Source organism: Amycolatopsis vastitatis, assembly GCF_002234595.1.
In the GTDB taxonomy this organism is placed as follows: domain Bacteria; phylum Actinomycetota; class Actinomycetes; order Mycobacteriales; family Pseudonocardiaceae; genus Amycolatopsis; species Amycolatopsis vastitatis.
In genome coordinates this window covers 1-111,977 of the sequence record NZ_NMUL01000058.1, presented here as the reverse complement: position 1 = coordinate 111,977, position 111,977 = coordinate 1, and the positions used below count along the sequence as shown (strand labels likewise).

Annotated in this window: 114 protein-coding genes (1 of these 114 running past the window's edge); 63 read left to right on the top strand and 51 right to left on the bottom strand. The window is 72.5% G+C overall.

The features are described 5' to 3' along the window. From CF165_RS42115 to CF165_RS42105, 3 genes are all read right to left on the bottom strand, one after another. A protein-coding gene (locus CF165_RS42115) for an LLM class F420-dependent oxidoreductase (protein WP_093953180.1) crosses the window boundary here: on the bottom strand, positions 1-675 show its 5' portion. It extends 201 nt beyond the left edge of the window; the window shows 675 of its 876 coding nt (coding positions 1-675); it begins with the start codon at positions 673-675; its stop codon lies off the left edge, out of view. 69 nt (positions 676-744) lie between these two features. Beyond that, the gene (locus CF165_RS42110) at positions 745-2,061 is read right to left on the bottom strand and encodes an alpha/beta hydrolase (protein WP_093953179.1); all 1,317 of its coding nucleotides are present in this window, start codon (positions 2,059-2,061) and stop codon (positions 745-747) included. 45 nt (positions 2,062-2,106) lie between these two features. Then, positions 2,107-2,901 carry a hypothetical protein gene (locus CF165_RS42105; RefSeq protein ID WP_093953196.1) on the bottom strand — a complete coding sequence of 265 codons (795 nt, stop codon included), beginning with the start codon at positions 2,899-2,901 and terminating at the stop codon, positions 2,107-2,109. A gap of 210 nt (positions 2,902-3,111) precedes the next feature. On the opposite strand from CF165_RS42105, the gene CF165_RS42100 reads away from it, so the two are divergent. From CF165_RS42100 to CF165_RS42090, 4 genes are all read left to right on the top strand, one after another. After that, on the top strand, positions 3,112-4,137 hold the full coding sequence (locus tag CF165_RS42100) for a hypothetical protein (protein WP_093953178.1): 1,026 nt from the start codon (positions 3,112-3,114) through the stop codon (positions 4,135-4,137). A gap of 115 nt (positions 4,138-4,252) precedes the next feature. Then, on the top strand, positions 4,253-4,429 hold the full coding sequence (locus CF165_RS51450) for a hypothetical protein (RefSeq protein WP_158226911.1): 177 nt from the start codon (positions 4,253-4,255) through the stop codon (positions 4,427-4,429). A 203-nt stretch (positions 4,430-4,632) separates the two neighbouring features. Beyond that, the gene (locus CF165_RS42095) at positions 4,633-7,773 is read left to right on the top strand and encodes a family 43 glycosylhydrolase (RefSeq protein WP_093953177.1); all 3,141 of its coding nucleotides are present in this window, start codon (positions 4,633-4,635) and stop codon (positions 7,771-7,773) included. A gap of 116 nt (positions 7,774-7,889) precedes the next feature. Further along, entirely contained in the window at positions 7,890-8,234 is a 345-nt protein-coding gene (locus CF165_RS42090; protein ID WP_093953176.1) for a hypothetical protein, read from the top strand. 112 nt (positions 8,235-8,346) lie between these two features. Here the strand turns inward: CF165_RS42090 and CF165_RS42085 are convergent, their stop codons facing one another. Then, positions 8,347-8,961 carry a GTP cyclohydrolase II gene (locus tag CF165_RS42085; protein ID WP_093953175.1) on the bottom strand — a complete coding sequence of 205 codons (615 nt, stop codon included), beginning with the start codon at positions 8,959-8,961 and terminating at the stop codon, positions 8,347-8,349. A gap of 83 nt (positions 8,962-9,044) precedes the next feature. Here CF165_RS42085 and CF165_RS42080 point away from each other — a divergent pair, with 83 nt between their 5' ends. Together CF165_RS42080 and CF165_RS42075 are read left to right on the top strand one after the other, a co-directional pair. Then, positions 9,045-9,557, top strand: a complete 513-nt coding sequence (locus CF165_RS42080) for a MarR family winged helix-turn-helix transcriptional regulator (RefSeq protein ID WP_093953174.1) — start codon at positions 9,045-9,047, stop codon at positions 9,555-9,557. A gap of 46 nt (positions 9,558-9,603) precedes the next feature. After that, on the top strand, positions 9,604-9,783 hold the full coding sequence (locus CF165_RS42075) for a hypothetical protein (protein WP_093953173.1): 180 nt from the start codon (positions 9,604-9,606) through the stop codon (positions 9,781-9,783). Between the two features lie 43 nt (positions 9,784-9,826). Here the strand turns inward: CF165_RS42075 and CF165_RS42070 are convergent, their stop codons facing one another. Further along, the gene (locus CF165_RS42070) at positions 9,827-10,231 is read right to left on the bottom strand and encodes a MerR family transcriptional regulator (protein ID WP_093953172.1); all 405 of its coding nucleotides are present in this window, start codon (positions 10,229-10,231) and stop codon (positions 9,827-9,829) included. Positions 10,232-10,288: 57 nt separating this feature from the next. On the opposite strand from CF165_RS42070, the gene CF165_RS42065 reads away from it, so the two are divergent. Then, positions 10,289-11,239 (top strand): SDR family NAD(P)-dependent oxidoreductase, encoded by a 951-nt coding sequence (locus CF165_RS42065; RefSeq protein WP_093953171.1) that lies wholly within the window; start codon positions 10,289-10,291, stop codon positions 11,237-11,239. A gap of 50 nt (positions 11,240-11,289) precedes the next feature. Then, on the top strand, positions 11,290-12,147 hold the full coding sequence (locus CF165_RS42060; RefSeq protein WP_240522050.1) for a S1 family peptidase: 858 nt from the start codon (positions 11,290-11,292) through the stop codon (positions 12,145-12,147). Between the two features lie 3 nt (positions 12,148-12,150). Here CF165_RS42060 and CF165_RS42055 read toward each other — a convergent pair whose 3' ends face one another. Then, the gene (locus tag CF165_RS42055; protein WP_093953170.1) at positions 12,151-12,786 is read right to left on the bottom strand and encodes a TetR/AcrR family transcriptional regulator; all 636 of its coding nucleotides are present in this window, start codon (positions 12,784-12,786) and stop codon (positions 12,151-12,153) included. 92 nt (positions 12,787-12,878) lie between these two features. On the opposite strand from CF165_RS42055, the gene CF165_RS42050 reads away from it, so the two are divergent. Both CF165_RS42050 and CF165_RS42045 read left to right on the top strand, forming a co-directional pair. Continuing rightward, positions 12,879-13,490, top strand: a complete 612-nt coding sequence (locus CF165_RS42050; protein WP_093953169.1) for an SRPBCC family protein — start codon at positions 12,879-12,881, stop codon at positions 13,488-13,490. Between the two features lie 11 nt (positions 13,491-13,501). After that, the gene (locus CF165_RS42045; protein WP_093953168.1) at positions 13,502-13,828 is read left to right on the top strand and encodes a hypothetical protein; all 327 of its coding nucleotides are present in this window, start codon (positions 13,502-13,504) and stop codon (positions 13,826-13,828) included. Here CF165_RS42045 and CF165_RS42040 read toward each other — a convergent pair. Beyond that, positions 13,806-14,561 (bottom strand): ZIP family metal transporter, encoded by a 756-nt coding sequence (locus tag CF165_RS42040; RefSeq protein WP_093953167.1) that lies wholly within the window; start codon positions 14,559-14,561, stop codon positions 13,806-13,808. The two genes, CF165_RS42045 and CF165_RS42040, sit on opposite strands and share 23 nt — an antisense overlap. Positions 14,562-14,771: 210 nt before the next feature. Between CF165_RS42040 and CF165_RS42035 the strand changes: the two genes are divergently transcribed. Continuing rightward, positions 14,772-15,212: a hypothetical protein gene (locus CF165_RS42035; RefSeq protein ID WP_093953166.1), complete on the top strand. Its 441-nt coding sequence runs from the start codon at positions 14,772-14,774 to the stop codon at positions 15,210-15,212. A 47-nt stretch (positions 15,213-15,259) separates the two neighbouring features. Here CF165_RS42035 and CF165_RS42030 read toward each other — a convergent pair whose 3' ends face one another. Then, the gene (locus tag CF165_RS42030) at positions 15,260-16,090 is read right to left on the bottom strand and encodes an NBR1-Ig-like domain-containing protein (protein WP_093953165.1); all 831 of its coding nucleotides are present in this window, start codon (positions 16,088-16,090) and stop codon (positions 15,260-15,262) included. Positions 16,091-16,262: 172 nt separating this feature from the next. Between CF165_RS42030 and CF165_RS42025 the strand changes: the two genes are divergently transcribed. Together CF165_RS42025 and CF165_RS53560 are read left to right on the top strand one after the other, a co-directional pair. Then, positions 16,263-17,405, top strand: a complete 1,143-nt coding sequence (locus CF165_RS42025) for a glycosyltransferase (protein ID WP_093953164.1) — start codon at positions 16,263-16,265, stop codon at positions 17,403-17,405. A gap of 83 nt (positions 17,406-17,488) precedes the next feature. Further along, positions 17,489-17,614: a hypothetical protein gene (locus CF165_RS53560; protein ID WP_276209766.1), complete on the top strand. Its 126-nt coding sequence runs from the start codon at positions 17,489-17,491 to the stop codon at positions 17,612-17,614. 69 nt (positions 17,615-17,683) lie between these two features. Here CF165_RS53560 and CF165_RS51915 read toward each other — a convergent pair whose 3' ends face one another. The 7 genes from CF165_RS51915 to CF165_RS41995 all read right to left on the bottom strand — a co-directional run bounded on the left by CF165_RS51915 (position 17,684) and on the right by CF165_RS41995 (position 24,599). After that, positions 17,684-17,824: a hypothetical protein gene (locus tag CF165_RS51915; RefSeq protein ID WP_167441732.1), complete on the bottom strand. Its 141-nt coding sequence runs from the start codon at positions 17,822-17,824 to the stop codon at positions 17,684-17,686. 68 nt (positions 17,825-17,892) lie between these two features. Further along, a complete protein-coding gene (locus CF165_RS42020; RefSeq protein WP_240522049.1) occupies positions 17,893-19,173 on the bottom strand; it encodes a GGDEF domain-containing protein in 1,281 nt (426 codons plus the stop codon). A 258-nt stretch (positions 19,174-19,431) separates the two neighbouring features. After that, entirely contained in the window at positions 19,432-20,679 is a 1,248-nt protein-coding gene (locus CF165_RS42015) for an MFS transporter (protein WP_093953163.1), read from the bottom strand. Positions 20,680-20,789: 110 nt separating this feature from the next. Then, a complete protein-coding gene (locus CF165_RS42010) occupies positions 20,790-21,746 on the bottom strand; it encodes a catechol 2,3-dioxygenase (RefSeq protein ID WP_093953162.1) in 957 nt (318 codons plus the stop codon). Positions 21,747-21,757: 11 nt separating this feature from the next. Then, positions 21,758-22,822, bottom strand: coding sequence for a 4-oxalomesaconate tautomerase (locus tag CF165_RS42005; protein ID WP_093953161.1), 1,065 nt, complete (start codon positions 22,820-22,822; stop codon positions 21,758-21,760). After that, entirely contained in the window at positions 22,819-23,523 is a 705-nt protein-coding gene (locus CF165_RS42000) for a 4-carboxy-4-hydroxy-2-oxoadipate aldolase/oxaloacetate decarboxylase (RefSeq protein ID WP_093953160.1), read from the bottom strand. Before CF165_RS42000 ends, CF165_RS42005 begins: the two co-directional genes overlap by 4 nt. Positions 23,524-23,765: 242 nt before the next feature. Then, the gene (locus tag CF165_RS41995; RefSeq protein WP_093953159.1) at positions 23,766-24,599 is read right to left on the bottom strand and encodes a PaaX family transcriptional regulator; all 834 of its coding nucleotides are present in this window, start codon (positions 24,597-24,599) and stop codon (positions 23,766-23,768) included. A 215-nt stretch (positions 24,600-24,814) separates the two neighbouring features. On the opposite strand from CF165_RS41995, the gene CF165_RS41990 reads away from it, so the two are divergent. Then, a complete protein-coding gene (locus CF165_RS41990; protein ID WP_240522048.1) occupies positions 24,815-25,753 on the top strand; it encodes an extracellular catalytic domain type 1 short-chain-length polyhydroxyalkanoate depolymerase in 939 nt (312 codons plus the stop codon). 82 nt (positions 25,754-25,835) lie between these two features. Here the strand turns inward: CF165_RS41990 and CF165_RS41985 are convergent, their stop codons facing one another. After that, positions 25,836-26,513, bottom strand: coding sequence for a GntR family transcriptional regulator (locus CF165_RS41985; RefSeq protein WP_093953158.1), 678 nt, complete (start codon positions 26,511-26,513; stop codon positions 25,836-25,838). 75 nt (positions 26,514-26,588) lie between these two features. Here CF165_RS41985 and CF165_RS41980 point away from each other — a divergent pair, with 75 nt between their 5' ends. After that, the gene (locus CF165_RS41980; protein ID WP_093953157.1) at positions 26,589-27,377 is read left to right on the top strand and encodes an NAD(P)-dependent oxidoreductase; all 789 of its coding nucleotides are present in this window, start codon (positions 26,589-26,591) and stop codon (positions 27,375-27,377) included. A gap of 26 nt (positions 27,378-27,403) precedes the next feature. On the opposite strand, the gene CF165_RS41975 is transcribed toward CF165_RS41980, so the two are convergent. After that, on the bottom strand, positions 27,404-28,576 hold the full coding sequence (locus tag CF165_RS41975) for an epoxide hydrolase family protein (RefSeq protein WP_093953156.1): 1,173 nt from the start codon (positions 28,574-28,576) through the stop codon (positions 27,404-27,406). Positions 28,577-28,658: 82 nt separating this feature from the next. On the opposite strand from CF165_RS41975, the gene CF165_RS41970 reads away from it, so the two are divergent. Continuing rightward, entirely contained in the window at positions 28,659-29,246 is a 588-nt protein-coding gene (locus tag CF165_RS41970; RefSeq protein WP_093953155.1) for a CGNR zinc finger domain-containing protein, read from the top strand. Positions 29,247-29,268: 22 nt separating this feature from the next. Here the strand turns inward: CF165_RS41970 and CF165_RS41965 are convergent, their stop codons facing one another. Then, positions 29,269-29,757, bottom strand: a complete 489-nt coding sequence (locus CF165_RS41965) for a MarR family winged helix-turn-helix transcriptional regulator (RefSeq protein ID WP_093953154.1) — start codon at positions 29,755-29,757, stop codon at positions 29,269-29,271. 77 nt (positions 29,758-29,834) lie between these two features. Here CF165_RS41965 and CF165_RS41960 point away from each other — a divergent pair, with 77 nt between their 5' ends. Next, the gene (locus CF165_RS41960; protein ID WP_093953153.1) at positions 29,835-30,227 is read left to right on the top strand and encodes a DUF6069 family protein; all 393 of its coding nucleotides are present in this window, start codon (positions 29,835-29,837) and stop codon (positions 30,225-30,227) included. On the opposite strand, the gene CF165_RS41955 is transcribed toward CF165_RS41960, so the two are convergent. Continuing rightward, positions 30,190-30,807: a hypothetical protein gene (locus tag CF165_RS41955; protein ID WP_093953152.1), complete on the bottom strand. Its 618-nt coding sequence runs from the start codon at positions 30,805-30,807 to the stop codon at positions 30,190-30,192. The two genes, CF165_RS41960 and CF165_RS41955, sit on opposite strands and share 38 nt — an antisense overlap. Positions 30,808-30,902: 95 nt before the next feature. Next, positions 30,903-31,964 (bottom strand): amidohydrolase family protein, encoded by a 1,062-nt coding sequence (locus tag CF165_RS41950; RefSeq protein ID WP_093953151.1) that lies wholly within the window; start codon positions 31,962-31,964, stop codon positions 30,903-30,905. Positions 31,965-32,093: 129 nt separating this feature from the next. On the opposite strand from CF165_RS41950, the gene CF165_RS41945 reads away from it, so the two are divergent. The 5 genes from CF165_RS41945 to CF165_RS41925 all read left to right on the top strand — a co-directional run bounded on the left by CF165_RS41945 (position 32,094) and on the right by CF165_RS41925 (position 39,308). Continuing rightward, positions 32,094-34,400, top strand: a complete 2,307-nt coding sequence (locus CF165_RS41945; RefSeq protein ID WP_093953150.1) for an ATP-binding protein — start codon at positions 32,094-32,096, stop codon at positions 34,398-34,400. 496 nt (positions 34,401-34,896) lie between these two features. Further along, on the top strand, positions 34,897-35,637 hold the full coding sequence (locus tag CF165_RS53555) for an arsenate reductase/protein-tyrosine-phosphatase family protein (protein WP_093953149.1): 741 nt from the start codon (positions 34,897-34,899) through the stop codon (positions 35,635-35,637). After that, the gene (locus CF165_RS41935) at positions 35,634-36,017 is read left to right on the top strand and encodes a VOC family protein (protein ID WP_093953148.1); all 384 of its coding nucleotides are present in this window, start codon (positions 35,634-35,636) and stop codon (positions 36,015-36,017) included. The genes CF165_RS53555 and CF165_RS41935 overlap by 4 nt, the downstream gene beginning before the upstream one ends. 146 nt (positions 36,018-36,163) lie before the next feature. Beyond that, on the top strand, positions 36,164-36,586 hold the full coding sequence (locus CF165_RS41930; protein WP_093953147.1) for an STAS domain-containing protein: 423 nt from the start codon (positions 36,164-36,166) through the stop codon (positions 36,584-36,586). Between the two features lie 316 nt (positions 36,587-36,902). Continuing rightward, the gene (locus CF165_RS41925) at positions 36,903-39,308 is read left to right on the top strand and encodes a DUF7617 domain-containing protein (protein WP_093953146.1); all 2,406 of its coding nucleotides are present in this window, start codon (positions 36,903-36,905) and stop codon (positions 39,306-39,308) included. Positions 39,309-39,369: 61 nt separating this feature from the next. Here the strand turns inward: CF165_RS41925 and CF165_RS41920 are convergent, their stop codons facing one another. The 4 genes from CF165_RS41920 to CF165_RS41905 are packed head-to-tail and all read right to left on the bottom strand — an operon-like array spanning position 39,370 to position 43,586. Then, on the bottom strand, positions 39,370-40,137 hold the full coding sequence (locus CF165_RS41920) for an MHYT domain-containing protein (protein ID WP_093953145.1): 768 nt from the start codon (positions 40,135-40,137) through the stop codon (positions 39,370-39,372). Positions 40,138-40,150: 13 nt separating this feature from the next. Further along, positions 40,151-40,540, bottom strand: coding sequence for a DUF742 domain-containing protein (locus CF165_RS41915; RefSeq protein ID WP_167441731.1), 390 nt, complete (start codon positions 40,538-40,540; stop codon positions 40,151-40,153). Further along, positions 40,537-41,046, bottom strand: coding sequence for a roadblock/LC7 domain-containing protein (locus tag CF165_RS41910; RefSeq protein WP_093953144.1), 510 nt, complete (start codon positions 41,044-41,046; stop codon positions 40,537-40,539). The genes CF165_RS41915 and CF165_RS41910 overlap by 4 nt, the downstream gene beginning before the upstream one ends. Next, entirely contained in the window at positions 41,043-43,586 is a 2,544-nt protein-coding gene (locus CF165_RS41905) for an ATP-binding protein (RefSeq protein WP_093953143.1), read from the bottom strand. The genes CF165_RS41910 and CF165_RS41905 overlap by 4 nt, the downstream gene beginning before the upstream one ends. A 473-nt stretch (positions 43,587-44,059) precedes the next feature. Here CF165_RS41905 and CF165_RS41900 point away from each other — a divergent pair, with 473 nt between their 5' ends. Then, positions 44,060-45,295, top strand: coding sequence for a low temperature requirement protein A (locus CF165_RS41900; protein ID WP_093953191.1), 1,236 nt, complete (start codon positions 44,060-44,062; stop codon positions 45,293-45,295). 14 nt (positions 45,296-45,309) lie between these two features. On the opposite strand, the gene CF165_RS41895 is transcribed toward CF165_RS41900, so the two are convergent. The 3 genes from CF165_RS41895 to CF165_RS41885 form a co-directional block, all read right to left on the bottom strand. Further along, on the bottom strand, positions 45,310-45,789 hold the full coding sequence (locus CF165_RS41895; RefSeq protein WP_093953142.1) for a hypothetical protein: 480 nt from the start codon (positions 45,787-45,789) through the stop codon (positions 45,310-45,312). Beyond that, positions 45,786-48,170, bottom strand: a complete 2,385-nt coding sequence (locus CF165_RS41890; protein WP_093953141.1) for a molybdopterin oxidoreductase family protein — start codon at positions 48,168-48,170, stop codon at positions 45,786-45,788. The genes CF165_RS41895 and CF165_RS41890 overlap by 4 nt, the downstream gene beginning before the upstream one ends. 62 nt (positions 48,171-48,232) lie before the next feature. Next, positions 48,233-48,724 carry a MarR family winged helix-turn-helix transcriptional regulator gene (locus CF165_RS41885; protein WP_093953140.1) on the bottom strand — a complete coding sequence of 164 codons (492 nt, stop codon included), beginning with the start codon at positions 48,722-48,724 and terminating at the stop codon, positions 48,233-48,235. An 81-nt stretch (positions 48,725-48,805) separates the two neighbouring features. Between CF165_RS41885 and CF165_RS41880 the strand changes: the two genes are divergently transcribed. The 8 genes from CF165_RS41880 (at position 48,806) to CF165_RS41845 (ending at position 59,230) form a co-directional block, all read left to right on the top strand. Next, positions 48,806-49,198, top strand: a complete 393-nt coding sequence (locus tag CF165_RS41880) for a DUF6292 family protein (protein WP_093953139.1) — start codon at positions 48,806-48,808, stop codon at positions 49,196-49,198. Positions 49,199-49,238: 40 nt separating this feature from the next. Then, complete coding sequence (locus CF165_RS41875; RefSeq protein ID WP_093953138.1) at positions 49,239-51,032, top strand: thiamine pyrophosphate-requiring protein; 1,794 nt, start codon at positions 49,239-49,241, stop codon at positions 51,030-51,032. Then, positions 51,029-52,105 (top strand): enolase C-terminal domain-like protein, encoded by a 1,077-nt coding sequence (locus CF165_RS41870; RefSeq protein WP_093953137.1) that lies wholly within the window; start codon positions 51,029-51,031, stop codon positions 52,103-52,105. The genes CF165_RS41875 and CF165_RS41870 overlap by 4 nt, the downstream gene beginning before the upstream one ends. A 13-nt stretch (positions 52,106-52,118) precedes the next feature. Beyond that, positions 52,119-55,178 carry an FAD-binding and (Fe-S)-binding domain-containing protein gene (locus CF165_RS41865; protein WP_093953136.1) on the top strand — a complete coding sequence of 1,020 codons (3,060 nt, stop codon included), beginning with the start codon at positions 52,119-52,121 and terminating at the stop codon, positions 55,176-55,178. Beyond that, on the top strand, positions 55,175-55,486 hold the full coding sequence (locus CF165_RS41860; RefSeq protein ID WP_093953135.1) for a hypothetical protein: 312 nt from the start codon (positions 55,175-55,177) through the stop codon (positions 55,484-55,486). The genes CF165_RS41865 and CF165_RS41860 overlap by 4 nt, the downstream gene beginning before the upstream one ends. Continuing rightward, the gene (locus tag CF165_RS41855) at positions 55,483-56,481 is read left to right on the top strand and encodes an SDR family oxidoreductase (protein WP_093953134.1); all 999 of its coding nucleotides are present in this window, start codon (positions 55,483-55,485) and stop codon (positions 56,479-56,481) included. Before CF165_RS41860 ends, CF165_RS41855 begins: the two co-directional genes overlap by 4 nt. Then, positions 56,478-58,214, top strand: a complete 1,737-nt coding sequence (locus CF165_RS41850; protein ID WP_093953190.1) for a glycoside hydrolase family 15 protein — start codon at positions 56,478-56,480, stop codon at positions 58,212-58,214. Before CF165_RS41855 ends, CF165_RS41850 begins: the two co-directional genes overlap by 4 nt. Positions 58,215-58,294: 80 nt before the next feature. Continuing rightward, positions 58,295-59,230, top strand: coding sequence for an anti-sigma factor RsbA family regulatory protein (locus tag CF165_RS41845; protein ID WP_093953133.1), 936 nt, complete (start codon positions 58,295-58,297; stop codon positions 59,228-59,230). Here the strand turns inward: CF165_RS41845 and CF165_RS41840 are convergent. Next, positions 59,202-59,738, bottom strand: coding sequence for a phosphatase PAP2 family protein (locus CF165_RS41840; protein ID WP_093953132.1), 537 nt, complete (start codon positions 59,736-59,738; stop codon positions 59,202-59,204). The genes CF165_RS41845 and CF165_RS41840 overlap by 29 nt on opposite strands. 128 nt (positions 59,739-59,866) lie before the next feature. Here CF165_RS41840 and CF165_RS41835 point away from each other — a divergent pair, with 128 nt between their 5' ends. Genes CF165_RS41835 through CF165_RS41820 form a run of 4 tightly spaced genes read left to right on the top strand, consistent with a single transcriptional unit; the run spans position 59,867 to position 62,196 of the window. Next, positions 59,867-60,268 carry a hypothetical protein gene (locus tag CF165_RS41835; RefSeq protein ID WP_093953131.1) on the top strand — a complete coding sequence of 134 codons (402 nt, stop codon included), beginning with the start codon at positions 59,867-59,869 and terminating at the stop codon, positions 60,266-60,268. Next, entirely contained in the window at positions 60,265-61,497 is a 1,233-nt protein-coding gene (locus CF165_RS41830; protein WP_093953130.1) for an NRAMP family divalent metal transporter, read from the top strand. Before CF165_RS41835 ends, CF165_RS41830 begins: the two co-directional genes overlap by 4 nt. Then, positions 61,494-61,883: a PRC-barrel domain-containing protein gene (locus CF165_RS41825; RefSeq protein WP_093953129.1), complete on the top strand. Its 390-nt coding sequence runs from the start codon at positions 61,494-61,496 to the stop codon at positions 61,881-61,883. The genes CF165_RS41830 and CF165_RS41825 overlap by 4 nt, the downstream gene beginning before the upstream one ends. After that, entirely contained in the window at positions 61,870-62,196 is a 327-nt protein-coding gene (locus CF165_RS41820; RefSeq protein WP_093953128.1) for a hypothetical protein, read from the top strand. The genes CF165_RS41825 and CF165_RS41820 overlap by 14 nt, the downstream gene beginning before the upstream one ends. A 6-nt stretch (positions 62,197-62,202) precedes the next feature. Here the strand turns inward: CF165_RS41820 and CF165_RS41815 are convergent, their stop codons facing one another. Beyond that, positions 62,203-62,874, bottom strand: a complete 672-nt coding sequence (locus tag CF165_RS41815; protein ID WP_093953127.1) for a TetR/AcrR family transcriptional regulator — start codon at positions 62,872-62,874, stop codon at positions 62,203-62,205. Between the two features lie 130 nt (positions 62,875-63,004). Here CF165_RS41815 and CF165_RS41810 point away from each other — a divergent pair, with 130 nt between their 5' ends. After that, on the top strand, positions 63,005-63,940 hold the full coding sequence (locus CF165_RS41810) for an NAD-dependent epimerase/dehydratase family protein (protein ID WP_093953126.1): 936 nt from the start codon (positions 63,005-63,007) through the stop codon (positions 63,938-63,940). 69 nt (positions 63,941-64,009) lie between these two features. Here the strand turns inward: CF165_RS41810 and CF165_RS41805 are convergent, their stop codons facing one another. Both CF165_RS41805 and CF165_RS41800 read right to left on the bottom strand, forming a co-directional pair. Continuing rightward, the gene (locus CF165_RS41805) at positions 64,010-64,387 is read right to left on the bottom strand and encodes an STAS domain-containing protein (RefSeq protein ID WP_240522047.1); all 378 of its coding nucleotides are present in this window, start codon (positions 64,385-64,387) and stop codon (positions 64,010-64,012) included. 399 nt (positions 64,388-64,786) lie between these two features. Then, positions 64,787-66,388, bottom strand: coding sequence for a sialidase family protein (locus CF165_RS41800; protein WP_093953125.1), 1,602 nt, complete (start codon positions 66,386-66,388; stop codon positions 64,787-64,789). Positions 66,389-66,678: 290 nt separating this feature from the next. On the opposite strand from CF165_RS41800, the gene CF165_RS41795 reads away from it, so the two are divergent. The 9 genes from CF165_RS41795 to CF165_RS41755 all read left to right on the top strand — a co-directional run bounded on the left by CF165_RS41795 (position 66,679) and on the right by CF165_RS41755 (position 76,533). Then, positions 66,679-68,151 carry an aldehyde dehydrogenase family protein gene (locus tag CF165_RS41795; RefSeq protein ID WP_093953124.1) on the top strand — a complete coding sequence of 491 codons (1,473 nt, stop codon included), beginning with the start codon at positions 66,679-66,681 and terminating at the stop codon, positions 68,149-68,151. Between the two features lie 17 nt (positions 68,152-68,168). Continuing rightward, positions 68,169-69,272, top strand: coding sequence for an NAD(P)-dependent alcohol dehydrogenase (locus CF165_RS41790; protein ID WP_093953123.1), 1,104 nt, complete (start codon positions 68,169-68,171; stop codon positions 69,270-69,272). A gap of 11 nt (positions 69,273-69,283) precedes the next feature. Next, on the top strand, positions 69,284-70,825 hold the full coding sequence (locus tag CF165_RS41785; protein ID WP_093953188.1) for an acyl-CoA synthetase: 1,542 nt from the start codon (positions 69,284-69,286) through the stop codon (positions 70,823-70,825). After that, positions 70,822-71,598 carry a crotonase/enoyl-CoA hydratase family protein gene (locus CF165_RS41780; RefSeq protein ID WP_093953122.1) on the top strand — a complete coding sequence of 259 codons (777 nt, stop codon included), beginning with the start codon at positions 70,822-70,824 and terminating at the stop codon, positions 71,596-71,598. Before CF165_RS41785 ends, CF165_RS41780 begins: the two co-directional genes overlap by 4 nt. Beyond that, entirely contained in the window at positions 71,595-73,541 is a 1,947-nt protein-coding gene (locus CF165_RS41775; protein ID WP_093953121.1) for an acetoacetate--CoA ligase, read from the top strand. The genes CF165_RS41780 and CF165_RS41775 overlap by 4 nt, the downstream gene beginning before the upstream one ends. Beyond that, entirely contained in the window at positions 73,538-74,524 is a 987-nt protein-coding gene (locus CF165_RS41770) for a 3-hydroxyacyl-CoA dehydrogenase NAD-binding domain-containing protein (protein WP_093953120.1), read from the top strand. Before CF165_RS41775 ends, CF165_RS41770 begins: the two co-directional genes overlap by 4 nt. Before the next feature lie 12 nt (positions 74,525-74,536). Continuing rightward, complete coding sequence (gene couO, locus CF165_RS41765; protein WP_093953119.1) at positions 74,537-75,403, top strand: 4-hydroxyphenyl-beta-ketoacyl-CoA hydrolase; 867 nt, start codon at positions 74,537-74,539, stop codon at positions 75,401-75,403. A gap of 63 nt (positions 75,404-75,466) precedes the next feature. Continuing rightward, positions 75,467-75,685 carry a DUF2188 domain-containing protein gene (locus CF165_RS41760; RefSeq protein ID WP_093953118.1) on the top strand — a complete coding sequence of 73 codons (219 nt, stop codon included), beginning with the start codon at positions 75,467-75,469 and terminating at the stop codon, positions 75,683-75,685. Between the two features lie 110 nt (positions 75,686-75,795). After that, entirely contained in the window at positions 75,796-76,533 is a 738-nt protein-coding gene (locus CF165_RS41755; RefSeq protein WP_093953117.1) for a hypothetical protein, read from the top strand. A 45-nt stretch (positions 76,534-76,578) separates the two neighbouring features. Here the strand turns inward: CF165_RS41755 and CF165_RS41750 are convergent, their stop codons facing one another. Together CF165_RS41750 and CF165_RS51910 are read right to left on the bottom strand one after the other, a co-directional pair. Continuing rightward, positions 76,579-77,325 (bottom strand): ATP-binding protein, encoded by a 747-nt coding sequence (locus CF165_RS41750; RefSeq protein ID WP_093953116.1) that lies wholly within the window; start codon positions 77,323-77,325, stop codon positions 76,579-76,581. 88 nt (positions 77,326-77,413) lie between these two features. After that, complete coding sequence (locus tag CF165_RS51910; protein WP_167441730.1) at positions 77,414-77,572, bottom strand: hypothetical protein; 159 nt, start codon at positions 77,570-77,572, stop codon at positions 77,414-77,416. Between the two features lie 141 nt (positions 77,573-77,713). On the opposite strand from CF165_RS51910, the gene CF165_RS41745 reads away from it, so the two are divergent. Then, the gene (locus CF165_RS41745; protein WP_093953115.1) at positions 77,714-78,169 is read left to right on the top strand and encodes a DUF4383 domain-containing protein; all 456 of its coding nucleotides are present in this window, start codon (positions 77,714-77,716) and stop codon (positions 78,167-78,169) included. A gap of 25 nt (positions 78,170-78,194) precedes the next feature. Here CF165_RS41745 and CF165_RS41740 read toward each other — a convergent pair whose 3' ends face one another. Next, positions 78,195-78,839, bottom strand: a complete 645-nt coding sequence (locus CF165_RS41740; RefSeq protein ID WP_093953114.1) for a hypothetical protein — start codon at positions 78,837-78,839, stop codon at positions 78,195-78,197. Between the two features lie 24 nt (positions 78,840-78,863). Here CF165_RS41740 and CF165_RS41735 point away from each other — a divergent pair, with 24 nt between their 5' ends. Next, the gene (locus CF165_RS41735) at positions 78,864-79,589 is read left to right on the top strand and encodes an HAD family hydrolase (RefSeq protein ID WP_338023650.1); all 726 of its coding nucleotides are present in this window, start codon (positions 78,864-78,866) and stop codon (positions 79,587-79,589) included. Here the strand turns inward: CF165_RS41735 and CF165_RS41730 are convergent. Then, positions 79,582-80,199, bottom strand: a complete 618-nt coding sequence (locus CF165_RS41730; protein ID WP_093953113.1) for a class I SAM-dependent methyltransferase — start codon at positions 80,197-80,199, stop codon at positions 79,582-79,584. The genes CF165_RS41735 and CF165_RS41730 overlap by 8 nt on opposite strands. A 29-nt stretch (positions 80,200-80,228) precedes the next feature. Continuing rightward, positions 80,229-80,702, bottom strand: a complete 474-nt coding sequence (locus tag CF165_RS41725; protein WP_093953112.1) for a carboxymuconolactone decarboxylase family protein — start codon at positions 80,700-80,702, stop codon at positions 80,229-80,231. A 158-nt stretch (positions 80,703-80,860) separates the two neighbouring features. Here CF165_RS41725 and CF165_RS41720 point away from each other — a divergent pair, with 158 nt between their 5' ends. After that, positions 80,861-81,739, top strand: coding sequence for an RNA polymerase sigma-70 factor (locus CF165_RS41720; protein WP_093953111.1), 879 nt, complete (start codon positions 80,861-80,863; stop codon positions 81,737-81,739). Position 81,740: 1 nt separating this feature from the next. Here CF165_RS41720 and CF165_RS41715 read toward each other — a convergent pair whose 3' ends face one another. Then, positions 81,741-82,445: an alpha/beta fold hydrolase gene (locus CF165_RS41715; protein ID WP_093953110.1), complete on the bottom strand. Its 705-nt coding sequence runs from the start codon at positions 82,443-82,445 to the stop codon at positions 81,741-81,743. Positions 82,446-82,569: 124 nt separating this feature from the next. On the opposite strand from CF165_RS41715, the gene CF165_RS41710 reads away from it, so the two are divergent. Continuing rightward, positions 82,570-83,127 (top strand): TetR/AcrR family transcriptional regulator, encoded by a 558-nt coding sequence (locus CF165_RS41710; RefSeq protein WP_093953109.1) that lies wholly within the window; start codon positions 82,570-82,572, stop codon positions 83,125-83,127. A gap of 41 nt (positions 83,128-83,168) precedes the next feature. Here the strand turns inward: CF165_RS41710 and CF165_RS41705 are convergent, their stop codons facing one another. Continuing rightward, a complete protein-coding gene (locus CF165_RS41705; protein WP_240522046.1) occupies positions 83,169-84,617 on the bottom strand; it encodes a DoxX family protein in 1,449 nt (482 codons plus the stop codon). Between the two features lie 67 nt (positions 84,618-84,684). Between CF165_RS41705 and ligD the strand changes: the two genes are divergently transcribed. Then, positions 84,685-86,670: a DNA ligase D gene (gene ligD / locus CF165_RS41700; RefSeq protein ID WP_093953108.1), complete on the top strand. Its 1,986-nt coding sequence runs from the start codon at positions 84,685-84,687 to the stop codon at positions 86,668-86,670. A 581-nt stretch (positions 86,671-87,251) separates the two neighbouring features. Beyond that, complete coding sequence (locus CF165_RS51445; protein ID WP_158226910.1) at positions 87,252-87,410, top strand: hypothetical protein; 159 nt, start codon at positions 87,252-87,254, stop codon at positions 87,408-87,410. A 188-nt stretch (positions 87,411-87,598) separates the two neighbouring features. Here the strand turns inward: CF165_RS51445 and CF165_RS41695 are convergent, their stop codons facing one another. Beyond that, on the bottom strand, positions 87,599-88,540 hold the full coding sequence (locus tag CF165_RS41695; RefSeq protein ID WP_093953107.1) for a glycoside hydrolase family 43 protein: 942 nt from the start codon (positions 88,538-88,540) through the stop codon (positions 87,599-87,601). A gap of 215 nt (positions 88,541-88,755) precedes the next feature. On the opposite strand from CF165_RS41695, the gene CF165_RS41690 reads away from it, so the two are divergent. Beyond that, the gene (locus CF165_RS41690) at positions 88,756-89,766 is read left to right on the top strand and encodes an AI-2E family transporter (protein ID WP_093953106.1); all 1,011 of its coding nucleotides are present in this window, start codon (positions 88,756-88,758) and stop codon (positions 89,764-89,766) included. A 46-nt stretch (positions 89,767-89,812) separates the two neighbouring features. Here CF165_RS41690 and CF165_RS41685 read toward each other — a convergent pair whose 3' ends face one another. From CF165_RS41685 to CF165_RS41675, 3 genes are all read right to left on the bottom strand, one after another. Continuing rightward, a complete protein-coding gene (locus CF165_RS41685) occupies positions 89,813-90,166 on the bottom strand; it encodes a hypothetical protein (protein ID WP_093953105.1) in 354 nt (117 codons plus the stop codon). Positions 90,167-90,488: 322 nt separating this feature from the next. Next, entirely contained in the window at positions 90,489-90,869 is a 381-nt protein-coding gene (locus CF165_RS41680) for a hypothetical protein (protein ID WP_093953104.1), read from the bottom strand. A 306-nt stretch (positions 90,870-91,175) separates the two neighbouring features. Next, a complete protein-coding gene (locus CF165_RS41675; protein WP_093953186.1) occupies positions 91,176-91,517 on the bottom strand; it encodes a hypothetical protein in 342 nt (113 codons plus the stop codon). 240 nt (positions 91,518-91,757) lie between these two features. On the opposite strand from CF165_RS41675, the gene CF165_RS41670 reads away from it, so the two are divergent. Then, the gene (locus tag CF165_RS41670; protein WP_093953103.1) at positions 91,758-92,087 is read left to right on the top strand and encodes a WGxxGxxG family protein; all 330 of its coding nucleotides are present in this window, start codon (positions 91,758-91,760) and stop codon (positions 92,085-92,087) included. 627 nt (positions 92,088-92,714) lie between these two features. Further along, a complete protein-coding gene (locus tag CF165_RS41665; protein WP_093953102.1) occupies positions 92,715-93,185 on the top strand; it encodes a hypothetical protein in 471 nt (156 codons plus the stop codon). Positions 93,186-93,327: 142 nt separating this feature from the next. Here CF165_RS41665 and CF165_RS41660 read toward each other — a convergent pair whose 3' ends face one another. Further along, positions 93,328-94,269, bottom strand: coding sequence for a hypothetical protein (locus CF165_RS41660; RefSeq protein ID WP_240522044.1), 942 nt, complete (start codon positions 94,267-94,269; stop codon positions 93,328-93,330). Positions 94,270-94,463: 194 nt separating this feature from the next. On the opposite strand from CF165_RS41660, the gene CF165_RS41655 reads away from it, so the two are divergent. From CF165_RS41655 to CF165_RS41635, 5 genes are all read left to right on the top strand, one after another. Beyond that, positions 94,464-95,468, top strand: a complete 1,005-nt coding sequence (locus CF165_RS41655; protein ID WP_093953185.1) for a polysaccharide deacetylase family protein — start codon at positions 94,464-94,466, stop codon at positions 95,466-95,468. A gap of 430 nt (positions 95,469-95,898) precedes the next feature. Beyond that, complete coding sequence (locus CF165_RS41650) at positions 95,899-96,678, top strand: DUF3152 domain-containing protein (protein ID WP_093953100.1); 780 nt, start codon at positions 95,899-95,901, stop codon at positions 96,676-96,678. Between the two features lie 70 nt (positions 96,679-96,748). Next, positions 96,749-98,080 carry an extracellular solute-binding protein gene (locus tag CF165_RS41645; RefSeq protein ID WP_093953099.1) on the top strand — a complete coding sequence of 444 codons (1,332 nt, stop codon included), beginning with the start codon at positions 96,749-96,751 and terminating at the stop codon, positions 98,078-98,080. After that, complete coding sequence (locus CF165_RS41640; RefSeq protein WP_093953098.1) at positions 98,077-98,982, top strand: carbohydrate ABC transporter permease; 906 nt, start codon at positions 98,077-98,079, stop codon at positions 98,980-98,982. The genes CF165_RS41645 and CF165_RS41640 overlap by 4 nt, the downstream gene beginning before the upstream one ends. Continuing rightward, the gene (locus CF165_RS41635; protein ID WP_093953097.1) at positions 98,979-99,809 is read left to right on the top strand and encodes a carbohydrate ABC transporter permease; all 831 of its coding nucleotides are present in this window, start codon (positions 98,979-98,981) and stop codon (positions 99,807-99,809) included. The genes CF165_RS41640 and CF165_RS41635 overlap by 4 nt, the downstream gene beginning before the upstream one ends. Here the strand turns inward: CF165_RS41635 and CF165_RS41630 are convergent. Then, the gene (locus tag CF165_RS41630; protein WP_093953096.1) at positions 99,778-100,659 is read right to left on the bottom strand and encodes a LysR family transcriptional regulator; all 882 of its coding nucleotides are present in this window, start codon (positions 100,657-100,659) and stop codon (positions 99,778-99,780) included. The two genes, CF165_RS41635 and CF165_RS41630, sit on opposite strands and share 32 nt — an antisense overlap. 76 nt (positions 100,660-100,735) lie before the next feature. Between CF165_RS41630 and CF165_RS41625 the strand changes: the two genes are divergently transcribed. From CF165_RS41625 to CF165_RS41615, 3 genes are all read left to right on the top strand, one after another. Further along, complete coding sequence (locus CF165_RS41625; protein WP_093953095.1) at positions 100,736-101,128, top strand: hypothetical protein; 393 nt, start codon at positions 100,736-100,738, stop codon at positions 101,126-101,128. Next, positions 101,121-102,662 carry a multicopper oxidase family protein gene (locus CF165_RS41620; protein WP_093953094.1) on the top strand — a complete coding sequence of 514 codons (1,542 nt, stop codon included), beginning with the start codon at positions 101,121-101,123 and terminating at the stop codon, positions 102,660-102,662. Before CF165_RS41625 ends, CF165_RS41620 begins: the two co-directional genes overlap by 8 nt. A gap of 144 nt (positions 102,663-102,806) precedes the next feature. Continuing rightward, positions 102,807-104,369, top strand: coding sequence for a glucuronyl esterase domain-containing protein (locus tag CF165_RS41615; protein ID WP_240522043.1), 1,563 nt, complete (start codon positions 102,807-102,809; stop codon positions 104,367-104,369). 154 nt (positions 104,370-104,523) lie between these two features. Here CF165_RS41615 and CF165_RS41610 read toward each other — a convergent pair whose 3' ends face one another. From CF165_RS41610 to CF165_RS41580, 7 genes are read right to left on the bottom strand one after another with little or no spacing between them, the layout of a single operon-like run. Further along, positions 104,524-105,312, bottom strand: coding sequence for an MOSC domain-containing protein (locus CF165_RS41610; RefSeq protein ID WP_093953093.1), 789 nt, complete (start codon positions 105,310-105,312; stop codon positions 104,524-104,526). A 17-nt stretch (positions 105,313-105,329) separates the two neighbouring features. After that, complete coding sequence (locus tag CF165_RS41605) at positions 105,330-106,331, bottom strand: proline racemase family protein (protein WP_093953092.1); 1,002 nt, start codon at positions 106,329-106,331, stop codon at positions 105,330-105,332. After that, positions 106,332-107,243 (bottom strand): dihydrodipicolinate synthase family protein, encoded by a 912-nt coding sequence (locus tag CF165_RS41600; protein ID WP_093953091.1) that lies wholly within the window; start codon positions 107,241-107,243, stop codon positions 106,332-106,334. Beyond that, positions 107,240-108,535 carry an FAD/NAD(P)-dependent oxidoreductase gene (locus CF165_RS41595; RefSeq protein ID WP_093953090.1) on the bottom strand — a complete coding sequence of 432 codons (1,296 nt, stop codon included), beginning with the start codon at positions 108,533-108,535 and terminating at the stop codon, positions 107,240-107,242. Before CF165_RS41595 ends, CF165_RS41600 begins: the two co-directional genes overlap by 4 nt. Next, entirely contained in the window at positions 108,532-108,789 is a 258-nt protein-coding gene (locus CF165_RS41590; protein WP_093953089.1) for a (2Fe-2S)-binding protein, read from the bottom strand. The genes CF165_RS41595 and CF165_RS41590 overlap by 4 nt, the downstream gene beginning before the upstream one ends. Continuing rightward, positions 108,786-109,952: an NAD(P)/FAD-dependent oxidoreductase gene (locus tag CF165_RS41585; protein ID WP_093953088.1), complete on the bottom strand. Its 1,167-nt coding sequence runs from the start codon at positions 109,950-109,952 to the stop codon at positions 108,786-108,788. The genes CF165_RS41590 and CF165_RS41585 overlap by 4 nt, the downstream gene beginning before the upstream one ends. A gap of 52 nt (positions 109,953-110,004) precedes the next feature. Then, positions 110,005-110,628: a helix-turn-helix domain-containing protein gene (locus tag CF165_RS41580; RefSeq protein WP_093953087.1), complete on the bottom strand. Its 624-nt coding sequence runs from the start codon at positions 110,626-110,628 to the stop codon at positions 110,005-110,007. 121 nt (positions 110,629-110,749) lie between these two features. Here CF165_RS41580 and CF165_RS41575 point away from each other — a divergent pair, with 121 nt between their 5' ends. Further along, a complete protein-coding gene (locus CF165_RS41575; RefSeq protein ID WP_093953086.1) occupies positions 110,750-111,766 on the top strand; it encodes a methyltransferase in 1,017 nt (338 codons plus the stop codon). Positions 111,767-111,977 lie beyond the last annotated feature (211 nt).

The following is a 111,977-nucleotide window of genomic DNA, read 5'->3' as shown; positions in this document are numbered from 1 at the left end:
GCGGCCGACGTCGTCGCAGTGGCGGCGCAGCACGTCCAGCTTGTGCGCGACGTCGTCGGGCGACGAGCCGAACAGGTTGCACGCGTCGCCGTACTGCGCGACGAGCCGCAGCGTCTTGCGTTCCCCGCCACCGCCGATGAGCACCTTCGGCCGGTGGATCGGCTGCGGCGAGCAGAGCGTTTCGGCCAGCTGGTAGTGCTTGCCCTCGAACGGGCCGTTGTTCTCCGGGTCCCACATCTGCCCGCAGACGCGCAGGGTCTCCTCCAGCCGCTCGAAGCGCTCGGCGACCGGCGGGAACGGCACGCCCATCCCCCGGTGCTCACGCTCGAACCAGGCGGCGCCGATGCCGAGGACGGCCCGGCCGCCGGAGAGGACATCGAGCGTGGTGACGATCTTCGCGAGCAGCCCCGGGTGCCGGTAGGTCACGCCCGTGACGAGGAGGCCGAGGTCGAGGCGGGACGTGTGCGCGGCGAGGTAGCCGAGGGTCGTGTAGCCCTCCAGCATGTGCGACTCGGCGGGGAGACCGGTCGGCTCGATCTGGAAGTAGTGGTCCATGAAGGACAACCAGGTCGCGCCGGCCTCCTCCGCCGCGGCACCGACGCGGGCGAGCTCGCCGGCGATGGCGGTGGGGCCCCCGTCGATGTCGAAGATGGGAAGGTGGAAGCCGAGTTCCATGAAGCATGCTCCTGACGTGGTGGGTGTGTCCGCCACGGTAGGACCTGGAGTGCACTCCAGGGCAAGTCCTCAGCGCACGGCCGCGGCCAGGAACTCCCCGACCGCGCGGTCGGTCGTCGTCCCTTCGGTCACCGGGACCCCGGCGGCGCGCAGGCGGTCCGCGAGCTCGGCCGACTTCCGGCCGCCGTCGCCGACGAGGAACGGGGGCGCGCCCGGGCCGGCGTAGGTCAGCGGGCTCGCCTCGCGGAGCGTCGACGGCGAGCCACCCAGCGCCACCAGCACCGACGCGCGGGTGAGCGGGTCCAGGCCCGTGAGGCCGAAGTCCGCGGGGGCCGACAGTGCCGCCACCGCCCGGACCGTGCTGTCCTGCCCCGGGTACTGGCCGGTGTCCGGACCGCGCGCGACGCCGAGCAGCGCCGCCAGGGTGCCGCCCGTGCCGGTGCCCGCCACCGCGATCCGGGCCGGGTCGACGGCCAGCGCGGCCGCGTTGGCCTTGAGGAACCGGACCGCGCACCGGGCGTCGGTGAGCGGGGCCGGCCACGGCGCGGCCGGCGCGAGGCGGAAGTCGATCGAGGCGACGGCGAACCCGCGGGCCACCAGTTCGTCCCGCAGCGGCCCGAACCGCGGACCGGCGAGCAGCGCCCCGGGGCCGGCGGGCTTGCGGTTGCCGAAGACCAGCCCGCCCCCGTGCAGGAAGAGCACCACCGGCGCCGCCGGCCCGCCCGCCGACCGGCGGTGGACGTCCATCGCCAGCGGCACGCCGTCGGGACGGCAGTACTCGAAGGTGCCGGTGACGCTGTCGAGCAGCGTCGAAGCGACGGGCCCGGTGCTGGAGTCGCCGGCCGCGACCGTGCCCGCCACGCCGGTGGCGAGCACCGTCACCTGCACCGGGAACAGCACGATCCACGCGGACGCACGCCGGAGCGCGGACGGCCGCGGGTGCGCCCGGCGCCGCGCCACGACCAGGAAGCCGAGCACGGCGACGACCTGCAGCCCGGCGGCGACGTAGTCGGTGAAGCCGGCGACCGTGTCCGCCGGCTGCCAGGGGTCGAACCGCGTCATCAGCCCGAGCGGACGGCTTACGGCCCACAGCGCGAGCGCCGCGGCCGCCGCGAGCGCGCCGAAGTGCGCCGTCCTGCGCGTCGGCCACCCGAGCACCACGACGACGGCGACCAGCTCGACGGCGGCGACCGCGCCGAACGCCATCGCGTACAGCTGCCAGATCCGCCAGAGCGCGGGCACCGCGGCCGCCGGGACCAATGCGCCGCCGAGCGCCGCCAAAACGGCCGTGACCAGCACCGGCCCGCGTCGCAGCGGTGGCGGCGACGCGGGCAGGTACTCCTCGGGCGGGCGGGAGGCACCGCGCTGCCCGGCGACGACCTTCATGAGGCCAGTGTCACCCCGGACGACCGGCCCCGGCCACTTCCGGCGCTACTTGCGGGCCGCCGTGTAGTTCCGGAACAGCAGATAGGTGTCGAGGATGTCGGACGACGCGCTCTCGACCGAGCGGTAGATCCCCCACTTCGGGCGGACGTAGTCACCCTGGTCGGGGATGTTCACGTTCGTCATGCTGCCCTGCGCGGCGACCGGTGCGCCGGAACCGGTGCCGTTGCGGATGACGCACGCGGCCTTGCCCTTCGAGCCCGGCGTGAACGTCCACTCGATGGTGATCCACTTGTTCCGCAGCGGCGAGAGGTCGGTGGCCGCGATGCTCGGCGAGCCCGAGTTGGCGTAGGCACGGGCGTTGAGCATTTCCTTGCTCCCGCTGCGGGTCAGGTCCAGGGTCACCCACGGGCCGCCGTTGGTCGACGGCGTCTTCGTCTGGAAGATGTGGGTGAACTTGCTGGTGCCGTGCAGCGAGGCCGGGATGTACATCTCGTAGGAGATCGTCCAGGTCTCGCCGTTGTGCATCTTCAGCGTGGTGCCGTTCTGCACCATGCCTTTCGTCTCGGTGCGCTGGCGGTCGCCGCCGCCGGTGGTGTCGCGGTCGTCCTTCCAGATGTTGAAGCGGTAGTGGTCGCCTTCGACGACGACGTACTTGCGGTCGGGGTGGTGGTTGCCGCGGTCGGCCTCGATGCCTTCGAAGGCCTTCAGGCCGTCGGAGGCGGGGTCGGGGTGCCAGAGCGGGGCGGCCTGGGCGGGCACGGCCACGCCCAGCACGACCGGGACGGCGAGTGCGGAGACGGCGAGGGAACGCAGGAGGGTCCTGCGGGGGAATTCCGGCATCGTCGGTGTGTCCTTCCTGACGACGAGTTCGGCAGGGGTGCACATCGGTCGGCGGACGGACCCGGCAATCCGGGCTGGACATCCGATGTCTTGCGTGTCGAAAGTAAAGCCGAAGGCGATCTGTGTCAATGGTCGCCGCGTCGCCACCCTGGTTCGTCAAGAATTCATCGGATGGCAGCGGCGAGCCCTCCTCGTAGGTACGGTGCAGGTGTGAACGACCGGATCGCCCGCCACGAGCGCGTCTCGGCGGCGCTGGCGGAGGCCGGCGACGACCTCCTCGCGCCGGCACGGCCCCTGGGCAGCGGGATCGGCGGGTCGACCTGGCTGCTGCGGGTGGCGGGCGAGCCCGTGTTCGTCAAGCGGGTCGCCCTCACCGACGTCGAGCTGCGGCACGAGCACTCGACCGCCGACCTCTACGGCCTGCCACCCTGGTCCCACTACGGCGTCGGCTCGGCGGGCGGGGGTGCCTGGCGTGAGCTGGCAGCCCACCGCACGGCGAGCCGATGGGTCCACACAGGACAGTGCGAGAACTTCCTGCTCCTGCACCACTGGCGCGTCCTGCCCGGGCGGCGCCGCGAACCACCGGGCCGGGCGGAGCTCGAGCGGGACGTCGCGTTCTGGCACGGCGACCCCGGCGTGCGGCGCCGCCTCGAAGCGCTCGCCGCGTCTTCGACCGACCTCGTGCTCTTCCTCGAACACCGTCACTGGAGCCTCGCCGAGTGGCTGAGCACCCCCGGCACGCTCGGGTGGGTCGACGAGGACCTCCGTGCCATCACGGGTTTCCTGGGCGAGCAGGGCGTCCAGCACTTCGACGCGCACTTCCGCAACGTCGTCACCGACGGCGAACGGCTCTACCTCACCGACTTCGGGCTCACTGTGTCGTCGCGGTTCGACCTCTCGGACGCCGAAGCGCAGTTCCTCGCCGACCACGCCGGCCACGACCGGAGCTACGTCGTGACCGAGCTGGTCAACTGGATCGTCACCCACCTGACCGACCGCGGCCGCGGCGGTTGGCCCCATCCCAGCGTCCGCAACGACTTCGTCCGCGAATGCGCGGCGGGACGCGAGGTGCCGGAGCTGCCTCCACGGGCGGCCGCGCTCCTCCGCCGCTACGCCCCGGTGGCCACCGTCGTCAACGGCTTCTACTTCGCGCTGCACGGCGAGAGCCGCCGGACGCCTTACCCGCGAGACGAAATCGCCCGGCGGCTGCTCGACGCCGGCCTCTCCGCGAGCTGACCTTGTCACCCTGGTGGAGCACACCGGACCCGGTTGACCGGCGGAAAGCGTGGGTACTTCTCTTCCGCGACGCCGGAATCCGGACTTCCCCTCCCCCGGGTCGCGTCCTCCGGCCGTGACGCGGGTTCCCGGCGGCCACGGCACCACCACATCCGGTCCCTCGGAGCACACCATGATGAACGACTCAGGAGCCTGGCACGACAAGCTGCAGCGAGCCCAGGAAGCGATCCAGCGCAAGCAAGCCGAACAGGCGAGCCGCACCACGGCGACCGCCTCGACCACGCCGCGTTGACCCGGCGGCGATCGTCCGTCCACAGGAGACACCGGCACGGCCGTCGGTGCGGGCCCGGGTGCCCTCGGTTCCCCCGGGCTCGCGGCCGCGCCCTCCTTCCGGGGCTTGACCACCGGACACGGGGACTTTAAGGTCAGCTACTGCGCAGCGTGTTAACGTTAACATGCGCTGGTCCCCGACGCGCTCCGAAGGAACCGACAACGATGAGGTTGTTCTCCCCGCGCCGTTTCGGCGTCGTGCTGGCCGTCGCGGCCGCACTCGTCCCCCTCGGCAGTACCGGCGCCGGTGCGGCGCCGGGCCCCGACGCCGGCGCGGGAGTCCGCGCCGCCGCGAACACGCTTTCCGTCCCCGACATCGACGACGTGCGCGGCAACCTCACGCTGCCGACGAGCGGCTCGGACGGCACGAGCGTCACCTGGACGTCGTCCGCTCCCGCCGTGATCACCCCGACCGGGGAGGTCATCCGGCCGGCGACCGGCGCCGCGCCCGCGAAGGTCGTCCTGACCGCGAAGGTCAGCCTCGGCCGCGAAAGCACCACCCGGCGGTTCACCGCCACCGTGGTCCCGAAGCCGGTCCAGGAACCGCTGGCCGGCTACAGCTTCTTCTACTTCACCGGCGAAGGCACGTCCAACGGCGAGCAGATCTACTCGGCGCTGAGCCGCGGCAACGACCCGCTGAACTGGAGCGAGCTCAACAACGGGCAGCCGGTGCTCAAGTCGAGCCTCGGCGAAATGGGCGTGCGCGACCCGTTCATCCTCCGCTCCCCCGACGGCGACAAGTTCTACCTGCTGGCCACCGACCTGCGGATCTACGCCGGCCGCGGCTGGGACGCCGCCCAGCGCACGGGCAGCCGGTCGATCATGGTCTGGGAATCCACCGACCTGGCGCACTGGTCGCGCCAGCGCAGCGTCCAGGTGTCCCCGCCGACCGCGGGCAACACGTGGGCGCCGGAAGCGTTCTGGGACGCCAAGCGCGGGACGTACGTCGTCTACTGGGCGTCGAAGCTCTACGCGGAGAACGACCCGGACCACACCGGCGACAGCTACAACCGCATGATGTACGCGACCACGCGCGACTTCGTCACCTTCAGCGCGCCGCAGGTCTGGATCGACCCGGGTTACTCGGTGATCGACTCCACGGTGATCAAGAACCAGGACACCTACTACCGGTTCACCAAGGACGAGCGCAACAACACCTCGTCGACGCCGTGCAGCAAGTTCATCACCGAAGAGAAGGCCATCGACCTGCTCGACCCGCACTACGGCTTCGTCGCCGACTGCATCGGCAAGGCGACGGCGACCAGCCCCGGCCTTTCCGCGGGCGAAGGGCCGACCGGGTTCAAGTCCAACACCGAGAACAAGTGGTACCTGTTCATCGACGAGTTCGGCGGTCGCGGCTACGTCCCGTTCGAGACCACCGACCTGAACTCCGGCAAGTGGACGATGTCGGCCGGCGCGCACCTGCCCGCGTCGCCGCGGCACGGCACCGTCCTGCCGGTCACCCAGGCCGAGATGAACCGGCTCAGCGCTCCCCCGGCACCGGTGAAGGCCGACTCGAACGGCCTGGTCGCGCACTGGCCGCTCGACGCGAAGTCGGGCACGGTCGCGGCGGACACCACCGGCCACGGCTACGACGGCGCCCTCGCCGGTGACGTCTCCTGGGCCGGCGGCGCGCTGGCCTTCGGCGGCAAGAACGGGCACGTCCAGCTGCCGAACAACCTGCTCACCGGGGCCGGCGCGGCCACCGTGTCGGCCGACGTGCTGGTCGACCCGAGCCAGCAGACGCCGTACTTCCTGTGGGGCCTGGGCAACACGGCGAAGGACGGCACCGGCAACGGCTACCTGTTCACCACCGGCGGCACGGCGAGCGGCGGGTTCCGTGGCGCCATCGCGACCGGGAACTGGACCACCGAGCAGGCCGCAGGCGCCGGCGGGCTGCCACGGGGGGTGTGGAAGAACGTCACGCTCACGGTCGGCAACGGCGTCGAGGTGCTGTACTTGGACGGCGTCGAGGTCGCCCGCAACGCGAACGCCACCATCAAGCCGTCGGACCTCGGCGGCGGCGTCACGGCGGCGAACTACCTCGGCCGGTCCGTGTACGCGAGCGACAAGACCCTGACCGGCAAGATGAAGGACGTGCGGCTCTACAACCGCGCGCTGTCCGGGCTCGAGGTCGCCACGCTGCCGTCGAACAGCACCGCGATCCGGTCGGTGGAGCTCGACTCGCTCAAGACGCCCGCCGTCATCGACTCCGGCGCCGGGACCGTCGTGCTGCCGGTCAAGCCGGGCACCGACCTGCGCCGGCTCGCGCCGAAGTTCGGCCTGGCGCCGGGCGCGACCATCAAGCCGGACAACGGCAAGCCGGTGAACCTCGGCTCGCCGAAGAAGTTCACCGTCACCGGCGCCGGCGGCGACCGTCGCGTGTGGACGGTCGAGGCGCACGAGGTGCACAGCCCGGTGCTGCCGGGGTACAACGCCGACCCGAACATCGTCGCGTTCGGCGACACGTACTACCTGTACCCGACCACGGACGGCTTCGACGGCTGGAGCGGCACGAAGTTCTCGGCGTGGTCGTCGAAGAACCTCGTGGACTGGAAGGACGAGGGCGTCATCCTCGACCTGGGCAAGGACGTCGGCTGGGCGGACAAGAACGCCTGGGCGCCGACGATCGCCAAGCGCAACGGGAAGTACTACTTCTACTTCTGCGCCGAGGCCAAGATCGGCGTCGCGGTGAGCGACTCGCCGACCGGCCCGTTCGTCGACTCCGGCAAGCCGCTGATCGCGAAGAACCCCGACGGCGGGCAGGCGATCGACCCGGCGGTGTTCATCGACCACACCGGAAAGCCGTACCTGTACTGGGGCAACGGCAACGCCTACGTCGTCCCGCTGAACGACGACATGGTCTCCTACGACCCGGCGAAGATCACCCGCCTGGATGGCCTGACCGACTTCCGCGAGGGGCTGTTCATGGTCGAGCGGAAGGGCACCTACTACCTGAGCTGGTCGATCGACGACACCCGCAGCGAGGACTACCGCGTCGGGTACGCCACGGCGCCGAGCCCGGCCGGGCCGTTCACCAACCACGGCGTGATCCTGAGCAAGGACGCCCACCTCGGCGTCCTCGGCACCGGCCACAGCTCGATGCTGCAGGTCCCGGGTACCGACGACTGGTACCTGGCCTACCACCGTTTCGGCATCCCGGGCGGCGACGGCACCCACCGCGAGACGACGATCGACAAGCTGACGTTCCGCCGCGACGGCACGATCGCCCCGGTCGTCCCGACCCTGGAAAGCGTGCGGCCGCAGCGGATCCCGTGGCACTGCGGGGGTGTCCGCATCAGCTGAGAGTCACTCGACCTGGTGAGACGGAGATCACGAGCGACGGCGTTTACCCCGGCTGGGCCGGGGTAAACGTCCGCCGTTCGGGTTGCTTCAACCGCGTCCGCCCCAGGAGTCGTTTGATGACCAGTGTCCTGACCGACGGCCTCGAGAACTCGCGTCCGGTCCCCCGGCCGCGACGCCGTCCGGTCACGTCCGACACGCTCGCGGAGCTCGCCCGCCTCACCGCGCTGGCCGAGCTCGCCCGGCGCTCCTCGCCGTCCCTCATGCACCACGCGATCCTCGCCGGCACGTCCCCCGCCACGGTGGCGGCCGCCGCGAAGGTCGGCGTCGCCGAGGCGCACATCCGCTGGCACGAATGGGCCGACACGGCCGTCGGCCGCGACGAGTACCTCCGCGTCCACACCGCGTTCGCCGAAGCCGTCGTCGCCCGCCACGACGCCCTGGAGGAGGAACTGTGCCTGTGACGATCGACGGCACGACCCTGGCCGACCTCGCCGCGCTCGGCGACGCGGCCACCGAGCTGCTCGAGGAGATCACCGAGCAGCTGGCCACCGCCGCCTCACGACGCTGAGGCGCCTATCCGGCCAGCTCGGGCAGGGTCAGGGTGTGGCTCGTGTGCCGCACCTTGGCGCGCAGGTAACGGAGGTTGTCGGGGTTGGCGTGCACGCCGGTGGGCACCGTCTCGGCCACCGTGATGCCCCGCTCACGCAGCTGCCGGACCTTGTCCGGGTTGTTGGTGAGCAGGTCGACCTCGGCGATGCCCAGCGCGGTGAGCATCTGGGCGGCGGCGGTGTAGTCGCGGGCGTCCTCGGGCAGGCCGAGCGCGGTGTTCGCCTGATAGGTGTCGAGACCCGCGTCCTGCAGGGCGTAGGCGTCCAGCTTGGCGTACAGCCCGATGCCACGGCCCTCCTGACGCAGGTAGAGCAGCACGCCGCCGGCGCTGTCGATGCGCTGGACGGCCTCGCGCAGCTGGGGCCCGCAGTCGCAGCGGGCGGAGCCGAACACGTCCCCGGTCAGGCACTCGGAGTGCATCCGCACGAGCGGGGTCGCGGGATCGCCGAAGACCAGGGCCAGGTGCTCGCCGCCGTCGGCCAGGCCGTCGAAGGTCACGACTTCCGCCGTCGCCGAGTAGCCGTCGGCGAAACGCAGCGGGACCCGCACCCGGGTGCGGACGGTGGCGGCGGGGATCATGGCGGCTCCTGTCTCGTTCAAATTTGAACCTAGAGCGACCGTACCCCTTGAGTTCGAATTTGAACAACAGGTACGGTTGTGACATGGGTCGTCCGCGGTGGCTGAACGCCGAGGAGAAGCGCGCCTGGAACGCGTTCCTCGGCACCTACGAGCTGCTCAACCGGCGGCTGGACCAGCAGCTCAAGCAGGACTGGAGGATCTCCCACCTGCAGTACGTGATCCTGGCCCGGCTGTCCGGCGCCCCGGACCGCGAGCTGCGGATGGCCGAGCTGGCCTGCGCGGTGTCGAACTCCAAGAGCGGGCTGACCTACCAGATCGGCCAGCTGGAGCAGGCCGGGCTGGTGCGCCGCCGCGCGTGCGAGAGCGATCCTCGCGCCGTCTACGCCGGCCTCACCGACGAAGGCATGGCCCTGCTGGAGCGCGCCGCGCCCGGGCACGTCGCCCTGGTGCGCGAACTCCTGATCGACGTCCTCACCCCGGACCAGCTGAGCGCGCTGGCCGACGGGCTCGGCGAGGCGAACCGCCGCATGCTGACGGACGGAGACGACGGCGGCTGCGCCGGAGAACGCCCTGATCGCCCCGGCGGCCCCCGGTAAACTCGGGGGATCGGCACGATCCTCGATCGGGTACCGGAGGTCCGCCATGGGCGCGATCGCTTCGAGTCCCGCCGCCCTGGTCGTCTACCTGGTGCTCTTGGCGGGACTGGCCGCGTTCCTGGGCTATGCGTGGTTCACGCGGTACCGGGAGAACTGGGACGAGCTGCTGCGCAAGTGGTCCGCCAAGCGCGACGACGAGCGCGACCGGCGGCCGCCGGAGGACTGACGAACCCGCCTCCCGGCAACGGCTGTCCACAAGGGATCGAGGGTCAGGTCGCCGCCGGGTGGGTCCAGAGATCGCCCGCGCCGCCCCGGGCGACGTGCTCGCCGTAGACCCGCACCTTGTCCGAGATCACGTCGAGGCACTCGTTCAGTTCCGCGATCCGCGCGACGACCTGCTCCTGGTGTTCCTTCAGCAGCTCCAGCCGCTCGGGTTCGGTGCCCGGCCCCCGGCGCACCAGGTCCGCGAACTTCCGGATCGTGGCCAGCGGCATGCCCGACGCGCGGAACTTCGTGCAGTACAGCAGCCATTCGACGTCCCACTCGGTGTACACGCGACGGCCGCCGGCGTCGCGGCGGACCGGGCCCGCCATCAGGCCTTCCCGCTCGTACAGCCGCAGCGCGTGCACGCTCATCCCGGTGCGCTCGGCCACCTGCCCGATTCCCAGCTCCACGAAAGCGATGCTAGATCAGTTGACCTAGACCGCGGTCCAGCTCCTAGCTTGGCCGCCATGAACACGCAGCAGCACAAGATCGGCTCCGGCTTCGGCCACCGCACCACGGCGGCGGAAGTCCTGCACGGCACCGACCTCACCGGCAGGCTCGCCCTCGTCACCGGCGGGTATTCCGGCCTGGGCGCCGAAACCACCCGCGCCCTCGCCGCCGCCGGGGCCCACGTGATCGTCCCGGCCCGGCGTCCCGCCGAAGCCCGTCGAGCGATGGGCGGCACGGCCGAGGTCGCCGAGCTCGACCTGGCCGACCTCGGCAGCGTCCGCCGTTTCGCCGAAGGGTTCCTCGCGTCGGGCCGCGGGATCGACATCGTCATCGGCAACGCCGGGATCATGGCCTGCCCGGAAACCCGGGTCGGCCCGGGCTGGGAGGCCCACTTCGCGGTCAACCACCTGGGGCACCACGCCCTGGTCAACCTGCTCTGGCCGGCCATTAGGCCGGGCGCGCGGATCGTGACCGTGTCGTCGGCGGGCCACCAGCTTTCCGGGATCCGCTGGGCCGACCCGCAGTTCGAACGGGGCTACGACCGCTGGCTCGCCTACGCCCAGGCGAAAACGGCCAACGCCCTGTTCGCCGTCCACCTCGACGCGCTGGGCCGGGCGTCCGGGATCCGCGCGTTCTCGGTGCACCCCGGCGCGATCCTCACACCCCTGCAGCGGCACCTCACGCACGCCGAAATGGCCGGCCGCGGGTGGGTCGACGCGGACGGCAGTCCCGCCGACCCCACGTTCAAGACTCCGGCGCAGGGCGCGGCGACCCAGGTCTGGGCGGCGGCTTCCACACAGCTCGCGGGCCTGGGCGGGCTGTACTGCGAGGACTGCGACGTCGCCGAGCCGACCGAGAGCTCCGCGATGGTCTCCGGGGTCCGCGAACACGCCGTCGACCCCGGCGAAGCCGCGCGGCTTTGGGCGCTTTCGGCCCGGCTGACCGGTGTGGACGCCTTCCGCGTGTGAGAAGAGCCGGATCGCGCAACCATTCGGGGTCCTCATCCGTGCTTTAAGGTGTGAGGACCATTTCGGAACGACGGCGGCTCTTCCGGCTGCGGGCGACGGGGATCGCGGCACTGGCCGGGGCCGGCCTCGCCTTCGCCCATACCGCGACCGGCGCGACGGCCGGGGGACCCGTCCTGGCCGCGTCGACGACCGGGCACAGCCTGCCGGACACCGCCGCCCCGGCGCCCGTGACCACGCGAGAAGCGCCGAACCCGATCCTGCCCTTCAACGCGAAGCTGACCTCGGAGGACATTCCCGTCCTCGGCGGTGGTGTGCGCAGCGGCGCCTGCAGCGGCTCGCTGGTGGCACCGCAGTGGGTCGTCACCGCCGGGCACTGCTTCCACGACGTGCACGACGTCCGGGTCGGCGGCCGGTCGCCGTACACGATGACGGTGACCGTCGGCCGGCTGAAGGACAGCGATCCCGGCGGGCACACGGCCGAGGTCGTGGACGTCCGGCAGTCGCCGGTCAACGACCTGGCCGTGGTGAAGCTCAGCAGCCCGGTGACCGGCATCGCCCCGGTGAAGCTGTCCGAGACGCGGCCCTCGGTCGGCGAACAGCTCCAGTTCGCCGGCTGGGGTTCGCACTCGGCGACCGTGCTCGGTCCGTCGGACCACCTCAAACGCGGGCATTTCCGGGTGTCGGGCGTCGACCGGGTGACCCTGGAAGCCCAGCCGGTGGGCACGCGCACGGTAGAGAACGGCCCGTGCCCGCAGGACTCGGGTGGCCCGTTCTTCCTTTCCGACGACGACCACAGCGGGACGCTGGTGGCCATCGTCAACACCGGCCCGCCGTGCCCCCAGCCCGGCGCCGAGACGATCGCCCGCGTCGACGTCGTGGCGGATTGGATCCGCGAACAGACCGGGTGACGCTCACCGCGTCCGCAGTGCGGCCACTTCTTCGTCGATCAGCAGGTCAGGGTCGAACTTCATGCCGGTGAAGTGGCCGGCCAGCTCGAGGGAGAGCACGCCGTGCAGGCGCGTCCAGAAGGACAGCGCGCGGTGCAGGGCCGCGGCCGTGGCGGGCCGGTCGCCCGCCCACTCGCGGTGGTCTTCGAGGTGCACGTCGAACGGCGTCGGCGGCTCGCCGTCCGCGGGCGCGGCGCAGGCGTCGACCAGCACCGCCATCACCTCGGACGAGATCGCGGTCGTGTCGGCCGGGGCCTGATAGCCGGGGACGGGCGTGCCGTAGACGAGGAAGTACCGCTGCGGGTCGCTGCGCGCCCAGTCCCGGATGACGTGGGCGAGGCCGGCCAGGCCGGCACCCGCGCCGGAGGCGGCCCGGACGGTGTCCGCGAGGCTGCGGTAGGCGTCGCGGATCAGCGCGGTGATCAGCTCGTCCCGGCTCGCGAAGTACCGGTACAGCGCGGGACCGCTCATGCCCACCTGCTTGGCGATCGCGTTGAGCGACAGCGCCGGCACGCCCGCCGCGGCGATCTGCTCCCACGCGTGACGCTTGATCTCCGCACGCACCTGGGCTCGGTAGCGCTCTCGCGGGCTCTCGTTCACCGTTAGAGGTTATCACTTTTCCTATTGACACTCACACCGTCGTGGTTATAGCTTCTAACCAACACGATAGCCACTTACGAACGGAGAGAACCATGACCGCCCTCCGGCTGCGCACCGCGCTCCTCGCCCTTCCCCTCGCCGCCGGGCTCGCCGGTTTTGCGGCGCCGGCCCAGGCCGCCGCCCCGGCGCCGGTGACGTGCCACGGCGCGGGCATCGACCCCGCGGCCCAGCTCCACTACCGGACCCAGGCGCTGGTCAAGGCCCCGCCGAGCACGGTCTGGAAGCTGCACACCGACGTGGCGGACTGGCCGTCGTGGCAGCCGGCCGTCACCAGCGCGCAGCGGCTCGACCCCGGGCCACTGCGCCCGGGCTCGCGGTTCCGGTGGACCACCCCGGCCCCCGCCACGCCCACCACCCCGGGAACCACGCTGGTCATCACCTCCACCGTCGGACAGGTCCAGCCCGGCCGGTGCGTCCGGTGGACCGGGCCGGCGGTCGGCGACGGGCTGCGCATCGACCGCGGGGTACACGTCTGGACCTTCACCCCGGTGCGGGACGGCGTCCTCGTCGCCACCGAGGAGAGCTGGACCGGCGAGCAGATCGAGGCCGACGCGGCCACCGCCCTCCGCTACCTGGGTGGCGGCCTCGACGCCTGGCTCGCCGATCTCAAGACCACCGCCGAAGCCCGCGCCTGCGGCCGGTGAAGGAGAAGACGATGACCACCACCATCCGCCCCTCCGGCCGGACCTCGAAGACCGTCCTCGTCGCGGCCTGGGCTGTCCCCCTCATGGTTGTCGGCCAGTTCGCTCTGCTGGCCGGCCTTCCCATCGCCGTCGTCCTGATCGGCTCCCGGCGCGAGCGCCGCCTGCGCTGGTGGGCCGGCGCCCTCGCGGCGGTGTACGCCGTGCTGCTGACGCTGTGGATCTCCGGGCCGGGCAGCGCGCCCAGCCTGTCGAAGTACCTGAGTCCTGCCGCCACCGCGCTCTTCGCCGCGGCCGGGCTCGCGGTCGCCGCGGTGGTCAGCCGCCGGCGTGCCCGATGACGAACGCCGTCAGGAAGCCGATGGTGGCGAGCAGGCCGGTGTAGAGCTCGGTGCGTTCGAACGCCTCGGGGATCATGGTGTCGGCGATCATGGCCAGGATCGCCCCCGCGGCCACCGCCGTGATCGCGGCGACCGTCGCCGGGGACGCCGTCCGCAGCAGGAGGTTGCCGAAGAGGGCCGCGGCCCCGCTGACGACCGCGATGCCGCTCCACACCCCGAAGACGTACCGGGCACTTCGCCCGGCTGCCTTCATGCCCGCGGCGCTGGAGAGTCCTTCCGGGACGTTCGAGATGAACACCGCCGCCAGCACCGTGATCCCGACTCCCCCGCCGCCGAGCAGCGACACGCCGAGCACGACCGATTCCGGGATCCCGTCGAGCAGGGCGCCGACGGCGATGGCGGCCCCGCTGCCCGCGGTGTCCTGTTCGGACGGTTGCTGGCCGCCGGAGCGCTTGCGGTGCCGGGCACCCCGCCGGGCCAGCAGCACGTTGATGGCGACGTAGACGGCCGCGCCGCCGAGGAAACCGCCCGCGGTCGGCACCAGCCCGCCGGCGTGCTGGGCCTCGTCGACCAGGTCGAAGGCCAGCGCGGAGATCAGCACGCCGGCCCCGAAGGCCATGATCCCCGCGACGACCCGGCGGGACACGCGCACCCACCACGCGACCGCGGCGCCGAGGACCAGCGCGATCCCGCCGACCAGGCCCCACAGCCCCGCCTCTGCCCATTGCGGCACGAGAGCCACCTTTCCGCCGGCACGTGATCGTCCGGGAAGGGACTACCCACGGACGCCGACGGGGACACCTCCGGGCCGCGAAACATTGTCCTGATGTGCGAAGACATTCCCCGGACATTCCCCTCCTTGTGCCGTCTCCCGCCGCGCCGCCAGGCTCCGGTGGCACCGGCGAGAGACCGCCGGTCGTCGAGAAAGGAAACGGACATTCCCATGCGCACCAAGAGCAGCAAGCCGGCCCGGGTCGCCGCCGTCATCGGGACGGCCGTCGCGCTGACGGCCTTGTCATCGGGCCTGACGGCCGGCCAGGCCGGCGCCGAGACGCTCAGCACCTTCTCCCTGTGCTCCGGCACGGCCACCGGCGCGGTGGCCAAGTGGGGCCCGGTGTCCAAGCACTGCTCCTACACCAGCCCGGCGAGCGGCTGGCACGGGAAGCTGCGGGTGGAGTGGAACACGCAGTCGGGCACCAACCAGGCCGCGTGCGTCGAGGCCCGGATGGGCAAGGCGGCCCACCCCGACGCCTGGCAGGGCATCGGGTGCGGGCAGTCGGGGGTCGGGACCGTCAAGTGGCCCGCCAACAGCGCGTCGAACCTCGAGGTCCGGGTGAAGGGCATGGGCACCAGCCTCGTCGCCAACGTCGACTACTTCATCTGAGCCGGTGACCACGCCCCCGGCCCCGCGCGCTCGCGTGGGGCCGGGGCTCAGCCGGTCACGTCGACCTGGAAGTAGATGCCGCTCGACTGCGGCAGGTAGAACCGCCCGCCGGAGTCGACCATCTTCCAGAACACCTGGCAGGGTCCCGGCGTGCCGCGGGCCTGGACCGGCACGCTGACCGTCACCTCCGCGCCGGGCCCGGCGTCCGGCAGCGGCACGCGCGGATCGGTGTGGCAGACGTCCAGGCCGTCGAGCGGGGGCAGGCGCTGCAGGAACCGGCCGTGCCAGGCGACCGTGCCGGCGTTGCGCAGCCGCCACGTCTTGACGAACCGCTGGTTCACGGCGACCCGGCTGCCGTCGGGGTAGGTGACGTCGGCGACCAGGCTTGAGGCGTCGCCTTCGATCGGCAGCGACGGTTCCCCGCCGCTTCGGGCACGCGGCACGTTCACGGCGACCACGACGCCCGCCGCCACCGCGACGACGACCGCGGCGACCAGCAGCCACCCGTGCCGCGCACCTTCCGGTCCGGCCGTCCCGCCGCCGTCGCCGTCCTGCCGGGCCGCGTTCCAGCGGGCCCGCCACTCGCGCCGGGTCTCTTCCTCCTCCCGGCCGAGCACGGTGACAGCGAGGGGCCGCACGAACTCCCAGGTGGTTTCCCAGCTGGGCAGCTGCAGCCCGCGCGCGGCGGCCGCCAGCGCCGACTTCGACGCCACCGCCCCGAATTCGGTGCGCATCCGGTCGTAGGACGGGTCGCCCGCCGCCTCCTTGAGCACCAGCAGCGCGTGCGCGAACTCCGCGACCGGGCCGCCGTCCGGGTCGGGCCGGCGGGCCCGGCGCCCCCGCTTGCGCACCGGGCCGCCCGCGTGGTCGATCGTCATCTCCTGCCTTCCCCCGAGACCCGATCGCGACGGTAACGCAGCTTCGGCGCCCTCGCCGCCCGGAAGATCACCCGGCCGGGGGCCGCTGCGCAGTCCCGAGGGGCAGCGGATTCCGCCCCTTCGGCCGCCAGTTACCCGGCTACGCTGGGCCGCAGCGGATCAGGGGGGTGCGATGCGGGTTCTGCTGACCGGGCTGCCGATCCGGTCGCACCTGATGCCCGTGCTGGTGCCGCTGGCGCGGGCGGCGCGGGAAGCGGGGCACGAGGTCGCGATCGCCACCGGGGCGGCGGTCGCGGACGACGTCGAGCGGCTCGGGGTCCCGGTCGTGGTGCTGCCGGACGCCCTGGCCCCCGGGGAACTGGGGCGGCGGCCGGACCTGCTGGACCGGTCGCTCCTCTCGAAGCTCCGGCACTGGCGGCCGGAGGTGACCGGGCCACTGGCCGTGCCCCTGTTCAACGACACGATGACCGCGGAGTTCGCCGCGAACGTCGTCGACGCCGCGTGGCACCCCGACGTGATCGTGCGGGAGACCAACGAGTACGGCGGGTACCTGGCCGCCGAGGTCCTCGGCGTGCCCTCCGCGGTGGTCGACATCGCGCCGCTGCTTCCCCGGCTGGTGCCGGACCTGGGCGCTCGGCTGGACGTCCTGCGCGGCGGCTTCGGGCTGCCGCCGTCCGGCTCGGTGACGGCCACGCTGACCGCCGGTCTGCTGCCGGAGCCGTGGTACCCGGCCGAACTGCGCACACCGGGGCACCGGTACCACCGCGTCCCCGAACCCGCCGTGGCTCCCGCCGAAGCCGGGCCGGTCGTGCTGGCCGCCTTCGGCTCGAACGTGCCTTCCCTGCTGGCGCCGGACTCCGAGCTGTTGGCGATCACGGTGGAAGCACTCGGCGCGCTGGGGGTGCGGGCCGTCGTCGCGCTCGGCAGCGACGAGGCCGTGGCGTCGTGGACCGGTCCCCGCCCGGAAAACGTCGAGCTGGCGGGCTTCGTGCCGCAACGCGCGTTGCTCGCCGCGAGCGACGTTTTCCTGACACACGCGGGATTCAGCGGCGTGCGCGAGGCGTTGTCGGCCGGGGTGCCGATGGTGGCGGTGCCGTTGTTCGCCGACCAGCCGGCGAACGCCGGGCGCGTCCGGGAACTGGGCGCCGGGTTCCGGGTCGACGCGGCCGGGCTCACGCCGGAACGGCTGGCCGACGCCGTCTCCCGTGTCCTCGGCGAGCCTTCGTACCGGTCGGCCGCGCGGGGTTTACGGCGCCGCATCGGCGAACTGCGGCCGATCACCGATTTCGTCGCCGATCTCGAGGGGCTCACTTGACCGAGTGTGGCGCGCGTCACGGAATGCCCGTCGATCTTCGGCGCTACACACGGGTAGAAACCGTCCGTCCTCGAGGGAGTGCCATGTCCGCTACGACCACCCCGGCCGAAACCGCCACCGCCGTGCCCGAGCTGGAGGACTTCGACTTCCCGCTCACCGACGGGGCCGCCTGCCGCATCGACGACCCGGACTGCGAAGCCTGCCAGTGATCTCCCGGGTGCCGGCCGGGCTCCCGGCCGGCACCCGCGTCAGCCCGGAAGACCGCCGGGCGCGGGCAGTCAGACGTGCATGGCCAGCCACAACGCCATCCAGGCGACGCACGCCAGCGCGCCGCCCACCCCGAACGCCAGCAGGACGCGCCGCAGCCCCGCGACGACCCCGGCCCGGCCCGACATCTCGGTGATTCCCGCTTCAGCCATGGCCAGGAGATGCCCGCCCCGGGAGCGGGCAAACGTCGGTCCCGCCGATTCGCCCGGCACGGGACTCGTCAGAGAGCGGCGAGGGCCACCCGGTCGCGGCCCGCTTTCTTGCCCGCGTACAGCGCGTCGTCGGCCGCCCGGATCACCCCGTCGAGATCGGCCGCCGGCACCACCGGGTGCAGGGCCGCGCCGATCGTCGCCGACAACGTCACCGGCTCGCCCGTGGGCGTGGAGACGCGCAACGCGCGGATCCGGAGCCGGATCCGCTCGGCGATGGCGCGGACTTCGGCTTCGTCGACGTCGGGCAGCAGGACGGCGAACTCCTCGCCGCCGTACCGGCCGACCGTGTCACCGCGCCGGACGGCCCGGGTCAGGACGGTGGCCACCGCGGCGAGGACGTCGTCGCCGACCGGGTGGCCGTGGGTGTCGTTGATGCGCTTGAACCAGTCGAGGTCGATCATCAGCACGCCCACCCGCTGCCGGGTCGCGCGGGCGCGCTCGAGCGCGTGCTCGGCCTGTTCGCCCCAGGCCTTCGCGTTCAGCAGCCCGGTTCGGTGGTCCGTGCGGGCGGCCAGCTTCAGCTGGTCGAGCTGGACGCACTGGTGCAGCGCGAACGTCGGGATGATCATCAGCAGCGCCGCGGGCGGCCACCACAGCAGCGCGAGCGCCACGAAGACGCCGAGCGCCAGCTGGCTGACCTCCAGCAGGTTGTCCGAGGCGCTGCCCAGCAGCCGCCGGCGGTGCTCGACGGTGACGGTCCAGGCGATGACCGTGCCGACGAGCGCGGTGTTGACCGCCCACTGCACCGCGGCCGCGGTGACCACGGCCGCCAGATCGGCCCAGCCCGGCCGGACGCCGGCGCCGAGCTGCGCGAGGTGCTCGTGCGCCCCGGTCGCCCGCAGCACGGCGGCCGCGGCGGTGGCGGCCAGCGCGAGCGTCGCGGCGGTGAACACCGTGCGGTGCGGCGGCCGGACCGCGTCGAACCGGTTGACCAGCAGCCAGCGGTGGCCATAGATCGCGGCCACCAGCGCGACTTCGAGCACCAGCGGCAAGGCGATGACGCCGGCGAAGATCCAGACGCTGCAGAGGTCGACGTAGGGCGTACCCGACCGGTCGCGGCGCCGCCGTTCGATGAGGTGCGACGCGTGCAGGTGCGGCAATGCCGCCGCGACGAGCCAGCCGGCCGTCACCCACTGCCGGTCCGTCGGCGCCGTCCGGGCGGCGAGCACCAGCACGCCGAACGCCACCAGGATGACGCCCAGGACGAGGAACCGCACCCGCCCGGGCAACGACCACAGCTTCCACCGCACCGGTGCCCAGCCCGCGTGGGTGATGTCCTCTCCGCTCATCGCAGCGCCTCCCCGCCCTGCTCCGCGCCGATAACCCCCAGTAGCCCACGGTAGTCGCGTTGCGGCTCGATGTCAGCCGATTCCCCACAGCGCGACCCGACCGGACGGCTGAGACCATTTGCGGGATCCCGCACGGGACGAACCGCACGGAAAGGCGAGCCGATGAGCGACAAGGGCTGGTGAAACCCCACGACCGATCCCCCACGCCCCGACGCACCGGGAAGGAGTACGCGATGAGCGACAAAGGCTGGTGAGCCCTCAGGCTTCGGCCGGCAACGCGGCCGAGACCGCGTCCGGCCGGCGACGCGACCAAGCGGCGGCCGCGGCGAGCGCGACCAGCGCTCCCGCGGTGCCCGCCCAGGCGATCGCCGTCGCCGGGCCGGCCAGCTGCGCGAGCAGCCCGCCGGCCACGACTCCCAGCCCCTGCCCGGCGATCATCCCGGTGCGCGCGAACCCGAGGGCCCGCCCCCGCACCGGCGGCGGGGACAGCTGCACGAACGTCGCCCCGGCGGTGACCTGGTAGGCCGAGCAGAGCCCGGACACGAACAGCAGCGCCAGGGCCGTGCCCAGGTCCGGCTGGGTCCAGTAGGCCGCGAGCGGCGCCGCCGTGCCCACCGCCAGCACGCCGAGGGCGCGCACCCGCACCGGCCGGGCGACCAGCCGCAGCAGCAGCGCGCCGGCGACCGCGCCCGCGGGCTCCGCGGCGAGGAGCACGCCGATCCAGCCGCCGCCCGCGCCGACCTGGTGGGCGAACGGCACCGCGAGCCCTTCGGGCACGACGGTGAACAGCGCCAGCCAGCCCAGCCACACCAGCGTGCCCAGCGTGCGGTCCTTGCCGACGACCACCGCGCCCGCGGCGACCCGGCGCCAGGAGCGCCGCCACCAGGTCGCCACCACGACGTCGGGTTCCGCGGCCGGGGGCGGGTGGCGGCCGAGACCGGCGCGGATCAGCAGGGCGGAGACGGCGAACGTGGCGGCGTCGATCGCCAGCGCGGCGTGCGCGCCGACCCCGGTGACCACGAAGGCGGCCACCGCGAACCCCAGCACCAGGCACAGCTGCGTCGTCACCTGCTGCACCGCCTGCCCCGCCTCGTACCGGGCGCCCAGCAGCTCCGGCAGCACCGCGCCCTGCGCCGCCGAGAACGGCGCTTCGGCCAGCTGCACCAGCACCAGCAACGCGGCCAGCAGCGGCAGCGGGACCGCGGGCACGGCCATCAGGGCCACCAGCGCCGCCCGGACCACGTCGCACACCACCAGCACCCGGCGGCGCGGGAACCGGTCGGCCAGCCACGACAGCAGCGCCCCCGAGACGAGCGCGGGCAGCATCGACAACGCGTACGTCGCCGCGCTCAAGGCCGCGGATCCGGTGCGCTGGAACACGAGGATCGACAGCGCGACCCGGGCCAGCTGGTCCCCCGCCACCGACAGCAGGCCCGCCAGCCACAGCATCCGGAACCCGCGCACCTCGAACGCGGACCACGTCGCACCCCGACGCCGGCCGGCCATCCCCACCCCCCAGGCTGTCACGCGGAAGCGTTGCCTGGAAACTCACGGTAGCGCGTGCCGGGGCCCGCCACCACCGCCGCTGGGCGGTGTCCGGACCACCGGTGCGGGGGTCAGGCCACCGGCGGGGTGCCGTGCGTGTGGAACGACTCGATCGTCTTCAGCCCCCACGCCTGCCCTTTCGCCCGTTCGGCCTCGGTCCAGGTGACCGGCTCCCAGTCCGGCGCGAAGATCAGGCGCCCGGTCGGGTTGCACAGCTCGACGCGGTTGCCGCCCGGTTCGTAGACGTAGAGGAAGAACGTCTGCTGGATCGCGTGCTTGTGCGGCCCGGTTTCGATGTGCACGCCGTTGTCGAGCGCGATGTCGGCGGCCCGCAGGATGTCTTCGCGGGTGTCGGTCGCGAAGGCGATGTGGTGCAGGCGCCCGCTCGAGCCCGTCCAGTCGTTCGTGTAGACGATGTCGTACGACTTCTGCGCGAAGTGCGTCCACTGCCCGGAAATCACCCCGCTGTCGAGCCGGATCTGCTCGGTCACGCGGCCGCCGAGGGCGTCGCAGACGAACCGCCCGTTGGCCTCCGCGTCCCGCGCCAGGTAGTTGACGTGGTCGAGGCGGCGGACGCCGACCCCGCGCCCCGGGTACGCCTGCGCCTGGTTCTTCAGCGCGGGCCGCAGGTGCTCGGGCGGGTCGTAACGCTCGGTTTCCCAGTAGATCTCGAGCTCGTGGCCGTCCGGGTCGCGGAACAGGTACGTGGGCCCGATCCCGGTGTCGCCGTCCACCCAGCCGACCCCGAGGCCGCGTTCCTCCAGCGCGGCCACGCGCCGCATGAGGGCGTCCTCGCTCGAGGCGCGCACCGCCGTCCGCCCGACCCCGGACGTCTTCGCCGCGGTGAGCTTGAGGCTGTGGTGCTCGTAGTCGTCCCAGGTGCGCAGGTACACCGAGTCGCCGTCGGTGCCGTTCTCGGTCAGCCCCAGCACCCGGACGAAGAAGTCCAGGCTCCGCTCCGGTTCCGGGGTGCGCAGCTCGACGTGACCGAGGTGCGCGACCTCGTGGCGCGGCGAAGGATCGGGCATGGCCTCACTCCTCAGGGACGGGGGAAAACGGTGCCGTCGAACAGCTTCCGCGCCGTGCGGAACACCGTCGACCGGCGGACCCGGGGCGGGGTGACCGTGGTGTCGAGCTCGATGCCGACCGCGAGCTTCCCGCTCGCGTGCTCGACTTCGACGGGCTCCCCCGCCGGCGGGGCGACCAGGAGGTCCCGGCCGACGGCGCCGTCGAGCAGCAGCGCCGTCACCACGCTGACGGCGCCGAGGACGCCGATCGAGGGATGCGGCTCGACCGGGATGAACGTGCGGGTGCAGATCGCGCCGCCGTCGCGCGGCGCGGAGACGAGGGTGGTCTTGGGCACGGAGCTCGCGCCGACGTCGCCGAGCCCCATCAGCTTGCCGGCTTCGGTGCGCAGCGCGTCGATCCGGCCGGCGAGCGCGGTGTCGGCGGCCAGCTCCCCGGCCGGTTCGTGGCCGGTGACGCCGAGATCGGCCGCGCGCGCCACGACGACGGGCATCCCGTTGTCCACACAGGACACCGCGATGCCGCCGACGTCGTCCCGGACGTGACCGGTCGGCAGCAGGCTGCCGCACACGGACCCCGTCGTCCCGGTGAACCCGAGCTCGACCGGGGCGGCCGTGCCGGGCACGCCGGAGATGGCCGTGTCACCGCGGTAGTCCACCTCGCCGCCGGGGGTGGGGAAGGTCGCGACCGCGATCGTGCCGGTGTTGAGCAGCCGCACGCGCACGGTGGTGCGCTCGCCGCCGGCGGGCACGAGCCCCCGCTCGACGGCGAACTGCCCGACCCCGGCCAGCAGGTTGCCGCACGTCTGCCGGGCGGAGACGGTCGCCTCCGCCACCCCGAGCTGCAGGAACAGGTAGTCGACGTCGTGACCGGGCTCGCTCGCCGGGGACACGACCGCCACCTTGCTGGTGACGGGGTGCGCGCCGCCGAGGCCGTCGAGCTGGCGGGGGTCGGGGGTGCCCATGATCCGCAGCAGCAGGTCGTCTCGGGCGGCCGGATCGGCGGGCAGGTCCCCGGCGAGGAAGTAGGCGCCCTTCGACGTCCCGCCGCGCATGAGCATGCAGCGCACGCCGGTCATGCCTGCTCCTTCGCGTACTCCTCGGCGGTCAGGTACCGGACGCCGAGGGCTTCGAGCGTCGCGCGCAGTCCGTAGCGGTCGAGGCCCAGCTGCCCGTCCGCGAACGCTTCCCGCGCCGCGGCTTCCTTTTCCAGCCTGGCCCGGGCGGCTTCCAGTCCATTTCGGACCTCTTCGCGGCGGACGCACAGAACGCCGTCGTCGTCGGCCAGGACGGCGTCACCCGGGCGGATCACCTGCCCGCCGAGGACGACGGGCACGTTCACCGCGCCCGCGGTCGCCTTGACGGTCCCCTGCGCGCTCACCGCCGCCGACCACACGGGAAAGCCGAGCGCGCGCAGCTCGGCGACGTCGCGGACGCCGGTCCCGGTGACCAGGCCGCGCACGCCGCGGTGCCGCAGCGCGGTGGCGAACAGCTCGCCGAAGAGGCCGTCACGGCACGGCGAAGCCGTGGTGACGACGAGGAAGTCGCCCTCGCGGCACTGCTCGACGGCCGCGTGGATCATCAGGTTGTCCCCCGGCCAGCACAGCACGGTGACGGCGGTGCCGCCGACGCGGGAGCCGTCCTGGATGGGCCGCAGGTCCGGGCCGAGCAGGCCGGAGCGGCCGAGCGCTTCGTGGACGGTCGCGACGCCGTAGCCCGCCAGGCGCGTCACCTGCGCCAAGTCGGCACGCGGCGGATCGGTGACGATGACGGGCTTCATGCGGCCACCGTACGTTCTGGTCGACGAAATTGTCAACAATCTTGGCGAGCAGGTTGGCGGCGCTTTCGGCGCCTCAAGTGGCTGCGGCTTGTTCGACAAGACTGGTTCACGGCCCGCGTGCTGGCGGCGAACCGCCGGGGCGGCCGCGCGGGTCATCGCAAAATGCTGCCAGGAGCGGCGGCATTCCTCGCGAACAAATTGTTGACAATCCCGGCGAACAAAGTCCTGCCGGAAGTGCCGAGTCATTCCTCCACAATGGATTCCAGCAGCTCGGCGGCCAGCTTGTCGGCCGGCCGGACCCACTGGTGGCGCAGGGTGCGGAAGAGGGCCGCGGCGCGTGTCCCCGGCCAGGCTTCGGGCAGCAGCTCCGGCGGCAGCACCGGGTCGCGGCGGATGAGCAGCAGCCATTCCGCGCCCAGCCGGATCCGCTGGGAGAGGTCGTCGAGATCGCCGTACGCCCGGTCGGTCCACCGCCGGAGGAACTCGTCGTAGCCGGTCGCGATCTGCGGCAGGTCCCAGGCTTCCCGGGCGATCCGCGCGGGGTCGGTCCACATGAACGGCTCGGCGCGGAACACCTCCGCGTGGTCGAGCAGGTCGAGCTCGGCCAGGGCCGGCGCGATGTCGGCGGCCGCCGTCGAGACCCAGAGGCCGCTGCGCAGCAAGCCGAAGCCGAACCAGCCCAGCCGGGTGCGCAGGGCGTGCCGGTCCGCGCGGCGGGTCTCCGGCACCGAGAAGCTCAGCAGGGTCCACCGGCCGTCCCAGTGCCGGTCGACGATGTCGCCGTCGAGCTTGCGCTGGCCGTCGCGCAGCACCGCGGTCCCGTGCTCGGTCAGCCCGAGGAAGGCCTGGCGGCCCCGGCGGACGGTCCGGAGCAGGCCGCGGCGGCTCATCCGGCTCAGCGTCGCCCGGGTCGCGTGTTCGCCGACGCCGAGGCGGCCGAGCACGGCGAGGACACCGCCGGTCGACACGGCGATCCCGCGGTCCAGGACGTGGTCGCCGAGCAAGGCCAGCAGCAGGGCTTCCGGCCGCACGACCAGTGCGGACCCGTCTCCCGCGGGATCGACGGCTTCCGGCATGCGCCACCTCCTCGCCCGAACCACCGGCTCTCAACCTACCGGGCGGCGTTTGTTCGTCATCTCAGTCGCGATCGCCAGATTTTTGTCTGACTTTTTTGCTCATTCCCGGGAATTCGAAAGTTTCGCAGCAGGTTCATATTTGATGAATCATTGACGGTCGTCGCCAATATGCCTACTCTCGCTCGGCGAGGGGGATCGCCGACCGGAGGTCACCGATGAGTGGATTCAGAACGGCGTTCGTGACATTCGTCAGCACCCTGCTGATCACCATCGCCACCGCCGTGGTCCCGGCCCCGGCGTCGGCCGCGTCGCTGGTGGAGGTGACGGGCTTCGGCGCCAACCCCGGCGGGATGCGCATGCACGTCTACGTGCCGGACTCCCGTCCGGCCAACCCGGCGATCGTGGTCGCCATGCACGGTTGCGGCGGCTCGGGTCCGGGCTTCTACTCCGGCAGCGAGTTCGCCTCGCTCGCCGCCCGGTACGGGTTCATCGTCATCTACCCCAGCGCCCAGCAGCAGGCCGGGTTCGGGAACTGCTTCGACACGTGGTCGGACGCCGCGAAGCACCGCGGCGGCGGCAGCGACCCCGTCTCGATCGCGTCGATGGTGACCTACGCCGAACAGCACTACGGCGGCGACCCGAACCGCGTCTTCGCCACCGGCTCGTCCTCGGGCGGCATGATGACCAACGAAATGCTCGCCCTCTACCCCGACGTGTTCAAGGCGGGCGCGGCGTTCATGGGCGTGCCGTTCAACTGCTTCGCGAACGCCGCGGACTTCCCGCCGTGGTCCAGCAAGTGCACTGGCAACGGCGGCGCGAACCGCACGCCCCAGCAGTGGGGCGACGCGGTCCGCCAGGCCTACCCCGGCTACACCGGTCCCCGCCCGCGCGTCCAGCTGTGGCACGGCACCGCCGACACCCTCGTGCCGTACTCGCTGCTGCAGGAGGAAATCGAGCAGTGGACCAACGTGTTCGGGCTGAGCCAGAACCCGACCTCCACCGACACGCCGCAGTCCGGCTGGAACCGCCGCCGCTACGCCGACACCTCCGGCACCGTCCGGGTCGAGGCGTACAGCATCCAGGGCGCCGGGCACAGCCTGCCGTCGGCCGGCATGGCCGCCGTCGCGATCGCGTTCTTCGGCCTGGCTTCCTGACCGAGGCGGCGCCGCGATGTCATGAACGACTCTTTCCAGTCGTCGGATGACTGGAAAGAGTCGTTCATGACATCCGGAAGGGTCAAGGATGCAGCGGGACGGCCTCGGCGGCGTCGGCCGCCTTCAGTGCTTCGATGACGCCGGCCAGGTGGACCCGCGTGGCCTCGGCCGCCTCGGCGGGGTGGTGGGCGCAGATCGCGTCGATGATCGCCAGGTGCTCCGGCAGCGAGACCTGCGGCCGCCCGGGCCGCATCGCCAGCCGGAACTGGTGCCGGACGCTCTGGCCGCGCAGCCGCTCGAGGACCCGCGCGGCCGTGCGCTGGCCACTGATCTCCCGGACCCGGCGGTGCAGCCGCTGGTTGAGCCCCGAATACCCGACGACGTCGCCGCCCGCCACGGCCATCTGCATCAGCTCGCCGAGTTCCCGCAGCTCGCCGACCTCGGCGTCGTTGATGCGCTCCGCCGCTTTCGCCGCGCAGAGCGACTCGAGCATCATCCGGACCTCGGAGATCTCGACGGCCTCCTCCAGCGACACCGCGCGCACCCGGGCGCCCCGGTTCTGCACCCGCTCGACGAGCCCCTCGTTGGTGAGCTCGATCAACGCGGCGCGGACCGTCGCGCGGCTCGCGGCGAACTGGTCGGAGAGGTCCGCTTCCACCAGCCGCTGGTTGGGCACGAACTCGCCGCGGACGATCGCGTCGCGGATGGCCGCCACCACGGAACGCTCCCCCGGCTGCCGGTCCACAGCACTCTCGCTCATTCCTCGGCTCCGTTTGTTGACAATTTTGTCTAGCACATCGTGTACTCGATCGTATCCTGCCGAGAGGATTCTGCTGTGACCGGAGCCATCGCGATACTGGGACTGGGTGAGGCCGGTGGTGCGCTCGCCCGCGACCTGACCGCCGCCGGGGCCGTCGTGCGCGGGTACGACCCCGCCGTTTCCGCACCCGAGGGCGTCGTCGCCACCGGTTCCGAAGCCGAAGCCGCCGCCGGTGCCGATCTGGTGCTCAGCGTGAACAGCGCGTCGGCGGCCGTCGGCGCGCTCGAAGCCGGGCTGGCCGGGTCGCCAGCGGGAGCGGTCTGGGCGGATCTGAACACCGCGTCCCCCGGCACCAAGCGGCGGCTGGCCGCCATCGCCGCCGCGCACGGCATGCCGTTCGCCGACGTCGCGATCATGGCGCCGGTCCCGGGCCGCGGTCTGCGGGTGCCGATGCTCGCGACGGGGAACGCCGCCGGCACCGTCGCCGCCGCGCTGAACCCCTTCGGTGCGGCGGTCGAGGTCATGGACGGCGAGCCGGGACTCGCCGCCGAACGCAAGCTGCTGCGCAGCGTGTTCTTCAAGGGGATGTCGGCCGCCGTGGTCGAAGCCCTGCGTGCCGCGCGTGCCGCGGGCTGCGAGGACTGGCTGCGGAAGGTCGTCATCGACGAGCTCACCGCGGCTGGTGCGTCCACAGTGGACCGACTGGTCGACGGTTCGCACCGGCACGCCGTGCGCCGCACCGCGGAAATGGCGGCGGCCGCCGAGATGCTCGGCGAACTCGGCGTCCGGGCCGATGTCGCGAGCGCAGCGCGCGACCAGCTTGCGCACATAGCTTCACGCAAGATTGTCAACAATCGTGAGTGAACTTGTGGTCAGCACCCCGGTCACGTTCACCGATGCGCGGCCAGCACTGCCGCGAGGCCCTCTCGCAGGTCCTTGACGAAATACCCGGGGACCTCCAGCGAAGGGAAATGTCCCCCGGCTTCGGGCGACCGCCATCGGACGATCTGCCGGTACCGCTCCTGCGCCCAGGGACGCGGGCTCTTCTCGATGTCACGGGGATACATGGTGATCGCCGCCGGGACGTCGACCCGGAGGTCGGGGTCGAGCGAGTTGTGGCTTTCGTAGTAGATGCGGGCCGCCGAGGCGCCGGTCCGCGTCAGCCAGTACAGGGTGACGTCGTCGAGGACGCGGTCCCGGGAAATCGTCTCGAACGGGCTGTCTTCGGTGTCCGACCACTCGGCGAACTTGTCGAGGATCCAGGCGAGCAGCCCGACCGGTGAGTCGACGAGCGAGTAGCCGATGGTCTGCGGCCGGGTCGCCTGCTGCTTCGCGTACGCCGCGCGGTGGTGCCAGAAATCGTGGGTTTCCTCGGCCCACTCGCGCTCGACCGCCGTCAGGCCGTCCGTGGTCAACCCGGGCGGTCCCGCCGCGAACGTGGTGTGGATGCCGAGGACGTGTGCCGGGAACCGCCCGGCGAGAACCGTGGTGATGTTGCCGCCCCAGTCGCCGCCGTGGGCGACGAACCTGCCGTAGCCGAGCCTGCCCATCAGCTCCACCCAGGCGGCCGCGATCTTTTCGGTTCCCCATCCGGTGGTGGCCGGCTTGTCGCTGTACCCGAAGCCCGGCAGCGAGGGCACCACGACGTGGAACGCCGGCACGTCCGCGTCGTCCGGATCCGCCAGCTCGTCGACCACGTCGACGAACTCGGCGATGCTGCCCGGCCAGCCGTGCGTCAGGATCAGCGGAGTGGCATCGGCGCGCGGGGACCGGCGGTGCAGGAAGTGGATTCCCAGCTCGTCGATGGCCGTGCGGAACTGGCCGATCCGGTCGAGCCGCTCTTCGAACGACCGCCAGTCGTACCCGGTGCGCCAGTAGTCCACGAGATCGACGAGGTCGGCGAGCGGAACGCCCTGTCCCCATCGGTCAGGGCCGGGCGCCGCGCGATGGACCGTCTCGGCCTCCGGCAGCCGCGCGGCGGCCAGCCGCGCCCGCAGATCGTCGAGGTCGGCGTCGGTCGCGCGGGCTTCGAAAGCTTGTACGTCGCTGGTGAGGCGGAGCATGAGACCTCCTGGTCGTCGCGGAACCGGCTAAGACGGTTCTAACACGGCCTCACGGCCCCCTGCAACCGGCTAAGGTGGTTCCATGCGTGCCGGTTTCCCCGAATTTCGCCTGGGCAGCGTGCTGGCGACCAGCTTCACGGCGACTTTGACGGAACGTCAGGGCGACGCCGTGGAGCGCATTCCCACGCCGCAGCGGCTCGTCGACTGGCTGGCGGTGAGCGGCCTCGCCGTCGACTCCTGCACCCCCGCCCAGCTCGGCCTCGCCCGGGAACTGAGGGAGTCGATCCACGCCGCCGCGACCGCGGCGGCGACCCAGGGCGCTCTTCCCGCCTCCGCTGTCGCAGTCATCAACGACCGCAGCGTTCAGGGCCGGGCCGCGGCCGTCCTGACACCCGACGGGAAGCGGCAATGGCGGCTCAGCTCGGCTTCCCGCGTGGAAGACGCCCTCGGCGTGATCGCCGCCGACGCGATCAGCGTCATCGCGGGTGAACGGGACGGAAGACTGGCCTTGTGCGCATCACCGACCTGCCGGGCCGCCTTCTTCGACACCAGCCAAAGCCGCACCCGCAAATGGTGTGACATGAACACGTGCGGGAACCGGCAGAAGAAGGCGCGCTTCAACGCCAATCAGCGCAAGAACTCCGGACCAGCGGAGCTGCCGGACAGCTGAGAACCGGGACCGGCGAGGCGCGTTACGGCTTGAGGATCGTCGTGGGCAGGCCGAGTATCTCGACGATCCGCTCGACCGCGTCGCCGAGCCGCACGAAGTCCTCCCCCAGCGGCTCGACCACCAGCCGGCGCACGGTGGCGACGTGGCCGGGTGCCGCGGCCGCGAGGTGCGCGCGGCCGGCGTCGGTCAGGGTGGCCACCGTGAAGCGCCGCCCCTGGCCGGTGCAGACCGTCCGGGTCACCCACCCCCGGTCCTCCAGCCGAGCGACCGCGTGCGAAATCCGGGGCAGCGATCCGTTCGCCATTTCCGCGATCTCGCTCATCCGCAGCGTCTCGTCGGGCACCGCCGACAGGCGGGCGAGGATCATGTAGCCCAGCAGCGTCAGGTCGGCGTCGCGCAAGAGCTGCCCCTCGAGTGCCCCGGGCAGCGTCAGCAGCACCTTGGCCAGGTTGATCCACGCCCGGTGCTGGTCGGCGTCGAGCCAGCGGACCGGCTCCTCACGCTTTTCCACGTTGCGCTCCTCCACGGTTGACTTTAACACGCAACTCAACTTAGCGTTGGGTTTAACACGCAACTCAAGGAGGAGCCATGACCGCCACCACCACCCCGACCTCGACCCTCGCTCTCCGGCTCGGCCTGGCCGCCGTCGCCGCGCTCGCCGTGAACACGGCCATCGCGCTGGTGGCTTCCGCACTCGACGACGGCGGTCTCGGCATGGGCCTGGCCCCCGTCGCCTACCTGCCGCTGACCCTCGTCGGGCTCCTCGCCGGGGCGTTCGGCTGGACACTGATCGCGCGGCGGGCACCGCACGCGCTGCGCGTGGTCGTTCCCGCGGTGCTCGTCCTCACCTGGGTCCCGGACCTGCTGCTGCTGGCCGCGGGCGCGACCGCGGCGAACGTCGTCGGCCTGATGTTCATGCACCTGGTCGTGACGGCGGCCGTCGTCACCGCGATGCGCCGCACCAGCGCGCCGACGGCTTGACGATCGCGAGGACCAGCGTCGCCCCGGCCGGAACCACCACCGTCAGCATCCCGACGAACGCGGCGCCGGCGTACATCCCGCCGAGGCCACCGCTGTAGTACCAGAGGCCGGCCGCGCTCATCACGACCGAAACCAGCGACAGCAGGATGGCGAGCCCGCTGCCGATGATCGTGAGCACCCGGCCCATCGGCTTGCGCAGGAACAGGAGGATGCCGCCGGGGAGCAGCGTTCCCGCGAGGACGATGTTCTGGATCAGCGCGAGGAGGGACATCCAGAGCGGGAACCCGGGGCTCGCCAGCGTGACGACGCCACCGATCAGGCCGATGAGGTACAGCAGCCCGCCGAGGACCGCGAGCACGCCCGCGATGATCGCCGTGGCCCCGTTCGGCCGAGGTGGCTGCATCCCGTAGCCCGGTGCCGGGTACGGCCCCGGCGGGTACGGCTGACCGGGGTACGGCTGCGCGGGGAACCCGCCGGAAGGCGCCGGATAGGGCTGCTGTCCCGGATAGGGCTGCTGGGGTGCGTAGCCCGGATACGGCTGCTGCGGCCCCGGCTGCCCGGGATGCTGCGGGTACGTCATGGCGTCCTCGGTCTCGGCTGACCGCCCCCGACGGTGCGCCACCCGGCCTCCGGCGGCTACGGCCGTGATCGAGTCTCTCATGGGCCTCGGCCCGCTCAGCGGCCCTGCCGCGTCAGCAAGGCGTCCAGGCGGGGGTAGACGGCCCGGGCGTTGTGTTCCCGGATCGCCGCCCAGTCCTCTTCGGACAGTCCGGCGGCTTCGGCGTACCGGCGGGTGTCGTCGAAGTGGTGGCCGGTGCGCGGGTCGACGCCGCGGACGGCGCCGACCATCTCGGACGCGAACAGGATGTTGCCGGCCGGCACGACCTCGAACAGCAGGTTCGCCCCCAGCTGGTGGTACACGCACGTGTCGAAGTAGACGTTGCCCAGCACGTGTTCCTCCAGCTCCGGCTTGCCCAGCGCCGCCGCGAGGCCGCGGAACCGGCCCCAGTGGTAGGGCACCGCGCCGCCGCCGTGCGGGATGACCAGCCGCAGCGTCGGGAAGTCGGTGAACAGGTCGCCCTGCACGAGCTGCATGAACGCGGTCGTGTCCGCGTTGAGGTAGTGCGCGCCGGTGGTGTGGAACGCGGGGTTGACGCTGGTGCTGACGTGCACCATCGCCGGGACGTCGTACTCGGCCATCTTCTCGTAGACCGGGTACCAGGACCGGTCGGTGAGCGGCGGGGCCGTCCAGTGGCCGCCCGAGGGGTCCGGGTTGAGGTTGAGCGCGACGGCGCCGTACTCCTCCACGCAGCGGGTCAGCTCGGGGACACAGGTGGCCGGGTCGGTGCCCGGGGACTGCGGGAGCATCGCCGCGGGAACGAACCGGCGGGGGTACAGCCCGGCGACGCGGTGGCACAGCTCGTTGCAGACCGCCGCCCACTCGGCCGAGGTCTCGAAGCCACCGACGTGGTGGGCCATGAACGATGCGCGCGGCGAGAAGATCGTCAGGTCGATCCCGCGTTCGTCCATCAGCCGGAGCTGGTTCGGCTCGAGCGTTTCGCGCAGTTCGTCGTCGCTGATGCGGAGGTCGGCGCGGAGGGGCGCGGCGGCAGTGCCCTCCAGCGCGGCAGTGCCCTCCAGCGCGGCGGGGCCGTCCAGCGCGGCGATCTGCCGGTCACGCCACGCACCGAGGGCGGGCGGCGCGGTCGTGTAGTGGCCGTGACAGTCGATGATCAAGGGGATTCCTCACCGCTTCGACAGGCTTGATCCTTGCCACCTTAATCGTCGATCAGATTGTTAACAATATCTGCAACGAAGTGGTCTTTGGAACGTCGCAAACGTTGTGGCCGATCTAGACTCTCCCGCATGCACGCCCGTTCCCGCCGAAGCGTGGGCAATCTGCCGGCCGAGCTGACCAGCTTCGTCGGCAGACGGCATGAGCTGGCGGAAGCGAAACGCCTGCTCTCCGCGGCCAGGCTGGTGACGCTGACCGGCGCCGGCGGCGTTGGCAAGACGCGGCTCGCGCTCCGCGTCGCCGCCGACGTGCGCAGGGCGTTCCCCGACGGCGTCTGGCTGGTCGAGCTGGCCGACCTGGGAGACCCGCCCCTGCTGCCGAGCACCGTGGCGGCGACGCTCGGCCTGCGCGGCACCGGCGACCAGGCCGCGGGGCTCGCCGAGTACCTTGAGGACAAGCAGCTGCTCCTGGTGCTCGACAACTGTGAACACGTCGTCGACGAATGCGCGACGCTGGTCGCGAAACTGCTCGCGGTCTCCGGCGGGCTCCGGGTGCTCGCCACCAGCCGGCACACGCTGCACGTGGAGGGCGAGCACATCCTGCACGTCGAGCCGCTGCCCGTCCCGGCCGCCGAAGACACCGGCGCGAGCCCGGTCGAAGCGGTGACGCTGTTCACCGAACGGGCGGCCGCCGTTTCGCCCGGTTTCGAGCTGACGCCGGACAACCGGGCGGCGGTGATCCGGATCTGCCGTCGGCTGGAGGGCATCCCGCTCGCCATCGAGCTGGCCGCCGTCCGCCTCCGCGTGCTGTCGGTCGACCAGCTCGTCGAGCGGCTCGACGACCGCCTCGGCCTGCTCACCTCGCGCCCGCTCGGCGCAAAGCCCCGGCCGCGGACCCTGGAAGCGGCGATCGGCTGGAGCTTCGAGCTGTGCACGCCCGCGGAACAGCGGATGTGGGCGCAGGCGTCGGTGTTCCCCGGCGGGTTCGACCTCGACGCGGCCGAGCACGTCTGCGCGCCCCGCGAAACCGACGGCGACAGCGCGCTGGACGTCGTCGCGGGCCTGCTGGACAAGTCCGTCATCAGCCGCCGGTACGGCACCTTCGGACGGCACGCCTGGTACCGCATGCTGGAGACCGTCCGCGACTACGGTGGCGCGAAGCTGGCCGAGGCGGGTGACGAGCCCGGCCTGCGGGCCCGGCAGGCCCGGTACTACGCCGACCTCGCCCGGCGATACCGGGCCGAAGGGTTCGGTCCGCGGCAGGTGGAGTGGCTCGATCGGCTCCGGCGCGAGCACCCCAACCTGCGGGCCGTGCTGGAGCACTGCCTGTCCACCCCCGAACGGGCGGGCCACGCGCTGGACATCGCGGCCTCACTGTGGAACTTCTGGTACGGCGGCGGCCTCGTCCCGGATGGGTGCCGGTACCTCCGGCGCGGGCTCGAGCTGTGCGGCGAGCGCACGATCACCCGCGCGCGGGCGTTGTACGGCATGACGTTCCTCGCGATCCAGACCGGTGCACCGCACACCGAGCTGCTGGCCGAGCTCGCCGAGCTGGCCGAAGAGTTCGACGACGAACGGCTCCGCGCGGGCCGCGCGGAGTGTGCCGGGATGGCCGCGTTCTTCACCGGCGACCTGCGGGGCGGCGCCGAGCTGCTGGAGCACGCGCTGGCCGGGTACCGCGCGGCCGGCGACGCGCTGCTCGTGTTCGACACGCTGATCCTGCTCGCCGCCGCGCGGTTCTTCCTCGGCGACCCGCGTGGCGCGGCCGCCGCGGAGGAGGCACTCGCCCTGACCGACCGGCACCGGGCGCGCTGGTCACGGGGCTACGCCTTGTGGGCCGTCGCGATCCACCGCTGGCGGGCCGGCGAGCACCAGCGGGCGGCGGACCTGCTGCGCGAGGCCATCGCCCTCCGGCTCACCGACCGCACGCTGCTCGCGTTCCTCGTCGAGGCGCTCGCGTGGTGCCATTCGTCCGAAGGCGCGCACGACCGCACCGCCCGGCTGCTCGGTGGCTCCCACGCGGTCTGGCGGCTCAGCGGCGCGCGGGTCGGCGAGATGAGCCCCTACCAGAGCTTCGACGAGCAGTGCGCCACGCTGGCCCGCAAGGCACTCGGGGACGAGGAGTTCGACGCGGCCTTCGCCGCGGCGGCCGGCTTCGGCCTCGACGAGGTCGTCCGGTACGCACTGGGCGAAAAACCCGCCACCGCGCAGGCGGGCGGCCCGGCGCGGAAAGGCGAGCCCGGCGGACTGACCCGGCGGCAGTGGGAGATCGCCGAACTGGTGGCGCGGGGCATGACCAACAAGGAGATCGCCGCCGGCCTCGTCATCAGCGGACGGACCGTCGAGGGGCACGTCGAGAACATCCTGGTGAAGCTCGGCCTCACCTCCCGCGCCCAGGTGGCTTCGTGGCTGGCCGGCCAGCCACGGCGACCCGCGTAGTCGTTCGGGTAGTTTCCCCGGTTCCCCCCGGGCGGCCCCGGACGATCCTTTTCCCACGACCCGGACGGTGCGGAGGAGGACGAGGTGTCCATCGACTCGGCGCCGCAGGCCTGTCCCCAGTGCCAGCGGCCGACGGTCCTGATGTCCCACGCGTGGGGCCGTCAATGGGTGCACGTCGGTACCTGGCGCCCGCAGTGCGGCGGCCCGCCCTGGACCGTCCGTGTTTCGGGGACCGGACCCCGGCCGGGAGCCCGCGGTTAGGTCACCCGAACCGGCCGGGCGCGTGGATGCCACCCCTCGTGGCCCGGCAGAGCGTGGCGGGGGCGCCGATCTTCGCCCCCCAGGATCGTGCGACCCCGCCACGCTCGCCCTCCCGGACGCCTTCCCGTGACCACACACGGCCCAAGGCGTTCGTGAATGGCCCATCGAGCCCGCGACTCTCGGTGGGCCATTCAGGCGTCTGGTGCATCAAACCAGTTTGATGTATTTTCCGGGGATGGCTCCCGAGCCGCCCGCCTTCGTCCGGCTGGCCGCGCACCCGCTGCGCTGGTCGCTGCTGAGCGCGCTCGCCGGTGGCGACCTGCGCGTCCGGGAGCTCGTGGAGCACGTCGGCCAGCCGCAGAACCTGGTCTCCTACCACCTGCGGCTGCTGCGCGGCGGCGGGCTCGTGACCGCGACGCGCAGCAGCTTCGACGGCCGCGACAGCTACTACCACCTCGACCTCGACCGCTGCGCGGGCGCGCTGGCCGAAACCGGCGCCGCGCTGCACCCCGCGCTGCGCCCGGAGACCCCGCCCCTCCCGGACCGGGTCGCCGTGCTGTTCGTGTGCACCGGCAACAGCGCCCGCTCCCCCATCGCCGAAGCGCTGCTGCGGCGGCGAACCGCCGGGAAGGTGACCGTGACCAGCGCGGGCAGCCACCCGAAGGCCGCACTGCACCCCGGCGCGGTCCGGGTGCTGGGCGACGAGTTCGGCATCGACGTCGCCGGGCAGCGGCCGCGGCACCTGGACACGGTCGCCGGCCGCCGGTTCGACCACGTGATCACGTTGTGCGACAAGGTCCGCGAGACCTGCCCCGAATTCCCGCACCACCCCCGCCGCCGTCACTGGAGCATCCCCGACCCGGCGGGGTCGCGAGAGCCCGGTTCGTTCGCCCGGACCGCGGCGGAGATCGACACCCGCGTCCGGCACCTGCTGCCGGATCTCTCGGCGCCACGAGACAAGGAGGCCCGGCCGTGACCGACCAGTACGCGAGTGTCCGGTACATCGTCGACGACGTACCGGCGGCCATCGAGTTCTACACCACGCACCTGGGCTTCACGGTGCGGATGAGCGCCGCGCCCGCCTTCGCCGATGTCGTCCGCGGCCCGCTGCGGCTGCTGCTGTCCGGCCCCGCCAGCTCCGGTGCCCGCGCCACCCCCGCGGACACCTCCGCCGCCGGGCGCAACCGCATCCACCTCGTGGTCGCCGACCTGGACGCCGAGATCGCGCGGCTGGCCGGCGCCGGCGTGGCCTTCCGCACCGACGTGGTCGCCGGCCCCGGCGGACGGCAGATCCTCCTCACGGATCCCGCGGGCAACCTCGTCGAGCTCTTCCAGCCCGCCCACCGCGACTCGTAGCCACTGCTCCGAACGCGGGACGGAGCCCGCCACCGTCGCCGATCGTGTTGTGGACGGCCGAGACGCGGACCTAGGCTGGTGTCCATCCCTGGTTCAACCCCGAGCCATCCCCTGACCGTCGCCTCAGCGGGAGGGTGGGTTTCGCCATGCCTTCGGCCGATCGGTCCCGTCCGGACCGGCTGACCACGTCCCGGTCGCACGGCGACCCCGCCGTCGTGACGCTGGACGGAGAGCTCGACAGCGGGACCGTCCTGATCATGGCGCGCGCCGTCGCGCAGTGCCTCGCGCAGGACCCCGCTCCGGAGGTCGTCGTGCTCGACCTCACCGGCGTCACGCTGCTGGCCGCCCCCGCGATCCGGGTGCTGCTGCACGCCCGCGACCACGCCGCACGCTGCCGGACCACGCTCCGCATCACCGCGCCCCGCCACCCCGGGCCGCTGCGCGCCCTGCGGATTTCCGGCGCCTACGCCATTTTCGACGTCTACGTCGATCGCGTCGCCGCCTTGGCCGCCGGTGATCGGAACTCGTTCCTGGAACTGGCGCACCGGATGTGGACGGCCGGGCACTGAACCACCGGAATCACCGCGATTCGCCCGATGTGGCCGCACATCCGGAAAATAATTCTTCACCGCGAACGGTCGTGGCCTTTTTTGCGACTACCCATTACCCGATCGAGTGACGTCCGGACGGCATCCGGGTGACGACCCGCCCGAACAGCCTCGTCACAGCAGGTGGCAGCCCGCGTGGGGCGTCCCGAAATTGCGCTGTTGGTTTCGCCTTTTCGGCGCCCGGGTGAGAGCGCTTCAACGCACTGCCGGTTCGGCATAGGATTTTCCTTCGGCCAGGAAAACGTTTCCTGGAACTCCGGAAGAATCGAGGACATTCATGCGAAGACGCATGCGTGCGCACCGCCTGGGGGCGGTCCTGCCCCTCGTACTCGTGGCGGCCACCGCCGTCCCGCTGCCCGCGGCCGCCGATCCCGCGCCGCCGGTCTCGGCGCTGACGAAGTCCGTGCAGGGCACCGGTTCCCCGGCCGGCCACGGTGCCACCGCGAACTGGGTGATCGGCTACGAAGACCACGCCACCACGACCGGCGCCGCCACCATCACCGACGCCGTCGGCGCGGGCCAGGCCTACCAGTCCGGCTCGCTGCACGCGCCACCCGGCTGGACCCCGCAGTGGTCCACCGACGGCACCACGTTCACCGGCACCGAGCCGGCCTCCGGGGTGACCGCCGTCCGCGCGACGAACCCCGCCGCCGGTCCCGACTCGACGCAGCTGTCCGGCGCCCTCACCCCGCCTGTTCAGGCGGTCACCACGGCCACCGGCGGCGACGGCTTCTCCCCGATCCTGTACCGCACCCCGGGCGGCGTGCTGCAGGCCTGGAACATCTACCACCACTCGGGGGCCACCACGCCGAAGGTGGTCTGCACCGAGCTCGCCACCGGGGCGCGCTGCCCGGGCGGCCCGTGGCCGAAGGTGCTCAACACCGCACCCGGCCCGCTCGGCACCCTGGGGGCCGGGGACATCACGTCCCCCATGATCGAGCAGTACGTGCGGGATCCCGCCGCGCCCGCGAAGGTCTACTACCCCGGCTTCACGGCGACTTCGGCCGGCGTCGGCTGCCTCGACCTGGCCGCGGCGGCCAACTGCGGGTTCTGGCCGCTGGCCGCCCTCGGCGGCTCACCGCCGGTGAACAGCCTCACGGGTTTCGTGGAGAGCGGCGGAAACCTGTACGGCATCGTCAGCTCCGGCGCGGTGATCTGCTGGACCATCGCCACGCAGAGCGCCTGCGCCGGCCAGCCGTACGCGCCGATCCTGCCGGCCGCCAACCAGCCGTACGTCTACGGCGCGGTGACCGTGGTGGCGGGCAAGGTGTTCGGGTCGACGGCAGCCCCGGGCACCGGGCTGCAGCCGGCACTGGGGTGCTTCGACCCGGCGACGAACGCGCCGTGCGCCGGCTGGGCGTCTTCGCGGCCGACGGGACCGGCGGGCAACGTCACCTACAACGCCTACACAGCGTTCAGCACGACCGGCGCGCCGGTCGGCGCGTGCTCGTCGACGTCCGGCAGTGACGACGTCACGACGTGCTACGCGCTCGACGGGTCGGCGCTGCCTGCCCCGCCCGGCGCGGCCGCCCTGGCGGCGAACGTGATCGTCTTCAACCCCGAAGTCGTCACCGATCCGAACGGCCACCTCCGCAGCTACCTCCCGGTCTGGAGCGGGGGTATCGCGGGCGCGGCGCTGTGCCACGACTGGACGACGGCGTCGGCGTGCGCGGGCCTGCCGCCCCAGATCACGCACCCGAACGCGGCCGGCGGCAACACCCGGGACTACGGGTACGCGTACGACCCGCCGTCGGGCTGCCTGATCGGCCTCGGCGACGCGGGCGTGCTGTTCTCGATGGACCCGATCACCGGCGCCACGCCGTGTGTCCGTTCCGGCGGGCAGGTGACGCTGAAACCGGGCGACTTCTACTGCGACGGCGGAAGTCACGTCCAGGGCTACACGGCGGCGCGGCTGACGGGCGTCGATCCGGCGAACGTCGACTTCGCGGCGTCCCGGGTCACGGTGGTCGATCAGGACGGCGCGGTGGTGCCGACGCCGGGCTTCGCTCCGGACGGCTCGGTCGACCTGACCGGCGTCTCGGTGGCGGCGCACCCGTCGATCACGGTGACGACGACGCTGGTCCTGCACAGCGCGGCGGGTTTCAGCGGCTCGCTGGTGGTCGACTTCGCGGGCGACGCACCCCAGCTGTGCTTCCGCACGGTGATCGCGGCGGACTGCACGGTGACGTCGGTGGCGAACACGGCGGCCGGCACCGATTCGACGGGTTCGTTCACCTCCAACACGGTGACGCTCCCGGTGGCCCCGGGCGCCGCGTGCACCCCGAAGGTGACCGTGGAGAAGGAGATCTGCACGGCGTCCCACCCGGCCCAGTGCGGCCCTGGCGGCGCCGGGCCCTGGGCGAAGCAGGCCCCGGTGGGTCTCCTCGGCGTGCTCGCCGCGTCGGCGTACTGGCGGATCACGGTGACGAACCACGGTCCGGTGGGGATCACGTCCGCGCAGGTGGTGGACAGCGTGGAACCGTCGTGCCAGACGGGTCCGTTCACGCTGCAGGCGGGCCAGGTGAAGCAGGTGTACTGCGCGACGTACGCGCTGCTGAACCTGTTCCCGATCACCAACAAGGCGAAGGTGACCTACGTGCCGGTGAACGTCCCGCCGGGGACGCCGCCGTCCGCCACGGACTGGTCGTCGGCCAAGGCCTGTTCGCTGCTGTGCGCCCTGTAGGGAGGTGAGCCGGGCGGCCCGCGAGGATGTTCTCGCGGGCCACCCTCTCTTCGGCAGCGGCTCACACCGTGGCGGCGTCTCCCGCGAGCGGCCCGGGCTCGGCCTTCGGCGATACCGCCGGCGCCATCAGGACCGCGCACAGTGGCACCGCCATCGCGATCGCCGCCAGCACGAACACCGGGAACAGGAACGAAAACACCTCCGCACCAGCCGGGTCCGGGGCGTTCACGTCCATGTTCATCCGGACCGCCGCCATGCCCGTGTAGTGCATGCCCGTCACCGCCGCACCCATCACGAAGCCCGCCAGCAGCCGCAACGGAAGACCGTCGAGGAACACCGCGAACCACAGCGCCGCCGTCGCCGCCACCACTGCGATCACCACCGACAGCGCCACGAGGCCGCCGTCGTAGCCGAAGTCGCCCTTCACCCGCAGCGCCGACATTCCCGTGTAGTGCATGACGTTCACCGCCAGGCCGGTGATCACGCCGCCGAGCGCGAGGCGCCACCAGCCGAACTTCGCGCGGCCGCCCACGACCACGAGCCCCGCGAACACCGCCGTCACCGAGAGGATCGCCGACAGCACCGTGCGGAAGACGTCGTACCGGACCGGCATTCCCGGGGTGCTGAAGCCGAGCATGGCCACGAAGTGCATCAACCAGATGCCGACGCCGCCGATCGAGATCGCCGCCAGCAGCAGCCAGCGCATGCGGTGGCGCGGGTCCGCCGCGTGGCGAGCCTGCACCGCGCACGCCAGCCCGAGCGCGCAGCCGACCACCGACGTCAGGTAGGCCAATACGAGCAGCCAGTGCCCGAGCGCGAAGTGCTCCATCGCAAGGTCCTCTCTAGAGGTCGCGCAGCCCGTGCAGCACGCGTTCCATCAGGTCGTGGCGTTCGTCCCAGGTGGAGGTGTCCGACAGCGTGTCGCGGACGATCACCAGGTTGTCCTCCATCAGGTCCGACACGAGCACGCGGACCACGCCGAGCGGCAGGGAAAGCAGCGCGGCGATCTCCATCAGCGACCGCGGCCGGACGCACAGCTCGGTGACCTCCGCGAGCGCGCTTGAGGAAAGGTACGCAGCTTCGGCCCGGCCCGCGGAGGTGGTCTCGACCAGCGCTTCGACCGCGATCTCCATCGACGGCGCCGTCCGGCCTTCCGTCCACGCGTAGGGGCGGGCGAGCGCCGGGCTGCGGCGCGGCTCGTCCCCGTACGGGCCGGACGGGTCGTCGATCACCGGTGGTCCTGGGCCACCGGTATCTCGCGCGCGGGCACGTCGACCTTCTGCCCCACCCGCTCGACCAGCATCGTCATCTCGTAACCGACCAGCCCGATGTCGCAGCCGGTCGAGGCGAGCACGACGAGGTTCGAGCCGTCGCCCACGCTCATCAGCAGCAGGAACCCCTGCTGCATCTCGATCACCGATTGCACCACCCGCCCGGCGGTGAACAGCTCCGCGGTGCCGAGCGACAGGCTCGACAGGCCGGCCGCGATGGCCGCGAGCTGGTCGGCGCGTTCGCGGGCCAGCGCCTCGTCGGCGGCCACGAGCAGGCCGTCGGCGGAGACCAGCACGGCGTGCGCGACCCCCGACACGTCCTGGACGAACCCGTTGACCAGCCAGTTCAGCGTCGCCGTCCGTTCGGGCGGCGCGGTGGAACCGGGAAAGGCCAGTGTCCCGCCGAGGGACCGGGCCGACGGGTCGGCGCCGGCACGGCGAGGCTGCAGGCCGGGAAGTTCCGTCATCGCGGATCCACTTCGTCCTTTCCGGATCGTTCGGCGCGGGCCGCGGTTTCCTGCCGGGCCGCGCGCATGCCCTGGTAGTGGCGGGAGAGGCTGCTGCGCACGGCGGCGGCGTCGCGGAACGTCCCGCCGGTCTGCTCGCGGGCGCGCGGGACGACCGCACCGGGCGCGAGCTGGGCCCCGGGCCGCCGGGTCGGCAGGCCGGCGTCGGTGAGCCGCTGCGCGACCGCGGGTTTGAGAGCGCTTTCGGCGGCGTGCCGCGTACGGTCGGCCGGGTCGTCCCACACACCCACGGGGGCTTTTCCGAGTGGGGCGACGGGCTTTTCGACCGAGGTGGGTGGGGCCGCCGGCTCCGCGGCGTGCGACGCCGATGCGGTGGCCGGCTCTACAGGGGTGTCCGTGGCGGGTTCCGCGGGGGATGCCCGGTGGGCTGCCGGAGTCTCGATGGCCGGAACCGCCGCGGCCCCTCCGCCCACCGCAGGCCACTCCACCGGTGCGGCCGCTCCATTCCGGCGGACCACCGGCTTGGCCGTCGGCTCGGTGAACCAGCTCGTCACGACCTGCTCGAAGATCGGCGTCGACGCCTGGGCCGGCACCACCGGCGGTCGCGCGTGGCCGTTGCGGTTCCCTCCCGTGGGCACCAGCCGTCCCGCGCCGATCGGGCGGGCCAGGTCGGCGAGCACCAGTGGCCCCGGGACGTGCACGCTTGCCGTCACCCCCGCATGGCGCGCCGCCGTGCCGGTCGATCGCAACCGGACCGTCACCCCGTGCAGCGCCGCGAGCCTGCCGACCACGAACAACCCCATCCGGCGGGTCGTCTCCGGGCCGACCGTGCCGGCCGCCTCGAGGCGGCCGTTCACCGCCGCGAGTTCGGCCGGGGTCAGGCCCAGTCCCTGGTCCACGACCTCGATGAGCAGGCCGCCGTCGGCGCCGCGGTCGGCCGTCAGCGCCACCTTGTGCTCCGGGGGCGAGAACCGCGTCGCGTTCTCCAGCAGCTCAGCGAGGATGTGCACCACGTCCGCGGCTGCCTCGGGCTGCACCGAACTTCGCGGCGCGTTGCCCAGCGCCACCCTCCGGTAGTCCTTGACCTCCGACGTCGCCGCGCGCAGCAGGTCACGCGTCGGCACCGGTTCGCGGCCGTGCCGGACCGGGCGGCCGCCCGCCAGGACGTGCAGGTTCTCGCCGTTGCGGCGCAGCCGGGTCGCGATGTGGTCGATCCGGAACAGCTCGTCGAGCCGCCTCGGGTTCTGCTCCCCCGCCTCGAGGTCTTCGATGATCGACAGCTGCTGCTCGATCAGCGACTGGCTCCGCCGTGACAGCGTCATGAACATCTCGCTGACCTGCTTGCGCAGCTCGGCCTGCTCGACCGCCAGCCGCACCGCCTGGCGGTGCATGTCGTCGAACGCGCGGGCCAGTTGCCCGATCTCCTCCTCCGTCCGGACGCCGGAATCGGGCACCTCGCGCCAGTCGACGTCATGGCCCTCGCGGACCTGCCGGACGGTCTCCGGGAGCTGTTCGTTCGCCGCGCGCAGGGCGGCCGCGCGCAGCCGGCGCACCGGCGTGACGAGTGACCGCACCACCAGCAGCGCGATCGCGAGCGCGCCGAGCAGCGAGCCGAGGACCAGTGCCGTGTCGCGCAGCGAGTCCGCCCGGGCCCGGTCGGCCGCGGCCGAGACGTCGCCCGCGAGCTTCGCCGAGACGTCGTCGAGCACAGCCGTCACGCCGGTGGTCTCGGCGGCGATCGAGGGTGCGGACGACGCAAGGGGCGCGCCGTTCCCTGCCTCCTGCAGCGCGCCAGGGCGGGCTTCGGCGGACTTCGTCGCCGCGGTGAGCCGGGCCAGCAGGTCGCCCGACAGCCGGTGTCGGGCCTGCTCGCCGAGCACCAGCTGCTCGGCGGCGGTCCGCACGACGGCCGGGCGCAGCGACGCGTCGTCCGGGCTGTTCTGCGCCGCGCGCACGTAGGTTTCCTCGACGGCCAGCTCGCCCCGCAGGTGCACCAGCAGCCGGGTGGTTTCCGCGCCGGCGGCGGTTTCGGCGCCGCCGTCGGCCGGGACGAACGCGGGCACGAGGTCGCCGAGGGTGGCGATGATGTCGTTGTAGCCGGCGGCTTTCGTGCGGACGTCGCCGCCGCCGGCACCGCCTGCGCGGATCCCGGCGAGCTTGCCCAGCGCCGTGTTCAGCGCCCGGCCGGTATCGGCAGGCAGCGGCGCGAAGCCGGCGTCGCGCTGGACCGCGGCCACCTTCGCATCGACGGCCGCGGTGAGCGTGTCGGGCGCGCCCGCGGGGACCGCCACCGCGGCGACCATTTCCTGGCCCAGCGACGCGGTCAGGCCGATCGTGTCCCGCAGCACCGGCAGCCGGTCGCGGGCCGCGCTGAGCGCGGTCGCCCGGTCGAGTTCGCCCTGGATCCGGATTTCCGCGAGCGCCACCGCGACCAGGACCGGCAGCAGCAGGACGACGCTGATCTTGGTGCGAACGCTCCAGTGCGCCGGCCACCACGCGGCGTCCGCCGGGCGGCGGGGCGTGGATCTGCTTTCGTGCATGGCGGAATCGCTCGATTCCCAGCCGCGCGCACGGCTGATGTCGAACTCGGACAGGACCAGGAACCCCAGTGGGCCGATCGCGCACGTCCTCAGTGGACGGAAATCCCGGCTCCCGGACCGGGGAAGACGTGGCGTTGATCGAGCCGATCAGCAGAAGACATCACGTCCGGCACCCTTGTCAACCCTGCAGGGCAGCGTTTCGGACCACGGGGATCGAATTGATTCCGACCCGATCCCACAGTTCACGCATTGTGTGGCCATGGTCGCTGCTTGCACACTGTTCAAGTGCATTCGCGCAGTTCCAGTGCCTACTGAGCAGTAAACAACGCACGCCTTCGTGCTGGCGGCAGAATTACCCACAGCAGTCGCCGGGACGAATTCGGCCATTGTCCGAACGGTGTGTTATTTATTCCCGTGCGACGCCCGGGTGAGAGTCTCGGCCGGGGACTCGGCAGAATCCCCCCGTGACCGACATGGACGAGGAAACCCGCGCCGCGGCCGGCCACGGCAAGCGGGTCGGCTGGGTCGAGCTGTACTTCGATCTGGTCTTCGTGTTCGCGGTGGGCCAGGTGGCGCACAGCATGGTCGCAGACCCGCACTGGGCTCGCGTCGCCGGCGCGCTGGGCCTGTTCGTGACGCTGTGGTGGACGTGGATCGGCTTTGCCGTGCTCTACAACCGCCGCGGCGACGACGGCCGCGCGGCCGACCGGCTGTTCGTGCTCGCCGGCACGATTCCCTGCGCGATCGCCGCCACCCAGGTGCACCACGTCTTCGAAGGGCATCCCGCGATCTTCGCGGTGGCCATGGCCGGTGTCCGGGTGATCCTGGCGGCCGCCCACCGGTGGCCGGCCCGGCCCGGTCTCGACCAGCGCCGGATCACCTCGGCCTACGCGATTTCCGCGGTCCTGTTCGGTGTCTCGGCGATCCTCCCCTACAGCTGGGGGCTGTGGACCGTGGCACTGCTGCAGGAAGCGGGGGCGCTGCTCCTCGGCGAACGGGACCGGCGGCGCGGCGAGCGACGGGAGCGGCCCACGCGCGAGACGCGGTGGCGGGCGATGCTCGCCCCGCCGCGCGACCCGAGCCTGGCGGTCGACTCCGCACACCTCGCGGAACGCTTCGGGCTCTTCATGATCCTGCTGCTCGGCGAGCTGGTGATCACGGTCGGCACGGCGGCGCTCGAACGTCCCGCCGACGACGTCGCCTACTGGCTGGCCATGGTCGGCGGCCTGGTGCTCGCGGGCGCGCTGTGGTGGATGTACTTCACGTCGGCCGCGGAGATCTACGAGCGCATGCTGAGCCTCTCCGGCGGCAACCCCGCGCTCGCCTACTCGCTGTACGCCGGCGGCCACCTCGCCCCGGCTTTCGCGTTGCTGCTGGTCGCGGCCGGGGTGAACCTTTCGCTGCACGAGTCCCCGCCGCCCGCGGCGGTGTGGCTCCTCACCTCGGGCCTGGCGGCCTACCTCGTCGGCACCCGGGTCTTCGCGGACGGCTCCCAGCGCTGGTACCACCGCCTGGCCCGGGTCGCGTCGGTCGTCGCCACCGTGAACCTCGCCTTCCTGAGCCTGGTCCTCCCGGCGCCCGCGGTGGTCGTGGTGACCGCCGTCTGGGGCGTCGCCGCGGCCGCCGTCAGCTCGGTGCTGCGGCGCCGGACCCTCGTCCGCTTCGGCGACAACCCGCTGGCTTTCCTCAGGGGCGCCCGGGACGGATGACGTCGCCGCCTGACCTAGCTGGTCAGGATCTGCGGGGAGAGCACCTTCAGCATCGCGTTGGTCCACTTCAGCTGCCGCAGGGTCTGCGGGTGGCAGCGGCTCGCCAGCTCCAGCAGCCCGGTGTCCTTCGCCGCCTGCGCGGCCTGGGCGAGCAGCTCCCAGTCGAGCGACACCCCGGCCGCCCGGCGGTGGAGGCGGCGCAGGTCCGCGAGCAGCAGCAGGCCCGGCTCCGGACGGCGGCCGCTCAACTCGGCCAAAGCCGTCCGCAACGGTTCCAGGGGACCCGGGCCCGGGATGTCCTCGCCGAGGTCCAGGCCGTGCGCCCGGCCGGCGCGGGCGACGTCGCGGACGTGTGCCGCCGACCAGCCGGCCAGGTCGCGGGCGACGTGGCAGACCTCGTGTTCCGCGTGGTGCCGGTCGGCGGTCTTCAGCAGGTCCTTGGCCAGGGTCGTCTCGGCGCGGTGCAGCTCGCGCAGGACCAGGTCGAGCTTCATCGGACAACCTCCTCGTCGACGGCCGCGGGCACCGGCTCCGGGCGCGGGGCCGGCGGGCCGATCCGGCGCAGCGCGGCCGCGGCGGTCTTGAACAGCGGCTGCTTGGACACCGGGTCCCAGTCGGTGAAGGTGAGCTCGTTGGCGGCGCGGTCGCCGTCCTTGCCCGCCGCGTGGTCGACGTCCCAGTAGCCGTAGTGGAACGGCAGGAACAGCACGCCGTCGCGGATGCCACCGATCCGGACGCGGGCGTGGACGGCGCCGCGGGGTGTCGAGACCTCCGCCAGGTCGCCCTCGGCGAGCCCGGCGGCGGCCGCGTCCCGTTCGGACACCTCGAGCCACACCTCCGGCGCCGCCGCCCGCAGCTCCGGGGCGCGGCCGGTCTTCGTGCGGGTGTGGAAGTGGTAGAGGGTCCGGCCGTTGATCAGGAAGAACGGGTGGTCTTCGCCGGGCGTTTCGTGCGGCACCACGTATTCGGCCGCCTTGAGCATGGCCTTGCCGTCCGGGTTCATGGCCTGGTACTCGACGGGTTCCATCGGTGCCCCGGTGACGAGGTCCCGGCCGTAGCTCTCGCAGTAGTCGGGCTGGGCGAAGAACTTCCCGTCGGTGTAGAGCCGTTCGGTCCCGTCCGGGCTGTCGGGAGTGCACGGCCATTGGACGCCGCTGACCTCGCGCAGCTTCGCGTAGCTCAAGCCGCTGTAGTCGCACGGCCGCCCGGCCGACGCGCGTTTCCACGCCTCGAACGCCGTTTCGGCGTCGTGCCACTGCGGGAACGGTTCGCCGTCGTTGCCGCGGAAGTCCATCCGCCGCGCGTAGTCGAGGAAGATGTCCAGATCGGGACGGGCCTGCCCGGGTGGCTCGACCGCCTTCTCCGACAGGTGCACCGTGCGGTCGGCGTTGGTGAACGTACCGATCTTCTCACCCCAGAGTGCCGCGGGCAGCACGACGTCGGCAAATTCCGCGGTCTCGGTGAGGAACGCGTCCTGCACCACCAGGAACAGCCGTGAAGAGTCCAAAATAGACCGGACGCGGCGCAGTTCGGGCAGCGACACGGCCGGGTTGGTGGCCGACACCCAGAGGAACCGCAGGGTGCCGGTTTCGGCGTACCGCAGCATCTGCATCAGGTGCGTCGGCGGCCCGTAGTGCGGGATCTTGCTCTCGTCGACGTTCCACAGCTTCGCCAGCTCGGCCACGTGGTCGTCGTTGGCCCAGTTGCGGAACCCGGTCAGGTCGCCGTCGGCCCCGCATTCGCGGGTGTTCTCGGCGGTGGGCTGGCCGTTCATCTGCAGCACGCCGGCCCCGGGCTTGCCGAGCATGCCGCGCAGCAGGACGAGGTTGTTGACCTGGACGGCGGCCGCGGAGGCCTGGTGCGACTGGTAGAAACCCTGCAGCACCGTGCACAGCAGCCGTTCGGCGGTGCCCAGCAGCCGGGCGGCTTCGCGGATCCGCGCGGCGTCGACGCCGCAGATCCCGGCGACGCGCTCGGGCGGGTAGTCCGCGACCATCGCCGCGAGGTCGTCGTAGCCGACCGTGCAGCGCTCGACGTAGCCGCGGTCGACCCAGCCGTGCTCGATGATCTCGTGCAGGAGCCCGTTCATCAGCGCGAGGTTGGTCCCGGGCAGCGGCGCCAGGTGCAGCGTCGCCGCCCGGGCGACCGGGGTGTCACGCGGATCGACGCAGAGCACCGCCGGCGGGTTCGGCCCGGCGAGCCGGTCGAGGACACGCGACCAGAGGACGGCCTGCGTTTCGGCCATGTTGTGCCCGAAGAGGGCGATGACGTCGGCGTGGTCGACGTCGGTGTAGGACGACGGCTGGCCGTCGCAGCCGAAGGACTCCTTCAGCGCCGCGGCCGCGGTCGCGGTGCACAGCCGGGTGTTGCCGTCGAGGTGGTTGGTGCCCAGGCCGCCGCGGGCGATCGCGGCGAGCGTGTAGTACTCCTCGGCGAACAGCTGGCCGCTGGTGTAGAACCCGAGCGCGCCCGGCCCCTGCTCTTCCAGGAGTTCCTTGCTGCGCCGGACGATCAGGTCCATCGCCTCGTCCCAGCTCGCCTCGGCGAGCTCGCCGTCCCGGCGCACCAGCGGGGTCGTCAGCCGGTCCGGCGACGAGTTCGCCTGCCAGCCGAAGAGGTCCTTCGGGTCGAGGCGCCCGCGGTTGACGCGGTCGTCGGCACGGCCGCGGACGCCGGCGATCCGGCCGCCGGCCACCGCGATGTCGAGGCCGTCCCCGCCTGCGTGCAGCACGGCGGCGCTGCGGACCCAGCGTTCGACGTCGCCGGGCGCCACGCCGTCGGCGAGGTGGCTGTCCACGCGGGCCGGCCACGGCTCCCCCGGCCCGTACGGCGTCCTGGTGCCCCAGGGCCGGGTGATTCCGTCGCGCTTTCCCACCGCAAGGACCTCCGATCATGGCCACGGGAGCGCCGGATACCCGGCCGGCGGACAGGCAAACGTCATTTTCGGGGTGTTTGGTTTGCGTCACGCAACAATGTAGGAAAATCCGATTCGTACGTTTCGACCGCTCCCGCGAACCGCGCGAACGCGACCGTCACCGCGGCACGGACCTCGGGACCGAGCCGGTCCAGCACGGCCGTCAGCACCTGCCGCCGGTCGCGGTCCACGCGCTCGACCAGCTGACGGCCCGCCGCCGTCGGCGCCAGCAGCGTCTCCCGCCGGTTCAACGGGTTGGCCGCCTTCTCCAGCAGGTTCAGGGTGACCAGCCGGTCACACGCCCGGGTGACCGAGGACGGGTTCAACGCCAGCTCGCGGGCCACCTTGCCCATGGTGACCGGGGTCCGGTCGAGGACCACCCGCAGGGCGCGGAACTGGGTGAGCGTCAGCTGTTCGGTGTTCCGCCCGACCGTCGAGTCCGCGATCGCCACCATCGCGCGGAGCGCGGCGAGGGCCGCGTCCGTCTCCTCCTGCGTTCGCCACGTTTGCGTCACGCAAGTATGGTAGGCACGAAAAGCGGGTACAGCGAATTCGTGGGCGCGAGACGGCGGCCACGGAAGGAGGCATCCGCACCGGTGAAACCGGATCCCGGGCACGCCGAGACGGCGGCCCTGCGCGACTACGTGGAGGCGGTCGCGGAACTGCTGCGCGTCGAACCGGCCGCGTCGTGGAGCGAGTACGGCAGCCCGTCGACCGCCTACATCGCGCTGGCCGACTCCTCGCCGCGGCACGCGGGCCGGTTCCTCATGCTGCAGTGGGCGGACGGCACCGGGTGGTCACTGGCCCTGGAGCCCGAGGGCGCGGAAGAACCGGTCGTCCTCCTCCGCTGGCCCGACCCGCCGCGGCCGCGGCCCGCCGTGGTGGCAAGACGGGTCCGCGACGCGCTCACCGAACTGGCACAGCCCCCAGAAGGCGCCCAAGAAGACGCCCGGGAAGACACCGCGCGGTGCGGCCACCCTTCGGGGTGACCGCGGGCGCGGCGGTCCCGGAACGGCAAAGGGAGTACTCATGGCTCAGACGGTCGGCGACTACCTGCTCCAGCGCCTGCGCGAGTGGGGTGTGGACCAGGTCTTCGCCTATCCGGGTGACGGGATCAACGGCCTCGTCGCCTCGTTCGGCAAGGCGGACAACCAGCCGCGGTTCGTGCAGGCGCGGCACGAGGAGATGGCCGCCTTCTCGGCGGTCGGCTACGCGAAGTTCAGCGGCAAGGTCGGCGTCTGCATGGCCACCTCGGGCCCCGGCGCGATCCACCTGCTGAACGGGCTCTACGACGCCAAGCTCGACCACGTCCCGGTGGTCGCGATCGTCGGGCAGACCGCGCGCAGCGCGATGGGCGGCAGCTACCAGCAGGAGATCGACCTGCAGGCGCTCTACAAGGACGTCGCGAGCGAATACCTCGTCGAGGTCAACGTCGCCGAGCAGCTGCCGAACGCGCTCGACCGGGCGATCCGGACGGCCGAGTCGTCCCGCTGCCCGACCGCCCTGATCATCCCGGCGGACCTGCAGGAGGAGGAGTACTCCCCGCCGCAGCACGCGTTCAAGCAGGTGCCGTCCAGCCCGCCGGGCACGTCGTGGTCCGTCCCGGTCCCGCCCGAGCGGGACGTCGACGCGGCGGCCGAGGTGCTCAACGCCGGCGACAAGGTCGCCATCCTGGTCGGGCAGGGCGCGCGCGACGCGGCCGAGGAGGTCCGCCAGGTCGCCGAGGTCACCGGTGCGGGTGTCGCGAAAGCGTTGCTGGGCAAGGACGTCCTGCCCGACGACCTGCCGTGGGTGACCGGCTCGATCGGGTTGCTCGGCACCCGGCCGAGCTACGAGATGATGCGCGACTGCGACACGCTGCTGATCGTCGGCTCGAACTTCCCGTACAGCCAGTTCCTGCCGGACTTCGGCCAGGCGCGCGCGGTGCAGATCGACCTCGACGGCCGGTTCATCGGGATGCGCTACCCGACCGAGGTCAACCTGGTCGGGGACAGCGCGGCCACATTGCGCGCCCTGCTGCCGCGGCTGAAGAGCAAGCCGGACCGCTCGTGGCGCGAGACGATCGAGAAGAACGTCGCGTCCTGGTGGGACACCGTCGACAAGGAAGCCGCCGTCGACGCCGACCCGGTGAACCCGATGGCCATCGTCAACGAGCTGTCGAAGCGGATCCCGGAGAACGCCATCGTCACCGCGGACTCGGGCTCGTCCACCAACTGGTACGCCCGCAACCTCCGCATGCGCGGCGACATGCGCGGGTCGCTGTCGGGCACGCTGGCCACCATGGGCCCGGGCGTGCCGTACGCCATCGGCGCCAAGTTCGCCCACCCCGACCGGCCGGTGATCGCGCTCGTCGGCGACGGCGCCATGCAGATGAACGGCCTCGCCGAGCTGATCACCATCGCGCGCTACCACACGTTGTGGAGCGATCCGCGCTGCGTGATCTGCGTGTTCCACAACAACGACCTGAACCAGGTGACCTGGGAGCTGCGCGCGATGGGCGGCGCGCCGAAGTTCGAGGAGTCGCAGAGCCTGCCCGACGTCGACTACGCCGGTTTCGCCCTGTCCCTCGGCCTGGCCGCCGTCACGGTCGACAAGCCGGACCAGCTGGCCACGGCCTGGGACACCGTCCTGACCGCGGGCAAGCCGGCGGTGCTCGACGTCCGCTGCGACCCGGACGTGCCGCCGATCCCGCCGCACGCCACCTTCGAGCAGGTGAAGTCGGCCGCCCAGGCGGTGCTGAAGGGCGACCCCGACGCGTTCCACCTCGTGGCGCAGGGGGTCAAGACGAAGCTGCAGGAGTTCCTGCCCGGGAAGAACCGGTGACGACGATCGAGCGGGTCGGCGCCCGGGCCTACCGGGTGCCGACCCCCGGCCCCGAAGCCGACGGCACGCTGGCCTGGGACGCGACCACGATCGTCGTGGTGCACGCCGAGGCGGGCGGGGTCACCGGGCTGGGCTGGACGTACGCCGACGCGGCCTGCGTGCCGCTGATCGAGGACGTGCTCGCGGGCGCCGTCCGCGGCCGCCCGGTGCTCGACGTGCCCGCCTGCTGGGCGGCCATGCAGCACGCCATCCGCAACCTCGGCCGCGCGGGCCTGGTCTCGTGCGCCATGTCCGCCGTCGACATCGCGTTGTGGGACGCCGCGGCCCGGTCACTCGGTGTGCCCGTGAGCAGGCTGCTCGGCCGGGTGCACGACGAGGTCGCGGTGTACGGCAGCGGCGGCTTCACCACCCTCTCCGACGACGAACTGACCGCGCAGCTGGACCACTGGGTCCGCCGGCAGCGCATCCCGCGGGTGAAGATCAAGATCGGCGAGTCGCGGGACCGCGATCTCGACCGGGTCGCGCTGGCCCGCAAGGTGATCGGCGATGACGCGGCGCTGTACGTGGATGCCAACGGCGCCTATTCGGTCGGTGCGGCGGGCCGGCTGCTGGCGCCGCTGCGGGACGCGGGAGTCACCTGGTTCGAGGAACCGGTGTCCAGCGACGACCTGGACGGCCTCGGCAGGCTGCGCACGCCCGGCGGGCCGGACATCGCCGCCGGGGAGTACGGCTACGACCTGCCCTGCTTCGCCCGCATGCTGCCGGTCGTCGACTGCCTCCAGGTCGACGTCACCCGGTGCGGCGGTTTCACCGAATGGCGGCGGGCCACCGCCCTCGCCGCCGCGGTCAGCCGGGACGTCTCGGCGCACTGCGCGCCGAACCTCTCCGCACACGCCGCCGTGGCCACGCAGAACTTCCGGCACATCGAGTGGTTCGCCGACCACGACCGGATCGAGCGGCTGTTCTTCGACGGCTGTCTCGACCCCGCCGGCGGCACCGTGACGCCGTCGATGGCCGCGCCCGGGCACGGGCTGACCTTCCGCGCCGAAGCCGCGGCCGAGTACGCACTCTGAAGGAGGATCCGCGATGGGAACCGTCCAGCTGCCCGACCCCGTGGTGCGCCACGCGGACCACGAAGACCTCGACGCCGGCGCGCTCGCCGCGGCCCTGCGCGAGCGCGTCGACGGCGAAGTGCGCTTCGATCGCGGAACGCGTGCGGCGTATTCGACCGACGCCTCCAACTTCCGCCAGGTCCCGCTCGGCGTCGTCGTGCCGCGGACGCCGGACGACGCCGTGGCGGCGATCGCGGTGGCGCGGGAGTTCGGGGCGCCGGTCCTGTCCCGGGGCGGGGGCACCAGCCTCGCCGGGCAGTGCACCAACACCGCCGTGGTGCTCGACTTTTCGAAGTACTGCAACCGGCTCGAGTCGGTCGACGCCGACGCGCGCACCTGCGTGGTGCAGCCGGGGATCGTGCTCGACGAGCTGAACCGGCAGCTGGCGGACACCGGCCTGCGGTACGGGCCGGAGCCGGCGACGCACATGAACTGCACGCTCGGCGGGATGATCGGCAACAACTCGTGCGGCGCCACGGCCCAGCGGACCGGCAAGGTCGTCGACAACATCGCACGCCTGGAAGTCCTCACCTACGACGGAATCCGCTTCTGGTGCGGCGAAACCACCGACGAGGAGTACGCCGGGATCGAGCGCCGCGGCGACCCGCGGGCGGCGATCTACCGGCAGCTGCGCCGGCTGCGCGACGAATACGCCGACGAGATCCGCCGCCGGTACCCGGACATCCCGCGCCGCGTGTCGGGCTACAACCTCGACTCCCTGCTGCCGGAGCACGACTTCGACGTCGCCGGGCTGCTCGTCGGCAGCGAGTCCACTTTGGTCACCGTGCTGCGGTCGGAGCTGGAGCTGGTCCCGGTGCTGCCCGAACGGACGCTCGTCGTCCTCGGCTACCCGGACATCGCGAAGGCCGCCGACGCCGTGCCCTCGATCCTCCCGCACGAGCCGGTCGCGCTGGAAGGCGTCGACCACAAGCTGATCCGCGACCAGCAGATCAAGCACATGAACCCGAAGGCGCTCGGCGAGCTGCCGGAGGGCCGCGCGTTCCTCATGGTGCAGTTCGCCGCCGGCACGCACGAAGAAGCCGAGCGGCAGGCGCACAAGATGCTCGACGCCCTCCACGACACCGAGCACGAAGCCGACGTCGAGTTCCTCGACGACCCCGAACGCGAGCACGAGCTCTGGCAGGTCCGCGAAGCCGGGCTCGGCGCCACCGCGCACCTGCCGGGCCGGGCCGACACCTTCGAAGGCTGGGAGGACTCCGCCGTCGCGCCGGACCGGCTCGGCGAGTACCTGCGGAAGCTGATCGCGCTGTACGAAGAGTTCGGCTACGCCGGCGAAACGGGCCCGAGCCTGTACGGCCACTTCGGCCAGGGCTGCGTGCACACCCGGATCCCGTTCGACCTCTACTCCGCCGACGGCGTCGCCACCTACCGGCGGTTCATGGAACGCGCCGCCGACCTCGTCGCCGCGATGGGCGGCTCGTTCTCGGGCGAGCACGGCGACGGCCAGTCCCGCGGCGAACTGCTGCCGAAGATGTTCGGCGAGGACCTGGTGACGGCGTTCGGCAGGCTGAAGGCCGTCTTCGACCCCGGGAACCGGATGAACCCCGGCAAGGTCGTCGCCCCCTACCGGCTCGACGAGAACCTGCGCCTCGGCGCCGGCTGGGCGCCCGCCGACCCGCAGGACCTGCACTTCCGGTTCCCCGAGGACGGCGGCTCGTTCGCCCAGGCCGCCAACCGCTGCGTCGGCGTCGGCCGGTGCCGGCAGCACACCACGAGCGGCGGGCAGGTCATGTGCCCGTCGTACCAGGTGACCGGCGAGGAGGAGCACTCCACGCGCGGGCGTGCCCGGCTGCTGTTCGAGATGCTCGACGGCCACGGCGACAGTCCCGTCGGCGAGGGCTGGCGCTCCGACGACGTGCGCGAAGCCCTCGACCTTTGCCTGGCGTGCAAGGGATGCAAGACCGACTGTCCGGCCAATGTGGACATGGCGACGTACAAGGCGGAGTTCCTCAGCCACCACTACGAGGGCCGTCCGTGGCGGCGGCCGCGCTCGGACTACACGATGGGCTGGCTGCCGGCGTTCGCCCGGGTCGTCGGCGGGCTGCGGGCCGGGCGCGTGGTGAACGCCCTCACCCACGCGCCCGGGCTGGCGCGCCTGGCCACGCTCGCGGCCGGCGTCGAGGACCGCGAAATCCCGAGGTTCGCCGGAGAGACGCTGCAGCAGTGGTTCGCCCGGCGGGGGCCGTCCGGCACCGGCGCCCGCGGCACGGTGCTGCTGTGGCCGGACACGTTCACCAACTCCTTCCACCCGCACGTCGGGCAGGCCGCGATCCGAGTGATGGAGGACGCCGGATGGCGGGTCACGATGCCGTCGGCGCCGATGTGCTGCGGGCTCACGTGGATCTCCACGGGGCAGCTGGGCCTCGCCAAGCACATCCTCGCCCGCACGGTCCGCGAGCTGGCCCCGCACCTGCACGACGGCGGGTTCGTCGTCGGCCTGGAACCCAGCTGCACGGCGGTGTTCCGCTCCGACGCGTACGAGCTGTTCCCGGGCGACCAGGACGTCCGGCGGCTGCGCGCGCAAACGGTGACGCTCGCGGAGCTGCTCACCGAGCACTCCCCCGGCTACCGCCCGCCGCGGCTCGACGCGAAGGCGATCGCGCAGGTCCACTGCCACCAGCACGCGATCATGGGCTGGGACGCCGATGCGCGTCTTCTGGAAGCCGCGGGGGTCGACGCCGAGCACCTCGACAGCGGCTGCTGCGGCCTGGCCGGCAACTTCGGCTTCGAGAAGGGTCATCTCGACGTCTCGAAGGCGTGTGCCGAGCGGGTCCTGCTGCCCCGGGTGAGGGAGGCGTCGCCGGACACGGCGGTCCTGGCCGACGGCTTCAGCTGCCGCACCCAGCTGCACGAGCTGGACAGCGGCGGCCGGGAAGGCGTGCACCTGGCGGAGCTGCTGGCCAGTGCGCTCGACGGCCCGGCGGAGGCGCCGAGGAAGAAGCGGACGGCGGTGCTCGCCGCGCTCGGCGTGGCCGCGCTGGGCATCGCCGTGTCTCGCCGGAGGACCCGGTGACACGCGCGATCGCCGCGGCCCGGGCGGTATGGGGCGGCGGGCTGGTCGTCGCTTCGCGGCACCTGCCCGTCCCGCGGAAAGTCGTGCTGGCGCTGGGCATCCGGCACCTCGCACAGGCCACGGCCACTTGGCGGCGCCCGGACGGCATCGTCGCCCGCTGGGGCTGGACCGCCGATGTCGCGCACAGCGTCAGCATGCTCGGCGTGGCCGTGGTGTCCCGGCGGTGGCGGGCCGCCGCTTTGGCGAACGTGATCGTCGCGGCCGCCTGGGCCCGCGCGGCCCGCATCGGAGAACGGAGGCAGTCATGAACCAGGTAGTAGTCGTGACCGGCGCCAGCGGGGGCATCGGCCGTGCCGTCGCCCGCGCGTTCGGCGCGCGGGAAGCCCGCGTCGCGCTGCTCGCCCGCGGCGAAGAGGGCCTCGATGCCGCCGCCGGGGACGTCACCCGTGAGGGCGGGACCGCGCTCGCGATTCCCACCGACGTCGCCGACTTCGCGCAGGTCGAAGCCGCGGCCGAACGGGCCGAAAAGGAGCTCGGGCCGATCGACGTGTGGGTGAACGTCGCGTTCACCTCGGTGTTCGCGCCGTTCAGCGAGATCGAGCCGGACGAGTTCCGCCGCGTCACCGAGGTCAGCTACCTCGGCTACGTGCACGGCACGATGGCCGCCCTCCGGCGGATGAAGCCGCGCGACCGGGGCACCATCGTGCAGGTCGGCTCGGCCCTCGCCTACCGCGGGATCCCGCTGCAGAGCGCGTATTGCGGCGCGAAGCACGCCATCCAGGGCTTCAACGAGTCCCTGCGCTGCGAACTGCTGCACGAAGGCAGCCACGTCCGCACCACGATGGTCCAGATGCCGGCCGTCAACACGCCGCAGTTCTCCTGGGTCCGGTCCAAGCTGCCCCACCAGGCCCAGCCGGTGCCCCCGATCTACCAGCCGGAGGTCGCCGCGCGGGCCGTGCTGCACGCCGCCGACCACCCGCGCCGTCGCGAGTACTGGGTCGGCGGCAGCACCGCCGGCACCCTCCTCGCGAACGCCGTCGCCCCCGGCATCCTCGATCGCTACCTGGCCAAGACCGGCTACCAGTCACAGCAGACCGACGCGGACAAGCCCGCCGGCCAGCCCGAAAACCTCTGGGCACCGGCCGACCGCTCGCGGGACTACGGCGCGCACGGCCGGTTCGACCGCAAGTCCACCCCGCGCAGCTTCCAGCTGTGGGCCAGCACGCACCACGGCCTCCTGGCCGCCGGCGGGAGCGCGCTCGCCGCAACGGCGCTGGCGGTGTGGCGCCGAGCCCGGTCATGACCGGCGTCGCCCCGCACGTCCTGCGCGAGTACGCGCTGCTGGCCGACGGCGAGCGTGGCGCGCTGTGCGGCCCGCGCGGCGACATCGCCTGGCTCTGCGCCCCCGGGTGGTCCGACAGCGCCGTGCTGTCCTCGCTGATCGGCGGCACCGGCAGCTACCTCGTCAGCCCCGTCGGCGCGTACGTCTGGGGCGGCCACTACGAACCCGGCGGCCTGATCTGGCGCAACCGCTGGGTGACGACCGAGACCGCCGTCGAGTGCCGGGAAGCCCTCGCCCACCCCGGCGATCCGCACCGCGTCGTGCTGCTGCGCCGCATCGAGGCGGTCGAACGGGCCGTCCGGATGCGCGTCCGGCTGGACCTGGCCGACGGCTTCGGGCGACGGTCGCTGCGCGAGCTGCGGCGGGACGAAGACGGGACGTGGACGGGCCGCACCGGCGACCTGCGGGTGCGCTGGACGGGCGCCGGGGACGCGGTGGCCGAGGACGGACGGCTGGCCTTCGAGCTGACCGTGCCGGCCGGCGGCCGGCACGACCTCGTCCTCGAGCTCTCCGACCGGCGCCTGCCCGATCCGCCCGACGCCGCCTATCTGTGGGAAGCCACCGAACACGCGTGGCACAGCGCCGTGCCGGAGCTGGAGAACACCGTCGCCGCCCGCGACGCCCGGCACGCCTACGCGGTCCTGCGGGGGCTGACCACGGATTCCGGCGGCATGGTCGCCGCGGCCACCCTCGGCCTGCCGGAGCGTTCCGAAGCCGGCCGCAACTACGACTACCGGTACGTGTGGCTGCGAGACCAGTGCTATGCCGGGCTCGCCGCGTCCGTCGACGAGCCGCACCCCCTGCTCGACGACGCGCTCCGGTTCACGACTGCCCGCGTCCTCGACCATGGAGACCGACTCCTGCCCGCTTACCGGGCCGACGGCACCCCGCCGCCCGGCGAAACGACGCTGCACCTGCCCGGCTACCCCGGTGGCTCCGACGTCGTCGGCAACCGCGTCACCGGCCAGTTCCAGCTGGACGCCCTCGGCGAACTGCTGCAGCTGCACGCGGCCGCGGCCCGCCACGACCGCTTCGGCGGCGACGTCGAGCGCGCCGCCGACGTCGTCGTCCGGCTGATCACCGAACGCTGGGACCGCCCGGAAGCCGGGATCTGGGAGCTGGACGACCAGTGGTGGACCCACTCGCGGCTCGCCTGCGTCGCCGGCCTGCGCGCGCTGGCGCGCGAGGTGCCCGCGTACCGCGGGGCCGAGCTGGCGAGCCTCGCCGACAAACTGCTCGCCGAAACCACGGCCCGCTGCCTGGACCGGCACGGCGCCTGGCGGCGCAGCCCGGGCCGCTCCGGCACGGACGCGGCGCTGCTGCTCCCGCCCGTGCGCGGGGCTCTGCCCGCCGACGACCCGCGCACCCGCGCGACGCTCGACGCGGTCCGCCGCGACCTCACCGAAGACGGGTACGTCTACCGCTTCGCCCAGGACGACCGGCCGCTGGGCGAGGCCGAGGGCGCGTTCCTGCTGTGCGGGTTCACCATGGCGCTGGCCTGCCGGCACCAAGGCGACCTCACCGAGGCGTTCCGCTGGTTCGAACGCAACCGCGCCGCTTGCGGCCCGCCCGGGCTGTTCGCCGAGGAGTACGACGTCCGGCAGCGGCAGCTGCGCGGGAACCTCCCCCAGGCCTTCGTCCACGCCATGCTGCTGGAAACCGCACAGCGGCTGGCCACTCCGCCGTCCTGGTGACGTGGAGTGACCCGGGTGTCCCCCGATCCGGCGACGCGGTCGCGCATACTGGAGGCGTCCCTGCCTGAAGGAGGAACGGCTTGAGCGCGACCGCGGATGCCTGTGCGGCCGGCCCGTTCGTGCACCCGGCGCTGTTCTACCGCGGCGAGGCCGAATACCTGGCGGGGACCGTGCCGTTCGTGTGGGGCGGCCTGGCCGCCGACGAACCGGTGGCGGTGTCGGTGCCGGGCGACAACCTCGCCCTGCTGCGGCGGGAGCTCGGAGCGGACGCGAAGCGGGTCCACCTGCTGGACATGACCGAGGCCGGCCGCAACCCCGGACGGATCATCCCCGGGGTGCTGCGCGCGTTCGCCGACACCCACCCCGGTCGGCCGGTGCGGATCATCGGCGAGCCGATCTGGGCGGCGCGGTCGGCTGTGGAGTACCCGGCGTGCGTCCAGCACGAAGCCCTCATCAACCTCGCCTTCACCGGCCGGGACGTGACGATCCTCTGCCCCTACGACGTCGAGACGCTCGCGGAGGACGTCCTCGCCGACGCCGAAGCCACCCACCCGGTCCTGATCGACGGCGCGGGGCGGCGGCCCAGCGCCGTGTACGCCCCGGCGAAGGTGATCGACCGGTACAACCAGGCCCTGCCGGTGCCGGACGGGGCCTTCGAACTCGCCGGCACCACCCATCTCGCGGCGGCCAGGGCACTGGCCCACGTCCACGCGGCCGCCTGCGGGCTCAGCGCCGACCGGGTCGCCGACGTCGAGGTGGTCGTCACCGAACTGCTCTCCAACAGCGTCGAGCACGGCAGCGGGTCCGGAACCGTCCGCTTCTGGGGCGGCGACGGCGAGTTCGTCTGCGAAGTCCACGACGGCGGCCGGCTCGGGGACCCGCTCGCCGGCCGCCACCCCGCGACGCCGTACCAGCCGCGCGGCCGCGGGCTCCTGCTCGTCAACCACCTCGCCGACCTCGTCCGCCTGTACACCGGCGACGAAGGCACTACTTTCCGGGCGTACTTCCGCGCGTGAACCGGCGGTGCGCCAGGCCGCCGACGACCGCACCCAGTGCGGCCCCGCCGTACACGTCGGTCGGCCAGTGCGCCCGGGTCCGGAGCCTGCTGTAGCAAACGGCGGCGGCCAGCGGCGCGATCGCGGCACCCGCCGCCGGCGCCGTGAGCGCGACGGCGACCGTGAACGCGGCCGCGGTAGTCGCGTGCGTGGACGGGAACGCCGAAGACTTCGGCTGCTCGGGCAGTGCCTGGCGGGCCGGCAGCCGCTGGGCCGGCGGCCGCCGCCGCCGGACCACGGCCTTCACGGCGTGCCCGGAGGCCATCCCGGCCGCGCCCGCCACGAGACCGCGGCCGGCGGCCCGGCGGCGGGGGCCGGGACGCCACGCCAGGACCCCGGCCACGAAGACCCAGAGCACGCCGCCCTGGGCGACCGTGCTGAGCGCCGTGACCGGCCACGCGGGCCGGCTGACCGGAAGGTCGTTTTCGTCCGGTCCGTCTTCCTCACGAAAGGGCGATTCACTCGGCATGGCGACGAATTTCCCAGCCCGGCGCCTGTTCAATCACCCGTTCTGTCCACGGTGGAGTATTCGCACCGGCGTTTATCCGCGCGAAGATCGGGTAATCCCCCGTCGTGTTCCCGCCGTGGTCGATTCGATTGCGCACGACGGCCGCGGTGCTCGCGGCCGCTGCCCTGGCGGCGGGCTGCGGGGCGGACCCGCAGGCCGACGTCGTCCACGCCGGCCGGGAAATCCGGGGCCAGCTCGAACTCCTGCGGCTCGTCGTGACCGCCGACCGCGATTCGGTGCCGCCCGTCCCCAGCCTTTCGATCACCGTCCGCGACGCCGCCGACGAACTCGGCTCGGCGGGCCAGGACGTCGGCGACCTGACCGACGACCGCGCCCGCGCGGCACTCGCGTCGATCACCGACCGCGGGGTCGCGCTGGCCCACCGGCTCGACGACGGCCTCGGCGACGGCACCGACGACGGCCTGGACCGGATCGACGCGGAACTGCAGGGCCTGATCGGCGAACTCGCCCGCTGGGGCGTGACGTCGTGAGCAAGAAGCTCCTCGCTGTCACCCTCGGCATCCTCACCGCGGTCGGCGGGTTCGTCGACATCGGCGACCTCGTCGAAAGCGGGGTCGTCGGAGCCCGCTACGGGATGGCCCTGGTCTGGGTGACCGTGCTCGGCGTGCTCGGCATCTGCGTCTACGCCGACATGTCCGGCCGGGTCGTCGCGGTGTCCGGGCGCCCGGTGTTCGACCTGATCCGCGAACGCCTCGGCCCCCGCATGGCGCTGCTCAACCTCGCCGGGTCGTTCCTGATCACGCTCCTGACCGTGAGCGCGGAGATCGGCGGCGTCGCGCTCACGATCGAGCTCGCCTCCGGAGTCGACCGGCTGGTCTGGGTGCTCCCGATCGGCGTGCTCGTCTGGCTGGTGGTCTGGCGGGTCGGCTTCGAGCGGATGGAGACCGGTTTCGGCCTCGGCGGCCTCGCGATCGGCGTGTTCGCCGTCGCGATCTTCTTCCTGCACCCCGACTGGTCCTCGCTCGGCGCGCAGATCGCCGGGCTCGCGCCGCCCGCCGACCAGGCGCTGCCGACCTACGCCTACCACGCGGTCGCGCTGTTCGCGTCGGCGATGACGCCGTACGAGGTGTTCTTCTTCTCCTCCGGCGGCGTCGAAGAGGGCTGGAAGGTGAAGGACCTGCCGGTGCAGCGCGCCAACGTGCTGCTCGGCTTCCCCCTCGGCGGCCTGCTCGCCATCTCGATCATGGCCTGCGCCGCGGTGGTGCTGTTCCCGGCCGGCGTCGACGTCGGCCAGCTCAGCCAGATCGTGCTGCCGGTGACGCTCGCGCTCGGCACCGCGGGCCTGGTGATCGTCCTGATCGGCATCTTCGCCGCCACCTTCGGCGCGGCGCTGGAGACCGGGCTGTCGTCGGGGTACATGCTGGCGCAGTACTTCGGCTGGGACTGGGGCAAGCGCCGCGCGCCGCGCAACGCCGCCCGCTTCCACGTGACCGTCGCCGCCGGCCTGCTGGTCGCCGTCCTGGTGGTGCAGACCGGCCTCGATCCGGTCGGCCTGACCGAGATCTCGCTGATCTTCTCCGCGGTGGCGCTGCCGCTGACCTACCTGCCGGTGCTCATCGTCGCCAACGACCGCGAATACCTCGGGAAGCACGCCAACGGCCGCTTCAGCAACATCGTCGGCTTCGCCATGCTCGTCGTCATCGCCGTCGCGGCGGTGGTGGCGATCCCCTTGATGATCTTCACCGGAGCGGGCCAATGAACCCCTTCACCGACCACGGGCCGATCGACCTGGCCGACGCCCTGCTCGACCGGCAGATCACCGGCGAGGACGGCACGGTCGTCGGCAAGGTCGACGACCTCGAGTTCCGCGCCGAAGGCGGCACGTTCGTCGTCGACGCGCTGCTCGTCGGCCCGGAAGCCCTTTCCGACCGGATCGGCGGGCCGATCGGGAAGCTGCTGCGGCGGCTCGGCCGCGGCTTCCGCGCCGGGGCACCGCAACGGATCCCGCTGAACGCGATCCGCGGGATCGAGCCCACGGTCGTCGTGACCAGCGCGGTCGCCCACGCCACGGACAGCCCGTCGGAGGACTGGCTGCGGCGCCGGATCGTCGACCGGATCCCGGGAGCGGGCCGTGCGAGCCGGTGAGCTGATCGGCCGCCGGGTCCGCGACGCCGCGGGCCGGGACGTCGGGGCGATCCGCGAGATCCGGGCCGAGGCGACGCCGCGGAGCGACGGGCTGCCCGAACTCGTCGTGCGCGGGGTGATCGTCGGCCGCACCCGGGTGCGCCTCTTCGGCTACCAGCGGCACGACCAGCGCGGCCCGACGCCGCTGATCGCCCTCATCCGCCTGCTGCACCGGCACACCCGCTACGTCGAGTGGGCGGACCTCGACCTCTCGGGCGCCGAGGTCCGGTTGCGGCGGCCGTTCGCCGAGCTGGCCCCGCTCGACCAGCCCTGAGCCGGGTCAGGGCAGGCCGGCGAGATCGGCCAGCAGCGACATGTGGTGGTCGAAGTATTCGGCGCGGGCCGCGATCATGGCGTCGAGGCGGTGGAAGACCTCGAAGCCGACCTGGCCGAACAAGTGCGTCCAGGCGAGGAGAACCCGATCCAGCCGCTCCTCGGTCAGATCGGTGGGGCCCTGCCCGTCGAGCAGGCGCCGCAGGTCGGGGCGGACGGGCCCGGGCACCGGCGGAAGCGCACCGGGGACGTCCTGGACGACGGCGGCGAGCAGCAGGATCACTTTCGACGCCGGCGCCACGGTTTCCGGCGGCGCGGTGTAGCCGGGCACGGGGTTTCCGTAGAGCAGGCCGTATTCGGCCGGGTGCGCGAGCGCCCAGGACCGCACCGCGCGGCAGACGGCGAGCCACCGGCCACGCAGGTCATCGCGCGGGACCGCCGCTTCGGCGCCGGCCGCCGCCTCGCCCAAGCCGACGTAGGCGTCGATGATCAACGCGGTCAGCAGGGCGTCGCGGCTCGGGAAGTACCGGTACAGCGCCGAAGCCACGATGCCCATGTCTCTCGCGACGGCGCGCAGGGACAGGTTCGCGCCTTCGGCGGCCAGGCGCCGCCGGGCGGCTTCCTTGATCTCCTGGTGCATCTCCGAGCGGACCCGGGCGCGCAGCGACGAGGCGGACATGGCCCCAGTGTCGCACACGGAGAGAACACCCGAACTCGACGAGAACAGTGTTCTTGACGGCGTCGCATCCTGGCCAGTACGGTGTTCTTATCCGAGAACAGTGTTCTCTTCCGTCGTCACTGGGGGTTCCATGTCTGTGCACGTCATCGTCGGCGCCGGTCCGGTCGGCGCGGCCACCGCCCGCCTGCTCGCCGCCCGGGGCGAAGAAGTCCGCCTGCTCAGCCGTCGCGGTGGCGGCCCGGAGGTCGAAGGGGTCCGGCTGGTCGCCGCGGACGCCACCGACGCCGGCGCCCTTGCCCGGCACACCGAAGGCGCGGTCGCGCTGTACAGCTGCGCGGGACCCGCGTACCACCGCTGGGCCACCGACTGGCCGCCGCTCGGCGCGGCGCTCCTGCGGGCCGCCGAGACCAGCGGCGCCGTGCTCGTCACGACCGGCAACCTCTACGCCTACGGCGCCGTCGACGGGCCGATGACCGAGCAGCTGCCGGTGCGGCCCAACTCGGTGAAGGGCGAGGTACGGGCCAAGCTGTGGACGGGCGCGCTGGCCGCGCACGAAGCCGGCCGGATCCGCACGGCCGAGGTGCGCGGATCCGACTACCTCGGCGCGGGCACGCTTTCGGTGTTCACCGCCCTGGTGCTGCCGAAGGTGCTGGCCGGCAAGCGAGCCTCGGCCCCGGCCGACCTGGACGCCCCGCACAGCTGGACCCACGTCGGCGACGTCGCCCGCACCTTGGTCGCGGTCGCGGCCGACGAGCGGGCCTGGGGCCGGCCGTGGCACGTGCCGACCGCACCGGCGATGTCGCTGCGCCGGCTCGCCGAGCGCGCCGCGGAACTGGCCGGAGCGCCGGCCGCCCGCATCGCCACCATGCCCGCCTTCGCCCTGCGGCTCGCCGGGCTCTTCAACCCGATGGCACGGGAGATGACCGAGATGCAGTACCAGCTCCGGCAGCCGTTCGTCCTCGACTCGTCCGCCGCGACGGCCGCGTTCGGCATCGAGCCGACGCCGACCGACGACGCGTTGCGGGAAACGATCGAAGGCCTGCGCGAACCGGCCGCGCCCCGGTGACGAATCAGTCATGTCTTCCGGGGGTCCGGGTGGCGGAGCCCCCGGGCCCGGGCCGGAGGCCCGGTTGTCTCAGCCCTGGCCGGGGATCTCCTGCGCGCGTTCCCAGCCCGACGGCAGCCGGCTGACGTTGAGCGCGTGGTCGAGCCCGCTGTCCGCCAAGGCCCGGCGCACCACGCGGTTGTCGCCGGTGATGATCCGGAGGGTGGTGTTCTCCTTGACCGTCCGGGCCTGGATGCCGCCGAGGGCGGCGAGCCCGGCGGCGTCGAGGAAGTCGACCTCGGACAGGTCGAGCACGAGGACCGGGAACCGGCGGTGCGCCCAGGTGCTCACCGCCGAGCGGAGCTGGAGAGCGCTGTCCGCGTCGAGGGCGCCGCGGATCCGGACCATGACCGCGCCGAAGTACGGGCGGATCACCTGGATGTCGAACGCACGACGCTGTTCGCGCACGGACGGCACTACGGGGATCGCCGTCGCGGGGGGCTGGACGACTAACATCTTCACACGCCTTCATTCGCAGATGACGTGCCGAACGGGCCTCACCGGTCCGCTCGAACGCTGGCCAAGTCGGAGGGGGCGGCCGCCACTGAACCGCACTTCGCAGCGTAGCCCTTGATCCGAACGGCGCAACCCCGCCAACGGCCGAACCCGGCGCACCCGCACGCGACGTGTACGCGGCTGTCCCAAACCACCCCTCCGGGTGATGATCTCCGCTTTTCGCAGCCAGGCGCTTTCCGTGACCGGGTTCCGATGCGCCCCAATGTGGCGTTGGTTGCGTCCAACGCACCGAACGCCACATTGGGTGCGTCTGACGCACCGAACGCCACATTGGGGCGTTTGGGTCCCGCGCTAACCGGCGTGGTTGGCGAAGATGTCCGACACGCCGCTGGTGGCCACCGGCAACGCCATGCCGAAGTAGGCGTTCAGCGTCGTCCCGGTTCCGGCGAGCCCGGTGTAGTCGCCGAGGAAGTAGCCGCCGGCGTCCGGTGCGGTGGTGTAGTCGAACGACGTGGTGGTGAGCCTCGTCTGCCCGTTGACGGCCCAGTTCGCCGGGTTGCCGCAGTCGCTCGTGGCGGCGTGGCAGTGGGCGATGAACGCGTCGGTGAGCCCGGGCTGCGCCGGGGTTGCGTTCTGCAGGTCGTAGTAGGTCAGGCCGATCGTGCCGTCGGCGGCGGCGTGGATCTGCGGCACGAACGCGGGCGTGTCACCCGGCGACTGGTCGACGCGGATGGTCGGGCCCCACGTCAGCCCGCCGTCGGTGGACTGGGCGAACGCGATCTTCGACGCGCCGGTGGCGCTGAACCGGCTGTCCTGCCAGACCGCGTACACGAAGCCGTTGACCGGGTTGACGGCGAACTCGGGCAGCTCGTCGCTCGAGCGGACGGGGTGCCCGGCGATCGCCACCGAGGCCACCTGCTGGGTGTCGATGCCGATGGCGCCGGACCACGTGGTCCCGCCGTCGGTGGACCGGATCACCGCCGCGGTCGACGTCGACGAGCCGTGGCAGTGCTGCCCGCCGTGGGTGAACAGGCAGGCGCCGCCCTTGTTGGTGATCAGGTCGAAGCCGTCGATCAGCACACCCCGGCCCGGGCCGGTCACCGGCACGACGATCTGGTTGCCGATCGTCTGGTCGTTCTGCCCGGGGTCGAAGACGATCCGGCCGGTGCTCCAGGTCGCACCCTTGTCGGTGGTGCGGGAGAAGTAGCTCGGGCCGCGGTAGGTGAACGCGTGGTTGTACGCGCTGGGGTTGGCGTGGCTCTGCGGCGAGACCAGCTGGTCCCACACCGCGTAGGCGCGGTCGGCGAGCAGCGGGTCGGCGGTCACCGACTCCTTGTCGTTGAGCACCTGCGTCGAGGTGTCCAGGCGCGCGGTGACGGGGGTTTCCCAGTGGCCGCCGCCGTCGAGCGAGCGGCTGATCAGGATCGAGCTCGCCCCGCCGAACGCCGGGCCGTCGGCGTTGAACGAGTCCGCGATCGAGTACACGACCCGGCCGTCGGCGGAGAAGCTGACCCACGGGTCGGTGGTGCGCTGGAAGTACCCGGGCGAGCCGGGCGTGGCGCCCGCGCAGATGCTGAACGCCGGCTGCGCGGCGGCCGGGGTCCAGGTCGCCCCGCCGTCGCGGGAGACGACGTTGGTCAGGCCGTTGGACCCGCCGTCGTTCCAGCGGTCCTGCTGGGCGGAGCCGACGAGGTGGTTCGGGTCGGCCGGGTCGGCGGCGACGTACGGCTCGACCTCGGACGCGGGGTAGTTGACACTGCCGCGCGCCTGCTGCTGGGCGACGAGCGCGGCACACGCCGTCCCGCCGCCCAGCGGGTGGTCGGGTACGCGGACCGGAACCCCGGCGGAGAAGGTGGTGGCGACGGCGACCCCGGCGCCGGCCAGCAGGGCGAACACCGCGGCGCCGGGCGGCAGCGAGCGGCGGGCGAACCGCGGGAAGATCTTCGCGTTCACAGGCGACCTCTTTTCCGACACGCCCGGCAGGCCGCGAGGAAAGGACGTGGCCTTTTCCAGGGCACGCTGGAGTCGGCGTTCCCCTCACGGCCGTTACGCGGCCCGTCCGCCACGGGTGAGAAAACCGGTCCCCCGGTGAAAAACTCGTCTGTCCACACTGGATTTGGTTAACGCTCGGCCAAACCGGCGCCCTCTTGACAGGACCCGGGCCCGCCAGCATCCTGGCGTATCTCAGGGTTCCTGATATACAGTCTTGCCTACATCGCTCAGCTCAGTGAGGAGTCGGACGGATGACCGCAGTAGAGGAGCGGCCGGGCACCCGGCCACGCCCGGACGTCGAACCGGGCCGGCTGTTCATCGGCGGCCGCTGGACGGAGGCCGCCGACCGCTTCGACGCCGTGGACCCGGCCACCGGGCAGACCCTCACCTCCCTCGCCCGCGCGTCGGCCGCCGACGTGGACGCCGCGGTGGCGGCGGCCCGGCAGGCGTTCGGCGGCTGGGCCGCGACGCCGGGCCGGGAACGGGCGCGGGTGCTGCACCGGGTCGCGGACCTCGTGCGGAAGCGCGCGGACGAGATCGCCGCGGTCGAGAGCGCCGACGTCGGCAAGCCGATCTCGCTGTGCCGGGTGGTCGACGTCGAGACGGTCGCCGAACAGTACGAGTACTACTCGGCGCTGGCGCAGGGCGTGGACGGCGCGGCGCGGCAGATCCCGATCCCCTCGCATGCATTCACCCGCCGCGAACCGCTCGGCGTGGTCGCCGCGATCACGCCGTTCAACTTCCCGCTGATCCTGTCGACCTCGAAGATCGCGCCCGCGTTGGCCGCCGGGAACACCGTGGTGCACAAGCCGGCCGAGGACACCTCCCTCAGCGCGCTGCTGATGGCCGAACTCCTCGCCGAAGCCGGCGTGCCGGACGGCGTGCTCAACGTGGTCACCGGGTTCGGCTCGGAGATCGGCGACGCCCTGCTGAGCCACCCCGGGGTCGACAAGATCGCGTTCACCGGCTCCACCGCGGTCGGGCGGCACGCGGCGGCCGTGGCCGGAGAGCACCTGAAGCCGGTCACCCTGGAGCTGGGTGGCAACGCGGCGCACATCGTGTTCGAGGACGCCGACGTCGAGCAGGCGATCGCCGCGGTGATCAAGGCGTTCGTCTTCAACACCGGCCAGTTCTGCATGGGCGGGCCCCGGCTGCTGGTCGCCGACGCGCTGTACGACACGGTCCTGGGCGCGCTCGCCGAAGCCGTGCCGCACGTGCCGGTGGGCGACCCGTTCGACCCCGCGACGGTGGTCGGCCCGATGGCGGGCGAGCGGCACCGGGCGAAGGTGGAGCAGTACGTCGAACTGGCGCTCGCCGACGGCGGCCGGATCGTCGCCGGCGGCGGGCGGGGCGACATCGAAGGCGGGTTCTTCTTCCAGCCGACGGTGATCGCGGACCTGCCGGAGGACTCCCGCGTGATCCAGGAGGAGATCTTCGGTCCCGTGCTGACCGTCCAGCGCTTCAGCACCGAGGACGAGGCGATCGCCCTGGCCAACGGCACGCCCTACGGCCTCGCGGCCGGGCTGCAGACCACGAACCTCGCTCGCGCCCACCGCGTCGCCGCGCGGCTGGAGGCCGGGATCGTCTGGGTCAACGACTGGGCGATGCTCGACCCCGCGATCCCCTTCGGCGGTGTCAAGGCCTCCGGTTTCGGCCGCGAATACGGCCCCGAATCCCTCGACGCCTACACGCGCACGAAGTCCGTCGTCATCTCCCTCGCCTGACCCCCAGGAGAAGCCCCATGCCCACCACCACAGCGGCCGTCGTGGAGTCCGCCGGTTCCGGGTTCACCCTCGGCGAAGTCGTGCTGGACGAGCTGCGCGACGACGAGGTCCGCGTCCGGATCGTCGCCACCGGCGTGTGCCACACCGACCTCGGCGTCGCCGCCGGCGCCCTGCCCTTCCCGCTGCCCGGCGTCCTCGGCCACGAAGGCGCCGGGATCGTCGAGGAGACGGGCGCCGCGGTCACGCGCGTCGCGCCCGGCGACAAGGTCCTGCTCAGCTACACCTCCTGCGGCGGGTGCGCGAACTGCCGGGACGGCCACCCCGCCTACTGCGAAACCTGGCTGCCGGCCAACCTCCTCGGCGGGCGGCGCCCGGACGGCACGTCCCCGATCTCCCGCGACGGCACTCCGCTCGGCGGGCACTTCTTCGGCCAGTCCAGCTTCGCCGGGCACGCCGTGGCCGACGAACGCAGCGTCGTCAAGGTCCCCGCCGACGCGCCGCTGGACCTCCTGGCGCCGCTCGGCTGCGGCATCATGACCGGCGCCGGGGCGGTGTGGAACGTCCTGGCCCCGCGGCCGGGCGCCACGCTGCTGGTCACCGGCGCCGGCGCGGTGGGGTTGTCCGCGGTCATGGCCGCCTGCCTGACGCCGTCGACCCGGATCATCGCCGTGGACCGGGTGGCGGCACGGCTGGCTCTGGCCCTGGAGCTCGGCGCCACCGACACGATCGACACGTCCGGAGAGGACCTGGCCGAGGCGGTCGGCAAGCTGACCGGCGGCCGGGGCGTCGACGGCGTCGTGGAGACCACCGGCAACGCCGACGTGCTCCGGACGGCGATCGGCACGCTCGCCGCGCGCGGCACCGCGGTCGTCGTCGGCGCACCCGCGTTCGGCACCGAGGTGCCCGTGGACGTCAACTTCCTGCTGCCCGGACGGCACGTCGTCGGCCTCACGATGGGCGACGCCGAGACCCAGGCCCTGGTGCCGACGCTGGCCGGGCTCGTCGCCGCGGGCCGGTTCCCGGTCGAAAAGCTGGTCACCCACTACGAGTTCGGGCAGATTCAAGAGGCAGTCGACGACATGCTTTCCGGTAAGACGATCAAACCGGTGCTCCGCCTGTGAAGGAGAAGACCGTGCACCTCCCCGATTTCGGCCTCGGCAGCTGGCCCGCCCGCCGGGCCCGGATCAACCCGGACCGCACCGCGCTCGTGCAGGCGGACCGGACGCTGACGTATGCCGGGCTCGCCGACCGGGTCGCCCGCCTCGCCGGCGCGCTGGCCCGGCTCGGCGTGCGCCCGGGCGACCGGGTGGCCTATCTCGGCGTAAACGACATCACCGTGTTCGAGACGCTCTTCGCCACCGCGCGGTGCGGCGCGATCTTCGTCCCGCTCAACTACCGGCTCTCCCCCACTGAGATCCGGTACATGCTCGACGACAGCGGTGCCACGGTCCTCGTGCACAGCTCCGACACCGCGGACCTCGTGGCGGAGGCCGGTTCACTGCCGGAAGGCGTCGTCGTCGCGACGGACCCGGCCGACGGCGAACTGGACTTCGAGGCCGAAATCGCCGCGGCCGGTCCCCCGCCGGAAACGCGGGTGGGACTGGAAGATCCGTGCCTGCTGCTCTACACCTCGGGCACCACCGGACGGCCGAAGGCGGCGGTCCTCACCCACGGCAACCTGACCTGGAACACCGTCAACCAGCTGGCGCACCTGGACGTCCTGGGCACCGACAAGGCGCTGTGCATCGCGCCGCTGTTCCACTGCGTCGGGCTCGGCCAGATCACGCTGCCGACGCTGTTCAAGGGCGGCAGCGTCGAACCGGTGGCGAAGTTCGACCCGGGCACCATCCTCGCCCGGATCGGCGAAGCCGGGATCACGAGCTTCTCCGCGGTCCCCACGATGCTCGAGATGATGTGGCGGCACGAATCCTGGGACGCCACCGACCTCAGTTCGCTGACCTGCGTGCTGTACGGCGGCTCGCCGGTGGCCGAACGCGTCGCGCAGGCGTGGCTCGACCGCGGCGTGAAGCTGCTCCAGGGCTACGGCATGACCGAGGCCGCGCCGGGGGTCTCGATGGCCACCCACGAAGGCACGCTCGACCACCCGGTCGCCGCCGGGGTGCCGCACTTCTTCACCGACGTGGCGGCCCTCGGCCCGGACTTCACCCCCGAACCGCTCGGCGGCACCCCCGCCGAGCTGCTCGTGCGCGGCCCGCACGTCTTCGGCGGCTACTGGAACCGGCCCGAGGAGTCGAAGGCGAGCTTCGTCGACGGCGACTGGTTCCGCACCGGCGACGTCGTCCGGGTCGACGACGACGGCTGGGCCCACGTCGTCGACCGGGTCAAGGACATGATCATCTCCGGCGGCGAGAACGTCTATCCTGCCGAGGTGGAAGCGGTCGCCGTGCGCCTCGACGAGGTCGACGCCTGCGCCGTGGTGGGCGTGCCCGACGACCGCTGGGGCGAGGTCGGCGCCGCCTTCGTCGTCGTCCGGCCCGGTGCCGAGCTGGACCCGGCGGCGTTCCGCGCCCATCTCGAGCGGCACCTCGCGCGCTACAAGGTGCCGAAACACGTGCGGTTCACCGACGCCTTGCCGCGCAACGCCACGGGCAAGATCCGCCGCGTCGAACTGCGCGCCCTCGCCGCCGAAACCATCACGAACGGAACCGCATGACCACCCCTCTGCTGCCCCCCTCGCTGCGCCTGGAGCTGCTCGGTGACATCGCCGTGCTGCGGCTGGCGCGCGCGGAGAAGCGCAACGCCCTCGACGACGCGACCGTGCTCGGCCTGGAAACGTTCTTCGGCGCGCCGCCGCAGGGGATCAAGGCGGTCGTGCTCGACGCCGTGGGTGACCACTTCTCCGCCGGGCTCGACCTTTCGGAGCTCACCGAGCGCGACGCGTTCGAGGGCATGGAGCACTCGATGATGTGGCACCGCGCCTTCGAGCGGCTCGAACGCGGCCGCGTCCCGGTGGTCGCCGTGCTCAAGGGCGCGGTCGTCGGCGGCGGCCTGGAACTGGCGGCCGCCGCGCACATCCGCGTCGCCGAGCCGTCGGCGTTCTACGCGCTGCCGGAGGGCCAGCGGGGCCTGTTCGTCGGCGGCGGCGGGTCGGTGCGGGTGCCGAGGCTGATCGGCGCGCACCGGATGGCCGACATGATGCTCACCGGCCGCGTCCTCGACGCCGACGAGGGGCACGCCGCCGGGCTGTCGCACTACCGCGTCGAGAACGGCCTGGAGCACGCGCTCGAACTGGCCGGGAAGATCGCCGCGAACTCCCCGATGACGAACTTCGCCGTCCTGCAGGCCCTGCCCCGCATCGCCGAGGCCAACCCGGCCGAGGGCTACCTGATGGAGGCGCTGATGGCCGCGGTCGCGGGCGGCAGCTCCGAGGCGAAGGAGCGGATGCAGGCGTTCCTCGAGAAGCGGGCCGGGAAGGTCGGCCGATGATCCTTTGCCCGGTCGCGCCCGACGTCCGCGAGACCACCGAAATCGGCCGGTACCTGAAGTGGCTGGAGGACCGCGGCCACGCGTTCGAGGGCTACGCGGACCTGCACCGCTGGTCGGTGACCGACCTCGACGGCTTCTGGTCCTCGATCAAGGACTTCTTCGGCGTCCGCTTCCCTACCCCGGCCACGGCGGTCGTGCCGGACCGGCGGATGCCGGGCACCGAATGGTTCCCGGGCGCGACGCTCAACTACGCCGAGCACGCCCTCAGCCACCGGCCCGACGACGAGGTCGCGATCATCGCGTACTCCCAGACGCGGGACCGCGGTGAGCTGACCTGGGGGCAGCTGCGCGACCAGGTCGCGCGCGCCCGGGCGGGCCTGGCCCGGCTCGGCGTCGGACGCGGCGACCGCGTCGTGGCGTACCTGCCCAACATCCCGGAAGCCGTCGTCGCCTACCTCGCGGTCGCGAGCCTGGGCGCGATCTGGGCCTCCTGCGCCCCCGAGTTCGGCGCGCGCTCGGTCGTCGACCGGTTCGGCCAGATCGAGCCGCGGGTGCTGCTGACGGTGGCCGGCTACCGCTACGGCGCCAAGGACGTCGACCGCCGCGCCGAGGTCGACGCGATCCGCGCGGGCCTGCCCACCGTGGAGCACGTCGTCCACGTCCCCTACGGCGGCCACGAACTCCGCCGCACTCAAGAAATCACTGATGTCCTCGGCTGGAGCGACCTGCTCGCCGAGAGCGCACCAGGGTTCGAACCAGTCGGCTTCGCGCACCCGCTGTGCGTGCTGTTCTCCTCCGGCACCACGGGAAAGCCGAAGGCGATCGTGCACGGCCACGGCGGAATCCTCCTGGAGCACCTCAAGAACCACGGACTCAGCTGGGATTTGCGCCCGGGAGACCGGATCCTGTGGTTCTCCACCACCGCCTGGATGATGTGGAACGCGCTGGTGTCGGGGTTGCTCACCGGCGCGTCGATCGTGCTGGTCGACGGCAACCCGCTGTACCCGGACCTGGCGTGGCAGTGGCGGCTGGCCGCCGAAACCCGGGCGACGCTGATGGGCGCGAGCCCGGGATTCCTGATGGCGTGCCGGAAAGCGGGCCTCGACCCGGCCGCCGAGTTCGACCTGTCCGCGTTGCGGCAGCTCGGCGCGGCGGGCAGCCCGCTGCCGGCCGAGGGCTTCCACTGGGTGCGGGAGCGCTTCCCGGGCGTCCTGCTCAACGTCGGCAGCGGCGGCACCGACGTCTGCAGCGGGATCGTCCAGGGCAGCCCGCTGCAGCCCGTCCGGGCGGGTGAGATCTCCGGTCCCTGCCTCGGCGTCGACGCGAAGGCGTTCGACGAACACGGCGCTTCGGTGGTCGGCGAACTGGGCGAGCTGGTGATCACCGCCCCGATGCCGTCGATGCCGGTGGGGTTCTGGGGCGACTCCGGTGAGCGCTACCGCGAGACGTACTTCTCGACCTATCCCGGCGTCTGGCGGCACGGCGACTGGATCCGGTTCACCCCCGAAGGAAGCTGCGTCATCGCCGGCCGCTCGGACGCCACCCTCAACCGCGGCGGCGTCCGGCTGGGCACGGCCGAGTTCTACGCCGTCGTCGAAGAGCTGCCCGAGATCGAGGACTCCCTCGTCGTGCACCTCGAAGATCCCGCGGGCGGCAACGGCGACCTGCGGCTGTTCGTCGTCCTGCGCGACGGTGCCGAACTCGACGACGTGGTGCGCGGCAAGATCGCCGCCGCCCTGCGCGGCGCGCTTTCGCCGCGGCACGTGCCGGACGCGATCACCGCGGTCCCCGCGATCCCCCGCAACCGCACGGGGAAGAAACTGGAGCTACCGGTGAAGAAACTCCTGCGCGGCGCCCCGGTCGACGAGGTCGTCGGCCGGGACGTGCTGGCCGACGCCGCGTCGCTGGACCCGTTCGTCGCGCTCGCCGGCGGGCCGGCATGACCGTCCGGATCACCACGTCCCCCGCCGGCCGCGCGGCGAAGCCCGGCCGGATCACCACCGTCGCGGTCGTCGGGACCGGCGTGATCGGAGCCGGCTGGGCCGCGTACTTCCTCGCCCGCGGCCTCGACGTCGTCGCCACCGACCCGGCGCCTGGCGCCGAGGACCGCCTCCGCGCCGACGTCGCGGCGCACTGGCCCACACTCGTCCGGCTCGGCCTCGCCGAGGACGCTTCGCAGGACCGGCTGAGCTTCGCGACCGACGCCGGCTCGGCCGTGGCGGAGGCGGATTTCGTGCAGGAGAACGGACCCGAGCGCGAAGACGTCAAGCACCGCCTGTTCGCCGTGCTCGACGAGGCCGCACGGCCGGAGGTGATCCTGGCGAGCAGCTCGTCCGGCCTGCTGCCGAGCGTCATCGCGCGCGGCTGCCCGAAGCACCCCGAGCGGGTGGTCGTCGGGCACCCGTTCAACCCGCCGCACGTGATCCCGCTCGTGGAGGTCGTCCCGGGCCGGGAAACCGCGCCCGAAGTCGTCGACCGCGCGGTCGCGTTCTACACCGCCGTCGGCAAGCGGCCGATCCGGCTGAGCCGGGAGGTGCCCGGCCACGTCGCGAACCGGCTGCAGGCGGCGCTGTGGCAGGAGGCGTACTCGCTCGTCGACCGCGGCATCGCCACGGTCGCCGACATCGACGCCGCCATCGCGCACGGCCCCGGGCTGCGCTGGGCCGTGCTCGGGCCGTTCGCGAACCAGCACCTCTCCGGCGGCGCGGGCGGGCTGGCGCACGTCCTGCGCCACCTCGGGCCACCCACCGAGGAGTGGTGGCGCGACCTCGGCCGCGTCCACCTGACGCCGGAGCTGGCCGAAAAGCTCGTCGCCGGGATCGGCGCCGAGCTCGACGGCACCGACCACGACCGGCTCGTCGCCGCCCGCGACGCCGTCCTCGACCGCCTGCTGGCCGCCAAGGCCGCGCAGCCCGACCTGCCCTGACCTGGAGTTCCCGTGGACCTTTCCGCTCTGACCGCCATCGACGTGCACACCCACGTCGAACAAGACGGCCACGGCTGCTTCGCCCTCGACCAAGAGCTCCTGGACGCGTCCGCGAAGTACTTCCGCGCCGACCAGGACCGCACCCCGACGGTGACCGCGATCGCCGAGCACTACCGGGCGCGGAACATGGCCGCGGTCGTCTTCACCGTCGAGGCGCCGGCGGCGACCGGGCACCCGGCGCTGTCGAGCGAGGAGATCGCCGACGCCGCCGCCGAGCACGCCGACGTGCTGATCCCGTTCGGCTCGGTCGACCCGCACGGCGGCAAGGCCGCAGTGCACCGCGCGCGGCGGCTGGTGACCGAGCACGGCGTGCGCGGGTTCAAGTTCCACCCGAGCCTGCAGGCGTTCGAGCCCAACGACGTCCGGTACTACCCGCTCTACGAAGCGATCGCCGAACTGGGCGTCCCGGCCCTGTTCCACACCGGGCAGACCGGCATCGGCGCCGGCCTGCCCGGTGGGCACGGCATCAAGCTGCGCTACTCGAACCCGATGCTGCTCGACGACGTCGCCGCGGATTTCCCGGCCCTCACGGTGATCCTGGCGCACCCGTCGGTGCCGTGGCAGGACGAAGCGATCTCGGTCGCGACGCACAAGGCGAACGTGTACATCGACCTGTCCGGCTGGTCGCCGAAGTACTTCCCGCCCCAGCTGGTCCGCGCGGCCAACACGCTGCTGAAGCGGAAGGTCCTGTTCGGCTCCGACTTCCCCGTGATCACGCCCGACCGCTGGCTCGCCGACTTCGCCGAACTCGACGTCAAAGACGAGGTGCGGCCGCTGATCCTCAAGGAAAACGCCGCCCGGGTACTCGGCCTGGCTTGACGTTTGTCCGCTACGTCCCCGGGCATCCGCCCCCTTCGAGGTCTCACGATCGGAGGCGGCATCGTGGCGGAGGGTGACGTGCACACCTACTACGAAGACGGGCTGTGGAAGAACCGCGTCGAAGGCGGCAGCCGGGCGTCCAACACCTCCCCCCGGCGCGTCGACGCCGTGCTCGCCGGACGGCAGATCGCGAAGAAGCGGCGCGTCGGGCACGTGGTGCACACCCCGGAAGGCGACGTCGAGACCGAGCGCGACTACCGGTCCCGCCGGTCCGCCCGCTGACTGAGGGGATGACGTACGTCACCGCGGGCCGGTGGGTGTAACGGACGCCCCCGACCGGCGATAGGCCGTTCGTGTCCGGGGATGCCCCGGCCTTCACGAACGGAATCCCCATGCCTCGCCTGCACCTGGCCGCCCTGCTCACGGCCGGCACCCTCGTCCTCGCCTGCACCGCGTGCTCCGGCACGCCGGGCACGCCGGCGCCGGCCGCCGCCGGGACCACCTCCTCCGCGGTGTCCACGCCGCCGGCCGCCCCGGCCCTCGACGCCGCCAAGGTGGGGTCCGCCATCACCGACGCCGCCAAGCAGGCGTCGGCCGTGCACGTCAAGGGCACCATCGCGCAGGAGGGCAGCACCATGAACGTGGACCTGCAGCTCAACCCGGACAGCGCGAACGGCACGATCGTCAAGGACGGCCTCGAGATCCCCGTCCTGCGCGTCGGGGACAAGTACTACGTCCGCTTCACCAGCTCGCTGGTGAAGCAGGCGGGCGTCCCGGCCTCGGCCGCCAAGCAGCTCACCGGCAAGTGGGTCTCGTCCACGGCGAAGATCGGCGCGGGCCTGGGCGAAGCCTTCAAGGAGTTCCTCGACTACAAGGGCTTCACCAACGGCATCCTCGGCGAGCTGGAGAAGTCGACCTTCACCAGTGGTGAGCCCACCACGCTCGCCGGCATGCCGGCGCTGAGCTTCAAGAGCGTTGACGGCACCGCCACCGTGGCCGCCGCCGAACCGCACTACCTGCTGCGCATGGCGGACCCGAAGCACGGCGCCATGGAGTTCAGCGACTGGAACAAGCCGACCACGATCAACACGCCCGCGGCGTCGGAGATCTACTCCGGCCCCGGCGCCTGATCAACAAGGCCGTGAATGGCACATTCAGGGACTTGAATGTGCCCTTCACGGAAGGGCCGCGCGGGCCAGGACCGCCCACACGGTCTTGCCGCCGGAGCCGGACCGGCTGCTGCCCCAGTTCTTCGCGACCTTCGTGACCATCCGCAGGCCGAGCCCCGTCTCCGCCAGGTCGAGCCCCTCGCGCAGCACGGCCGGGCTCGCGCTGTCGTCGGCGACCTCGACGGTCAGCATCCCGCGGCGCAGCTCGAGCCGCAGCCGCGGCGCCGAATCCGTGTGGCGCAGCACGTTTTCGACCAGTTCGGTCGCGACGAGCTCGGCGTCCTCGGCCAGCTCGGGCACCATCCACTCCGCGCACGTGCCGCGCACGAACCCGCGGGCGCGCGCCGAAGTCCGTGACGACCGGTCCAGCAGCCGGCCGCCCCGCCGGCGCGCCGGGCGGGTCAGCGCGGCTTCCGCCGTGTCGTGGTCGGGGTAGACGGGCACGTGGCGGCCGGCCAAGCCCTCGGCCAGCGCCGCCCGCTGCTCCGGCCGGCCCGTCACGAGCGCGAAGGGGATCGCCGGCCACTGCCTGATCCTCAGAGCGACGAGGGCGAACACCCTGGTCAGCGTCCGGTCGCGCAGCTCGAGGCGTTCGATGTCGACGAGCACGCCGTCCTCGGAATCCGTCGCGAACTCGAGCAGCCGGTCCCGCAGCTCCGGATAGGTCGTCCGGTCGAGCACTCCGACGATCGACGCTCTCGCCATCGCGCCGCGCCGGGGAACGAGCCAGACGGAATTGTGCCGGGCGAGCACGGGAGACCACCTCCTGGGCATGGGTCACCGATCGGATAACCGGTCCCGAACCCGTCAAACACGACGGTTCCGCGCATCGGCTCCCGGCTCACGAAGGCGGCATGCCTCCGCTGTCGGCGCCCTCTTCGTCGCTTTCGGCGGGACGCGGTTCCTGGTCGTGGAACGTCGGCTCGGTGTGCTCGCCACCGATGTCGGCGTCGGCTTCCATGCTTTCCGCGGTCACCGGGTCGATTTCGGGAGTGCTCATCACTTCCTCCGATCGAGCGAAACCCGGGCATACCCGGCGCGGCGGACGCCGAAACGCGTTTGTGCGCCGCGCCACCGGGCATGCCGCGCCGGCGGGTCCCCCGGCCGAGGGGCCTGTCCACCCGAATCGGAGGAAGCGACCATGGCATCGATGGAGACCGAGGTCCGGCGGACCCCGCGCCAGCTTCTCGCCGCGATCGTGGGAGTGGTTTTCCTGCTGGTCGGCGTGCTGGGCTTCATCCCCGGCGTGACCACGCACTACGACATGCTCACCTGGGCCGGGCACCACTCCGGCGCCCTGCTCCTGGGCATCTTCAATGTCTCGATCCTGCACAACATCGTGCACCTGGCCTTCGGCGTCGCCGGGGTCGCGCTGGCGAGGACCGCGAACGGCGCCCGGGCGTTCCTCGTCGGCGGCGGTGTGATCTACCTCGTCCTGTGGCTCTACGGCCTGGTGATCGACCAGGGCAGCGCCGCCAACTTCGTCCCGGTGAACACCGCCGACAACTGGCTGCACTTCGGCCTGGGCGTCGGGATGATCGCGCTGGGCCTGATCCCGCTCGGCGCCACGCGCGGACCAGTCGCCGACTCTCGGTGACCGGGCGCCGGGCCGGGCAGCCGGTTCACGACGGCCGCCCGGCCCGGCTTCCCGCGTACGCCCGCTCCCGCACCCGCACCAGCCATTCCGGGGCGAACCCCAGCCCCTCGGGGCGGTTCAGCATGGGGTCGAACGACGGCGCGTCTCCGCCGGTCTCGGTCAGCGTCAGCACCGCGCTGTCGCACCAGCGCCCGTCTTCGCGGCCGGTCCGGAGCACGAACCGCAAGGGTGCCGCCGCGCGCACCGCCTCGAGCGACGCCTCGACCCGCGGCGATCCCGCTTCCGCCCACGCACCGAGCCAGACCAGCCGGTCGGCCCGGCGGTAGGGCACGAGACTGCTGTACGCGCCGCGGGTCCACGCGGCCGCCGGCCGGGGCAGCAGCCGCCCGAGGTGGCCGCTGCCCGCCGTCGTCAGCGTGATGTCCCACGGCCCGCCGTCGCGGCCCGCGCCGGGGATCCGCACCGCCAGCCCGAGCGCGTCCGGCAGCCGCCCGGGCGTCCCGGCGCCCTTGGACAGCCGCGCAACCACGGGCGCCGACGCGCGCGGCCACGGCAGATCGTCCGCGACGGGCCGGAGTTCTCCGCGCAGCACGACACCGCCGGGGTGGAAAGCCGGCGCGCGCCGCAGCGCCGCCAGGCCGCGGAAGCCCGTCGAGACAAGGCCGGCCATGTGTAGTTCCCTCCGGGCTGGGGTATTCGGATCACCCTCCCGTTACCCGCGCGGAGCACCGAGAAACCGCATCGACCCGAGGAGCACACCATCGCCACCGCGGTCCTGTTCGACGTCGACGGCACGCTCGTCGACTCCAACTACCTCCACGTCCACGCCTGGCGCCGGGCGTTCCACGCGCTCGACCGGAACGTCGACTCCTGGCGCGTGCACCGGGCGATCGGGAAGGGGTCGGGCAAGCTGCTGGCCACCCTGCTGGGCGACGAAGACGCCGAGCGCGTCGGCGACGAGGCGAAGGAGCTGCACAGCCGCTTCTACCTGGAGACGGCCGAGCTGCTGCGGCCGTTCGACCGGGCCCCCGAGCTCGTCCGCACCCTGGCGGGACGCGGCGTGCGGGTCGTGCTGGCGACGTCGGCGAGTCCGGACGAGCTGGACGTGCTGCGGAAGGTCCTCGACGTCGACGACGTGGTCGACGGCATCGTGTCCGGGGAGGACGTCGAGGCGACGAAACCTGACCCGGAACCGGTGTTCGCCGCCCTCGAAAAGGCCGGGACGTCGCCGGAGGACACGATCTTCGTCGGCGACGCGGTCTGGGACGTCCACGCCGCCGCCAAGGCCGGCGTCCGCACGGTCTCGGTGCTCTCCGGCGGGGTCGGCGCGGCGGAACTGACCGACGCGGGCGCCGTCGCGGTCTACGACGACGCCGCGGCCCTGCTCGACGACCTCGACGGCAGCGTGCTGTTCAGCTGACCTTGCGGGCGACCAGGCGTTCCACCAGCCCGAGCTTGAACCGCTCCCGCCGTTGCACCGGCACGCCCAGCGCCTCGACGAGGAGCAGCGGCCGCCGCCGGAAGTGCTCGCCCGCCAGCGGGACGCTCGCCAGCTCGACCAGCCACTGCATGCCGCGCACGAGCCGCGACGACGACGCCACGTGGTCGACGAGGATCAGCTGCCCGCCCGGGCGCAGCACCCGCACCATCTCCGCGACGGCGGCCGCCGGGTCTCCGATCGCGCAGAGGCCGAACGTGCACAGGACGGTGTCGAAGGAGTCCTCGGCGAAGGGCAGCTGCTGGGCGCTGCCGTGGCGCAGGCTCACCGGGCGGCCGAGCCGGCGGGCGCGGTCGCGGGCGATGGCGAGCATCCCCTCGCTGAGGTCGAGGCCGGTGAGCGTCACCTCCGTGGGGTAGCACGGGAGGTTCAGCCCGGTCCCGACCGCGACCTCCAGGACGTCGCCCGCGGCCTGCCCGCAGGCCCACTCCCGCGAGTCGCCGAAGAGCCGGCGGTCCCAGACGCCCATCTCCGCGTCGTAGGTCGCGGACTTGCGGTCCCAGTACCGACGCCACCGCTCCGCCTTCGTCATGTCCCCCAGCGAAGCACGAACCGGCGCCGTCAGCCGAACATGCCGGGCTCGTACGAGCCGCCCTGCTGGTGGACGATCACCGCGAGCCGGTTGGCCGAGTTCATCTGGGCGACCAGGGCGACGAGCGCGGCGGTCCGGTCGTCGTCGTAGTGCTCGCGCACCTGCGCCCACGTGCCGTCGGATACGCCAGGGGCGGCGTCGGCGATCCGGGTGCCCTCCTCGGCCAGCGCGAGCGCCGCCCGCTCGGCCTCGGTGAACACCGTGGCTTCGCGCCAGGCCGCGACCAGGTTGATCCGCGTCGCGGGTTCCCCGGCGGCCGCGAGCTCCTTGGTATGGACGTCGACGCACCAGCCGCAGCCGTTGATCTGGCTGACGCGCAGCGACACCAGCTCCTGGGTGACTTTGCCGAGCGGCGACTGGGTGATCGCCAGGCTCGCGGTGCCGAACCGCTTGGCGAAGCGGGCGCCGATCTCGTTTTCGGTCAGGGTGAAACGGGGTTCCATGGCTTGCGTTCCTCACTCGTCGTGCGAAGCGGACGGCCACGAGATGCCGGGCACCCCGCCACCCGTGACACCGCGGGCGCGTGACGACGGTCACCGTCACACCGGCGGTGTGGCCGGCATCTGGTGGGAAACTCCGCGAGAGACGAAGAAGGAGCACCATGGCCGACCCCGCCACCGAGGCGTTCGTCGCCCACCGCAACCTGCTCTTCACCGTTGCCTACCAGCTGCTCGGCTCGGCCGCCGACGCCGAAGACGTCCTGCAGGAGACGTGGCTGAAGTGGGTGGGCGTGGACCTCGGCGGCGTGCGGGACCAGCGCGCGTACCTGGTCCGGATCACCACCCGCCAGGCGCTGATGCGGCTGCGGGCGCTGGGCAGGCGCAAGGAGTCCTACGTCGGTCCGTGGCTGCCCGAGCCGCTGCTGACCGCGCCCGACGTCGCCGAGGACGTCGAGCTGGCCGACAGCGTGTCGATGGCGATGCTGCTGGTGCTGGAGACGCTGGGCCCGGCCGAGCGGGCGGTGTTCGTGCTGCGCGAGGTGTTCGACCTCGGCTACGGCGAAATCGCCGAAGCCGTCGGCAAGAGCCCGGCCGCGGTCCGGCAGATCGCCCACCGGGCCCGCTCCCACGTCGCCGCGCGCCGGCCGCGCGGACCCGTCTCCCCGGCCGCGACCCGGGACGCGCTGGAGGCGTTCCGGGTCGCGGTCGAGACGGGCGACCTGCGGCACCTGCTCGGCATCCTCGCCCCGGACGTCGTGTTCCTCGGCGACGGCGGCGGCGTCGTGCGGGCGGTGCTGTCCCCGGTCGCCGGGGCCGGCGAAGTGGCCCGGCTGCTGGCCGCGGGCCTGGGCAACTTCGCCGCCGGAACGCTGCAGGCGGCGCAGGTCAACGGCTACCCGGCGCTGATCCTCCGCCGCGACGGCGAAGTCGACACAGTCCTGGCGGTCCGTGTCGACGACGGCCTCGTCACGGGGCTGTACGCCGTGCGCAACCCGGAGAAGCTGTCACGCCTGGAGGAAGCGACCGTCCTGCGGCGCTGACTCACTCGGTGCCGGTCGCCGCGGCGGCGATCACCTCGGCCACCACCTCCGGCTGGGACACCGCGACGGCGTGCGACGCGTCGATGCGGCGGACCGTCGAGGACGCGCGCTCGGCCATGAACTCCTGGGCCGCGGCCGGGATCGCGTTGTCCTGGTTGGCGACCAGCGTCCACGAAGGCAGCTTCGTCCACGCGGGGGTGCCTTCGAACGGCGCGGCCAGCGCCTGCTCCGCGACCGGCCGCTGGGTGACCGCCATGATCGCCGCGGTGGCGGCGGGCACGTCGGCGGCGAAGACCTCGGCGAAGTCTTCCGGCTTGATCGACAGCTCGGGCTGCCCGTCGTGGACGAGGACGTTCGTCGTCTCCGGGCCGAGCTTGGCGCCCGGGTAGCGGCCGGACAGCTCGAACACGCTCTCGCCCGCGTCCGGCTGGAACGCGGCGATGTAGACCAGGGCGCGGACGTTCGGCGTCGAGGTGGCCGCCCGGGTGATCAGGGCGCCGCCGTAGGAGTGGCCGGCCAGCACCACCGGACCGGACACGCCGTTGACGACGTCGGCGACGTAGGCCGCGTCGGAGTCGACGCCCCGCAGCGGGTTCGCCACGGCCACGACCGGATAGCCCTGCTCCTGCAGCTTCGCGACGACGCCGGTCCAGCTGGACGAGTCGGCGAACGCGCCGTGGACCAGGACGACGGTGGGCTTGCTCATGTCTGGCTCCTTCAGAGAGAACGATCGGTCTTTCTGCTCCGCCCACTCTGGCCCACCGCAGCCACGTTGGCAATGTGACGAAGCCGATCTGGCAGAACGATCGGTCTTTCTCTATGCTGCGGGGATGAAGACTGTCGACGCGCACCCGAAGGACCGGCTGCTCGCGACCGCCTCGCGGCTGTTCTACGCCGAGGGCATCCACGCCGTCGGGGTCGAGCGCCTGGTCTCCGAGGCGTCCGTGACCCGGGCGACCTTCTACCGGCACTACCCGACCAAGGACGACCTCGTCGCCGCCTACCTCACCGAGACCAGCCGGCAGATCCGCGCGGCCGTCGAAGCGGCCCGGGCCGGCAAGCCCCCGCGCGAGGGCCTGGCCGACACCATGGCCGTGGTCGGCGACGCGACCCGCGGCGAGGACTTCCGCGGCTGCCAGTTCCTCAACGCCGCCGCCGAATACCCCGATCCGCGGCACCCGGTGCGCACGGTCATCGACGACCACCGGAACTGGTTCTTCGAAGTCCTGCGCGAGCAGGCGGCCGCACTCGGGCACCCCGAACCGGACCACGCGGCGCGCGTGCTCGTCCTGCTGCGCGACGGCGCCCTGCACGGCGGCGAACTCGACGACGCCGGGAAGGTGCGCGCGACGCTCCGCCGGGCCGTCGAGGACCTCTTCCCCGCCTGAGCCGCGATCACGGTCTCGCGAGACCGGGCCAGGACGCGCTCTTAGCGGAAGTAGGGGTAGTCCTGCACCCAGTGGAACCCGCGGCTGCGCAAGGTGAAGCTGTCCGGGTCCACGCGGTCCAGGACGATCGCGACCGGGTGGTCACGCAGGTTCCCGCGCAGCACCAGCCGGTCCGGGGCAGGCCGCTCGGCGCGCAGCGTCGCGAAGGGCCGCGGGCTTCCGGCGTCCGTGGCCGTCGCCGCGGCGAGCTCCAGCTGGCCGCCCGGACGGAAGTCGGCGCGCGCGGGCACCAGGTCACCGTTCATCCGCTGGTAGGTCGCGCTGCCCCGCGCGTCGAAAACCAGCCGCTGCCACCGGCTCTCGTCGGTGGTCAGCGGCGGCACCGGCCGCCCGTCGACGGCGAAGTCCCGCACGTCCCAGATGCCGTACAGCTCGGACCTGGCGCTGCCGGGGCCGTGCTGGTCCTGCCAGACGATCCACCGATCGGAGCCGCTGCCCACCGCGAGCCAGATGCCGAGGGCCACCTGGACCCCGAGCGCCACGCGGTTCTTCCGGTCGCCGGCGAACAGCGGGGGCTGCGTCAGCGGCTCGCACGCGCGTTGCCGCACGAACACGTCGGCCAGCCGCCGCAGGTACGGCGCGAGCAGGACCAGGCCGATCAGCAGCAGGTGCGCGGAGAGCAGCTTTTCCGGGATGTCGTACGTCATGTCCGTCAGGAAGACCTGGGCCATGCTCGCCACGCTCACCACCGCGCCCAGCACCGCGGTCCGGGGCACGAACAGCAGCAGCCCGCCCACGACCTCCACCGCGCCGAGCGCCACCTGGTACGGCGGAGAGCTGCCGACCTGCAGCCACAGCACCGAGGCCGGGCTCAGATCGCCGTACCGCTCGAGGAGCTGCGCAAGTGTCGGACCGGGCATCTGGGTGGGGATCAGCTTGGCGAACCCGTACGACAGCAGCTGCGAGCCCAGGAACAGCCGCAGGAACAGCGCGAACCAAGCCCTCAGCCCCGGGTGGGCGGGGCGACGGTCGAAGGCCGTCCACACCACGGTGGCCACGGCCGCCACGACCAGGACGCAGAACACCAGCACCCAGTTGGCCGTCTGGTCGCCGGCCCCGGAGTCCGGGTGCGGCACCGCGTCGGTCCCGAAGACCGTCCTGCCCACCCACCCGGTCACGGGACCCGTGGACCCGAGCAAATCCAGCAGCGGGATCGGGGTGAAGAACAGGCAGAACAGCCCGAAATACCCCACGCGGAACCGGAACGCGATCGCCGTCAGCCGATGCCGGCCGGCCCGTGAGGTGCTGACTTCGGGCTCGTCCGTTCGGGTGCCCGGATCCCCTTTTTCGTCGTCGACCAGGCCGATCTTCGACACCGTCTCCCCCTCGAAGATGTCAAGGCGCCCGCGAGCGGGCAGCGAGATCGACAGTAGTGCCGCGCCGAGCCCCTGCCAACCGATCTTCGAGTGAGCCGTTCCAGCGGTCTTCACCTGCACGAACCCGGCGAATCTAGGCCGAACGGGTTACCTTGGGGCCCGTAAGGTGACGGAGGTGGGGATGACGGCAGACGACGCGTCGCGCGTCCCGGCCTGGATCGAGCCGATGCTCGCCAAGGCCGACGGCGGACGGCTGCGCAGCGGGCCCGAGTGGGCCTACGAGTACAAACTGGACGGTTACCGCGCGGCCATGCGGATCGGCCCGGCCGGCACCACCGTGCTGACCAGCCGCAACAACATCGACTTCACCGCCGAGTTCGCCGACCTCGCCGGGGTGCTCGCCCCCGCCCTCGACGGCCGGGCCGCCTACCTCGACGGCGAGGTCGTCGTCTACGGCGAGGACGGCCGGATCGACTTCGAGCTGATGCAGGAACGCCGCGGGCGGTACGTCCGGCACCAGAGCGGGCCGAAGGGCATCGGGTTCAAGGACGTCCCGGTCCGGTTCCTGGCCTTCGACCTGCTCCGGCTCGGCGACCGGAACCTGCTCGCCACGCCGTACGAGGAACGCCGTCACCTGCTGACGACCCTGGCGATGCCCGATCCCTACCGCGTCTCGGTGGTTCGCGCGGTCACCTTCGACGAGCTGGCCGCCGACCGCCGCACCCCCGAAGACTTCCTCGCCCACGCCGCGTCCGCCGGGTACGAAGGTGTCGTCGCGAAGCTGCGCTCCTCGCCCTACGTTCCCGGCCAGCGGCCGGATTCCTGGCTCAAGCACCCGCTGATCCGGACCCAGGAGGTCGTCGTCTGCGGCTGGCGCCCCGGCCAGCGCAGCTTCACCGGCACCCTCGGCGGGCTGCTGCTCGGCGCGCACGACCCGGCGACCGGCGACCTCGTCTACATCGGCGACGTCGGGACCGGCTTCAGCCAGGCCACCCGGGCCGAGCTGCAGGAGCAGCTGCAGCGGCTCGAGCGCCGCACCCACCCGTTCGTGACGACGCCGCCGCGGGAGGACACCGTCCGCGCCCGCTGGGTCGAACCGCGCCTGGTCGGCGAGATCGTCTACCGGCAGTTCACCCGCGCCGGCCGCGTCCGCCACACCGCGTGGCGCGGCCTGCGTCACGACAAGGAGCCGGGCGAGGTCATCGCCCCGCGCGCGGTCCCGCACGAACCCGCCGCCCCGCCGCCGCCCCCGGCCGAGCCGGCGGGCGGGCGGATCACGGTGCAGGCCGGCAACCGGCGGCTCACGCTGTCCAATTTGGACAAGGTGCTGTACCCGGCGGACGGGTTCACGAAGGGCGAGGTGATCAACTACTACTCCCGGGTCGCCGCGGTGCTGCTGCCGCACCTCGCGGGCCGTCCGGTCACGTTCATCCGCTACCCGAACGGCGTCGGCGGCGAGAAGTGGTTCGAGAAGAACGTCCCGAACGGCGCCCCGGCCTGGCTGCGCACGGTGCGGTTGCCGAGCAGCGGCTCACGCGGCAACGGCGGCACCATCGACTACCCGCTGCTGGACGACCTCCCGGGCCTGGTGTGGGCGGCGAACATGGCGGCGCTCGAGCTCCACGTTCCCCAGTGGACGGTGGAGGCAGGCACGCGGCGGCCACCGGACCGGCTGGTGTTCGACCTCGACCCCGGCCCCGGCACCACGATCGTCGACTGCTGCCGGGTGGCCGCCCGCCTTCACGACGTCCTCGTCGCCGACGGGCTCACGCCGTACGCGAAGACGTCAGGTTCCAAGGGAATGCAGCTGTACTGCGGCATCGACACCGACGACCCGGCGGCGCCGTCGGCCTACGCCAAGCGGCTGGCGCAGCGCCTCGCCCGGGAGACACCGGAGTCGGTGACGGCGGTGATGGCGAAGGCGCAGCGCACCGGCCGGGTGTTCATCGACTGGAGCCAGAACAACCCGGCCAAGACGACGGTGGCACCGTACTCCCTGCGCGGCCGCGACCACCCGACCGTGTCGACCCCGGTCACCTGGGACGAGGTCGGCGCCTGCCGCCACGTCAACCACCTGACGTTCACTGCGGACGAGGTCCTCGACCGCATCGAAGGCCACGGCGACCTTCTCGCCGGTCTGCCCGAAACCCGTGCGCCCCTGCCCTGAGCACCACTTGGCCCCAACGCCCCAATGTGGCGTTGGGTGCGTTGGACGCACCGAACGCCACATTGGGTGCGTTGAGCGCAACCAACGCCACATTGGGGTGGTTCGGGTTCTACTCGCGACCGCGGCGCAGGAGCACCTTCGCCTTGCCGATCAGTCCTCGCACCATCGAGGCGGGGTTCGGCCGGGCCTGGGGTTCGGCTGATTTCTCGTGGCGGGGCGCGGGTTCCGGCCGTTCTTCGGCAGGTGCAGAGGCTCGCGGCTGCCGCGCGTGGGTTTCCTCTTGCTGTGGGGCGGCTTCCCGCTCGGCCGGCCGAAGTGCGTGCTTCGGCTCTTCCTCCGGAGCGCGAGCGCTTCGCGGCTTCGGTGCTGAAGCCGCCGGATGCCGTGGCACGGATTCCGGTCGTCCTTGCGCGGCGGGCATCGGCGCCTCCGGTCCTGGCCGAGCCTCCACCCCGGCCGGAACCGCGGCACCGGCCCTTCGCGACTCCGGTGCCGAAACCCGCTGCGCCACCGGCGCCGGCGAAGCATCCGGGACTCCCGGCTCGGCCGTTCCCGGACGCGGCCCGGGAATCTCCCCCGCGATGGTCCCCGACTCCGGCACCGCGCTCACCCGCCTCGGAGCGGCCGGCGGTGTCGGTGGTGCCGGCCGGGCGAGCATTTCCGGCGTGATGGCCGGGGTCATCAGCGGCGTGTGCGCCGTGTCGGCGTTGGGCGTCGCCGGTTCGCGGGCCGCCGGGTAACGGGCCAGCGGGTCGTCGGCTACTCCGTCCGCCCGGTGGCTCCGGAGGAGACCGCAGCAGCCCAGCAAGCCGAGCAAGCCGGCCAAACCCCACCACACCGTCATGACCGTCCTCCGTTTCCTCGCTCTTGCCCCGGATAACCCCGTCGCGCGCGGCCAACCGGAGCCTTACCCGGGTGGGTGACACGCTCAGCCCAGCTGCGGGACGTCGGCCGGGAAGGAGACCGGCAGCGAGTACAGGCCCCGCGCGGTGCGGCCGCCGCCCAGCCAGCCGTGGAAGAAGATGTGGCCGTCCACGACGTCTGCGCCGCCCGGGGCGTCCACCTTGCCGCCGAGCAGGTCGGTGGACAGGAACTGGGCGTCGGCCTTCACGAACGGGCCTGCCGGCGTCGGCGCGGAGGCGTAACACGTGTGGTAGCCCGAACTCTGGAAGGTGTCGGCCGAATAGAACAACAGGTAGCGGGACGCCGTCTTCACCACCGAGGGCGCCTCGACGACCGCCTTCTCGGCCGTCAGGTCGGCCCGCAGCAGCTCGGTGCGCGGACCGGTGAGCGTGCGCCCGTCGGCCTGCAGCCGCTGCGTCCAGATCGCCGCCGGCGCCCCGGTGGCCGCGCCGTCGCTCTTGTACAGCAGGTGGCGGGACCCGTCCGCGTCGACGAACGTCTGCGGGTCGATGTCGCCGTGGTCCTCGGGCACGCACACCAGCGGCCGGTCGCCGGCCGGGGTGTACGGCCCTGCGGGCTTCGCCGCCGTCGCGGCACCGAGGCACATCTCGCCGCCGGCCGTCAGCGCGGCCGCGAAGTACAGCACGAACGCGCCGTCCGCCAGCTGCGTGACGTCCGGGGCCCAGAACCCGCCGTCCGGCTTGGCCCACGCGGGCACGGCGCCGAGCGCGTCGCCGCCGACCCGCCACGGCCCGTCCGGCGCCGGGGCGGTCGCGAACGGAATCCGCCCGGAACCCGTGCTCGTCGAGAACGCGAAGTAGCCGCCCGCGGTCTTGACGACGTCCGGGTCGGGGAAGTCCTGGTTGATCAGCAGCCGCGGCGCGCTGAGGGCCGCCGCTTCCGGGCACGCCGCGAAGGCGGCCAGGAGGGTGATGACGGGAGCGAGCAGGAAGTGCCGGATGCCCATACGCGATTCTGCTTGCCCCGCAGGACATCCGGCAACGGCAGGCGGCCGCCGTCACCGGGAAGCGTGGACTTGCCCCTGGCCCGGATCGGGTGGATTCGGCCGCGCCGCACCGGGGTAGCCGCCGTCTCATGCACGCGACGAATGGACGGGGTGCGCACCGCGCCGGGCATCCCGTCGGCGAAGCCGAAGGAGCGGCGGCCCGGCAGGAAAAGCCCTTGGGCACCCCGGGGAAGCCGCTCGACCGCCGGTCGCCGTTCTTCGCCGGGATGACCGCCGCCGCCGGCGTGGCCGTCACCGTCGCGGTCGTCGAAGTCGTCCTCGCGGCTTCCGATGTGCTGCTGCTGATCGGCATCGCGTTCTTCCTCGCGGTGGGGCTCGAGCCGGTGACCGCCCGGCTCGCGCGCCGGATGCCCCGCGCGGTCGCCGCCGGCGTCGTCGTGGTGACCGGGCTGGCGGTCCTCGGCGGCGCCGTCGCGGCCGCGGCCGTGCCCATCGCCGACCAGGCCGGGCAGCTGCGCGACGGCGCTCCCCGCTACCTGGCCCTGCTGCGCGACCGCGGCACCCTGCTGGGCCGCGCCGACGAAACGTTCGGCCTCGAAGCCGCCCTCCGGGCCGTCCACCCGGCGGACGTCGCGAAGTCGTTCGCCGTCCTGCTCGGCGACGCCGCGATCGTCGTGGTGCTCGCCACCTACTTCGTCGCGGAATTCCCGCGGATCCGCACCGCGCTGTACCGGCTGGCGCCGCGCTCGCGGCGGCCGCGGGTGATCCTGATCGGGGACGCGGTGTTCCGGAAGGTGGGCGCGTACCTCGTCGGCAACGTCGTGGTGTCGCTGATCGCCGGGACGGCGGCGCTCGCGTGGCTCTGGGCCTTCGGCGTGCCCTACCCGCTCGTGCTCGCCGTGCTCGTCGCGGTGCTCGACCTCGTCCCGGTGGCGGGCTCGGTGGCGGCCGGGGCCGGCACCAGCCTCGTCGCGCTCACAGTTTCGGTCCCGGTCGGGCTCGCCACCGCCGGCTTCTTCGTCGGGTACCGGGTGCTGGAGGACTACGTGCTGCTGCCGAAGATCGTCGGCCGGGCCGTCCGGATCCCGGCGCTGGTCACCGTCGTCGCGGTGCTGCTCGGCTTCGCCCTGCTCGGCGTGGTCGGGGCGTTCGTCGCGGTGCCCGTCGCGGCCGCCGTCCTGCTGGTCGTGCGGGAGGTCGCCGTGCACCGGCTCGACCGGACGTGAAACCGCCGCGCGGGGTTGCCCCCGCGCGGCGGTCCGGCCGGACCGGTCAGTTGCCCTGGGCGGTCCCGCCGTCGGCGATGTCACCGGCGGCGCAGTTCTGCGGCACTTCGCCCTCGGCGTCGTGCGCGCCCGGGGAGAGCACCGGGACGCCGACGCCGTTGGCGACGTCCTGCACCGGAACCTGGACGCCGAGCACGTTGACGTTGTCGTCGCAGACGCCGCCGACGACGTTCAGGTTGTGCACCGCGTCGAGGTTCTGCACGTTGCCGACGAGGCCGAACTGCTCGTTGTTGTCGACCGGGTGGCCGTCGACGCTGATGCCGGCCGCGGACGCGGACCCGCCGAGCACCGCCATCCCGGCGGCGAGGGCGGTGGCGACGAAGCCGAGCTGCTTGATCACGGAACTAACTCCTTCAGAAAACCCGCCGGACTTTCCGGCGGGGGATCGGGGAAACGGAACGGGCCCGGCTTCGGTTCGCCGGACCCGGGGAAGTCGGTTAGGGTGCGTTTCACTCCGGGTGGGACCGGTGCACTTCTCCAGCGTCGTGGCCGGTCCCACCCGGGCCGGCGTCGATCGGCGCCGCGGCGTGCCCGGAACGCGGAACCGGAGTGTGCAGCTCGCTCCGTGTTCCGGGCACGCGATACGACGTCGACGCAACTGCCGGATTTCCGCGCCTCGAGCCGGCGTCCGCACACACAGCGGGCGGCCGCGGCGCGGAAACTCAGTTGTCCTGGCTCGTGCCGCCGTCGGCGAGGCCACCCGAAGCGCAGTTGTACGGCGACTCGCCGCTGGCCTCGTGCTCGCCCGGCGACAGGATCGGCACGCCGATGCCGTTGAGCGAGTCGTGGATCGGGACCTGGACGCCGAGGACGTTGACGTCGTTGCCGCAGACGCCGACCGTGCCGTTGACGTTGTGCAGCACGTCGGTGTTGTTGAGGTTCACCAGGCCGACCTGGCCGAACTGGTCGTAGCCGCCTGCGTGGTGGCCGTGGTGGTGCCCGTGGTGCTCGTGCCCGTCCGGGGTGCCGGCCGCGGCGACGCCGCCGGCCAGGAACGCACCGGCCGCCACGGCGGTCGTGACGAACCCGATCTTCTTCAGCATGGATTGCTCCTCGATGGATGGTTGCGTGGGACGGGACGGCAATGAAGGTGTGTTCTCCGGCCCGTGTGAGGGAAACGTACTGATGCTGTGGTGTCGTTTCCACTTCGTGCCACCATCGTGTGGGTGCCGCAAGCCCCTGACCGCACCCGGTGTGGTCCGATCGGGTTACGGCGATTCCCTTGCCCAGCAAGCTCTTCTCGAGCCCGTGGGCCGATACCGACTGCGGGGCAAGGACTTCTTCCGGGCACACCAAAGAGCCCTGCGCCGCCTCGACAAGGGCGGCGCAGAGCTCTTCGGCGCGGTTTCCTATTCGGGCCAGGCCTCGGCTTCGGCCGTGAGGGCGGTGGTCACGTCGATTTCGCCCGACCGCACCCGCCACGCGAGCGAGTCCGGCCGCGGCTGCAGCAGGTGCCAGCCGGTGACGTCTTCGTCGGTGTAGCAAGGGTTTTCGTCGTCACCGATCCCCAGTGCGGCGAAGTACTGACGGGCGGGCCAGGTTTCCGGCACCCAGGCACGGGCCCAGCGCACGACGATCCTGGCGAGGTCGTTGCGGCCGTCCGCCGGGTGGATCAGGCGGTCACCGGTGGTGCAGACCAAGCGTGGTGTGTAGGTCGCCCCGAGTGGCGCGACCGCGAGTTCAGTGTTCATTTCTCCCCCCGGGTCCACGGCAGTGGACGGTGTTTCCCAGTGCGGATGCGCCTGCGGCGCGAAGAACGGGAGGGACAGCCGGGCGGACCACGCACGGCGCGTCCCGCCGCAGCTCGAACCGGTGTCCATCCGGCGGACATCGCCGGACGGCCTCGCCCGTTCCCGTGACAGCGGGTGTGAACCCCGGCGGCGCGGGTACGCGGCGGAAGATCGACTGTCCGAACGGAAGGAAGAACCACCATGCACGGCACGGCACGGAAACTGGTTTGCGGCACCGCCGCGGCGGCCGCCATCGCTCTGACCGGGGCGACACCCGCATCGGCGGCGCCCGCCCCGGCGCCCGCGGCGTCGGCGTGGCAGCGGGCCGACGACGACGGCACGAGCCGCGACGGCAACGGTGACAACGGGTTGTGGGGCCTGCTGGGCCTGGCCGGGCTGCTCGGGCTGGCCGGGCTGGTCCGGCGCGGGCCGAAGGCCGGCGCGATGGCCGGATACCCGGCCGCCGGCGCGACGCCGCCCGTCAACGCGTATCCGCCCGCCGAGCCGCGGCGGAACCCGCCGGGCGCCTGAGCCCCGCCGGTGCCCGGTGCCCGGGTGGCCTGGGTGCCCCGCACCACGTATCCCCTCTCTTCGCGCAGAACGTCCCGGCGCCGATCGCGTCGGGACGTTCTGCGTTTCGTGATTTCTCGAGTGGCGCCTTCGTGTCAGGTCCGGCACCGAGGCGGTCGTGGCTCCGGCCGGAAAACCGGCCCCACGACCGCCGCCAAGATTAGCGACACACTCGCCGAGCGAGAAGTGCCCCAGCGTCGTACCCTTCTTAAGTGTGGCTTTCCGGCCCGCGGCAAATGCGCCTGATTACCCATTCTCTCTTCTCATAAACGTCACGAACGAGTGAAACTCGCCTGCCTCCCGTGAACCACGCTTCTTCCACCTTCGGTGAGAAAAATCGGGCCGATTCAGCCATCCATCGTAACCTACGAACACCACCGAGTGAATCCATTACCGAACGTAGTTGAAGCGCGGAATTGCGTTTCCCCGGCTTCACGCGAACTTGATGTTTGTTCCGCGCAAGCCTGCCACCCGCACACCGTATGGAATCGACAACCGCCGCGCAGGCCGGGGCATCCGCTCGCGCTATCGCCGGAAGAAGATCACCATGATCGCAGTCGGCATCGGAATATCCCCCAGGAGTACGACATGAAAAGTGCAGTGGCACGCGCGGTCATGATCCTCGTCACCGCCACGGCGGTGACCCTCACCGGCGTCGGGGTGGCGACGGCGGGCGGCCCCGGTGGCAGCGGCTCGTCGAGCACCACGAGCGCGGCGGCGGAGGTCCAGGGCCTGCGCGACCGGCTGTCGTCCCGTGCGGACCACGGCGACGTGGCCGGCACGCAGCGCACCCTCGGCGAGCTGGATCCGTTGCTCACGGATCTGGCGCAGGGCAAGCGGTACACGATCCAGGCCGGGGCGCGGGACAGCGCGGCGACCGCCCGGCAGGAGAACACGAAGGCACGCGAGGGAGTCGACGAACTGGCGGCACAGCTCAAGTCCCGCCAATCGCTGCCGCCGGTCACCACCCTGCTCAACGCGCTGCTGCAGCGGCTGCTGATCAGCCTTTCCGCGCTGGTGAACGACCTTCTCGGCGGGCTGCCCGTCCCGGTCGGCTAGACCGCACCGGACCCCCGGACGGACAAGCCGGCGACGGCCCGGTGCGGCCCCCCTTCCCGCACCGGGCCTTCGTCGTCCGCGAAACACCCGGGGACAACGAAAAGCCCGGCGCGGGGCGACCGCGCCGGGCTTTTCGCGTTCCCTATTCGTAGACGACGTAGGCGGGCGCCGGGGTCAGCGCCAGGACTTCCGCCGGGCTCATCAGGGCCGCGCCGCGGCGGGTGTCCTCGTCGAAGAAGAGCTTGAAGCCCGGCCGGACGTGCGCGGGCATGGTCGTCATCAGCGTCTTCCACGTCGCCTTCTTCGCCGCGGCCGAGCCGATGCCGTCGACCACCTTGACCACCGAGACGCCCTGGTGCGGCCCCAGAAGCCCTTCGTCACGCACCACCGAGGCGGCCACCTGGTGGTAGACCATGACCTTGGCGGGCAGCCGGTGCGCCTCGGCCAGCCCCCCGAGGTACCGGGCGACTTCGTCGAGCTCGGCGCCGGTCGTGCGGCCGAACTTCCGGCCCGGCACCACACCCGGTTCCACCGCCCACTCGGGGTCGAGCGCGACCCCGACGTCGGGCTCGGCCAGCCACCGTTCGTAGGCCCGCACCTCCGGCGGGAAGTCGGCCCGGCCGGGCTGGATGTTGAGCAGCAGCAGGCCGTTCAGCGCGCGGGCCGCGTCGAGGTAGTCGCGCACGGTCGAGTCTTCGCAGCGGCTGCGGTACATGCCGTCCGCGCCGGGTGAGCGGTGCACGGTGGTGGCGATCAGCTCGACGACCGGGGTGACCGGCCGTCCCGGCGGGAACGCCTGGATCTGCGCCCTGAGCAGGCGGCTCGCTTCCGTCAGGTCGCCGGTCATCCGGCCGAGCGCCTTCGCGCCCGGCGCGCCGCAGAACCCGACCAGAAGGCTGGTCTCCAACGGATTCGGCGGCGGTGACGGCGCGGCGGCGGCGGAAGACGCCGAGACCGGCGCGGCCACCGCCCGGCCCAGCCGCGGCGTGCCACACGCGCTCGTCACCAAGCCCGCGAGAGCGGCGGTGAGGACCAGGCGTCGATCGAAGGTTCGTTCGGCGGCGACCGCCTTTTTCGGGACCATCGCGGGGAAATACCCGGCGGTGATCTTCGCCAAACCGGTTCGCCGACGATCACCGCATCGTGCCGGAGCCGGTTTCCAGCCCAGGGTCACTGCCAGGGGAAACGCGGTTTTCGTGGCTGTGGCACGGGATTCCGCGCTCACCCGACCCGGTGGCCCGGCCCGCACCGGCCGCGGCGCCGACGCACACTTCGGGCATGCGTTGCCTTTTCTCCTCCGGCGCCGGATTCGCCGCCCTGCTCGCCCTCGCGGCCTGCGGTGCCCCCGCACCCGTGGCCCCGGCTCCGGCTCCGCGTCCGGCGCCCGCCGCCGCGCCGGCCCGGGTCACGGCCGCCGCCGCGCGCCAGGTGGGCGCCGACGAGCTGGGCCGGGTGCCGATCCTCATGTACCACCGCATCGCCGAGCGGCCGCGGTCGGTCTACGACCGCACGCCCGCGGACTTCACCGCGGAGCTCGAACGGCTCGCGGACGAGAATTACGTGCCCGTCACCACCGCCGAGCTCCTCGGTCGGCGGCTCGACCTGCCGGCGGGCACGCACCCGGTGGTCCTGACCTTCGACGACGGCGACCCGAGCGCGTTCAGCCTCACCCCGCAGGAACAACCGGCACCGGGCACGGCGGTCCGGATCCTGCTCGACGTCGCCGCGGCGCACCCGCGGTTCCGGCCGGTCGCCAGCCTGTACGTCAACGAGCACCCGTTCGGCGGGGACGCCGACGGGCGGGCCCTGCGCTGGCTGGCCGAGCACCACTTCGAAATCGGCAACCACACGCGGCGGCACACGAACCTGCGCACCGCCGGGGAAAGCGCGGTGACGACGGCCATCACGGAAGGCGACGCCCTGATCCGCCAAGCCGTGCCGGGCTACCGGCCGACGACGCTGGCGCTGCCGTTCGGCACCCACCCGCGGCGCGAGGAGCTGGCACTGCGCGGCCCGGGGTATGCGTACGACGGCGCACTGCTCGTCGGCGCGGGCCCGGCACCGTCCCCGTGTTCGGGCGCGTTCGACCCGGGCTCGATCCCCCGCATCCGCTCGCAGTCGGCGGGCGAGGAAGCGGAATACGGCTCGGCACACTGGCTCGACGTGCTGGCCTCCCCGGCCGGACACCGCTACACCTCCGACGGCGACCCGGCAACGGTGTCCTACCCGAGGTCCGAGGGTGCGGTGGCACCGGCATGTGCGAGCGTGGGCCTTGCCTACTGACCCGACCCCGCCGGCCCGCGTCGACTGGCTCCCCCAGCCGCGGCGCCGGCCGGTGCCGCCGCCCGGAGGCCCGGCGCCCGCACCGAAAAGCCCGCGGATTCCGGCGACACCGCCGGTCACGACTGCACCGGCATTCGAGCCGCCGGCCTCGGCCACATCAGCGGCATCGGCACCACAAGTCCCGCCGATTCCTCGAATGCCTGCGGCACACACGACACAGGCGAGACAACTTCCAGCCGAGCCCGCTCCTGAACCAGCCGCCGCGCCCATCTTCCAGCCACGGGGCACTTCCCTCGCCCCGGCCCTGGCGATCGGCCCACCGGCTCCCCGAGTCCCCCGCCCCTCCCTCCTCACCGCCCCCGACCCGCTGCCCGCCCCCAAGCCCGCACCGCCTCCCGACCCGGCACCGGCGGCCTGGTGGCCGCCCGCCGTGCTGGTGTTCGGCGTTGCCCTCGCCGTCGGCCTCCTGCTCACGCCGCGGGCCGTCGAACCGCGGCGGGTCACCGGGTCCGCCGCGGCCATCCCGCCGGCCGTCACCTCGGCCCCGGCGCCCGCCCCCACGCCGGAACCGGCCGCCCTTCCCGATGGCGGCCCGGTCACCGAGGCCGGGGCGGGCACCTGGCACGTAGTCCCGGGGCCGGACTCCGTTGCCGGTTCCGGCTCGAAGGTTCTCACCTACACCGTCGAGATCGAGGACGGCGTCGACGTCCCGTCGTTCGCCGGCGACGTCGACGCGATACTGGCCGACCCGCGCGGCTGGACCGGGCTCGGCGCGGTGACCTTCCGGCGGCTCGGTACGGGGGACGGCGAGCCCGCCGTCCGGATCAGCCTGACCAGTCCCGGCACCGCCCGGCGCCCCGACCTGTGCGGCTTCTCCATCCCCTTCGACTCCTCCTGCCGCCTCACGCGCGAGCACCGGATCGTCGTCAACCTCGCCCGCTGGCTGCGCGGTGCCCACTCCTTCGGCGGCGACCTCGCCGGCTACCGCGCCTACGCGATCAACCACGAGATGGGCCACGCCCTCGGCCTCGGGCACGTCGGCTGCCCCGCCACCGGGGCACCGGCTCCGGTGATGATGCAGCAGACCTTCGGGCTGTCCAACGCTTACCTCGCCGAGCTCAACCGGGCCGAACCCGGCGCCGCGGCGCGCGTCCGTCCGGACAGCGCCGTCTGCCGGCCCAACCCCTGGGTCACCGCCGCCGCGCACTGATCGCGGTGGTTTGGACCGCCGTCCGCCGGGTACCCGCCCCGGGTTTCACTGCGGCTGCGGGAGGGGTGCGATGGTGCGGAAACTTCTGGCCGGTACGGGTGTGGTCCTGGTGCTCGCCGGGTGCGGCGGGGTCGGCGGCGGTGACAACGGCGCCGCGGTCACCTTGACGAGCATGGGGTTCGGCCTCGGCGACGAAATCGCCACCACGCGGGCCGACCTGGCGGGCAAGGCGATCGCGCCGGCCACCGTGAAGATCGGCGGCGGTGCCTTCGACGCCCAGCAGTTCCTGGCCGCCGTCGCCTCGCACACGCCGCCGGACCTCGTCTACCTCGACCGGCAGCTGCTCGGCACCTACGCCGCGCGCGGCACACTCGAGCCCCTGACCGACTGCATCGCCAAGCAGCACATCGATGTCGGCCAGTACCGGCCCGCCGCGCTGAAGGAGGTCACCCTCGACGGCAAGGTCTACGGCCTGCCGGAGTCCTACGACAACCGGGTCCTGCTGATCAACGACTCCGCCGTCGAAGCGGGCGGGCTGCGGCCGCAGGACGTGACGACGACGGACCGGGCGAAGCTGGCCACCACCGCCCGGACGCTCACCGCGCGGACCGCGGGCGGGCTGTCGCGGATCGGGTTCGACCCCAAGATCCCGGAGTTCCTTCCGCTGTGGGCCAAGGCGAACGGCGTGCAGATGCTCAGCGACGACGGCCGCACCGCGCACCTCGACGACCCGCGGCTGGCCGAGGTGCTGACCTACACCAAGTCGCTGATCGACGCCCAGGGCGGCTGGAGCACGGTGAAGGCGTTCCGCGACTCGTTCGACTTCTTCGGCGAGAAGAACCCGTTCAAGCAGCAGCAGCTCGCGTCGACCCTGATGGACGACTGGTACCTCAACGTCCTGGCCAACTATTCGCCGGACGTGCGGTTGTCCGCGGCGCCGTTCACCGGCCCCTCCGGCGCGCCGGTCGACTGGGTCACCGGCAGCGCCTGGGTGATCCCCGCCGCGAGCACCCACAAGGACCAGGCCTGCACGTGGATCAAGACGATGACCGACGCGCCGTCGTGGGTCGCGGCGGCGAAGGCGCGCGCGGAGAAGCGGAAAGCCGCCGGCAAGGCGTTCACCGGTGTCTACACCGGCAACCGCGTCGCCGACCAGGAGATCTTCGGCCGGCTCGTGCAGCTGAAGGACCGGCCGGCGTTCGACGCCGCCGTGCAGACCGTGTTGCGGGCGCAGGAAACCGCCTTCACCATGCCGGCGTCCCCGGCCGGCTCCGAGTTCAAGACGGCCTGGCAGAACGCCGTCAACCGGGTTCTCTCCGGCGAACAGCAGCCCGCGGACGCGCTGCGCCAGGCCCAGCAGGAGGCCCAGCGGGCGCTGGACGCCGCGGTGGCCCACCGGTGAGGCGGCGGACGAAGGAAACCTGGGCCGCGTATGCGTTCCTGTCGCCGTGGATGATCGGTTTCGTGATCTTCATGGCCGTCCCGATGGTCGCCAGCCTGGTGCTTTCCTTCACCGACTACGACGCGCTGCGGGCCCCGGACGCCGTCGGCTGGGCGAACTACCGGCGGCTCGTCGAAGACCCCGCCGTGCGCAAGAGCCTGGGGAACACCCTGGTGTACACGGTGATGTCGGTGCCGGCGACGATGGCCGCCTCGCTCGCGCTGGCCGCCCTGCTCACGCGCGCGGGCCGCCGGTCGGCCGGGTTCTTCCGCACGGTGTTCTACCTGCCGGAGATCACCCCGAAGGTCGCCGTCGGCGTGCTGTTCCTGATCCTGTTCAACGGCCAGGCCGGCCTGGTCAACGCCGTGCTGGGGCTGGTCGGCATCGACGGTCCACAGTGGAGCACCGACGGGCCGTGGGTGAAACCCGGGCTGGTGCTCATGCACCTGTGGTCGGTGGGCAGCACGGTGGTGATCTACCTGGCCGCGCTGCGCGGCGTGCCGCCCGAGCTGTACGAGGCCGCCGAGCTCGACGGCGCGTCGGCGTGGCAGCGGTTCCGGCGCATCACCGTTCCGATGATCAGCGGCGCGTTGTTCTTCACCCTGATCGTCCAGACGATCGCGGCCCTGCAGTCGTTCGACGAGGCCTACACCGCGTTCTACGGCTCCGCGGCGTCGGCGACCTACAGCAACGACGCGGCGCTGTTCTACCTGATCTACCTGTTCCGGCAGGCGTTCGAGTTCCTCCACCTCGGGTACGCCTCGGCGATGGCGTGGCTGCTGTTTGTCGTGATCCTCGCCATCACGCTGGTGCAGGTGCGGCTGAGCCGGCGGTTCGTCTACTACGAAGGCGGTGACCGGTGACGGCGCGGCAGGCGCTGCGGTGGGCCGGGCTCACCGCGGCGAGCGTGCTGTTCCTCTACCCGTTCGTCTGGCTGCTGAGCGCGTCGCTGAAGCCGCGTTCACAGGTCTTCGACAACGTGCTGGTCCCCCGGACCTGGGCGTGGGACAACTACGTCGAAATCTGGCGGGCGGCCCCGGTCGCGGCCTGGTTCGCCAACAGCGTGGCGGTGTCGCTGGCCGCGGCCGTGGCGGTGACGCTGACCAGTTCGCTGGTGGCGTTCGGCTTCGCGTACTTCCGCTTTCCCGGCCGCAACGCGCTCTTCGGCCTGGTGCTGGCGACGATGATGCTGCCCGGCGCGGTGACGATGATCCCGGTCTACCTGATCTGGAACAGCGCCGGGCTGGCGCACACGCAGGTGCCGTTGTGGGCGGGCAACCTGTTCGGCAGCGCGTTCTACATCTTCCTGCTGCGCCAGTTCTTCCTCGGCCTGCCGCGCGAAGTGTTCGAGGCGGCCCGCGTCGACGGCGCGAACCACTGGACGCTGTTCTGGCGCATCGCGGTGCCGCTGTGCCGGCCGGCACTGATCGTCAGCTTCGTGTTCGAGCTGAAGGCCAGCTGGTCGGACCTGCTCAAGCCGTTGATCTACCTGCGCGATCCGGCGCTGTACACGCTGCCACGCGGGCTCAAGGCGCTGTCCGACCAGTTCGGCCAGGCGGGTGAGCAGCGGTGGGAGATCGTGCTGGCGGGCAGCGTCATCACCACCGTGCCGCTGCTGATCGTGTTCTTCCTCGCGCAGCGCCACTTCCTCGCCGGGATCACGACGGAGGGTTCCAGGACCACCCGGTGAGCGTCGTGCGCATCAGCCGGGCCGCGGCGGGCAGCCGGTCGCCGTCGTTCCAGAACAAGGTGATCGTGCGGCGGCAGGCGGGGTCCTCGACCGGGACCCAGACGACCGGCACCTGTGCGGCGACCTGCCGGGCCATCGCGGGGTTGAGCCCGATGCCCAGCCCGGCGCCGATCAGTTCCTGGATGGCGCAGGGCTCGTCACCCTCGAAGACGATCTTCGGGGTCAGGTCGCGGGCCGCGAAGAGCCGGTCGAGGAGACGGCGGTGCCAGTGCCCGCGCCGGGCCGTGACGAACGGCTCGCCGGCGAGGTCCTCGACGCGGACCGAGGCGCGTTCCGCCAACGGGTGCCCCAGCGGCGTGGCCACCAGCACGGGCTCGTCGAGCAGCTCGACCCCGGTCAGTCCCTCGGCGGGAATCGGTTGCGAGGCAACGCAAAGGTCGATCTCCCGGGCCCGCAGCGCCCGCGCCATCGCGTCGGCGGGCAGCTGGTGCAGTTCGACTTCGACGTCCGGGTTGGCGCGCTTGAAGGCGGCGAGCGGGCGCGTGAGGGTGAGGAACGTTTCCGAGGCCAGGCGCACGGTGCCGAACCCCTCGCTCGCGGCTTCGGCGACCGCACGCCGTCCCGCGTCGAGCTCGCCGAGGGCACGTTCGACGTAACCGCGGAAGAGCTGCCCCGCGTCGTTGAGCCGGAGCCGGCCGGCCCGGTCGAACAGCGGTGTGCCGAGTTCGCTCTCCAGCCGGGCGATCGTGCGGCTCAGCGAAGGCTGGGCGATCCGCAGCTCTTCGGCCGCGCGGCTGAGGTGCTCCAGCCGGGCCACCACGAGGAACTGCCTCAGCGTCCCCAGGTCCACGTCATGCCTCCCTCGTCATAACGGCATAGCAATACTGATCTTAGACAGCATGACTCCGCAGCCATAGCTTCGAAGCGTGGAAAGCACAGCGAAAACCAAGCCCTCAGGCTGGGTGCTGCGGGCCGTCACCGGAGCGCACGTCGTGGCGATCACCGGCCAGCCGGTGTTCGCCGGCGTGTACCTGAGCGGGGACTACGACGGCCTTCGCCTGCACTCGGCCGGCGCCGACGTCGTCACCTCCCTCGGCTACGCGCAGCTGATCGTCGCGATCGTGGTGTGGGTGCGGCTGCGGCGCGCGGGGCCGTTCCTCGCCACCGCGGCGGTGGCGGCCGCCGAGACGGTCCAGTACTTCGCCGGGCTCGACGGCGCCTTGTGGCTGCACCTCCCGCTGGGCGTGCTGACCATCGCGGGACTCGTCGTGCTGGCGGTCGCCGTCTGGCGGACTTCCCTGGAGGCCGTCGATGCGTGACCTGACCCGGCGCCAGGTACTGGGCTTCGGCGGGGCGTTCGGCCTGCTGGCGGCCACCGGCCTGGCCACCGCGGCCACGCTCTCGCGGCGCCCGCCGGTCACCGGCGCCGAACTCCGCAGCGCGGTCCCGCTGCCGCCCGCGTTCGAAGTTCCGTTGCCGCTGCCCCCGGTGCTGAAGCCGGTGGCACCCGGCCGTTACGAGATCACCCAGCGGGTCGCGGAAGTGGAGATCCTGCCGGGGATCCGGACGCCGCTGTGGACCTACGGCGGCACGTTCCCGGGGCCGACGATCGAGTCGCGCCGGGGCCGGCCCGTCACCGTGACCCACCGCAACGAGCTGCCCGTGCCGACCGTCGTGCACCTGCACGGCGGACGGACCCCGGCGGACTCCGACGGCTACCCGACCGACCTCGTCCTGCCGCGGGACTGGGCGGACCACCACCCGATGCCCGACCCGCGCGCGGTGCGGACCCGGCTGACCCGCGACTACACGTTCCCGCTCGACCAGCGGCCGGCGTTGCTCTGGTACCACGACCACCGGATGGACTTCACGGCCCCGGCGACCTGGCGCGGCCTCGCCGGGCTGCACATCGTCCGTGACGACGCCGAAGAAGCGCTGGGCCTGCCGTCGGGAGCGCGCGAACTGCCGCTGATGATCGCGGACCGCGCGTTCGCCGCGGACGGCACGCTCGACTACCCGTCGGTGGACGCGACGCTGCGGGACCGGCCGGGCGTCCGGGAAAGCTTCCTGGGCGGGGTGCTCGGCGACGTCGTCCTGGTCAACGGCGCGCCGTGGCCGGTGCACGAGGTGGACGCGGCCCGGTACCGGCTGCGGATCCTCAACGCGTCGAACGCCCGGCACTACGAACTCGAGGCGCTCACCGACGCCGGACGACGGCTCCCGCTCGTCCAGATCGGCGCCGACCAGGGTCTCCTGGCCGCTCCGGTCACCCACGCGGCCCTGCCGCTCGGCCCGGCCGAGCGCTACGACGTCGTCGTCGACTTCGCAGGTGTCCCGGTCGGCAGCCGCGTCCGGCTCGTCAACCGGCTGGGCTCCGGGCGCACCGCCGAGGTGATGGCCTTCGTGGTCGCGCGCGGCGCCCGCGACGGCAGCCGCGTTCCCGCCGTGCTGTCCACGGATCTGCCGTCGTGGGACTCGCCCGCCCGGGTGCGCGAATTCTCCTTCCGCGCCGGGCAGGTGAACGGCGGGCACGGCTGGCTGGTCGATGGGCTGCCGTTCGATCCCGCCCGCACCGACGTCACCGTCCCGCTCGGCGACGTCGAGGTGTGGCGGCTGGTCGCGGACGTCCACCACCCGGTGCACCTGCACCTGGCGGGGTTCCGCGTGCTCTCGCGCGGCGGACGGCCGCCGCTGCCGCACGACGCGGGCCTCAAGGACACCATTTCGCTGCGCCCCGGCGAAGCGGCGGAGATCATCACCCGGTTCGACGGCCACCGCGGCCGGTACCTCTTCCACTGCCACAACGCCGAACACGAGGACATGGGCATGATGGCCAACCTGGAAGTGGTGTGACCCGAAACTTTCGAAATCCGCGCAGTGGCGAAAGTTTCGCAAGCCCCGGCCTTCTTGACGACCGAACGGAAACGGTCCTACCGTTTTCTCCTGGATGAAATTTACATTCCTCTTTCGCTCCGCTTCCCGGAAGGGAGAACTCCGGTGCGCGTTTCCCGGATCCGTTCGGCCGTCGCCTGCCTGGCGGCTGCTCTGCTCGTCGTAACCGGAATGGTCACCACGGCCTCCGGCGCCGCCGCGGCGGCCGAGGACGACGGCGCCGACTGCCCGGTGTCGCTGCCCGGCTCGTTCCCATCGTCGGCGAAGCTTCCCGACCCCTTCAAGAAGATCGACGGTACGCGCATCACGTCGAAGTCCGATTGGCGGTGCCGTCGCGAGGAGATCAAGAAACTGGCGGAGCGGACGATCTACGGCCAGAAACCGGCGAAGCCGGCGAGCGTCACCGGAACCGTTTCGGCCACGAACATCACCGTGAACGTCAGCGAAAACGGCCGCAGCGCAAGTTTTTCCGCCGGCGTTCGGCTGCCCGGCGGGACCGGGCCGTTCCCGGCGGTCTTCGTGGTCGGCGGATTCGGCGCCGACACCGCGACGATCAAGGCGTCCGGCGCCGCCGTCATCAGTTACGACCCCTTGGCCGTCGGCAAGGAAGGCACCCCGCGGAACAACAAACAGGGCGCGTTCTACAGCATTTACGGGTCTTCCAGCAGCACCGGGCTGCTGGCCGCGTGGGCGTGGGGCGTGAGCCGGATCATCGACGTGATCGAGCAGTCCGGCGGCAGCGTCCTCAAGGCCGGCGCGCTGGGCGTCACGGGGTGTTCGCGGTACGGGAAGAGCGCCTTCGCGATCGGCGTGCTCGACCAGCGCATCGCGCTGACCATGCCGATCGAGTCGGGGACCGCCGGCGTCCCGGCCCTGCGCTCGATCCCCACCGAAAGCGGGTCGCAGGGCCTGGGCAACGCCTACGGGGAACAGCCGTGGTTCGGGGACGCGTTCAGCGCCTACACCGGCAACCCGGCCGGGCTGCCGGTGGACACGCACGAACTGGTCGGCATGGTCGCGCCACGCGGCCTGTTCATCATGGAGAACCCGCACATCGACTGGCTGGGCGCCCGGTCCGGCAGCGTCGCGGCGCTGGCCGGCGCGGAGGTCTACCAGGCGCTCGGTGCGGGCGGCAACATCAGCTACTGGTCCGACGTCCAGGACGGCACCCACTGCGCGTCGCGGCCCGAATGGCGGACGCCGTTGCAGCAGAACATCCAGAAGTTCCTGCTGAAGACCGGCACCGCGGCCGGGACGTTCCGGATCTCGGCCAAGAAGCCCGGCAACCTGGCCGAGTGGCGCGACTGGACGACGCCGGTCCTCACCGACGGCCCGGGCACGACCACCACCCCGACGACCCCGACCACCCCGGCGGGCGACGGCTGCACGGCGGCGGTGTCGGTCAACCAGTGGACCGGCGGGTTCGTCACGACGATCCGCGTCACGGCGGGCGCCACGCCGATCACCGCGTGGACGGTCACCGCGAACCTGCCCGCGGGCGCGGCCGTCACCAGCGCGTGGAACGCCGGGCGCAGCGGCGACACGGGCACGGTCCGCTTCACGAACACCGGTTCCAACGGCGCCCTCGCCGCCGGCCAGTCGACGGAGTTCGGTTACCAGGGCACCGGAACCGGCACGGGCACGACCGCGGCCTGCGCAACCGGCTGAACACCTCCGCCGCACGTGGCCAAAGGGTCGACACGCGTGATCAGGAAGTCGACACGCGTGATCAGAGGGTCGACACGGCCGGAACGCCGTGTCGACCCTCCTATCACGCGAGTTGACCCCTCGATCACGCGAGTTGACCCTCGAATCACGTGCGTCAGCGCCAGGCGGTGACCGTGACCTCGTCGCCGACGGCGATCTCGCCGGGGGCGAGCACCGCCGCCTTCATGCCGAAGCTGACGCCGTCGGGTTCGCGGCGGTAGTCGGCCAAGGTGCGCAACGGCTCCGGGCCCGCCCGCACCCCGGTCGCCTGGTCGACGAGGGTGACCGCGCAGCGGATCGCCAGCTCGCCGAAGCCGATTTCGGTGCCGCCGATCGTCATCCGGCCCACCCGGTCCTCGGTGTGCGGCTCGGGCCAGCCGTCGATCACGATGTTGGGGCGGAACCGGCTCATCGCGACCCGTTCCGTTCCGCGCGCGGCGATCCGCTCGTTCAACCCGTCCAAAGAGGACAGTGAGAGGATCAGGAGCGCCGTGGTGTCGCCGTCGTCGCGGACCCGGCTCGCCCGGTCCGGCTCGCGGACCAGGCGGACCGGCCTGCCGAGCGCTCCGGACAGCCATTCCGCCGCCCGGTCGCCCTGGTCGATCCCGGCCCCGGGCCACTTGTTCACGTCCACCGGCATGAGCGGGCCGTCCGCCGCCACGTCCAGCACCAGCTCACCGGCACCGGGAGCGCTCAGCGCCAGTTCCGCTCCGTCGCCGGACAACCGGCTCCGGATCGTCGCGAGCCACGGCGTCTCGCCCTGCCAGGCGGTTTCGCCGTCCGGCCCGACCACGGCGAACAGCCGGTCGTGAGTCAGCCCGGCCGGACCCACCTCGGCCCGCTCGTGGACGACTCCGGCGCATTCCTTGATCGGGTACGACGTCAGCGCGCGCACGGTGGCCATGCCACCAAAGTACCGGATCAAAGCACGAAACCCGCCGGGAACGGATCATCCGGGTCGAGCAGGTAGGTCGCGGTGCCGGTGATCCAGGCGCGGCCGGAGAACTCCGGGATCACGGCGGGCACCCCGCCCACCTCCGTCTCCCCGGCCAGCTCGCCCGTGAACGTCGTGCCGATGAACGAGCTGTTCTCGAACGGCGTGTGCAGCGGCAGCTCGCCGCGGGCGTGCAGCTGGGCCATCCGGGCGGACGTGCCGGTGCCGCAGGGCGACCGGTCGAACCAGCCCGGGTGGATCGCCATGGCATTCCGCGACGCGCGCGCGTCCGAACCCGGCGCGAGGAACTGGACGTGCTTGCACCCGCCGATCAGCGGGTCGGCCGGGTGCTTCGGCGGCCGCTGCTCGTTGATCGCGGCCATGATCTTCAGGCCCGCCGCGAGAATCCGGTCCTTCTCCGCCCGGTCGAACGGGATGTCCACTTGGGACAGTTCGAGGATGGCGTAGAAGTTGCCGCCGTAGGCGAGGTCGTAGCGGACCTCGCCGAAACCGGGCACGTCCACCACGGCGTCGCGCTCGGCGAGGAACGACGCGACGTTGCGCAGCTTGACCCGTTCGGCCCGCCCGTCCCGGACGGAGACCTCGGCGTGCACCAGCCCGGCCGGGGTGTCCAGGCGCACCACCGTCGTCGGCTCGGTCACCTCGACCATGCCGGTCTCCACCAGCACCGTGGCCACGCCGATCGTGCCGTGGCCGCACATCGGCAGGCAGCCGGACACCTCGATGTAGACGACACCCCAGTCGGCGTCCTCCCGGCAGGGCGGCTGCAGGATCGCGCCGCTCATCGCCGAGTGGCCGCGGGGCTCGTTCATCAGGAACTGCCGGAGGTGGTCCAGGTTCGCCATGAAGTACCTGCGGCGCTCGGCCATCGTGGCACCGGGGATCGGGCCCACCCCGCCGGTCACCACCCGGGTCGGCATGCCTTCGGTGTGCGAATCGACCGCCGTGATCGCGCGTGAGGACCGCACCTACGCCACCCCCAGCGCCGCGAGCGCGCGGGCCATGTCGGCGCGGACCTGCTCGCGCTGGGCTTCCGAAAGCGGGCCCCGCGGCGGGCGGCACGGCCCGCCGCGGCGGCCGACCATGTCCATGCCGAGCTTGATGGCCTGGACGAACTCGGTGCGCGAGTCCCAGCGGAACGCGGCCACCAGCGGCTCGTACAGCGCGCGGGCTTCGTCGAGCTTGCCCGCTGTGGCCAGCTCGAACAGGCGCGCCGACTCGGCCGGGAACACGTTGGGGAACCCGGCGAACCAGCCGGTGGCGCCCATCAGCAGGCTTTCCAGGACGACGTCGTCGGCGCCGCCGATCACGGCCAGCCCGGGCGCCCGCTCGCGGATCTCCAGCACGCGCCGGACGTCGCCGGAGAACTCCTTGACGGCCACGACGTTGTCGATCTGCGCGATCTCGGCCAGCAGGTCGGGCGTGAGGTCGACCTTGGTGTCGAACGGGTTGTTGTAGACCATCACCGGCAGCCCGGCGGAGGCGACCGCTTCGAAGTGGGCGAGGACTTCGCCGCGGTTGGCGCGGTAGAGCGTCGGCGGGAGGCAGAGCACGCCGTGCGCGCCGTCCTCGGCCGCCGCCTCGGCCCAGTACCGGGCCTGGTGCGCACCGGGGCCGTGGACGCCGACGACGACGATCCCGTCGCTCCCGACGGCCTCGATCGCGGTCCGCGCGACGCGGCGGCGCTCGTCGTCGGTGAGCGAGGAGTACTCGCCGAGGGAACCGTTCGGGCCGACCCCGCGGCAGCCGTTGTCGACGAGCCACCGGCAGTGCTCGGCGTAGGTGTCGTAGTCGACGGCCAGCCCGGCCGGCGCGGTATCGTCGGCCCGGTAGGGCAAAGCGGCGGCGACGACCACGCCACCGAGGTCGCGGGTACTCATGCGTCGGTCTCCTTGGGATCGGCGAGCTCGCCCAGCCGGATCGGCTGGGCGATCGGACGGTGGTGCCGCTCGGCGCCCCCGCAGAGGTCGGCGACGGCAGGCCCGCACATCCGGCCCTGGCAGGGACCGAGCCCGGCGCGGGTGCCGAGCTTGAGCGCGTGCGGGCCCGGCGCGGCCGGGTCGGTGGCGGCGCTTTTCAGGTCGCCGTAGGTGGTTTCCTCGCAGCGGCAGACGATCGTGTCCTCGTGCAGCCAGCCGGGCCAGGCCGCGCCGATCGGGTGGGCGGCGGCGAGCCGTCCGGCGAACGCGCGGGCCCGGTCGCGCGCGCGGAGCAGGGCGCGACCGGGGCGGCCGCCCGCCGCGACGCAGCCGGCGACGGCGCCTTCCGCCGCTGCGGTCACCGCGCCGCCGATGCCGGTGATCTCGCCGGCGGAGAAGACTCCGGGAACGCTGGTGCGCTGGTCGTCGGCGACCCGGACGAACCCGCCGTCGAGCGCGCAGCCGGCCGCGACGGCGAGTTCGGGCTGCGGCACGAAGCCGTGCCCGACGCAGACGGCGTCGGCCTCGTAGGTCCGTTCGGTGCCGGGGACGACCGACCAGTCCGCGCGGACGCGGGCGGTGACGACTTCGCGGACCCGGTCGTCGCCGCGGGCTTCGACGACGGTGCGCCCCATGCGGTACGGCACGCGGTGCCGGGCCAGCGTGCCGGCGTAGCGGACCAGCTCGCCCGTCTTGCCGACGTGCGCGGCCGCGCGCCACGACCATCCTTTGAGGACAGTCGAGACGGGGTTCGCCTCCAGCACCGCGAGCACGCCGGCGCCGACGTCCAGCAGCGATTCGGCGACCGGCAGCAGGAACGGCCCGGCGCCGGCGACGAGCACCCGCCGTCCGACGGCCACCCGCTCCCCCTTGGCCAGCGCCTGCGCGGCGCCCGCGGTGAAGACGCCGGGCAGCTGCCAGCCGGGGAACGGCAGGACCCGGTCGTGGGCACCGGTGGCGAGGACCAGCGCGTCGGGTTCGAGGACGTGACGCCGCCGCCCGGTGCCGTCGGCCGGGCCGCGCAGGACGTGGACGCGCTTGCCGTCCAGGGCCCAGACCGTGCTCTCGGGCCACCACGTGCACCGGCTCAGCAGCGCCTCGAAGCCGTGCCGCGCCCCCGGCAGCGTCCGGTGGTACTGGCCGCCCGGCGCGTCCGCCTGGTCCAGGACGGTGACGTCGGCCCCGGCGCGCAGCGCGTGCTCGGCGGCCGCGAGCCCCGCGGGTCCCGCGCCGACGACGACGACCCGTGTCATGTGTTCTCCCGGGTCTGGGTCCGGATCTCGTCGCCGTCGGCGGCGCGGCGGCGGCAGGCCCGGACGTCGGGCACGCCGTTCACGGTGACCAGGCAGTCGAAACAGGCGCCGATCCCGCAGAACACGCCCCGCGGCGCGCCGGACCGCGTGGTGCGCCACGACATCCGCCCGGACGCCAGCAGCACGCCGGCGATCGTGCGGCCCGCGACGCCCGCCACGGTTTCGCCGTCGACGGTGATCTCGATCGGGTTCATGCCACCACCGCCGGACGGTCCACCGTGAACTCCCCGACCGGCATCGACGGCTCCTGCCCGGTGAGCAGTTCACGCAGCAGCCGCGCGGTGCCGACGCTCAAGCCGATCCCCGCGCCCTCGTGACCGGTCGCGTGCCAGAGGTTTTCCAGCCGCGGGTCCTCGCCCAGCACCGGGAGGTGATCGTCGACGTACGGCCGGAAGCCGCCGTAGGCCCGCATCACCGCGGCGTCGGCCAGAGCCGGGAACAGGCGGAGGGCCTTCGCCGCGATGGCGCCCAGCACCTCGGGCCGGATCGCGTCGTCGAAGCCCACCCGGCGGCGCGACGAGCCGATCAGCACGGTGCCGCCCCGCGTCGACTCCACCACCGCGGACGTCTGCAGCTCGCCGCTGCCGGTCCCGACCGCCCCGACGTAGTCGGCGTCGTAGACCTTGTGGCGCACCACGCCGGGCATCGGCGTGGTCACCAGCACCTCGCCGCGCCGGGGCCGGACGGCGATCGGGGCACCCAGCCGGGCCGAAACGAGCCCGGACCAGGGGCCCGCCGCGTTCACGACGACGTCCGCCTCGACCACTTCGCCGGGGACGCGGACGCCGGTGAGCCGGTCCGCGCGGACGACCGCGCCGGTCACTTCGGTGTCCGTCCGCAGCCGGGCGCCGTTGGCGAGCGCCGAACCCAGCAGGGCCAGTGCCGCGCCGGCCGGCTGCACCTGCGCGTCGTCCGGGTAGCGGACGGCCGCGGTCACCTCCCGGGTCAGCGCGGGTTCGGCCGCCGCGACCTCCGCCGCGGACAGCGGTTCGGCACGGACGCCCGCCGCGGCCTGCCCGGCGGCGAACGCGGTGAGCGCGCTTGCCCCGGCTTCCGTGGTGGCGACGACGATGCCGCCTTTGGCGTCGTACTCCGTCGCGGCCGCCGCGCGCGGATCGGCGTCGGCGATCTCGGCCAGCAGCCGCGGCCACAGCCGGGCCGACAGCTGCGCGAGCGCGAGCTCGGCGCCCGGTCCCTTGTCCGAGACCAGGACGTTGCCCTCACCGTGCGAGGTGGTGCCGCCCGCCGGCCGGCCGCGGTCGATGACCACGACGTCGAAGCCGGCCGAGGCGAGCTCACGCGCGCACGCGGCGCCGACGATGCCGGCGCCGATCACCACCACCCGCGTTCGGTTCATCGACCCTCCAGCGTTCGGTATAGCGAACGATAGGTCTCCGTCGCGAAGGGTGTCAATCCTCCACCAGGACGGGGTGCGGCCTGCCGTCGAGCCGCTCGTCCGCGCGGTACTGCAGCAGCAGCACCGAGTGCACGGGAGCGGCCAGCGCGGTGTAGCTGTGCGGCTCGCGGGCGTCGAACGCGACGTAGTCGCCGGGCCCGAGGTCCACCGTGCGGCCCGCCACCTCGACCCGCAGCCCGCCGGTCTGCACGACGGTGTGCTCGACGCCGACGTGCCCCTGCGACCGCTGCGGCGCGTCCCCGCGGACCACCTGGTCGTACACCTCGAAGACGCTGTTCTCGGCTTCGATCCGGCGCAGCGGGCGCAGGTCGACGCCTTCGCCGCGGAGCACCTCGACCTCCGCCGCGCGCACGACGGTCAGGCCGCCGCGGGGCCGGTGGTCGAGCAGGTCGGAGATGGCCACCTCGAGGACCCTGGACAGGCTGAACACGGTCTCGATCGTCGGGTTGCCGGCGCCCGCTTCCAGCTGGGACAGGGTCGCCTTGCCGATCCCCGACCGCCGCGCCAGTTCGGACAGCGACAGGCCCCGGGCCGAGCGGGCCGCCCGGAGGTTCACCGCCAGCATGTCCCGGATCGAGGGGTGGCGACCCTCGGCGTCGTTCGGTAAAGCGTCCATCAGTCCCGCCTTCCGTTCGGTTCGCCGATCGAGCCAGCGTCATGATGCCACGCGGTCCGCGGCGCGCACACGACCCGATAAGCGCTACGAGGAACCAGCCGCCCTCGTTAACCTCGGGCGAGTGACTCCCTCGATCCTCGCCATGGCCGGCCTGGCCACCCCGATGGCCATCCGGGTGGCCGCGACGCTCGATCTCGTGGACCACGCGGGCCCTGCGGGCGCGACCGCGGAAGCACTCGCCGCCGCGACCGGCACCGCCGCCCCGGCGCTGCGGTGCCTGCTCGACCACCTGGTGGCGGTCGGTGTCTTCGCCGCCGAGTCCGGCCGTTACCGGCCCACGGACCTCGGCGCGCAGCTGGCCGGAGACCACCCGGCGGGCATCAAGCCGCTGCTCGACATCCGGTGCGCGGGCGGGCGCGCGGAACTGGCCTTCGCCGACCTGCTGGAGACGATCACCACCGGCACGCCCGCCTACGAGCGGCGGTACGGACGCGGGTTCTGGGCGGACATCGACGCCGACCCGGCGCTGCGGCGCTCGTTCGACGCCCAGATGCGCTGGCGCTTCCGGGACCACGCCCCGCAGATCGCCGCCCGGTTCGACTGGGGTCGCTTCCCCCGGATCCTCGACGTCGGCGGCGGCAACGGGACGTTGCTCGAAGCGATCCTGCGCGCCCACCAGGGTCTGCGCGGCGAGGTACTGGACCTGGCGCCGTCGGCCGCGGAGGCCACCGAGCGGCTCGCGGCCGCCGGGCTCGCGGACCGGGCGGGCGCGGTGGCGGGCAGCTTCTTCGACCCGCTGCCGCCGGGAGCGGACGCGTACCTGCTGTCGGACATCGTGCACGACTGGGACGACGACCACGCCCGCCGGATCCTCGCGAGGTGCCGGGAGGCCGCGGCGCCGGACGCCGCGGTGGTGGTGCTCGAGCCGGTGCGGAACCAGGGTTCCGACACGGCGATCGACCTGTTCATGCTGATGTGCTTCGCGGGCCGCGAACGGACCGTCGACGAGCTGACCGCCCTGGCAGCGGAAAGCGGCCTCACCCTCCGCACCACGACAGCGGTGTCGGACGGGCGGACGGCACTGGAGTTCACGCCCTCCGCAAGCTCCGGGCCGGTCGTGAGTGAGAAACAGTGTTAGAACACTGTGCTTGAGTTCAGGACATCGTGAACAGTTGATGTTTCAGGACATCGTGAACACTGACCGGCCTGTCAGCATGGTGACCAGCGGTGTTGTGGTGATCATGCGGCGATGGGCAGAGCAGGGTTTTCGATGGATCCTGAGTTCGTCGCCGCGGTCGCCCGCGCCGCCGCCGGCGAAGACATCAACATCGCGCGGTTCTGCCGCAAGT

Bases quoted from the DNA above. Each gene is read 5' to 3' on its own strand.
- CF165_RS42110 (WP_093953179.1), bottom strand. From the start codon at position 2,061: ATGAAGGTCGTCGCCGGGCAGCGCGGTGCCTCCCGCCCGCCCGAGGAG.
- CF165_RS42105 (WP_093953196.1), bottom strand. From the start codon at position 2,901: ATGCCGGAATTCCCCCGCAGGACCCTCCTGCGTTCCCTCGCCGTCTCC.
- CF165_RS42095 (WP_093953177.1), top strand. From the start codon at position 4,633: ATGAGGTTGTTCTCCCCGCGCCGTTTCGGCGTCGTGCTGGCCGTCGCG.
- CF165_RS42090 (WP_093953176.1), top strand. From the start codon at position 7,890: ATGACCAGTGTCCTGACCGACGGCCTCGAGAACTCGCGTCCGGTCCCC.
- CF165_RS42085 (WP_093953175.1), bottom strand. From the start codon at position 8,961: ATGATCCCCGCCGCCACCGTCCGCACCCGGGTGCGGGTCCCGCTGCGT.
- CF165_RS42080 (WP_093953174.1), top strand. From the start codon at position 9,045: ATGGGTCGTCCGCGGTGGCTGAACGCCGAGGAGAAGCGCGCCTGGAAC.
- CF165_RS42075 (WP_093953173.1), top strand. From the start codon at position 9,604: ATGGGCGCGATCGCTTCGAGTCCCGCCGCCCTGGTCGTCTACCTGGTG.
- CF165_RS42065 (WP_093953171.1), top strand. From the start codon at position 10,289: ATGAACACGCAGCAGCACAAGATCGGCTCCGGCTTCGGCCACCGCACC.
- CF165_RS42050 (WP_093953169.1), top strand. From the start codon at position 12,879: ATGACCGCCCTCCGGCTGCGCACCGCGCTCCTCGCCCTTCCCCTCGCC.
- CF165_RS42045 (WP_093953168.1), top strand. From the start codon at position 13,502: ATGACCACCACCATCCGCCCCTCCGGCCGGACCTCGAAGACCGTCCTC.
- CF165_RS42035 (WP_093953166.1), top strand. From the start codon at position 14,772: ATGCGCACCAAGAGCAGCAAGCCGGCCCGGGTCGCCGCCGTCATCGGG.
- CF165_RS42030 (WP_093953165.1), bottom strand. From the start codon at position 16,090: ATGACGATCGACCACGCGGGCGGCCCGGTGCGCAAGCGGGGGCGCCGG.
- CF165_RS42025 (WP_093953164.1), top strand. From the start codon at position 16,263: ATGCGGGTTCTGCTGACCGGGCTGCCGATCCGGTCGCACCTGATGCCC.
- CF165_RS53560 (WP_276209766.1), top strand. From the start codon at position 17,489: ATGTCCGCTACGACCACCCCGGCCGAAACCGCCACCGCCGTGCCCGAG.
- CF165_RS51915 (WP_167441732.1), bottom strand. From the start codon at position 17,824: ATGGCTGAAGCGGGAATCACCGAGATGTCGGGCCGGGCCGGGGTCGTC.
- CF165_RS42020 (WP_240522049.1), bottom strand. From the start codon at position 19,173: ATGAGCGGAGAGGACATCACCCACGCGGGCTGGGCACCGGTGCGGTGG.
- CF165_RS42015 (WP_093953163.1), bottom strand. From the start codon at position 20,679: ATGGCCGGCCGGCGTCGGGGTGCGACGTGGTCCGCGTTCGAGGTGCGC.
- CF165_RS42010 (WP_093953162.1), bottom strand. From the start codon at position 21,746: ATGCCCGATCCTTCGCCGCGCCACGAGGTCGCGCACCTCGGTCACGTC.
- CF165_RS42005 (WP_093953161.1), bottom strand. From the start codon at position 22,822: ATGACCGGCGTGCGCTGCATGCTCATGCGCGGCGGGACGTCGAAGGGC.
- CF165_RS42000 (WP_093953160.1), bottom strand. From the start codon at position 23,523: ATGAAGCCCGTCATCGTCACCGATCCGCCGCGTGCCGACTTGGCGCAG.
- CF165_RS41995 (WP_093953159.1), bottom strand. From the start codon at position 24,599: ATGCCGGAAGCCGTCGATCCCGCGGGAGACGGGTCCGCACTGGTCGTG.
- CF165_RS41990 (WP_240522048.1), top strand. From the start codon at position 24,815: ATGAGTGGATTCAGAACGGCGTTCGTGACATTCGTCAGCACCCTGCTG.
- CF165_RS41985 (WP_093953158.1), bottom strand. From the start codon at position 26,513: ATGAGCGAGAGTGCTGTGGACCGGCAGCCGGGGGAGCGTTCCGTGGTG.
- CF165_RS41975 (WP_093953156.1), bottom strand. From the start codon at position 28,576: ATGCTCCGCCTCACCAGCGACGTACAAGCTTTCGAAGCCCGCGCGACC.
- CF165_RS41970 (WP_093953155.1), top strand. From the start codon at position 28,659: ATGCGTGCCGGTTTCCCCGAATTTCGCCTGGGCAGCGTGCTGGCGACC.
- CF165_RS41960 (WP_093953153.1), top strand. From the start codon at position 29,835: ATGACCGCCACCACCACCCCGACCTCGACCCTCGCTCTCCGGCTCGGC.
- CF165_RS41955 (WP_093953152.1), bottom strand. From the start codon at position 30,807: ATGACGTACCCGCAGCATCCCGGGCAGCCGGGGCCGCAGCAGCCGTAT.
- CF165_RS41945 (WP_093953150.1), top strand. From the start codon at position 32,094: ATGCACGCCCGTTCCCGCCGAAGCGTGGGCAATCTGCCGGCCGAGCTG.
- CF165_RS53555 (WP_093953149.1), top strand. From the start codon at position 34,897: ATGGCTCCCGAGCCGCCCGCCTTCGTCCGGCTGGCCGCGCACCCGCTG.
- CF165_RS41930 (WP_093953147.1), top strand. From the start codon at position 36,164: ATGCCTTCGGCCGATCGGTCCCGTCCGGACCGGCTGACCACGTCCCGG.
- CF165_RS41925 (WP_093953146.1), top strand. From the start codon at position 36,903: ATGCGAAGACGCATGCGTGCGCACCGCCTGGGGGCGGTCCTGCCCCTC.
- CF165_RS41920 (WP_093953145.1), bottom strand. From the start codon at position 40,137: ATGGAGCACTTCGCGCTCGGGCACTGGCTGCTCGTATTGGCCTACCTG.
- CF165_RS41910 (WP_093953144.1), bottom strand. From the start codon at position 41,046: ATGACGGAACTTCCCGGCCTGCAGCCTCGCCGTGCCGGCGCCGACCCG.
- CF165_RS41905 (WP_093953143.1), bottom strand. From the start codon at position 43,586: ATGCACGAAAGCAGATCCACGCCCCGCCGCCCGGCGGACGCCGCGTGG.
- CF165_RS41900 (WP_093953191.1), top strand. From the start codon at position 44,060: ATGGACGAGGAAACCCGCGCCGCGGCCGGCCACGGCAAGCGGGTCGGC.
- CF165_RS41895 (WP_093953142.1), bottom strand. From the start codon at position 45,789: ATGAAGCTCGACCTGGTCCTGCGCGAGCTGCACCGCGCCGAGACGACC.
- CF165_RS41875 (WP_093953138.1), top strand. From the start codon at position 49,239: ATGGCTCAGACGGTCGGCGACTACCTGCTCCAGCGCCTGCGCGAGTGG.
- CF165_RS41865 (WP_093953136.1), top strand. From the start codon at position 52,119: ATGGGAACCGTCCAGCTGCCCGACCCCGTGGTGCGCCACGCGGACCAC.
- CF165_RS41855 (WP_093953134.1), top strand. From the start codon at position 55,483: ATGAACCAGGTAGTAGTCGTGACCGGCGCCAGCGGGGGCATCGGCCGT.
- CF165_RS41850 (WP_093953190.1), top strand. From the start codon at position 56,478: ATGACCGGCGTCGCCCCGCACGTCCTGCGCGAGTACGCGCTGCTGGCC.
- CF165_RS41840 (WP_093953132.1), bottom strand. From the start codon at position 59,738: ATGCCGAGTGAATCGCCCTTTCGTGAGGAAGACGGACCGGACGAAAAC.
- CF165_RS41825 (WP_093953129.1), top strand. From the start codon at position 61,494: ATGAACCCCTTCACCGACCACGGGCCGATCGACCTGGCCGACGCCCTG.
- CF165_RS41815 (WP_093953127.1), bottom strand. From the start codon at position 62,874: ATGTCCGCCTCGTCGCTGCGCGCCCGGGTCCGCTCGGAGATGCACCAG.
- CF165_RS41810 (WP_093953126.1), top strand. From the start codon at position 63,005: ATGTCTGTGCACGTCATCGTCGGCGCCGGTCCGGTCGGCGCGGCCACC.
- CF165_RS41795 (WP_093953124.1), top strand. From the start codon at position 66,679: ATGACCGCAGTAGAGGAGCGGCCGGGCACCCGGCCACGCCCGGACGTC.
- CF165_RS41790 (WP_093953123.1), top strand. From the start codon at position 68,169: ATGCCCACCACCACAGCGGCCGTCGTGGAGTCCGCCGGTTCCGGGTTC.
- CF165_RS41780 (WP_093953122.1), top strand. From the start codon at position 70,822: ATGACCACCCCTCTGCTGCCCCCCTCGCTGCGCCTGGAGCTGCTCGGT.
- CF165_RS41775 (WP_093953121.1), top strand. From the start codon at position 71,595: ATGATCCTTTGCCCGGTCGCGCCCGACGTCCGCGAGACCACCGAAATC.
- CF165_RS41770 (WP_093953120.1), top strand. From the start codon at position 73,538: ATGACCGTCCGGATCACCACGTCCCCCGCCGGCCGCGCGGCGAAGCCC.
- CF165_RS41755 (WP_093953117.1), top strand. From the start codon at position 75,796: ATGCCTCGCCTGCACCTGGCCGCCCTGCTCACGGCCGGCACCCTCGTC.
- CF165_RS51910 (WP_167441730.1), bottom strand. From the start codon at position 77,572: ATGAGCACTCCCGAAATCGACCCGGTGACCGCGGAAAGCATGGAAGCC.
- CF165_RS41745 (WP_093953115.1), top strand. From the start codon at position 77,714: ATGGCATCGATGGAGACCGAGGTCCGGCGGACCCCGCGCCAGCTTCTC.
- CF165_RS41740 (WP_093953114.1), bottom strand. From the start codon at position 78,839: ATGGCCGGCCTTGTCTCGACGGGCTTCCGCGGCCTGGCGGCGCTGCGG.
- CF165_RS41730 (WP_093953113.1), bottom strand. From the start codon at position 80,199: ATGACGAAGGCGGAGCGGTGGCGTCGGTACTGGGACCGCAAGTCCGCG.
- CF165_RS41725 (WP_093953112.1), bottom strand. From the start codon at position 80,702: ATGGAACCCCGTTTCACCCTGACCGAAAACGAGATCGGCGCCCGCTTC.
- CF165_RS41720 (WP_093953111.1), top strand. From the start codon at position 80,861: ATGGCCGACCCCGCCACCGAGGCGTTCGTCGCCCACCGCAACCTGCTC.
- CF165_RS41715 (WP_093953110.1), bottom strand. From the start codon at position 82,445: ATGAGCAAGCCCACCGTCGTCCTGGTCCACGGCGCGTTCGCCGACTCG.
- CF165_RS41710 (WP_093953109.1), top strand. From the start codon at position 82,570: ATGAAGACTGTCGACGCGCACCCGAAGGACCGGCTGCTCGCGACCGCC.
- ligD (WP_093953108.1), top strand. From the start codon at position 84,685: ATGACGGCAGACGACGCGTCGCGCGTCCCGGCCTGGATCGAGCCGATG.
- CF165_RS51445 (WP_158226910.1), top strand. From the start codon at position 87,252: ATGGTCCCCGACTCCGGCACCGCGCTCACCCGCCTCGGAGCGGCCGGC.
- CF165_RS41695 (WP_093953107.1), bottom strand. From the start codon at position 88,540: ATGGGCATCCGGCACTTCCTGCTCGCTCCCGTCATCACCCTCCTGGCC.
- CF165_RS41680 (WP_093953104.1), bottom strand. From the start codon at position 90,869: ATGCTGAAGAAGATCGGGTTCGTCACGACCGCCGTGGCGGCCGGTGCG.
- CF165_RS41675 (WP_093953186.1), bottom strand. From the start codon at position 91,517: ATGAACACTGAACTCGCGGTCGCGCCACTCGGGGCGACCTACACACCA.
- CF165_RS41670 (WP_093953103.1), top strand. From the start codon at position 91,758: ATGCACGGCACGGCACGGAAACTGGTTTGCGGCACCGCCGCGGCGGCC.
- CF165_RS41665 (WP_093953102.1), top strand. From the start codon at position 92,715: ATGAAAAGTGCAGTGGCACGCGCGGTCATGATCCTCGTCACCGCCACG.
- CF165_RS41660 (WP_240522044.1), bottom strand. From the start codon at position 94,269: ATGGTCCCGAAAAAGGCGGTCGCCGCCGAACGAACCTTCGATCGACGC.
- CF165_RS41655 (WP_093953185.1), top strand. From the start codon at position 94,464: ATGCGTTGCCTTTTCTCCTCCGGCGCCGGATTCGCCGCCCTGCTCGCC.
- CF165_RS41645 (WP_093953099.1), top strand. From the start codon at position 96,749: ATGGTGCGGAAACTTCTGGCCGGTACGGGTGTGGTCCTGGTGCTCGCC.
- CF165_RS41620 (WP_093953094.1), top strand. From the start codon at position 101,121: ATGCGTGACCTGACCCGGCGCCAGGTACTGGGCTTCGGCGGGGCGTTC.
- CF165_RS41610 (WP_093953093.1), bottom strand. From the start codon at position 105,312: ATGGCCACCGTGCGCGCGCTGACGTCGTACCCGATCAAGGAATGCGCC.
- CF165_RS41600 (WP_093953091.1), bottom strand. From the start codon at position 107,243: ATGAGTACCCGCGACCTCGGTGGCGTGGTCGTCGCCGCCGCTTTGCCC.
- CF165_RS41595 (WP_093953090.1), bottom strand. From the start codon at position 108,535: ATGACACGGGTCGTCGTCGTCGGCGCGGGACCCGCGGGGCTCGCGGCC.
- CF165_RS41590 (WP_093953089.1), bottom strand. From the start codon at position 108,789: ATGAACCCGATCGAGATCACCGTCGACGGCGAAACCGTGGCGGGCGTC.
- CF165_RS41585 (WP_093953088.1), bottom strand. From the start codon at position 109,952: ATGAACCGAACGCGGGTGGTGGTGATCGGCGCCGGCATCGTCGGCGCC.
- CF165_RS41580 (WP_093953087.1), bottom strand. From the start codon at position 110,628: ATGGACGCTTTACCGAACGACGCCGAGGGTCGCCACCCCTCGATCCGG.